This window comes from Nocardioides sp. (assembly GCF_030019515.1).
Lineage (GTDB): Bacteria > Actinomycetota > Actinomycetes > Propionibacteriales > Nocardioidaceae > Nocardioides.
In genome coordinates this window covers 227,573-338,996 of record NZ_JASEEQ010000002.1, presented here as the reverse complement: position 1 = coordinate 338,996, position 111,424 = coordinate 227,573, and the positions used below count along the sequence as shown (strand labels likewise).

Below are 111,424 nucleotides of genomic sequence, written 5' to 3'. Positions count from 1 at the left end.
ACCTTGGCCCAGCAGCGGCTGCAGGCGAAGGTCGAGTCCTTCCGCACCCGCAAGGAGACGATCAAGGCGACCTATACCGCCGCGGAGGCCCAGACCCGGATCAACGAGGCGATGTCCGGCATCGGCGACGAGATGGGCGACGTGGGCGCCGCGATCCAGCGCGCCGAGGACAAGACGGCGCAGATGCAGGCGCGGGCCGGCGCGATCGACGAGCTGATCGCCTCCGGCGCCCTCGACGACGTGAGCGCCGTGAGCTCGGGCGACGACATCGCCCGCGAGCTCGACGCGATGAGCTCGCAGGCCGACGTCGAGGCCGAGCTCGCCGCGCTCAAGGCCGGCACGGCCCCGGAGGCGATCGAGCCCGCCGACGCCGGCGGCGCCATCCTCCAGGCGGAGGGCGAGAAGGAGACCACCGAGGGGAACCAGGCCTGATCCCTCTCCGTTGTCCTTGGTGACACCGAGGAGAATGGACCCATGGCACGCACCCGTTTCGTCGGCGACGCCGGGCTGACCGCCCGGATGACGCTGGTGATGTTCCTGCTCGGCGCCCTGTTCGTCGGGCTGATCGCCATCTTGGTGTCGATCTTCTGGACGTCGAGCCCCGGGCTCGCCGTGTTGATCGGCGTCGTCGGCCTCGGGATCGTCTGGTTCCAGTGGTACAAGTCCGACACCGTCGCGATGAAGGCGATGCGGGCCCGTGAGGTCAGCCGCGAGCAGGCCCCCGAGCTGCACGACATGATCGAGCGGCTCTGCGCGCTGGCCGACATGCCCAAGCCCCGCGTCGGCGTCGCCGACACCGACCTGCCCAACGCGTTCGCCACCGGCCGCTCCCCGCAGCGCTCGGTCGTGGTCGTCACCACCGGCATCCTGCGCCGGCTCAGCGCCGAGGAGCTCGAGGGGGTGCTCGCCCACGAGCTCTCCCACGTCGCCCACCGGGACGTCCTCGTGATGACCGCCGCGTCCAGCGCCGGCATCGTCGCGGGCATGCTCACCCGCGGCTCGCAGTACGGCGCCTTCTTCGGCGGCGGCCGCCGGGACAACAACAGCGGCGGCCTGCCGGTCTGGCTGGTCGTGCTCGTGGTCAGCCTGGTGACGTACGCCGTCAGCTTCCTGCTGCTCAAGCTGCTCTCGCGCTACCGCGAGCTATCGGCGGACCGGGCCGGCGCCTACCTCACGATGAAGCCGCAGGCCCTGGCCTCCGCGCTGCAGAAGATCACCGGCGAGATCAACCAGATCCCGCAGCGCGACCTGCGCCAGGCGAGCGCGATGAACGCGTTCTTCTTCGCGCCCGCCATCCAGGGCGTCTCGCTGCGCACCCTCACCTCGACCCACCCGACCCTCGAGCAGCGGCTCGAGCAGCTCGCCAAGATCCAGGCCGAGCTCGGCCGGCCCACCGCGTAGGCCGGCATGGGCTTCTGGAACGTCATCGCCGGCCGCAGCCGGCCCAAGGCCGCCAACCTCGACTCGCTCTTCCTCGTGCCCAGCGCGGCCATCACGCTGCAGACGGCGATCGGACTGACGCCCACCGGCGAGGGCTCGGTCTGCTACCGCGCCGCCGCCGGCGCCGCGTTCCAGCAGACCCAGGACGACGTCGTCGCCCTCCTCGACGCCGACCCGGACGCGCCCGACGTGGCTGTCTCACGCGACGAGTACGGCTTCACCTGGCTGGTCGCCCATCGCGACCCCTCCGACACGGCCGGGCTGTGCACCGACCTGCACGCGGTCAACACGGCGCTCGAGGCGCAGGACTTCGGCAGCGGCCTGTTGTGCTCCCTGGTGCCGTTCGCCGACGTCAGCGGCCGGCGGGTCGGGCTGGTCTACCTCTACAAGCAGGGCACCTTCTACGCGTTCGCGCCGCTGCCCGGGTCCCGCCAGCGCGACAACCTCCTGGAGATCCAGGTGCGCGACACCCTCGCCGCGGAGCTGCCGATGGAGCGCGACCTGGGCCGCTGGCTCGCGGTCTGGGGCGCCCCCGGGCTGTAGCCGCCGCCGGTCGAGCACGGTCGAGGCACGGGCCTGGGTCGCGGCCCGAACGCGGGGCAGTTCGGCCGGGATTGTGACCAGGTACGCCGGCGGCAGGATCGCGGCGCCGCGAGCTGCCCCGGGATCGGTCCGGCGGTTAGGTGACCCGCGGGGGTCAGTCCTTGTGGGACTTGCCCGGCAGGGCGAGCATCCGCTCGAGGGCGAGCTGCGCCCAGGTCGCGGTGTCGGGGTCGACCTCGATCCGGTTGACGACGGTGCCGGCGACCAGGGACTCCAGCGCCCAGACGAGGTGCGGCAGGTCGATCCGGTTCATCGTCGAGCAGTAGCAGACGGTCTTGTCGAGGAACGAGATGTTCTTGTCCGGGTGGGCGGCGGCGAGCCGCTGGACCAGGTTCAGCTCGGTACCGATCGACCAGCTCGAGCCGGACGGGGCGGCCTCGATCGTCTTGATGATGAACTCGGTCGAGCCGACCAGGTCGGCCTTGAGGACCACCTCGTGGGTGCACTCGGGGTGCACCAGGATCTGCACGCCGGGGATCGTGGCCCGCAGCTCGTCGACGACGTCGGGGGAGAACTTGCCGTGGACCGAGCAGTGGCCGCGCCACAGGATGACCTTCGCCGCGCGCAGCTGCTCGGGCGTCAGGCCGCCGCCCGGGCGGAACGGGTCCCACACCACGCAGTCGTCGACGGTCAGGCCCATCTTCAGCACGGCCGTGTTGCGGCCGAGGTGCTGGTCGGGGAGGAAGAAGATCTTCGCGTCGCCCTCGAGACCGCCCTTCTGCTCGAAGGCCCACTCGAGCGCCACCTCGGCGTTGCTCGAGGTGCAGACCAGGCCGCCGTTGCGGCCGCAGAAGGCCTTGATGTCGGCCGAGGAGTTCATGTAGGTGACCGGCACGACCGAGTCGGCAACGCCGGCGGCGCCCAGGGCGTCCCACGCCATCTCGACCTGGGTCAGCCGCGCCATGTCGGCCATCGAGCAGCCGGCGGCGAGGTCGGGCAGGATCACCTGCTGGCTCTCGCCGGTGAGGATGTCCGCCGACTCGGCCATGAAGTGCACGCCGCAGAAGACGATGAACTCGGCGTCGGGGCGGGCCGCGGCCTCGCGGGCCAGCTTGAAGGAGTCGCCGGTGACGTCCGCGAACTGGATGACCTCGTCGCGCTGGTAGTGGTGGCCGAGCACGAACACCCGGTCGCCGAGCGCCGCCTTCGCGGCCCGGGCGCGTTCGACCAGCGCCGGGTCGGACGCCGGGGGCAGGTCGCCGGGACACTCCACGCCACGTTCGCTAGTGAGGTCGGTGCCTCGGCCGAGCGGGAGGAGGGGGAGGTCGGTGGTCGTCATGCTGGGCATCCTATTCTCGCGGCGGCGCGCCTCGGCAGCGGACTCAGAGCAGCGCACCATGGTGAACGTACGGCGCGGGTGGCTTCATCCCGCGCAGCCCGAGGTAGCCCTCCTGGTCCAGGCGCAGCCGGGCGGCCAGGCCGACGTCGAGCACCCACTGGTTCGCACCGGTGACGTGCCCGATCGACGTCTCGGCGGGGCCGTCGGCGAGCACCGTCCACAGGAGCCGGGTCGCAGTCCGGCGGTTGGACGCCGCGAGCAGGGCCAGGCGCCCGCCCTCGTCCAGGTAGGCGTACCCAGAGCCGGTGGAGGTGTCGGAGACCAGCAGCCGCCAGGTCGAGAGCATCAGCTCGTGGTCCGGACCGTGGCCGGCGCCGCGCAGACCCCGGTCGAGGGAGTCCATCAGGTCGATGTCGGAGGCCGAGCCCTCCCGCACCTTGGCGACCGCCGGGATCGTGGTGCGGTCGACGGCGCCGGTGAGGAACAGCTGCGGGTGCAGCTCGAAGCCCGCCTGGTGGTAGATCCGCACGGCGCGGGGGTCCGCGGACGCCGACAGCATGCCGCGCACGCAGCCGCTGCCGTGCGCGAGGGCCGCGGCGAGCAGCGGCTTGCCGATGCCCTGTCCCTGCCGGCCCGGCAGTACGGCGTACGTCGCCAGGCCCCACAGCGACTCGCGCCGGAAGGAGGTCGCGATCCCGACCACGCCGGTCCCGTCCTCGGCCACCCAGCAGCCGCGCGGGTCGGTGCCGACGAGGTGCCGCGTGCGCGCCATCCAGGCCTCGCGGTGCGGGTCGGTCCGTCGTTGCGGCTCCGGCCAGCTCCCGCGGCGGGTGCGCATGTCGAGCTCGTAGAACCCCTCGTCGCTGACCCGCTCGGCGTCCGCGACGTCGGCGGGGGTCATCGGCCGGATCCTGAGGTCGCCCACGGGCGCACCCTAGTGCGGGGGAGCGAGGGAGCGGTCAGACAGGATGGCGGCATGCGCATCCTGGTCGCCCCCGACAAGTTCGCCGGAACGCTGACCGCCGTCGAGGCGGCCGACGCGATCGCGGCCGGCTGGCGCCGGCGGGCGCCGGCCGACGAGCTGGACCTGGCGCCGATGGCCGACGGCGGACCGGGCTTCGTCGACGTGCTGCACGCGGCGCTCGGCGGGGAGCTGCTGGCGGTGACGGTCCGCGGGCCGCACGGCGAGCCCACACCCGCCACGGTGCTGCTCGCCGGGAGCACGGCGTACGTCGAGGCGGCGCAGGCGTGCGGCGTGCACCTGACCGGCCGGGAGGGTGCGGAGTCGGCGACGACGTACGGCGTCGGGGAGCTGCTCCTCGCGGCCGCCGGCGCGGGTGCGGAGCGGGTGGTCGTCGGGCTCGGGGGGAGCGGCACCAACGACGGCGGCGCGGGGCTGCTGGCCGCGCTCGGCGCGACGGCGGACCGACCGCTCGACGCCGGGGTCGCGGGCCTGGCCGGCGTCGCCCGGGTGACGCTGCCGGAGTTCGCGCTGCCGCTGGTCGCTGCCACCGACGTGGACAACCCGCTCACCGGCCTGTTCGGCGCCACCAAGGTCTACGGCCCGCAGAAGGGCGTGGCGGAGGAGCGGCTGCCGCTCGTCGACGGTTGGCTCGAGGAGTTCGCGGCGGCCACCCACCGGCGCACCTCCCTGGACAAGGGCGCGGGGGCGGCCGGAGGTCTCGGCTTCGCGCTGCTGCTCCTCGGCGGCACCCGGGAGCCCGGCATCGGACTGGTCGCGGACGCCGTCCGGCTGGCCGAGCGGGCGCGTGCCGCCGACCTGGTGGTGACCGGCGAGGGGGCCTTCGACTTCTCCAGTCGGTCCGGGAAGGTGCCCTACGGCGTGGCGGAGATCGCGATGGAGGCGCTGCGACCGTGCGTGGCACTGGCCGGGAAGGTCCTCGTCGGCTCGCGGGAGATGCGGGCGCTGGGCATCGAGTCGGCGTACTCCCTCGTGGAGCTGGTGGGGGAGGAGCGGGCCTTCGCGGATCCGGCGGGCGCGCTGGCCGACCTCGCGGAGCGGGTCGCGCGGACCTGGTCGCGCCAGTGACCGGACCAGTGACAGCACAGCGACCTGCTCCACGACCGGAATAGTCACGTCGATGACCGGAATAACCGGCCGTGTGCGACCATTGAGCCGGTAACAACCCTTCCACCGACCTTGGGAGAATCGCCGATGACCGAGCAGGTCGAGACCACCACCGAGCACCGCACGGATCAGATCAACCTGAGCCCCGTGGCGGCCGCCAAGGTGAAGAGCCTCCTCGAGCAGGAGGGCCGCGACGACCTCGCGCTGCGCATCTCCGTGCAGCCTGGCGGCTGTTCGGGCCTGCGCTACCAGCTGTTCTTCGACGAGCGCAGCCTGGACGGCGACGTCGTCACCGACTTCGACGGCGTCTCCGTCGTCGTCGACCGGATGAGCGTCCCGTACCTCAACGGCGCGATGATCGACTTCGTCGACTCCATCGAGAAGCAGGGCTTCACGATCGACAACCCGAACGCCAGCGGCTCCTGCGCCTGCGGCGACAGCTTCCACTGACGAGGACGCGTCAGCGGACTCGATGATGGTGGTCGCGCAAGCGCTCTGACTGAGCCTGCGACGTCAGATGGCGCGTGCCGAGACCCGGCGAGCCGAGAAGCAGCCTGAACGAACAGATCAGCCCCGGACCCATGGGTCCGGGGCTGATCTGTTGCTCGAGGTCGGCGGGCACCTCACGGGGTCTCGACCCGCGCGTCGCGACTTCGCGAGCTCAGTCGCGGCGGTTGCTCGACCACCATCATCGGGCCCGCTGGCGCGGTCCCGATCAGTCGCCGTCGAGCTGCAGGTTCAGCGCGCCGGCCAGGCGGGCGGCGGCCGCGGAGATCTCGATGTCGCGCTTGGGCAGCTCGCGGGGGTAGTCCTCGAAGTAGAGCGACGGGGCGGGGCGGGCGACCGCGCGGGCGGCTCGCTCCAGGCGGAGGTTCTCGCCGGCGGCCCGGCAGTCGGCACGCATCTCCTCGGGGGTCGCGGGGTCGTCGTACGCGAGTCGGGGGGCGCGCGGCTGGTCGGTCATGGGATCGACGCTACGCGCTCCTGGTGCGCAACGGCAGCGGTACCGATCGGTAGTGTTCGCGCCATGTCGCTGCTGATCGCGGGCTCCATCGCAACCGACCACCTGATGAGCTTCCAGGGCCGGTTCGCCGACTCCCTGGTGGTCGACCAGCTGGACAAGCTCTCGGTGTCCTTCCTGGTGGAGGACCTCGAGATCCGGCGCGGGGGCGTGGCCGCCAACATGTGCTTCGGGCTCGGTCAGCTCGGGGTCCGGCCGGTGCTCGTCGGTGCGGCCGGCGAGGACTTCGCCGACTACCGCTCCTGGCTGGAACGGCACGGCGTGGACTGCGGCCACGTGCGGATCTCCGACACCCGGCACACGGCGCGGTTCGTCTGCACGACAGACCCGACCGGCGCGCAGATCGCGTCGTTCTACCCCGGCGCGATGAGCGAGGCGCGGCTGATCGAGCTGGGTCCGATCGTGGCCCGGGTGGGGGAGCCCGACTACGTCCTCGTCGGCGCCGACGACCCCGACGGGATGCTGCGCCACACCGACGAGTGCCGGCAGCGGGGCTACCCGTTCATCGCCGACCCGAGCCAGCAGCTGGCGTTCAGCGACGGCGGGCTGATCCGCAAGCTGATCGACGGCGCGGCGATCCTGTTCTCGAACGAGTACGAGTCGGCGATGATCGAGCAGAAGACCGGCTGGTCGGCCGACGAGATCCTCTCCCACGTGGGCACCCAGGTCACGACGCTCGGCAAGGACGGCGTGCGGATCAGCCGGGCGGGCGAGGAGACCATCGAGCTGCCGGCCGCGCGCGACGTGGTCGCCGTCGAGCCGACCGGTGTCGGCGACGCGTTCCGTGCCGGCTTCCTCGCGGCGCTCGCCTGGGGCGTGGGCCTGGAGCGGTCCGCCCAGGTCGGGTGCGTGCTCGCGGCGTACGTGGTCGAGACGGTCGGCACCCAGGAGTACTCGTTCACGCCCAGCCAGTTCCTGGCCCGCGTCGAGCACTCCTACGGCGCGGCGGCCGCCGACGAGGTGGCCGCGCACCTCAAGGCCGTGGGCTGACCCTCCGCACCACGTAGCGGGGCGTGCCGTCCGCGGCCGCCTCCTCGCCGACGTACTCCTGGCCGCGCATCCGGCACCACGCCGGGACGTCCGTGCGGGCGGCGACGTCGTCGGCGACGACCGCGACGAGGCCGCCGGCGGGGACCTCGCCGATCCGCTTGCCGAGCTCGATCACCGGCAGCGGGCAGAGCATCCCGCGGCAGTCCAGCTCGAGGTCCACGGGCGTGCTCACAGGCCCGCCACGGCGCGGATGTCGCGGACCACGTGGGGCAGCACGTCGAGGAAGCCGTCGACGTCCTCATCGGTGGTGTCGCGGGTCAGCGAGACCCGCAGGTTGCCGTGGGTGAGCACCCCCATCGCCTCCAGCACCCGGCTCGGGGTCAGGGTCGAGGACGTGCACGCCGAGCCGCTGGCCGCGCCGTACCCGCGCCGGTCCAGCTCGGTGACCAGCGCCTCGCCGTCGACGTACAGGCAGGAGAAGGTCACCAGGTGGGGGAGCCGCCCGACCGGGTCGCCGACGACCTCGACGTCGGGGATCGCCGCCGCGGCGGCGCGGATCCGGTCGACCAGGGCGCGCTGCCGGGCGTTGACGGCGTCGCGCTCGGCGAGCACCGCCTGGAGCGCTGCGGCGGCCGCGAGCGCGGCCGGGACGTTCTCGAAGCCGTCGGCCCGCTCGTCGATCCGGTCGTCGCCGGGGAACGGGTTGAGCCAGCGGGTGCCCTTGCGCACCAGCAGCACCCCGACCCCGGCCGGGCCGCCCCACTTGTGCGCGGACCCGGCCAGTACGTCCCAGCCGTCCGGGAGCGGGAGCCGGCCCATCGACGCGCAGGCGTCGACGAAGACCGGTACGTCGTCCGGGAGGCGGAGGTCGGCGACCGGCTGGACCGTGCCGACCTCGTGGTTGGCGCTCTGCAGGGCGACGACCCCGACCCCGTCGCCGGCCGCCTCGAGCAGGGCGCCGACGTCGACCCGCCCGTCCGGCCGCGCGCCGACCTCGTGCGCTGTGCCACCCCACGACACCGCCCGCAGCACCGCGGAGTGCTCGACGGTGGAGTAGGCGACCCCGTCGCCGCGACGCGAGGCACGCACCAGGCCCAGGAGGCCGCGGTGGACGGCGTCGGTGCCCGAGGAGGTGAAGGTGACCTCGTCGGGACGCACCCCCAGGCACTCCGCGACGACGGCGCGGGCGTTGTCGAGCAGGAGGCGGGCGTCGCGGGCCGGTCCGTGCAGCCGCCGCGGGTCGGCGTACCCCCGCTCCAGCGCGGCGAGCAGGGTGTCCCGAGCCGCCGGGTGCAGCGGCTCGGCGGATGCCGAGTCGAGGTAGACCGGGCGCCGCGGAGCGCCCGAGGGGTCTGCGCTGGTCACGTGTCCGAACCTATCCGGCCCGGCCGCGGCTCGCAGGCCGGGTCCGGCACCGGCTCCGACCGGGTACAAAGTCCTGGGACTCAGCCCTGGACAGAGGCCCCCCACCGGGTCTTAGGTCCCGGGATTCCGCTAGTGTTCGGCTTATCCGTGTTCGTTGAGAGAGAGGCTCAGGCGTTGAGTCTGCAACTCCCCAAGCGCGCCGCCGGTGGCCGCGGGACCGCCCGTCGGGTGACCCCCCTGGCGGCGCTCGGCGTGGGCGTGCTGGTGCTGGGTGGCTGCTCGTCCGAGACACAGGGCGAGTGGAAGCGATTGGCGATGCCCGACCCCGCGTCGGAGCAGGGCGAGCACGTGCTCAACCTGTGGCAGGGCGCCTGGATCGCGGCCCTCGTGACAGGTGTCGTCGTGTGGGGCCTCATCTTCTACTCGATCTGGCGGTTCCGCCGGCGCAGCGAGGCCGAGATCCCGGTCCAGACCCGCTACAACCTGCCGCTCGAGATCCTCTACACGATCGTGCCGATCATCATGGTGATCGTCTTCTTCGCGCACACGGTCAACGTCCAGAACACCATCCTCGACGACGACCTCCCGGTCGACAACACGATCGAGGTCGTCGGCCAGCAGTGGTCGTGGACCTTCAACTACGGCATCGGTGAGCAGGACGCCTCGGCCAACGACGACGCCACCGACGCCGAGTTCCCGTACGCCTCCTACGTCCACGAGGCCGGCACCGGCTCCTACATCCCGACCCTCGTGCTGCCGGTCGGCGAGACGACCCGGTTCAACCTGCACTCGCCCGACGTCATCCACGACCTGAGCGTCCCGGCGTTCCTGCTGAAGATGGACGTCGTGCCGGGCCGCGTGAACCACTACGAGATCACCCCGACCCGGACCGGCGAGTTCGCCGGCAAGTGCTTCGAGCTCTGCGGCGTCTATCACTCGCGGATGCTCTTCAACGTCAAGGTCGTCAGCGTCGACGACTACCAGGCCTACCTCAAGCAGCTCGAGGACGCCGGTGCGACCTCGCAGGCGCCGCTGCTGGGCGGCGAGTACGCCAGCACGCAGGCCGGACTCGACTCCGGCGACCAGTCCGAGGAGGACGCCCAGTGACCGCCACCGCTGCGCCGTCGACCACGATCGCGGCACGTCCGCCGCTGGGTCAGCAGCTCGCGCACCTGATGACGACGACCGATCACAAGGTGATCGGCAAGCTCTACCTGGGCACGTCGTTCGCCTGGTTCCTGATCGGCGGCGTGATGGCCATGCTGATCCGCTCGGAGCTGGCCTTCCCGGGCATGCAGGTCGTGAACGACGAGGTCTACAACCAGCTGTTCACGATGCACGGCACGATCATGCTGCTGCTGTTCGCGACGCCGCTGTTCTTCGGCTTCGCCAACGTGATCATGCCGATCCAGATCGGGTCTCCCGACGTCGCGTTCCCGCGCCTGAACATGCTCAGCTACTGGCTGTTCCTGTTCGGTGGGCTGATCGCCGCGTCCGGCTTCCTCACCCCGTCCGGCGCCGCCGACTTCGGCTGGTTCGCCTACACGCCGCTCTCCGACGCGGTCCGCTCGCCGGGCGTCGGCGGCGACCTGTGGATCATGGGCCTGTGGATGGCCGGTCTCGGCACCATCCTGGGCGCGGTCAACTTCATCACGACGATCATCTGCATGCGTGCACCCGGCATGACGATGTTCCGGATGCCGATTTTCGTGTGGAACACGCTGGTCACCAGCCTGCTCGCGCTCGTCGTCTTCCCCGTCCTCGGCGGCGCGCTGCTCTCGCTCGAGGCCGATCGCCAGCTCGGTGCCCACGTCTTCGACACCTCGCACGGCGGCGCGATCCTCTGGCAGCACCTGTTCTGGTTCTTCGGGCACCCCGAGGTCTACATCATCGCGCTGCCGTTCTTCGGCATCGTGACCGAGGTCCTGCCGGTCTTCAGCCGCAAGCCGGTCTTCGGCTACATCGGGCTGGTCGGCGCCACCCTCGGGATCGGGTTCCTGTCCATCTCGGTGTGGGCGCACCACATGTTCGCCTCAGGTGCGGTCAACCTGCCGTTCTTCTCGGGGATGAGCCTCCTGATCGCGGTGCCGACCGGAGTCAAGTTCTTCAACTGGATCGGCACCATGTGGGGCGGATCGGTCTCGTTCGACACCCCCATGCTGTGGTCGCTCGGCTTCTTGACGACGTTCCTCTTCGGTGGCCTGACCGGCGTGATCCTGGCCAGCCCGCCGCTGGACTTCCACGTCACGGACTCCTACTTCGTGGTCGCGCACTTCCACTACGTGGTCTTCGGCACCGTGGTGTTCGCGATGTTCGCGGGCTTCTACTACTGGTGGCCGAAGTTCACCGGGCGGATGCTCGACGAGCGGCTCGGCAAGCTGCACTTCTGGCTGCTGTTCGTGGGCTTCCACACGACGTTCCTGGTCCAGCACTGGCTCGGCGTCGAGGGCATGCCCCGCCGGTACGCCGACTACCTGCCCGGTGACGGCTTCACCACGCTGAACCAGGTCTCGACGATCGGCGCGTTCCTGCTCGGGGCCTCCACGCTGCCGTTCCTCTACAACGTCTACATCTCGCGCCGCTCACCGCTGGTCAACACCGACGACCCGTGGGGCTGGGGCCGCTCGCTCGAGTGGGCGACGAGCTGCCCGCCGCCGCGGCACAACTTCGTGACGATCCCGCGGATCCGGTCGGAGTCGCCGGCCTTCGACCTGCACCACCCCGAGGTGGCGGCGATCGAGCTCGAGGACAACGAGGCCGCGCGCGTCGGCGCGCGGGCCGACGCACCCGACATGGAGGGTCGCGAGGAGATGCTGCGCGACCGCCTGGACAACGACCCGGAGGACACCGTCTGATGAAGGCCGAGGCCTGGATCTTCGCGATCGTCGGGATCTTCTTCGCGTTGATCACCCCCGTGTACTGGTTCATGTCCGAGGACTGGACCGGCACCTCCGCACTGGCGATGACCATGCTGCTGGCGGGCATGATCACCGTCTACCTGGGGTTCCACGCCGCCAAGATGGACCCGCGGCCCGAGGACCGCAAGGACGGCGAGATCGCCGACGGCGCGGGCGAGCTGGGGTTCTTCCCGCCGTACTCCTGGTGGCCACTGTGGTGCGCGCTGACCCTGAGCACGATCGTCTACGCCGTCGCCCTGGCCGCCTGGTGGCTGCTGATCATCGGCGTCGTCCTCGGCGCCGTGGCTCTCAGCGGCTGGATCTTCGAGTACTACCGCGGCGCCCACGCCCACTGACGCCCACCCACGCACCCCGGCGCCGCGTCGAATCGGGCGCCGTGGGTGGTGCCGGTTAGGCTGGTTACCGGATCACACGCACGCTCGTCACGGGGAGTCCAGCATGTCCCAGAGTCGTCCGCGCTCGGGCGCGGCCGCAGCCCTCGCGCTGACCGCCGCGCTGACGCTCTCGGCCTGCCAGTCCAACGACCTCCCCGGCGCCTCCGCGCTGGCGGGCGACGATCCGACCGCGACGGCCTCCGAGAAGGCGCCCGCGCTGCGACTGGTGTCGAGCGTCGAGAAGGGCGCCACGGACGTCCCGGTCGACCGGGAGCTCTCGGTCGAGGCCAAGGGCGGCTCGATCGACTCCGTGGCGGTGTCCTCGCCGGCGGGCAAGATCCCCGGCCAGGTGCAGGCCGACGGCGCGCGCTGGGTCGCGACCGGCCGGCTCGAGCCCGGTACGGCGTACACGATGAAGACCGTCGCGCGGAAGGCCGACGGCACCCAGGTCAGCCGCACCGCCAGGTTCCGCACCCAGGACCTGACCCTCGACGAGCAGACCTACCCGTCGGTCGCGCCCCTGGCCGGTGAGACGGTCGGCGTCGGCATGCCGGTGATCGTCACCTTCGACCTCCCGGTCACCGACAAGGCGGCGTTCGAGAAGCACATGGACGTCACGTCCTCACCCAGCCAGCCGGGCGCCTGGCACTGGATCAGCGACACCGAGGCGCACTGGCGCCCCAAGTCGTACTGGAAGGCCGGTGCGGACGTCCACGTCGACATCGACGTCAACAGCGTGCCCGCCGGCCACGGGATCTACGGCCAGGAGAGCCGCGAGCTCGATTTCCACGTCGGCGACGCCCACGTCTACCGCGTGAACGCCCAGACGCACCAGCTGCAGGTCTTCAGCAACGGCAAGCTGCTCCGCACGCTGCCGACCACCACCGGCAAGCCGGGCTTCACCACGCGCTCCGGGGTCAAGGTCATCATCGAGAAGTTCCCCGTCAAGCGGATGAACTCCGAGACGGTCGGGATCCCGGCCGACAGCTCGGAGGCCTACGACATCGACGACGTGCAGTGGGCGATGCGGGTGACCTACTCCGGTGAGTTCATCCACGCCGCGCCGTGGTCGGTCGCCTCCCAGGGACACGCCAACGTCTCCCACGGCTGCACCGGCCTGAGCACCGCCGACGCCGGCTGGCTCTACGCGATGTCGCGGCGCGGTGACGTCGTCGAGTACACCGGCACCGACAAGCCGATGACCCTGACCAACGGCTACGGCGACTGGAACGAGTCCTTCCAGCAGTACCGCCAGGGCTCCGCCCTCAGCTGACCCAGCCCGACTCGGCGCGTCTTGCCCGCGGTGGGGGCTCGAGTCGGCGCGTCTTGCCCGCGGTGGGGGCTCGAGTCGGCGCGTCTTGCCCGCGGTGGGGGCTCGAGTCGGCGCGTCTTGCTCACGGATTCCCAGCGGTGTGCCGCTTGTCAGGCGGCGGTGATCAAGATACGCCGACTCGGCGGTGCTGGGCGGGCATGATGCGCCGACTCGGCGGGGCTGGGCGGGCAAGATGCGCCGACTCGGCGGAGGTGATGCGGCGAGGCCGCCCGACTCCGTTGGGAGCCGGGCGGCCTCGGCGTGGTCGGGGCTACCCCGGACCGGGGGGCTCAGTGGTGGCGCAGGCCCTCGTCCTCGACCAGGTGGTGGCCATCGAACTGGTGGCCGTCGGCAGCCTGACCCTCCACCGACGCCTGGAGCTCATGCTCGTGCTCGGCGTGGTGGTGGCCCTCCTCGAGCTCCGCCGGGCTCGGCTTCTGCACGTTGTCGGCGTACCACAGCGTGCGCACCCGGTGCCGCAGCGCCTGGAGGCGACCGCCGCTCGGTGCCGGGACGCCGTTGGCGTCCTGGGTGTGCTGGTGGTCCTCCAGCACCGGGTCGCGGTCGCGGGAGGCGATCGCGTAGGCCCGGGTGGCCGGCAGCGGCAGGTGCTTCTCGGAGTAGCCACCCTCCGGGGAGCGCATGATGACGCCGGTCTCGTAGCCGTGCAGCAGCATCTCGTTGTCCTTGCGCTGCAGCGAGATGCACCAGCGCCGGGTCACCACGAACGCGATCACCGGGCCCACGAACACCGCGACCCGCAGGAAGTAGGTGATCTGGTTGATGCTCGCGTGCAGTTGGATCGCGATGATGTCGTTGCCGCCGGCGATCCAGAACAGGCCATACATGGTCATCAGGGCGACCATCAGGGCGGTCCTGGTCGGAGCGTTGCGCGGCCGCTCCAGCAGGTGGTGGTCGCGCTTGTCACCGGTGATCCAGGCGTCCAGGAACGGCAGCAGCAGCAGGATCGTGAACATGACCACCGGCAGCACCAGGATCGGCAGCATCACGTTCCAGCTGATCGTGATGCCCCAGAAGTGCGACTCGAGGCCGGGCATGATGCGCAGCGCGCCGTCCGGCCAGCCCATGTACCAGTCGGGCTGGGAGCCCGCGGTGACCTTGGACGGGTCGTAGGGGCCGTACTTCCACACCGGGTTGATGGTCAGCAGCGCACCGAGCAGGGCGGTGACGCCGAAGACGATGAAGAAGAACCCGCCGGCCTTGGCGGCGTACACCGGGAGCATCGGGTAGCCCACGACGTTCCTCTCGGTGCGGCCGGGGCCGGGCCACTGGGTGTGCTTGTGGTACACGAGCAACAGCATGTGGGCCGCGATCAGCGCCAGCAGCAGGCCGGGGATCAGCAGCACGTGGACGGTGTAGAGACGCGGGATGATCGACTCACCGGGGAACTCGCCGCCGAACATGAAGAACGACATGTAGCTGCCGACCACGGGGGTCGCCTTGACGAAGCCGTCCGCCGCGCGGATGCCGGTGCCCGAGAGCAGGTCGTCGGGCAGCGAGTAGCCGGTGAAGCCCTCGAGGGTGCCGAGGATCAGCAGCAGGCAGCCGATCACCCAGTTCAGCTCGCGCGGCTTGCGGAACGCGCCGGTGAAGAACACGCGCAGCAGGTGCACCATCATCGAGGCCACGAACAGCATCGCGGCCCAGTGGTGCATCTGGCGCATCAGCAGGCCGCCGCGGACGTCGAAGGAGATCCGCAGGCTCGACGCGTAGGCCTCGGACATGTGGATGCCGCGGAGCTGGTCGTAGGACCCGTTGTACTGGACCTCGCCCATGCTCGGGGTGAACCACAGGGTCAGGAAGACACCGGTGAGGAGCAGCACGACGAAGCTCCACAGCGCGATCTCGCCGAGCATGAACGACCAGTGGTCGGGGAAGACCTTGCGCAGGTTCTTCTTCATCGCGGTGGCGAGGCCGAGGCGCTCGTCGGCCCAGGTCGCGGCCGCGCCGGCCCGGTTGGGCCCCTTCGTCGTCGCCGCCGTGGTGGCGTTGCTCTTGGCGACCTTGCTGGTGTCCATGATCAGCCACGCTCCCAGAAGCTCGGTCCCACAGGTTCGGTGAAGCCGCTCTGCGCCACGAGGTAGCCCTCGTCGTCGACCATCAGCGGCAGCTGGGGCAGCGGCCGTGCGGCCGGGCCGAACACGACCCTGGCCGAGTCGGCCAGGTCGAACGTCGACTGATGGCACGGGCAGAGCAGGTGGTGGGTGGTGCGCTCGTACAGCGAGATCGGGCAGCCGACGTGGGTGCAGATCTTCGAGTAGCAGACGATGCCGTCCACCGACCAGTTCTCCCGGCCGTCGCCGGGAGTGATCTCGTCGGGCTCCATGCGGACCACGACGACCGCGCCCTTGGACTTGTTGACCTGCAGTGCGAGGCCCTCGAGCGGCTTGCCGTCCTCGGGGCTCTTGAAGATGCCCTCGGGCTCGGCGTTGACCAGGTCGCCGAGCTGGAGGTCGGCGGGGCGGATCGGCGTGCCGACCACGTCGCGCACGACGCGCATGCCCTTCTCCCAGATGGTGTTCTCCAAGCCGGCGCCGGGGTAGGGCTGGGCGTTCTTGACCTGGTTGGGGGTCGGGCCGAGGTCGCGCAGCAACACGATCGCGGGCAGGCCGAGGAGGCCCACGGCGCCGAGCAGCGAGTTGCGGACCAGCGGACGCCGGCCGATGCCGGACTCCTCCAGGCCGGTGCTCAGTGCGGCGAGCGTGGCCTCGCGGTCCTCCGCGGAGGAGGCCGACGGGTGCCGGTCCTCGACGATCTCGTGGTCGGCCATCAGCTTGCGGGCCCACTGGATGACGCCGATGCCGATGAACAGCAGCGCGCCGGCCAGCGAGAGGCCGAGGAAGAGGTTCGAGGCGCCCAGGCCGCCGACCACGTCGGGGTCGTCACCGATGTCGAAGACGAAGTAGGAGACCAGGAGCAGGATCGTGCAGATCGCGGAGAGCCCGAACAGGGTCGCGACCTGGCGCTCGGCGCGCTTCTCGGCCCGCGGGTCGACGTCGGTCGGCCGCCACTGGTGCTCGGCGAGGCCCGGGTCGGGGTAGAGGTCGTTGACGACCGCCTCGTCCGGGACGTTCACGAGCTCGTGGCCGGGCCCGCTGTCGAATCCCTTGTCGTGGCTCTCGCTCACGCCTCCACCTTCTTCTTCGTCGAGCGGGTCGTGTGGGCCGCGATCCAGACCGCGACGCCGATCAGGGAGCCGATGCCGAGCACCCACGCGGCGAGGCCCTCGGCGACGGGGCCGAGGCCGCCGAGCCCGAAGCCGCCGTAGTTGGGCATGTCCTCCAGCGAGGCGAGGTATGCGATCACGTCGCGCTTCTCGTCGGGGGAGAGGTTGCCGTTGGAGAAGTTCGGCATGTTCTGCGGGCCGGTGAGCAGCGCCTCGTAGATGTAGCGAGGCTCGACGCCGCGGATCTGGGGCGCGAAGCCACCGCGCGGCATGGCGCCACCGGAGCCCTCGAAGTTGTGGCAGGCGGTGCAGTTGGTCAGGAAGATCTGGCCGCCGTTGGTGATCGCCTGCTGGCGCTCCTCGTCAGAGAGGCCATCGACGCTGTAGTCACTCTCGTCGGGGATCGCCGGGCCGGGGCCGAGCGAGGCGACGTACGCCGCGAGCGCCGCGATCTCGTCGTCGTTGAAGGTCTGCGGCTTGCGCGGCACCTGGGCGCCGGGACGGGCCATCGGCATCCGGCCGGTGCCGACCTGGAAGTCGACGGCCGCAGCGCCGACGCCGACCAACGACGGGCCGAGCTGGTTGCCGTTCTGGGTGCGGATGCCCTCACCGTTCTGACCGTGGCAGAACGCGCAGCTGACCAGGAACAGCTCGCGGCCCTGGGCGATCTGCTCCTCGCTGGCGGCCGCCGAGCCCGCCTGAGCGGGGGAGAAGACCGTGTAGAGCCCGCCGGTCATGAGCAGGCCGAGCAGCACGACGGCGAGGCCGGCGAGCGGTCCGCGGCGGTGCCGCGACAGGCGGCCGGCGGAGCGATTCAGGAGACGCACAATTCAGTCCTTGCGATTGGTCGGTCTGCGGGTCGGCTACTGGACGAGATAGATGGTCGCGAACAGTCCGATCCACACCACGTCGACGAAGTGCCAGTAGTAGGAGACGACGATCGCGCTCACGGCCTGCTCGTGGGTGAACTTGCGGGCCACGAAGGTCCGGCCGAGGACGAAGAGGAAGGCGATGAGGCCACCGGTCACGTGGAGACCGTGGAAACCGGTGGTCAGGTAGAACATGGAGCCGTAGGCCGAGTCCTGGATCGTGATGTTCTCGCGGATCAGCTCGGCGTACTCGGTGGCCTGCCCGCCGATGAAGACCGCGCCCATGATGTAGGTGAGCACGAACCACTCGCGCAGACCCCACCCGGCGATCTTGAAGAGCGAGCCGGTGCGGCCGACCTGGCCGCGCTCGGCGGCGAAGACGCCGAGCTGGCACGTGAGCGAGGACAGCACCAGGATCGTGGTGTTCACCGAGGCGAACGGCACGTTGAGGTGCTGGGTGTTCTCGGCCCACAGATCCGGGCTCACCGCGCGGATCGTGAAGTACGACGCGAACAGTGCCGCGAAGAACATCAGCTCGCTGGAGAGCCAGATGATCGTGCCCACGCTGACCATGCTCGGTCGGTCGTGGTGCCCGTGCAGACGGGATGCCGGAATCGCGGTTGCAGTCGCCACGGGCGTCATTATGTCGTGACTCGGGCGCGAGGGCACCCCGGGGGGGCGTGTTGCATGGTCCTAGAGTTCAGACCGTGCTCCAAGCCGCGGTCGGGACCCTCCTCGAGGCATCCGGCGACCTTCCCCGGTTCACCGCCGCCAGCCTCCTGACCGGGTGGTCGCTCGAACCAGTGTCCTTCGTCCTGACGGCCTGGGTCGCGGGACTCTATCTGTACGGGACTCTGGTCCTGCGCCGCCGCGGCGACCACTGGCCGATCGGCCGGACGTTGGCCTTCGTGGTGCTCGGGATGGGCTCGTTCGCGTTCGCCACCGGCTCCGGCCTGGGCACCTACGACCTGACCCTGCTGAGCGTGCACATGGTCCAGCACATGGTGCTCTCGATGCTGGTGCCGATGGCGCTCGCACTGGGCGCGCCCGTGACACTGGCGCTGCGCACGCTGCCGGCCCGCCCGCGGCGCTGGCTGCTCATGGTGCTGCACTCGCGGGTCGCGAAGGTGCTGTCCTTCCCGCCGCTGACCTTCGTGCTGTACATCGTCTCGCCGTGGGCGCTCTACTTCACCGGCTGGTACTCCGCGAGCCTGCACTCGGCGTACGTCCACGAGATGATGCACGTCCACCTGGTGCTCGTCGGCGCGCTGTTCTTCTGGCCGATCCTCGGCGTCGACCCGGTGCCCGGGCGCGTCGCCTACCCGTTCCGGATGCTGCTGGTGGTGCTGACGCTGCCCTTCCATGCCTTCCTGGGCGTCACGATCATGGGCCAGGAGGACCTGCTCGGCGGCTCCTGGTACCCCGACCTGCACAACGGCCCGATGGGCGCCTGGCTGCCCGATCCCGCTGCCGACCAGCACCTGGCGGGCGGGATCCTCTGGGGCTCGGGTGACCTGGTCGCGCTCGCGCTGTTCGCCGCGCTGTTCACCCAGTGGGTGCGCTTCTCGCTGAAGGAGGCCAAGCGCGAGGACCGCCGTCTGGACCTGCTCGAGGCCCGGGAGCGGTCCGCATCCGGGGAGGCCACCACCCCGGCCGACCCCGGCTAGTAGCATCACGGACGTGACCGACTCGACCTCTCCCCGGACCGCCCTGCGGGTGCTGGTCTACAGCGACGACGTGAACACCCGCCAGCAGGTCATCCTGGCGCTGGGCCGCCGTCCGCACCTCGACCTGCCCGAGGTCGAGTACGTCGAGGTGGCGACCGAGCCGGTCGTGATCCAGAACCTCGACGCCGGCGGCATCGACCTGGCGATCCTCGACGGTGAGGCGGTCCCCGCCGGCGGCATGGGCATCGCCAAGCAGCTCAAGGACGAGATCTACCAGTGCCCGCCGATCGTGGTCCTCACCGGTCGGCCCCAGGACGCCTGGCTCGCGACGTGGTCGCGCGCCGAGGCCGCCGTACCCCACCCGCTGGACCCGATCCAGCTGGCCGAGACGGTGGTGTCGCTGCTTCGATCGCACGTGCCCGCGAACACGTGAGCAGCTGGCCGGAGGTCCTCGGCGCGCTCGTCGCCGGCTCGGACCTCAGCGCCGATCAGACCGCGTGGGCGATGGGCGAGATCCTCTCCGGAGATGCCACCGTCGCCCAGATCGCCGGCTTCGCCATCGCGCTGCGAGCCAAGGGCGAGACCGTCGAGGAGGTGAGTGGCCTCGTCGACACGATGTACGCCCTGGCCACCCCGATCTCGGTGCCCGGCCGGCTGCTGGACGTCGTCGGCACCGGGGGCGACCGGTCCATGTCGGTGAACATCTCCACGATGTCGGCGATCGTCGCCGCCGGCGCCGGAGCCCGGGTCGTCAAGCACGGCAACCGCTCGGCCTCCTCCCAGTCGGGATCGGCCGACGTCCTGGAGAGCCTCGGCATCCGCCTCGACCTGCCGGCCGCCCGGGTCGCCGAGATCGCCGAGGAGGCCGGGATCACGTTCTGCTTCGCGGCGGCCTTCCACCCGGCGATGCGGTACGCCGCGGTGCCGCGGCGCGAGCTGGGCGTCGGCACCACGTTCAACTTCCTGGGCCCGCTCACCAACCCCGCGCACGCGCACGCGCAGGCGATCGGCTGCGCCGACCTGCGGATGGCGCCGGTGATGGCGGGCGTCTTCGCCCGGCGGGGTGTCGACGCGTGGGTCTTCCGCGGTGAGGACGGTCTCGACGAGCTGACGACGACGACCACGTCCCGCCTCTGGTGGGTGCACGGCGGCGAGGTCCGCGAGACCACGGTCGACCCGGCGGGGCTCGGCATCGCGCGGGCCGAGGCCGGCGCGCTGCGCGGCGGCGACGCCGTCCACAACGCCGAGGTGGTACGGCGCCTGGTCGCGGGCGAGACCGGCGCGGTGCGCGACGCCGTCGTGCTCAACGCCGGCGCCGCGCTCGCGGTGTACGACGAGCCCGGCACGGCGCCCGACCAGGCGCTGGCCGCGGGGGTCGAGCGGGCCCGTGAGGCGCTCGACAGCGGGGCGGCCGCGGCCGTGCTCGACCGCTGGATCGCGGCCACCGCGGGCTGACCGTCCCGAAGGAGCCCCGGCGCCGACCCAGCCGTCGAGGGTCAGACGTCGAGGACGTACTCCTGGCCCTCGCGGCGGAACCCGACGTGGTCGTAGTACGCGCCGATCATGTTCTGCGGGGTGGTCACCCGGTGGACGCCGAGAGCGGTGAGCATCCCGCTGCGGCGCCACACGAACTCACCGGGGGTGAAGTCGCGGTAGCGCGGCGTGACGTAGTCGAGCAGCAGCCGCGCCGTCTCGCCGTCGCGGCGCAGCACGACGACGCCGACGGTCTCGTCACCCTTCATCACGATGAACGCGTGCTCGTGGCCGTCGCCGGGCTCCCAGGAGAAGTCCGGCTGGTAGCGCCGGATGTCCTCGTCGTGCAGGCGCAGGACGTGGCGGAGGTACTGGTCGTCGGGCCGGACCTCGAGCACGTCGAAGACCGCCTCGTCGTGCCGCTCGCCGAGCAGCCGCGCGATGAACCAGACGTTGATCACCGCGAGCACGAGGTTCATCCCCACCATCGGCCACACGCTGAGCATCGCGTTGAAGAAGATCAGCACGACGCAGCCGATGGTGTTGATGGTGCGGAAGCGCAGCACCCGCGCCTGCAGGAGCGAGTAGACGAGCAGCGCGCTGCCGCCCCAGCCGACGGCGTCGAGCCAGTAGTCGCTGACCCAGTCCACGGCGGGCGTCAGTCCAGGCCGAGGGAGAACGCCGACTCGAGGTCGTGGCGGGAGTAGGTCCGGAACGCGATGTGGGTCTCGGTCGCGTTCACGCCCGGCACCTTGTTGAGCCGGTCGGCGACGACCGCGGCGACATCCTCGTGGTTGCGGACCCGGATCAGCGCGATCAGGTCGATCTGGCCGGTGACGGAGTAGACCTCGCTGACGCCGTCGAGGGCGGCGATCTCCTCGGCCACCTCGGGGATCCGGGCGACGTCGGCCTTCACGAAGACGATGGCGGTGATCACAGCTGGACCCTACCCGCGGGCTGGTGCACGGTGGCGAGAGCCCGGCGCTCGTTGAAGGGGACCAGGGACAGCCGGGACTGGTTGACCGCGTCGTGGATCGCGAGGTGACGGGTCGCGCCGGCCACCGGGCAGGTCCACTCGCCGTCGACGTCGATCAGGCGGACGCCGGGGGACTCCAGCCAGCGCAGGACCTTCTCGGTCTCCTCGGCGCTCGCCGCGGGCACCGGGCCGGGGGCGCTGGCGACCGTCTCGGCGGACAGCCGCAGGGTGGCGACGTAGGCGTGCGCGTCGGCGCCCGCCGGGATCACGCCGGCCGCGGCCAGCCGGCCGTGGCGTACGACGTGGACCTCCCAGCGGCCGCGCCTTCCGGTCGTCGGGTCAGTCTCGCGGCGCGCGGCGACCACCTCGGGGCACCGGGTCAGCGCCGAGAGCCGCTGGGTGCGCGCCGCGGCGCGGACGAAGGCGGCCAGCCGGTCGCGGTGGACGCCCGCCTCCTCGAACCGCTCGTCGGCGGCCAGCGCCCCCATCCTGGCGTTGATGGTCTCGACGACCTCGTCGGGACGGCGCAGCAGCGTGTCGCGCAGCTGGCGGACGACGGCGGCGTACGTCGTGTCGTCGACGCTGCCGTCGCACGGGGCCAGGCAGCGGCCCATCTCGGCGAGCACGCAGGCGGCGCGCCCGGGCGACGCGGCGGGGTCGCGGGGCAGCCGGTCGGAGCACTGCCGGACGGGGAACGTCTCGTGCAGCGCGGCCAGGCACTTCTCGGCCGTCTTCCTCGACGCGAACGGACCGAGGTAGTCGGCGTCGTCGTCGAGCACCCGGCGCACCAGCGAGAGCCGCGGCCAGGGCTCCCGGGTGAGCTTGATGAAGTGCACCTTCTCGGGGAACCGCGAGCGGCGGTTGTACCTCGGCTTGTGCTCGGCGATCAGCCGGAGCTCGCGGACCTCGGCCTCCAGGGCGGTGGCGCACTCGATCCCGTCGACCGAGGTGGCGATCCCGACCATCTCGCCCATCCGGGAGCGGGTCTCGGAGGCGGTGAAGTAGGAGCGGACGCGGGTGCGCAGGTCGCGGGAGGTGCCGACGTAGAGCACCCGGGCCCGCTCGTCGCGGAACAGGTAGACGCCGGGAGCATGGGGGAGCCCCTCGGCCAGGTGGCGCTTGCGGCGCTGCGCCGAGCTGACGCGGGAGGAGAAGGTCTGGAGCTCCTCGAGCGTGTGCACGCCGACCCCGCCGAGCCGCTCCATCAGCCCGTGCAGCACGTCGACGGTCGCCCGGGCGTCGGAGAGCGCGCGGTGGTTGGGCGTGGTCGTCGAGCCGAACGCCTTCGCGAGGGAGGAGAGCTTGCAGTTGGGCGCGTCGTCGCGGGTGACGACCCGCCGGGCGAGACGGGCGGTGTCGACCACCTCGAAGGCCGGCCAGGGACGCCCCTGCTGGTCGGCGAAGTAGCGCAGGAAGCCGACGTCGAACGGCGCGTTGTGGGCGACCAGGACGCTGCCGGCGGCGAACTCCAGGAACGCCGGGAGCGCGGCCTCCACCGGCGGCGCGTCGGCGACCATGGAGTTGCTGATGCCGGTGAGGACCGCGATGAAGGCCGGGATCTCGGTGCGCGGGTTGACCAGGGTCTGGAACTCGCCGAGCACCTCGCCGCCGCGCACCTTGACGGCGCCGATCTCGGTGATCATCGAGCCGCCCTCGGCCGAGCCGCCGGTGGTCTCCAGGTCGACCACGCAGAAGGTGAGGTCGCGCAAGGGGCGGCCGAGCTCGTCGAAGCTGCGCTGCGACTCCCAGCGGGAGCCGGCATCTCGGACGCGGCTGCTCATGATCGCGACGCTAGATCGGGGCACCGACAATCCCGGGGAGACGCGCGGGGCGCGGGGCATAGGCTGTGGCCCGAGAGGTACGAGAACCGCTGAACCGGAACCACTGAGCCAAGAGAGGAGCGCGATGGCCCTCGAGATCCCCGACGCCGGCCACCGCTGGCGCTGCTCGGGCTGTGGCAACCTCACCCGGTTCGACGTCACCCGCACCCGGCGGACCACGGAGTTCTGGCACTTCGACCTCGCCGGCGACCACGGCGTCGAGCAGACCGAGGTCCGTGACGAGGCGATCGAGGCCGTGACCTGCCGCTGGTGCGGCCGCTCGGACGCGATCGAGGTGGTGCCGCGCCACCCCGTCCAGGAGCCGGCGGGCGCGGACTCCGGGCCGAGCTGACGGACCGCACGTGACCGAGCCCCCGCTGCGCTCGCTCGCCGAGCTGCCCGAGCCCGTCCGCACCCGTGTGGTCGCGATGACCGCGGAGGCGCTGCCCGACGTGCCGCGGCTGCCCGCCGCCGTACGCCGGGTCGCCGACTTCGCACCGGCCCGTCGCGCGCGCCTGGGTGGGACCGCGATCGCGGAGGCGCTCGCGGACGACGACTTCCGGGCCCGGGTCGGGACCCAGGTCGCGGCCCGGCCCGCGCCCGCCGAGGACGACCCGACGGCGGTGGCGGCGCACCGGTGGCTGACCCGGCCGGAGTCCTGGGAGGCCGAGCTGGACGACGCCGTACGACGGGTCGCGGAGCGCGCCGGGCCGGGGCGGTCGGACCTCGGCGACCGCGAGCTCGAGCGGCTCCGCGGGCGGCTCGCCGACGCCGAGCAGACGGTGCGCGACCTGCGGGCCGCGCACCGCTCGCAGGTCGACGAGTACAAGACCGAGAACGCCGCGCTGCGGCGCAAGCTCGGTGACGCCCGGGCGGCCGAGCGCGAGGCGCGGGCGACGGCCGACGAGGCGGTGCGGGCGCAGCAGGCGGCCGAGGCGGAGACGTCCGAGCGCTGCGCGGCTCTGGAGAAGGACAACCGCCGGCTGCGCGGGCAGGTGGAGCGGCTCGAGGCCGAGGCGGCCCGGGACCGGCGCGACGCGCGCTCGGATCGCGACGACGCGACGTTGCGGGCGCGGCTGCTCCTCGACACCGTGGTCGACGCGGCCGCGGGGCTGCGTCGTGAGCTGGCCCTGCCACCCGTCGCGGGAGCGCCCGGCGACCGGGTGGAGGCCGACGTGGCGGCCGCCGGGACGCGCGAGCCCAGCGCCGCGGGTGCGCTGGGCACCTCCAGCGCGGCGCTGCTCGAGCAGTACCTCGCGATGCCGCGGGCCCGGCTGCTCATCGACGGCTACAACGTGACCAAGACGGCCTGGCCCACGACGCCGCTGGAGGCCCAGCGCAACCGCCTGGTCACCGCCCTCGCGCCGCTGGTCGCCCGGACCCGCGCGGAGACGACCGTGGTGTTCGACGCGGCGGACACCGACCACCGCCCGCTCGTGCACGCGCCGCGCGGCGTCAAGGTGCTCTTCAGCCCCCGCGGGGTGATCGCCGACGACGTGCTCCGCGACCTGGTGGCCGCCGAGCCCGCGGGCCGGGTGGTGGTCGTGGTGACCGGCGACCGCGCGGTGGCCGTGGACGTCGCCCGTGGAGGCGCCCGGGTGATCGCGTCCGAGGCGCTGGTCGAGCTCCTCGGCCGGTAGCAGCCGCCCCGCGACACGCCGGGAGGCGGCGCTCCGCGGCGCCGCTGTCGGCGGTCCCTGCGAGCGTTCCCGTCATGACGACGCGAATCGACTGCGAGACCTGCACGGTGCGAGGTCTGCACTGCCACGACTGCGTGGTGACCGTGCTGCTCGGGCCGCCTCCCGAGCTCACCTTCGACGACGACGGCCGACGTGCCCTCGACGTCCTGGCCCGTGGCGGCCTGGTGCCCCCACTGCGGCTCGTCCAGCCCGTCGACGGCCCACCGGTGGTGGAGTCGGCGTGAGGACGCGCCGGTCGCCTGTGGCTCGTGTGACGCATGGGGCTGGTGTGACGCGATCCGGGCAAAGACTTCGATGACGTGACAAGAAACTCACAGAGACATCCCCGGAAACTTGGCCGCCGCCGGATGCCGCCGTTAACGTGTGACGCTCAGGTGGCCGTGGAAGTGGATCACTCGGATCCGCGCGGTCACCGCGCTGAGTCCCGGACCGGTCAGCCGGCCCGGGAGCCGGGGAACCATCGGTGGTCGCAGGGCCACCTGGGGTGAATCGCCTCTCGAGGCGTAGGGCAAATGTCGTGCCCGAACCCGTCAGCTCACCCGGTAGGCGTACGACGTACAAGGAGAGCGCCCGCTCGTGCAGAACGGCCGGAACCGACTCATCACCCTCCTGACCGGCTTCGCCCTCATCGCCGCCGTGGGCTTCATGCCCTCCTCGCCGGCGTCGGCGGAGCCCGATATCGACGACGTCCAAGTGCGCGTCGATCGGCTCTACCACGAGGCCGAGCAGGCTTCCGAGCGGTACAACGACGCGAAGCTGGAGCTCAAGGAGCTGCAGCACGACCTGGGCTCGCTGCGCTCGGACCAGCAGCGCCAGGACGACCGCCTCGACGTGGTCCGCGAGCAGGTCCAGGACTCCGTCGTCCGGCAGTACGAGGGGCAGAGCCTCAGTGCCGTCGGCCACGTCGTCGTCTCCGAGGACCCCGAGTCGTTCCTCTCCCAGCTCTCGACGATGTCGGCGTTCAACGACCTGCAGTCGCAGCTCTTCGACGACTACGCCACCGAGCTCAAGGCCCTCGGCATCCGCAGCGACGCCACCGAGAAGCGCGCGAGCGACGTCGCCGAGCTGGAGAAGAAGCTGGCCGCCGAGAAGGCGACCATCGACAAGAAGCTCGAGGCGGCCGAGTCGCTGCTCTCCGACCTCAAGGCCGAGGAGCGCGAGGCCATCCTCTCGCGCGGCAGCCTGCGCGCCCCCTCCGACGTCCCCGCCTCCGGACGCGCTGCCGCCGCAGTGCAGTACGCGCTCGCGCAGGTCGGCGACGCGTACGTGTACGGCGCCGCCGGCCCGGACGCCTTCGACTGCTCCGGTCTCACGATGATGGCCTGGGCGCAGGCCGGCGTCGCGCTCCCGCACTCGTCGAGCGCCCAGTACGGCTCCGGCCCCCACATCGCGTCCAGCGACCTGCAGCCGGGCGACCTGGTCTTCTACTACAGCCCGATCAGCCACGTCGGCATCTACATCGGCAACGGCATGATCGTCCACGCGGCCAACCCCAGCACCGGGGTCGCCGTCGCCAACGTCTTCTCGATGCCCTACACCGGTGCGGTCCGCCCCGGCTGATAGGTGAGCCAGGCCCCCGAGAGCGGCAGATCGGCCGGTCGCCCACGCTGGTGGGTGGCCGGCCTTTCGCTGTGCCTGATCCTCGCGACCGGCCTGGTCGCCTGGTGGGTCACCGACGACGACACGTATGTCGCCCCTACGCCCGCACCGACCACGCAGAGCGTCTCGCCGGGGCTGGCCGGCCAGACCCTCGCGGACTTCGTGCGCGCGGTCCACGAGGGGGACGGCGGGGCCGCGCGTGCGCTCGCGCCCGACGACGACCCGGCCGCCGCGAACCTGCTCGCGGCCGTGGTCCGCAACGCGGACCGGACCGGCGTCGCCGACTTCACGTTGCGCTACGTCGACGCCGAGGGCGCGCTGGAACCGGACGGCGACTGGACGGCCGCCGTGGATGCCACCTGGCGGTTCAGCGGCTTCGACCGGGCGCCGGCGCGGGCGGAGGTGCTGGTGCACCTGCGCGAGGACGGCGACCGGGTCGCGCTGACCGGGTTCGGCGGGGGTGACCGGGTGTCCCCGCTGTGGCTCGCCGGCCCGCTGCAGGTGCGCCGCACGGCGCGGACGCTGGTGCTGGTGGACGGGTCGTCCGCCGAGGCCGGCACCTATGCCCGGCGGGCGAGCGCCGCGGTGCCCGTCGTACGCCGCGTCCTCCCCGACTGGAACCGCGGCCTGGTCGTGGAGGTCCCCGCGTCGGTCGATGCCCTCGACCGGGTCCTGGACGCCGAACCGGGCACCTACGACCAGATCGCGGCGGTGACCACGTCGGCCGACGGCTCGCTGGCGCCCGACGCCCCGGTCCACGTCTTCGTCAACCCCGACGTCTTCGGTGGGCTGCGACCCACGGGCGCGCAGGTCGTGATGAGCCACGAGGCGACCCATGTCGCCGCCGGCGCCTGGACCAGCCAGATGCCGTTGTGGCTGCTCGAGGGCTTCGCCGACTACGTCGCCCTGCGCGACGTCGACCTGCCGGTCTCCCGGTCGGCCGCCCAGGTGATCGCGGAGGTACGGCGCAGCGGGCCGCCGCGCGCGCTGCCGGGAGCGGCCGAGTTCGGCACCCGCGCGACGCACCTGGGCGCGACGTACGAGAGCGCCTGGCTCGCCTGCCGGCTGCTCGCCCGCGACGGCGGCCAGCAGGCGCTGGTGGGCTTCTACCGCGCCGTCGACGACGGAGCGCCGGTCGGCGCCGCGCTCGGGTCGGCGTTCGGGATGACCCTGCGCGGGTTCACCCGACAGTGGCGCGGCGAGCTCTCCGACCTGGCCCTGTCAGAATCTGCGGGGTGAGCATCCCGCCCGAGCGCCGCGTGGCGCTGGCCGTCACCGCGCTCGGAGCGCTCGCGTTCGTCGTGCTGGCTCTCGTGCTGGTGCCGTGGCACCCGGTGCCCGGCGGCACGCCGGGGCCGGCCGACGCCGGGTCGGTCTTCACGGCCGCCGAGATCCAGCGCGGCGAGGACTTCTCCCGGTGGGCGCGGATCTGGAGCCGGAGCTCGCTGGTGGTCTCCGTGCTCGTCGCGTGCGGGCTCGGCTTCGGGCCCTGGGGCCGGCGTCTCGCCGCCCGGCTGCGCGGCTGGTGGTGGGTCCGGGTGGTGCTGGCGGTCGCGGTGCTGGCGGTGGTCGGACGGGTGCTGACCCTGCCGTTCGCCGTGCTGCTGCGTCGCCACGTGCTCGACCACGGGCTGAGCCACCAGGCCTGGTCGGCGTTCGCGCTCGACCTGGTCAAGAACGAGCTGGTCGGGATCGTCGCGACCTCGATCGTGCTGGTGATCCTGGTCGGGTGTGCTCGCCGGTGGCACCGCGCCTGGCCGGCGGTCGCCGGCGGCCTGCTCGGTGTGCTGGTCCTGGCCGGGTCGTTCGTCTACCCGGTGGTCGTGGAGCCGTTGTTCAACTCGTTCAGCTCGCTGGAGGCCGGACCGCTGCGCACCGAGGTGCTCGAGCTCGCGACCCGCGAGAACGTCCCGGTCGACGACGTGCTGGTCGCGGACGCCTCCCGGCGTACGACGACCCTCAACGCCTACGTGTCCGGCTTCGGCGGGACCCGCCGGGTGGTCCTCTACGACAACCTGGTCCAGGACGTGCCCCGCGACCAGGCGCTGTCCGTGGTGGCCCACGAGCTCGCGCACGCCCGGCACGACGACGTGCTGACCGGGTCGCTGCTGGGGGTGGCCGGTGCGGTGTTCGGCGTCGGCCTGCTCGGCCTGCTCGTCGGCGCGGTCGGCGGCCGCCGCAGCCTCACCATGGGGGACCCGGTCGTGGTGCCGCTGGTGCTGGCGCTGGTCGCGCTCGGCACGGTGCTGGCCACGCCGGTGGAGAACGGGATCAGTCGTCGGATCGAGACCCGGGCCGACGTCGACGCCCTCGAGGTGACCCACGACCCGGGCGCGTTCGTCGGGGTGCAGCGCCAGCTCGCGCTGCACTCCCTGGCCGACCCGACCCCGCCGGCCTGGTCGCAGTGGTGGTTCGGCTCGCACCCCACGACGCTGACCCGGATCGCGATCGCCCGGCAGCTCGCGGGGGAGTAGCTCCACGGCGCGTCACCGTCCCGGACGCGACGGTGGCCGCGGACCTTGCGGTCCGCGGCCACCAAGTCTGTCTCAGATCACGGAGTGCACGTGGACGTGGCTGTGTCCGTCGTGCTTCCGGCCGTGATGTCGCCGCACGTGTCCTGGAACAGGTTCTGGACGTTGTCACCGAGCGCGAACACGATGACCACGATGAGCGCCGCGACGCCTCCGATGAGTAGCCCGTACTCGACCGCGGACGCGCCGCGCTCGTCCATCCTCGCGCGGTGCCCGGCCATCAGGATCTGCAGGTACTGAAGCATGGTCGTTCTCCCTCTCCCATTCGGTCCCGAGACAGGACCGAGGAGTCCCTCACCCCTCGACCGCCATCGTGCGCTCCCGGTCGGGCCATCCGGATCGGACGACCGCGTCAGGGTCTCTAGTCACAAAGGGCTAGAGACCGGCGACGATCGGGCATCGTTGCCGGGGTGCGGGCGGGTCAGGGAGGTCGGGACCAAGGTCCCAGGACCTAGGTCCCGGGCTGCACGCTGGAGAGCAGGCCGATCCGCATCGCGGTGACCAGCGCCTGGGCCCGGTTGGCGGCGCCCAGCTTCTGGTAGATGTGCCCGATGTGCGACTTGGCCGTGGACTCGCTCATGAACAGCCGCTCGGCGATCGCGGCGGCGCCGAGGCCGTCGGCGAGCAGCAGCAGCACGTCGTGCTCGCGGTCGGAGAGCCGGGCGGCGCCCGCGCCGACCCGGCGAACCATGGCCTCGGTCAGCCCGCTGCAGACGAACGAGCGTGGGGAGACGGCCGCGTGCCGGATGGTCCGGACCACCTCCTGCGCGGGGGCGTCCTTGCCGACGAACCCGGAGGCCCCGGCCTCCATCGCGGCGAAGATCTGGTCGTCCCCGGAGTGCATGGTGAGCACCACGAGCCCGGTGGCGTCGCTCTCGCGGCGCACCGCCCGGGCGATGTCGAGGCCGGTGCCGTCGGGCAGCTGCAGGTCGGCGACGACGACGTCGGGGGCCAGCCGTTCGATGGCGGCGAGACCGGCGGCCACCGTTGCCGCCGTCCCGACGACGGTGAGGTCGTCCTCGAGGTCGATGACGGCCGCGAGCCCGCTGCGGATCAGCTCGTGGTCGTCGACGAGGAGCACGGTGGTCATGCGGTCACGGACTCCTCACGGGTCGTGGTCGGCAGCACGGTCGCGAGAGCCGGCACCCGGACGGTGATGCTGGTGCCGCGCGGGTGGCGCTGGTCGACGTCGAGCTGACCGCCGATCAGTACGGCGCGCTCACGCATGATGTCCAGGCCCTGCGAGTCCGGGCGCGCCGGGCCCAGCCCGCGACCGTCGTCGCGCACGGTGAGCACCGCCTGTGGCGGCCGGACCCGGCAGTGCACGTCGATGGCGGTGGCGGCGGCGTGCTGGACGGCGTTGGTCATCGCCTGCTGGGCGATCCGGAACAGCTCGGCCTCGACCTCGGGCCGGAGCCGGGCCTCACGCTCGTCCAGCGTGACGTGCACGGGCACGCCGGAGGACTCGGTCAGCCGGCGCGCGAGGCCGCCGAGCGCCGCGCCCAGGCTGGCGCTCTCGCCGACGCCGGTGCGCAGGGTGACGACGGACTGGCGCACCTCGGTCACCACGGCCGAGATCCGCTCGCGGAGCGCCGTGATCCGCGCGGCCTGGGCCGGCGAGCCGGGCTCGGCGGCGAGCGTGTCGACCAGGTAGCCCAGCGAGGCGATGTCCTGGGCGAGGCCGTCGTGGATCTCCCGGGCCAGCCGCCGGCGCTCGCGCGCCGTGGCCCGGTCGCGCAGGGCCTCGAAGAGCAGCGCGGTGTCGAGGCGGACGACGGCGGGCGCGAGCTGCACGCCGAGCTCACGGATCCGGTCCTCGAGCCCGATCCGGTCGGCCTCCAGCCGGTCGGACAGCCGGCCGGCCGCCACGCCGACGGTGGAGCCGCCGGAGCTCAGCGGGAACGCGAAGACCTGACCGTCGACCGTCGGTCGCGCCGAGACCCAGGAGAGCGTCGCCAGGTCCGTGACCTCCTCGAGCTCGTCGGCGGGCTCCGCCCCGGTGCGGACCGTCCACGTGACGAGCGGCGCGAGGTCGCGGCCGTTCGCGACGTACACGGCGAGCGCCGCCGCGGGGAGCTCGTCGCGGACCGCGTCGAGCAGCCCGGTGCCGAGCGTGGCGGGGTCGAGCCCGGTGCCGAAGCCGTCGGAGAGGTCGATCAGCTGCCGGATCAGGTCCTGGGCGTCGTGGTAGGGGCTGAGCGGGTCGGGGTCGCGCCGGAGCACGGCGTGCAGGTAGGTCGCGATCATCCCGAGGCCGAGCGCGACCACGCTCCAGGTCAGCATCGCGAGCCCCTCGGCGTCATCGACGGGGCGGCCCGACCCGACCGCGACCGCCAGGAGGGCGCCGAGCTCGGAGACGATCGCGAGGGACGCCCCGGCGGCGCCGGCGCGCAGCGCCGCGGTCACCGGGCCGATCGCGAGCGCGCCGAGGACGGTGGTCGAGTGGTGCAGCGCCAGGCCGCACGCGACCCCGACCGTGAGCGGCTCGAGCACGGTGGTCAGCCACGTCGGCAGGGCGGCGTTGAGCTCGGCGAGCTCGCCGAGCAGCCAGGCCGCACCGACTGCGATCAGGGCCAGCACCGCTGTCGTGTCGCGCGTCCAGAGGGCCGGCACCAGCAGCGCGAAGAAGCCGCACAGCCGGGTCGCGCCGGCGAGCCGGATCGCCGGCCACCCGCGCCGAGAACGCGCCGCCTCGCGGCCCATCAGAACGTGTCCATGATGTTGAGGACCGCCGGGCCGAGCACGACGACGAACAGGCACGGCAGGATGCAGAAGATCAGCGGAATGGTGATCTTCACCGGCACCTGCTGGGCGCGCTCCTCGGCACGCTGTCTCCGCTTCACCCGGATCTCCCGGGACTGCACGCGGAGCACCTGCGCGATCGGGATGCCGAGGGCGTCGGCCTGCACCATCGCCCCGACGAAGCCGCGCAGCTCGGGCACCGCGGTCCGCGCGGACAGCGAGCGCAGCGCGGCGGACCGGCTCTGCCCGAGCTGCATCTCGCGCAGCACCCGAGACAGCTCGTCGGCGAGCGGCCCGTCGGTGTGCTGCGCCACCTGCTGGACGGCGGCGTCGAACCCGAGCCCGGCCTCCACGCTGATCGTGAGCAGGTCGATCGCGTCCGGTAGCGCCCGGCGGATCCGCTCGGACCGGTCGTAGGACAACTGGTAGAGGTACAGGCGGGGGGCGAAGTAGCCGACGACCAGGCCCGCGGCGACCAGCAGCACGAGGATCGGCGTGGCCGGCTCGAGCAGCAGGCCGAGCAGGCCGGCTCCGACCAGTCCGACGGCCGCGCCCAGGACCGTCGCCGTCAGGTAGCGGTCGATCGTCCAGCCGGCCGGGTTCCCGGCCAGGTCGAGCCGGTGCCGGACCCGGTCCGCCGCGCCCTGGCCGGCGAGTCGCCGGCCGAGGCCGAGTGCGCGCCCGCGGAGCGGGGCCAGTACCCGATCGGCGAACGGCGCCTGCGCCTCGGCGACGAGGAGCTCGGGAGTGGCCGTCGAGCCTCGCGCCAGCTCGAGCGAGCGGGCCACGCCCCGGGCGTCCCTGCTCTCCCCGAGTGCGAGGGTGAGCAGCAGCACCGAGACCGCGAGCAGGAGCGCGCCGAGGAGCAGCGGCATCTCAGACCTCCACCCGGACCAGGCGGCTCATCCAGAACGCGCCGACCGCCAGCCAGAGCGCCGCGCCGGCGAGCAGCACGATGCCGCGCGGGTCCTCGAACAGCGGCATCACGTACTCACGGTTGACCAGCAGGAGGTAGGCCAGGAACGCCACCGGCAGCGACCCGAGCACCCACGCCGAGAGCCGGCCCTCGGCGGACAGGGCCGCGACCTGCCGCCGCACGTACTCCCGCTCCCGCATCGTTTCCGCGACGGTGTCGAGCAGCTCGGCGAGGTTGCCTCCGACCTGGCGCTGGATCCGGATCGCCATCACCGCCCAGGCCAGGTCCGCGCTGTCGAACCGGTCGGCGACACCCTCGAGCGCATCCTCCAACGGCACCCCGAGGCGGGTCTCGACGAGTGCGCGGCGGAACTCGGCGGCGACCGGATCGGCGCCCTCGCGGGTGACCGTCTCGGCGGACTGCGCGAGCGAGAGCCCGGCCGAGAGCGATCCCGACATCAGCTGCAGGGTCTCGGGGACGGCGGCGCTGAACGCCTTGCGGCGACGTCCGCGACGCACCCCGAGGTACAGCCAGGGCCCGACGCCGCCGAGGGCGAGAAACATCACGAACAGCACGACGTTGCCGGTGCCGAGCAGCAGCCCCACCAGCCCGGTGAGCACGAAGAGCGCGGTGTGCACGAGCAGCCACTCGGCGGGCTCGAGGCGGCTGCCGGCCCCCTCGAGCCGGTGCCGGATCCGGTCCTCGAGCCCGCGGTTGCTCCGCAGCACCTGGGCGGCCGCGCCGGTCGCCTGGGCGAGCGCGTCCGGGCGGTGGCCGGGGGGACCGATCGCGGCGCCGCCGTCGCCGGCCACGCCGACGTACGCCGTCACCCGCTCCGCCGGCGTCAGCTCCGCCGAGCGCGCGGGCGGCGAGAGCAGCACCAGCGCCGCGAGCAGCCCCAGGCCGACCGCGACCGCGCCGGTGACCAGGAGCCAGCTCATTCGGGGCCCCCGCGATCTCGTGGGGTGTTCATCGCAGTCCCGCCACGAACAGGCTCGGGTCGACCGCGACGTTCGCGTGCGCCAGCTTCTCGAGGAGCTTGGGACGCAGCCCGCTCGCCACCAGCCGGCCCAAGGACCGGCCCTCGGCGTCGAAGCCGGGGGACTGGTCGAAGACGAACACGTCCTGGAGGGTGACGACGTCGCCCTCCATCCGCTCGACCTCGGTGATGTGGGTGACCCGCCGGGACCCGTCCTTGAAGCGGGTCTGGTGCACGATCAGGTCCAGCGCCGAGGCCATCTGCTCGCGGATGGCCCGCATCGGCAGGTCCATGCCGGCCATCAGCACCATGGTCTCGATGCGGGCCAGGGTGTCGCGCGGACCGTTCGAGTGCACCGTGCAGATCGAGCCGTCGTGTCCGGTGTTCATCGCCTGCAGCATGTCCAGTGCCGACGCGTCGCGGACCTCGCCGACCACGATCCGGTCCGGGCGCATCCGCAGGGCGTTGCGGACGAGGTCGCGGGTGTCCACGCCGCCCCGGCCCTCGATGTTCGGCGGCCGCGACTCCAGGCGGACCACGTGCTCCTGCTCGAGCTGGAGCTCCGCCGCGTCCTCGATCGTCACGATCCGCTCGTCGGAGGGGATGAACGACGAGAGCACGTTGAGCGTCGTCGTCTTGCCGGCGCCGGTGCTGCCGGACACGATCATGTTCAGCCGAGCGCGGACGCAGGCCGCGAGGAAGTCCCGTGCCGGCTCGCTCAGGGTGCCGAACGTGACCAGGTCGTCGGCGGTCAGCGGTGTGCTGGCGAACTTGCGGATGGTGAGCGCCGAGCCGTCGATCGCCAGCGGGGGGATCACCGCGTTCACGCGGCTCCCGTCGGGCAGCCGGGCGTCGACCATCGGACTCGACTCGTCGACCCGGCGCCCGATGCGCGACACGATCTTGTCGATCACCCGGCGCAGGTGCGGCTCGTCGACGAAGTGGGCCGCCGTGGGCTCGATCCGGCCCGCGCGCTCGATCCAGATGCTGTGGGCGCCGTTGACCATCACCTCCGAGACGGTCGGCTCCCGCAGGAACGGCTCGATCGGCCCGTAGCCGAGGATGTCGTCGCTGATCTCCTGGGTGACCCGGGCCCGGTCGCTGTGGCTCAGCGGTCGGTCCTCCGCGCCGAGCACCTCGGCGAGCACGGCCCGCACCCGCTGGTCGAGCTCGTCCTGGTCCATCTCCGCGTCGTACAGCTGCGGGCCGAGCTGCTGGAGGAGCTCGGCGTGCACGCTGCCCTTGATCTCCTCGATCCGGTCCCGCCGACCGGCCAGCGCCTGACGCCGGCCCAGGGCCGCCTCGGGGACCGGCTCGGTGGCCTCCGGCGCGACCGACGCAGCAGGTGCGGTCGCGGGCTCCGCGGACGGCGCGGTGGCGGCGTCCGCGGCGGCGCCAGCGGCGTCGGCGGCTTCGGCGCGGGCCGCGGCGAGTCGGTCGGCGAGGCTCATCGGGTCACCTCCGGATCCGGAACCGGCGGGTCGGGGTCGGCGGCGCCGGGTGCGGTGCCGACTCGGCGCCGCCGGCGGGGGCGCCCGCGAGCAGCCCGGCGAGCGCCCGGATGGCGGTGCTGGAGGGATGGTCGGGCTTGCCGGCGACGATCGGCGTGCCCGCGTTGGTCGAGGCCGCGATGTCGATCGACGTCGCCACCTGGGCGGCCACCGCGAGCCCGAGGATCCCCTCGACCTTGTCCGGGCCGAGCCCGACGGCGTCGTCGGCCCGGTTGAGCAGCAGGTGCCGGCGGCCGCGGGCGATGCCGAGCATCTCCAGGGTCTCGAGCGCGACGCGCACGTTCTTCAAGGTCGGTACGTCGAGGGTGGCGACCACCACGCACTCGTCGGTCTCGTCCAGGGCGGCGAGGGTGGTCTCGTCGAACGCCGGGGCGGTGTCGACGACGACGAAGTCGAAGGTCTCGCGCAGCGTAGTCAGCACCCGGGTGACCAGCGCGGGTGTGATCCGCTCCCGCACGTCGGGCTGGCTGGGGGCGGCGAGCACCATCACCGCACCCTGGTGGCGCGTCAGCAGCGACGCGAGCATCGCGGCGTCCAGCGTGTCCTCGGACCCGATCGCGTGCTCGACGGTGTGCGAGGGGAACAGCTGCAGGGTGATCGCGACGTCGCCGAACGCGAGGTCGAGGTCCACGAGGCAGACCTGGCGGGCGCCGCCGTCGGCCAGCGCGAGAGCGAGGTTGACCGCCATCGTGGTCTTGCCGACCCCGCCCTTGGGGGAGAAGACGGTGACGACCCGGCCCTGCTGGGTGACGCCGGCGGGGCCACGGAGCGCGACGTAGAGCTGGTGGGCGCGACCGACCGCGGCGGCCACCGCCTCGAGGTCGTCGTGGGGTACGACGTCGCGGGCGCCCGCCTTGATCGCCCGGGTGAGCAGCACGGTGTCGATCGGGGTGTCCGACTGGTCCCGCACGACGACGACGCTGACCGTCGGGCGGCCGACCCGGAGCGCCTCGCAGGCCGCGAGGGCGTCCTCGAGACCCAGGTGCGGCCCGAGCACCACGACGTACTCGTCGGTGTGCTCGCCGACCCAGGCCCGCAGCCGGTCGGTGGAGTCCACCCCGTGCGCCCCGGGCGGCAGCGCCGACAGCAACCGCGCCGCGGTGGCGGGATCGGGCTCGACGACGACGGGCATCTCAGGTCACCGGAAGAGGTTCTGCGCGGTCACGCCCTTGCCGGACCTGACCTCGCTGTCGCCGTTGAGCAGGGCGAAGGCGAGCTCGCCGTTCGACGACGCGAACAGCACCTTCTGTGCCTGCTTCTGATCCACCGCGATCGTCAGCAGCGTGCGCGGCAGCTGCTCGACAGTCTGGGCGCCGGTGTCGTCCGTCGTCGTGGTGGCCACCGGTGCGGCCGACCCGACGCCGAGGACCGTCACCCGCGACAGGAGCAGCCGGGTGAACGCCTGCCCGTTCTGCTGGTCGATGCCGTTGAGGAAGACGGCCACCTCCGCGCCCGGGCTGAGGAAGCCGGACACCCGGGCCGCATCGGTCAGGTTCACCGAGACCGCCATCGCGCCCGGTGGGATGGGCAGCGGGGCCGCTGCGTCGGAGCTCGACCCGAGCTTCGCCGTGAGCAGCTGCTCCCCGGGCTGGATCGCGACCAGCGCCACCTGGCCGGCGTGGCCGTCGAGGGAGGTGAGGGCGCCGTCGAGCCGGTCGCGCAGCGCGACCGAGCCGGTGCCGATCTTGCCCGCCGCCTGGGCCGTCTCGACGGTCTCGCCGGCCGCGATCGGCTGGGTGGCCACGAGCACCTCGACCGACTCGAACCGGTCCTCCGCCCGTTGGTCGGCGCCGCGGGCGTAGACGACGACCAGCACCGTGCCGAGGGCGGCCACGAGCGCGGCGGCGGCGATCAGGAGCCGACGTCGGTCCATCGTGGTGCCCTCCCACTCCTAGGGCCTCAGCCTCGTCGACGACGCCTTACCCCCCGGTAATGCGCCGCTGTCTGGGCACTCTAGGGGGCTTCGCGGCCCCACGACGTGAAAACGGTCACGTTTCGCGGCGTCAGCCCAGGTACAGCGCGGCGACGTCCTCCCGGAACTCCCGCATCACGACGTTGCGGCGGATCTTGAGGCTGGGCGTGAGCTGTCCGCGCTCCTCGGTCCACTCGCCGGGGAGGATCGTGAACTTGCGGATCGACTCGGCCTTCGAGACCGCCTTGTTGGCTTCCTCGACCGCTGCCGCGATCTCCGCGCGCAGGTCCGGGTCGTCGACCAGCGAGGAGATGCTGCCGGTCTTGCCGTGGCCCTCGGCCCAGGCCGGGAACGACTCGCGGTCGATCGTGATCAGCGCCGCGATGAAGGGCTGGCCGTCGCCGACGACCATGCACTGGTCGATGAGGGCGTGCGCCCGGAGGCGGTCCTCGAGCACCGCGGGCGCAACGTTCTTGCCGCCGGCGGTCACCAGGATCTCCTTCTTCCGGCCGGTGATCCGCACGAAGCCCTCGTCGTCGACCTCGCCGACGTCGCCGGTGTGGAACCAGGCGTCCGACTCGAGCGCCTCGCTGGTCGCGGTCTCGTTGTGCCAGTAGCCCGCGAACACCTGGCCGCCGCGGAACAGCAGCTCGCCGTCGTCGGCGACGCGTACGGCGGTGCCCGGCAACGGTCGGCCCACGGTGCCGACCTTGATCGCGTCGGGGAGGTTCACGGTCAGGGCGGCCGTCGTCTCGGTCAGGCCGTAGCCCTCCAGCACGGTCAGCCCGATCCCGCGGTAGAAGTGGCCGAGCCGGTCGCCGAGCGGTGCGCCCCCCGAGACGGCGTACCGGCAGCTGCCGCCGAGTGCGGCGAGCAGCTTGCCGTAGACCAGCCGGCTGAACACCGCGTGCTTGGCCCGGACCGCGAGCGAGGGCCGACCCCGGTCGAGCCCGCGGGAGTAGGCGATCGCGGTCTCCGCGGCCTTGTCGAAGATCCGGCCGCGTCCGTCGGCCGTGGCCTTCTGGGAGGCCGTGTTGAAGACCTTCTCGAAGACCCGCGGCACCGCCAGGATGAACGTCGGCTGGAACTCCTGCAGGTCCGCGAGCAGGTTCTTGATGTCCGAGCTGTGACCGAGGCGGGTGCGGGTCTTGACGCACCCGACCTGGATGATCCGGGCGAAGACGTGCGCCAGCGGCAGGAACAGCAGCGTCGAGGAGTCGTCGCCCTCGAACAGCTCGGGCAGCTCGGCGACCGCGACGGTCAGCTCGAACATGAAGTTGCCGTGGGTGAGCATGCAGCCCTTCGGCCGGCCGGTGGTCCCCGAGGTGTAGATCAGGGTGGCCAGGTCGAGCGGGGTCGCCGTCGTACGCCGCTTCTCCAGCTCCTCGTCGGAGATGTCGGCGCCGAGCCGCGCCAGGTTGTCGACGGCGTTGTCCGCGATCGACCACACGTGGTTGAGCTGGTCCAGTCCGGCGCGCACCTCCCGGATCCGGGCCAGGTGGTCCGCGCCCTCGGCGACGACCGCGCGCGCACCGGAGTCGGCGAGGATCCAGGCGATCTGCTCGGCCGAGGAGGTCTCGTAGATCGGCACGGTGACCGCACCGGCGAACCAGGCCGCGTAGTCGAGGAGGGTCCACTCGTAGCGGGTCTTGGAGATCACGGCGACCCGGTCGCCGACCTCGATGCCCGCGGCGATCAGCCCCTTGGCGACCCCGCTCACCTCGGCGAGGAACTGGGCGGCGCTGACGTCCTCCCAGCCGGTGGCGTCCGGGTGCGCCGAGGGCCGGCTGAACACGATGCTGTCGCCGGCCTCGCGCGCGTTGGCCACCACGTCGTCGGTGAGGTTGCCGGTGGCGGGGACCTCGATCGTCAGCGGGTTGGAGAACTCACGCACGGGGGCCTCCCGGGGTCCGGCACCGCGCGTCCGCACGGAGGTGGCTGGGGCTCACCGAGCGAGGTTACCGCCGGTCGGAGGGCCGGCGGGATCCGGTACGCTCGCTGACCGAGGCAGCCGCGAATCGAGTGCGACCAAGGGGATCCCTGATGGCCGAGCAGACCACGTCGTCGATCGTGATCGACGCCTCCTCAGCCGACATCATGGGTGTGATCGCCGACTTCCCCGCCTACCCGCACTGGGCCAAGGGCGTGCGGACCGCCGACGTGGTCGCCGAGTTCCCGAACGGCCGCGCCGAGCAGGTGTTCTTCGAGCTCGACGTCCCGCCGATCAAGGACGAGTACACCCTCGAGTACGTCTGGAACGGCGACCACATGGTCACCTGGACGCTGGTGCACGGGAAGATGCTCCGTGCCCTGGACGGCGCCTACCTGCTGCGCGAGCTCGGCAACGGCTCCACGGAGGTCACCTACCGCCTCGCCCTCGACGTCTCGATCCCGCTGATCGGCATGCTCAAGCGCAAGGGCGAGAAGATCCTCATCGACACGGCGCTGAAGGGGCTCAAGAAGCGCGTCGAGTCGCTCGGCTGAGGGAGCGCTGGACCAGCTGACCGTGCGTATCCTCCTGTTCACCGGAAAGGGCGGGGTCGGCAAGTCCACCGTCGCCGCCGGGACCGCCGCGCTCGCCGCGGCCGACGGGCACCGCACCCTGGTGCTCTCGACCGACGCGGCCCACTCCCTGGCCGACGCCTACGGCTGCGAGTACGGCGCGATCGGGTCCGAGCCGACCGAGGTCGCGCCCGGCCTGTTCGTGGTCCAGGTCGACGCCCAGCTGCGGTTCGAGCAGTCCTGGGCCGACATCCAGCGCTACCTCCTCTCGGTGCTCGACGTCGCCGGGGTCGACCCGGTCGCCGCGGAGGAGCTGACCGTGATCCCGGGGGCCGAGGAGGTGCTGGCGCTGCTCGAGCTGCGCCTGCACGCCCTCTCCGGGGAGTGGGACGTGATCGTCGTCGACTGCGCCCCGACGGCGGAGACGCTGCGGCTGCTCGCCCTGCCCGAGGCGCTCGGCTGGTACATGAACCGGGTCCTCCCCGTCGAGCGGCGCGTCGTCAAGGCGCTGCGGCCGGTGCTGAGCCGGGCCGCGGGCGTGCCGATGCCGGGCGACTCGGTCTTCGACGCGATCGAGCGGCTGCATGCGGAGCTCGACGAGGTGCGCACCCTGCTCAGCGGCCCCGACTCCAGCGTCCGGCTCGTGCTGACCCCCGAGAACGTGGTCCTCGCCGAGGCCAGGCGCTCCTACACGACGCTGTCGCTGTTCGGCTACCGCGTCGACGGCGTGATCGCCAACCGGGTGTTCCCGGCCGAGGACGCCGACGACTGGCGGGCCGGCTGGGTGCTCGCGCAGGACGAGGTGCTTCGCCGGGTCGAGCAGTCGTTCGCCGGCCTGCCGATCTGGCGCTCGGAGTACCGTCCCCGCGAACCGGTCGGGGTCGTGCCGCTCGCCGGCCTGGCTCGTGACCTGTACGCCGACGACGACCCGCTGACGAGCTCGCCCGGCAAGGCACCGTTCCGCATCCGGCGCAGCGAGGGCGGGGCCGTCGTCCGACTCTCCTTGCCGCTGGTCTCGCGCACCGACGTCGACCTGGCCCGCAATGGCGACGATCTCGTCGTGACCGTGGGATCGTATCGTCGGTTGATCACGCTCCCATCCGGCCTGGCGCGGTACCGCATCGCCGGTGCCCGGGTGGAGCACGGCGAGCTGCAGGTGCGGTTCGTCGACGATGCCGACGCCGCCGGTGTGGCGGCGAACGCGGTCGCGGACGCGGCCGCGGACGAGGCTGGGAGATGACGTGAGCCAGGACGGAGAGGGCCCCTCGCACGAGGGACCCGACGCCGGGGTCGGCCCGGGGGCGGACCCCGAGGTCGGCAGCGTCGCGGAGGAGGCGGCCAAGCTGCTCGGCGCGCTCTCGGACTGGGCGCGCGACCAGGGCACCGGGATCGGCGAGGGTGTCGCCGGGCTCGCCGGCCATGCGGCCCGAGCGGCCCACGAGGTCGACGACCACCTCGCCACCGGTGGCCCCGAGTGCACCTACTGCCCGATCTGCCGCACGGTGCACGTGCTGCGCCAGACGACGCCGGAGGTGCGGGCCCAGCTGACCACCGCCGCGACCGCGCTGCTGCAGGCCGCCGCGGGCATGCTCGCTACGGCGGTGCCCGACGACCGGTCCGCCCGCGGGGGCGTCGAGCGGATCGACCTCGATGACGACCCCGGCGCCTGGCCGGAGGACCCGGACGAGCCGGACCAGCCGGAGCACCCGGTCGGACCTGAGGATGGAGACAGATGAGCCTGGCGTGTGGCATCGACGTCGGAGGGACGAAGATCGCCGGAGGTGTGGTCGACGAGTCGGGCACGATCCTCGAGGAGCTGCGCGTGGAGTCGCCCGCGTCGGACGCGGAGGCCATCGAGGAGGCGATCGCCGGCCTGGTCGTCGAGCTGCGCTCCCGGCACCCGATCGCGACGGTCGGCGTGGGCGCGGCGGGGTACGTCGACAAGGCCCGCGCGGTGGTCCTGTTCGCACCCAACGTCGCCTGGCGCAACGAGGACCTCAAGGGCGAGCTCGAGAAGCGGATCGACCTGCCCGTCGTCATCGAGAACGACGCGAACGCCGCCGCCTGGGGCGAGTTCACCTACGGGGCGGGCCACGACGCCGACGACCTGCTGCTGGTGACCGTCGGCACCGGGGTCGGTGGCGGGCTGGTGCTCGACGGCGAGGTCTACCGGGGCGCCAACGGCGTCGGTGCGGAGATCGGCCACATGCGGGTGGTGCCCAACGGCATCCGGTGCGGCTGCGGCAAGCACGGCTGCTTCGAGCAGTACGCGAGCGGCTCGGCGCTGGTCCGCGAGGCGCGGGCCCAGGCGATGTCGGGCGCGATGATCGCCCACGGCATGTTCGAGCGTGCCGGCGGCGACATCTCCAAGATCACCGGCCCGCTGATCACCGAGGCGGCGCGCGACGGCGACGAGGGCGCCCGCCAGCAGCTCGCCGAGCTCGGTCGGTGGCTGGGGGAGGGCATCGCGTCGCTGACCGAGATCCTCGACCCGGGCGTGGTCGTGGTCGGCGGCGGTGTCAGCGAGGCCGACGAGCTGCTGCTGGAGCCGACCCGGCTCGCCTTCTCCGGGCAGCTCGTCGGCCGCGGCTTCCGGCCGATCCCCGAGATCCGCAGGGCCCGGCTCGGCAACCGCGCCGGGCTGATCGGCGCGGCCGACCTGTCCCGCCGCTAGAGGGGCGGGCGCGGTGCCACTCTTCATCGGGGTCGACATCGGCGGGACGAAGGTGCTGGCCACCGCCGTCTCCCGCTCGGGCCGCGTGCTGCGCACCGCGCGGCGTACGACGCCGGGCCGGCGGGTCGAGGCGCGCCTGGTCGAGGACGCGCTGACCGAGGCGGTCCAGGAGATCGCGGGCCTGCGCCGGATCGGTGCGATCGGGATCGCGGCGGCCGGGTTCGTCGACGCCCAGGGGGAGCGGGTCCGGTTCGCGCCGCACCTGCCCTGGCGCGACGAGGGCGTCCGGGCGCGCCTCGCGGAGCGCTGGAGCGCGCCGGTGGTGCTCGACAACGACGCCAACTGCGCGGCCCGCGCCGAGCTGACCTACGGCGCCGTCGGGAACGCCGCCGACGCGATCGTGGTGACCATGGGCACCGGCATCGGTGGCGCGGTCGTGCTGGACGGGGCGGTCCACCGTGGCCACAACGGCATGGCGGGCGAGTTCGGCCACATGCAGGTGGTGCCCGGGGGCCACGCCTGCGAGTGCGGCGGCACCGGCTGCTGGGAGCAGTACTCCAGCGGCAACGCCCTGCTGCGGCACGCGCGGGCCCTGGTCGGCACCCGGCCCACCTCGCTCGAGGCGGCCTGCGGGGGCGATCCCGACCGGCTCACCGGGCCGATGGTGACCGAGGCGGCCGAGGCCGGGGACGCCGTCGCCCTCGAGGCGTTCGACGACGTCGGCGCGTGGCTGGGGATCGGGGTCGCGAACCTGGTCGCGGCGTTCGACCCCGAGATCGTGGTCGTGGGTGGCGGCCTGTCCGCGGCCGGCGACCTGCTGCTCGAGCCCGCCCGGGTCGCGATGCGCGAGTCGCTGGTCGGCGCGGCGCACCGCACCGTTCCGCCCGTGGTCCGCGCCGCGCTCGGCCCGGAGGCGGGCGCGATCGGTGCCGCCGAGCTGGCCCGGCAGACGTTCAGGAGCGCCGGTACTCGGGCACGAGCTCGACGGCAAGCTGCTCGAGGAACAGCCCGACGTCGGTGACGATGCCGCGCGCCTGCGAGGAGCCGCGGTCGGCCAGCTTGGTCACGGTCGCCGGGTTGATGTCGACGCAGACCAGCGGCACCGAGGCCGGGAGGATGTTGCCGGTGGCGACCGAGTGCAGCATGGTCGCGACCATCAGGCAGAACCCGACGTCCTTGAGGTTGGCCCGCATCGCCCGCTGGCCGTCGAGCACGTCGGTGTAGACGTCGGGCAGCGGCCCGTCGTCGCGCACCGAGCCGACCAGCACGAACGTCTTCTCGTGGGTGACCATCGCGTGCATGATGCCGCCGGTCAGCACGCCACTCTCCACCGCGGCCTTGATCGAGCCCTCCTTGCGGATCGTGTTCAGCGCGCGGATGTGGTGCTCGTGCCCGTGCTCGACCCCGCGGCCCATGGCCAGGTCGACGCCGAGGCTGGTGCCGTAGAGCGCGGCCTCGATGTCGTGGGTGGCCAGCGCGTTGCCGGCGAACAGCACGTCGACGTACCCGGCGTGCACGAGCGCGACCATCGCCGGTGCCGCGCCCGTGTGCACGACGCCGGGGCCGCCGACCCACAGCACTCGCCGGCCGGCGGCCTTGGCCTCCCGCATGCCGTCGGCGACCTGCCGGACCAGCACCGCTTGCGGCTTCTCCGAGGACACCTCGGACTCCATGAACCCGAACGCCGCGCCGGTGCGGTCGGGTGTGGGTACGGCGACCCGTACCCCGGACGCGCCGGTGACGACGAGCATCCCGCGACGCACGTCGGACATCGGCAGCGTGTAGACGCCGGCCGGCCGGCCGTCGGCGCCGCGCTCGATGATCAGGCCGCAGTCCATCTCCGGGTTCTCGACCCGCAGCCACGCGCCCTCGAGGCGAACCTGGGTCTCCAGGTTCGTCGTCGAGTAGAAGTGGTCGGGGAACACGCCGTCCCGGTCGGCCTCCGTGACGCTCGCCTCGCCCGGGTCGACCTGGTTCACCCCGCGGGTCTGCAGCCGCATCAGCAGCCGCTCCAGCGTCTCGCCGTCCTCGGTGGTGACGGTGATGACCGCGTGCGACGGGTCGTCGGTCTCCCGACCGACGTCGAACCGCTCGATCGCGTAGTCGCCGCCGTACTCGCGGATGTCGTCGAGCACGCGGGACAGGATCCCGTGATCCATCAGGTGGCCGGTGATCTCGACGGACTCGTGGGCGCTCACGGGCTGCACCCTAACGAAGGCCGGGCCGATTGCTGCGGAGGTCAGGACACCGTTGCGTCAGCGGGTAGCACCCACGCGGCTACTTGATGAAGGTCAACAGGCGCTGATCAGCGTCCAGGGGCTTGGGCTCACCCACGAAGCGGTGCACACCGACCGAGTAGGCCGCGTGGTCGGGCGCGTCGAAGTGCTCTTCCTCGAGGCCGTGCCCACGGAACCATTCGCGGATATGCGGGGTCAGGTCAGGGTCCCGACGATGCCGCGTCCAGATCACCACTGCGTTCTCGTTGCACAGTTGGGGAGTTGCGGCAATGGTGCGCTGCACGTCGTCGTCGGCGATGTTGCCGAAGATCCCACAGAGCAGCACCAGATCCGCGGGGACGGCTCGGTGGTAGGCGTTGCTGGTCCCCGCATCGGTGCACCGGACCTCGATGCTCGAGAGGTTCAGGCGAACGACGTGCTCTGTCGCTCGCGCGGCGTTCCGGACGTCGGCTTCGATGAGCGTGGCCGTGACCCGACCGGCATCGGTCCTGTCTTCCAGCACTTCGAGCAGGTCGCGACCATCCCCGGCGCACAAGCTCAAGACGGTGACTGGTCTCGGTGCACTCACGTCCAACCAGTCCGCGATGTATCGCTGAACCAGTCGCAGACGCTCGGAGAGCAGCGACGAGGGATCGTCGTAGTCCGTATGCCACGACTCCCAGTCAGTCGTCGAGTGCATGACAACCATCTCACCATGCAAGGCCGACAGTGCGTCCCGACGAATGGAACGCAGTACGCCGTTGACAGGAGTCGGGCGTTGGCAGGGGCCGACACGCGGTATGACGCTGCGTGGCGCACGGAATGCGGCGCGTCAGCGGAAGTCGCCGGCGCTGGTCAGTACCAGCGGTGCGCGACATCCACGACGACCCTGTGGCCACCGCCGGGGTTGTCCAGGACGAACGCGTGCATCGGTAGCCTTGCCCTCACGCCGAGCCCGATCGTGGTCTGCCCCTCGAAGGTCCCTGCCCAGGCGACCTGGCGGAAAGTTCGGTAGCCGGCGACATCGACGAGTTCGGACCAGGTTGCGGGCTTGTACGTGAGCCTGCCGTTGGCATCGTAGGCCGGTGCCTTGACGATGATGCGCAGCTTGGCGCCACCTCGCAGCGGCACTCTGGCGCCGGACCCGTCCTTCGTGACCCTCTTGACGTACTTGACCTGGTAGCCAGGCCTGCCCTTGCCCTTTGCGTTGATGTCGACCACCAGCCTGTCGAAGCAGTGATGCCGACCGGACCGGATGTTGGTGATCTGCTTGCCGGTATGGGGGGCCCGCTGCTTCAGGAGCGACCCCCATTGCGCCTGACAGACAGATGCTGCCGTCGTTGGCGCTGCCGTGACTGCTGCAACCGGCGCTGCCATGACTGCCGCAGCTGGCGCGAGACTCACCGCAAGAGCGAAAGCGAGCGGGCGGATCATGCGGTTGCCTCGCTGGCGAGTCTGCATGGTGTCCCTCCTTTGCCGTACACCTGTTACACGCCGACCACGCACACCTGGTTGGCACACCGCCCAAATCAGGTGGCCGAGACCCTCACGAGTCGCGACAGATCCCGTCGCCGAGGACCGACGTGACCTGGCTGGGCCCGATGGCCTGCCTGGCCTGTCTGAGTCCCTACGTGCGCAGTGCGAAGTCGAGTCCGCAACCGAAGATGACGCGCTGTCACACGTCCATGAACGCCGGCGCCCGACTGCGGCGGATTGACGCAGCGCCGCTGCGCTGCCGAACATGACGCCGTGGCACAAGAAGACGAGGCCGAGCCCGTACTCGCAGCGATCGTCCACGAAGCAATGCGGTTCCTTGTGGAGACCAATCGGGTTCCGATCGCCGACTTAGCCGAGCAGTTGAAGCCGGTGCCTGGCCTCTACGCCGTCTTCGGAACTGACGACGCATGGAAAGACCTCGGGCTCTCATCTGACGACATGCGTTCTCGTCCGCTGTACGTCGGCAAGGCAGAAGACAGCTTCGTCTCGCGAGACCTGAGAACGCACTTCGCCTCGGGCAGGACTGGTCAGTCCACTGTTCGCCGATCGTTTGCGGCCCTCCTCCGCGATTCGCTCGAACTTCGGGGGGCTCCGCGAAACCTCGAGTTGCCCGGACACTTCGCGAACTACGGTCTGATGGCGGATGGCGATGCGCGATTGACCAAGTGGATGTGGGAGCGGCTTTCGTTGGCGGTGTGGCCATGGGAGCGGACGACGGAGCTCAAGCGAATCGAGCGGGCCGTCGTACTGCTCCTAGATCCTCCACTCAACATCGAGTACCTGCCCCGAGCGTCGCGCCGAGACCTCAGCTCGGCACGGAAGGCCATGGCCGATGACGCAAGGCGGTGGGCGCTGGACAACCCCGTCGATTGACGGCGTTGTTCGGCGCAGGGCCTTCGTCAGGAGTAAGCCTTGGCCCGACTCGCGGCGGCAAGACGAATCCGGGTTCGGCCGAGTTACACGGCGAGTCGGTAGATCGTTTCGGCAACAGACAATGCGACGACGGGAAGGCCCACACCAATCAGCCAGCCCCAGGCGGCCGGACGTGCGACTGAGCGGCGGATGAGCAGCACAGCTGGCGCGGCAGAGGCGGCACCGACTGAAAGTGCCAGCCACCAGAGATCGGTGCGCCGGACCAACTCACCAATGAACAGCAAGCCGATGACCCCGAATAAGAACGCGAGACCGATCCGTGCTGCGATCAACTCGAGCGAGGCTGGCACTGGATGGGCGAGTTCGTCGAGGGGATCGCGCCGTGCTACCTGAGCGTCGAGCGCTCTCCACACCTCACTGATCTGTTCCTCGTTGAGCGCGGGGACACGTCGGACAGCGGCCCAGGTCGGAAGCGCATGCCCCGTGAGAACGGTTACGCCGTCCAGTTGGCTGATGCGCTCACCGTCGGACCAGTCCCTGACACCACCGCCCCAAAGAACCACCATCGGCTCAACATGTACGTGCCGGGACTTCACGGGGTGCCAAAGTCGCAGAATCCTGGCGTTGGCCTTCGCCTGAGCGACCGCTTCACGGAGTCGTGCCTGCCCGAAGTCGGAGCGCCACGATGTGGCACTCCACTTCGTCTCGATCGCGTAGGCTCCGCCCGGACCCACCAGGACATGGTCGATGTCCTCCCTGCCGAGCAGGAAGTGGTTCACTATCCGCCATCCTCGGCTGCGCAGCTTGCGGAGTTCGCCGGCAGTCCACTGCTCGGCCATGTCGCCCATCATCACGGGGGCGGTCCCCGTGACTTGCAATGTCCAGGACCACAAGGTCGCAGGGCCTGCGACCAGGAGTGCCCCCACTGCCAGTCCTCGAAGGAACGCGGTCGGCATGAGCGCGGCTACGACCAGCGTCACGATGAGTAATCCGATCAGGAGCCCCACGTGCAGGCGCCAATGGTCGCGTAAGTACTGGCGCTGTGTGACGCGGGCCTTTCCGCGAGCCCATGAACCCGCGCGAGCATCACTCGCCAGCGCTCGCGCCCGCCGCTGATCCAACAACTCCCGCAGTAGGTCCACCGGACGAGTGTCCAATGTTCCTATTGGGCGCGGACCCTAACGACGAAAGCGGCGGGACGACGCGCAGTGGTCGCGCGGATCGCGGCTGTCCGGATGGCCGCAGCGCCGCCATCGGCGGCATGAGGCGGCCTCGGTTGAACGCGCGAGTGGTGTCCCAAGGGGGTCGGCGAACGATCGGGAGTCAGAGGCTAATTGTGCGATAGGCCGGCGAGGGTGAGTCGTAGGAGTGGCGATTCTTCGGGTTGGTGCTGTGGGTCGCCGGCGGCAAGGGACTGGAGGCAGAATCTCGCTAGGTCCTGCGGTGGGGTGTCGTCGCGGACGATCCCGGCGTCCACTGCTTCGGTGAGCAGACCCGTGAAGAGCGCGAGGAGTTGCTCGTCGGCGCGGCTCACGACGTCCGGGCGGTGCAGCAGCGACACGACATCGGCATCCCCGTGTCGGAGGCGTTCGGTGCAGATGCGCAGGTAGAGCGCGAGGACCGATTCGAGCCGTTCTCTGGCGGTGGCGTCGGAGACCGCGAGGGAGCGCAGGGTGGCTACGTGCTCACTGATGTGCTGCTCGTGCGCGGCGTCGAGGATCGACTGGACGTCCGGGAAGTACTTGTACAGCGTTGCACGGCCGATGCCGGCCTGTTGAGCGATCCCCGCCATGGTGATCCGCGCCAGCCCGTGCGCGTGAAGCTGGGTTTGGACTGCGTGCAGGATCGCTTCGCGTACTGCCTGGCGGTGGGTGTCGACGGTGTCCTTCCACAACTTGGGCACCCGGCCATCCTAGACATGATTCAACATGCTGTATACGGTCGAGACACACTGTCTATCAAACTCTGAGGGGTTCCATGTCTGTCGAAGCGCCGCCCGGATTGCCGGGTTGGTTGAAGGTTTCGCTGGTGGTTGCTGGCGTAATCGTCGTGGGGTTCTTGGTGTTGGCGGCCTTCGGCGTCGGCGGACCTCATGGTCCGGGGATGCACAGTCCGTGAGCCCGCGCTTGCGCAAAGCGTTGCTCGCCGTCCACCTGGTCGCCTCGATCGGCTGGGTGGGAGGGGTACTGGGGTACATCGCATTGAGCGTTGCCGCGCAAACCTCTGCTGACCCCGCGAGGATCCGTGGCGTGTGGTTGTCGTTGGAGATCCTCGGCTGGTGGATCCTTGTGCCGCAGGCTCTCATGACGTTGCTGACGGGAGTCGCTTTGGCGTTCGCAACGCGGTGGGGTCTCCTGCAGCACTACTGGGTTGTCACCGCATTGGTCCTGACGTCGCTGTGCAGTGTTGTTCTCGTGCTCCACATGCGAGACGTCTCCGCGATGGCCGAAATGGCTCGCACAGCAAGCCCGACGGAATTGCAGCTCATGGGTGGTGACCTGCCCCATCCGACGCTCGGCCTTGTCCTGCTGTTGTTCATCCTCGTCCTGAATATCTACAGGCCGCGCGGGCTGACGCGCCGTGGCTGGCGGCTTCAGCAGCAACGCCGCGCCGAAGGCATCAGTCGCTGCGTGCCCTGAACCGCTATCCAGACATGCCACCTTCCTCTGATCGGCAGATCCGGTCGTCACGTAAGTCGACAGGTGCCGGGTCATTCTGGGCTACTAGAGACTCCCGGCAGGACCGGCGTCTGGCCAGACTCGGTCTCAGGTGCTCGGCGGGTTCGCTCTCTTTTGGGCTGCCCACTGGCCGACCGTCGGTGTGGCCCTCTTCCGGTTTGCGGCCCGCTGAGCACTGCTGACGAGGCGTGGCTCAAGAGGGGACTGCCCAGCTCGTAGTAGCAATGCCCACCTCGCCGTCCATCTGGAAGCGAACAGGCGGGAGAACGACATGAGCAAGGCAATCGGACGGGTCGTGATCGGCGTCGATCCCCACAAGCTGTCAGCCACGATCGAGGTCCTCGATCAACGGGAGAAGAAGCTCGGCACCGGTCGGTTCACCACCGATCAGGCCGGCTACAAGGCCATGCGCGCCTACGCGAGCGCCTGGCCGGACCGGGTCTGGGCCGTCGAAGGAGCCAACGGTGCTGGACGTCCGCTGGCCCAACGACTCCTCGAGGCCGGCGAGAGCGTCGTGGACGTCCCAGCCAAGCTCGCCGCTCGCGTTCGCCTCTTCGACACCGGTCACAACCGCAAAACCGACGCCCTCGACGCGCACTCCGTCGGCGTCGTCGGCGTCCGAACCCGGACCCTCCGTGTGCTGCACGTAGACGGTGAACTCGAGGCCATGCGGATGCTCACCGACCGTCGCGAAGCTCTGACTCGGCGACGGGTCCAGATCGTGTGCCGCCTGCAAGCACTGTTGGCGGAACTCCTGCCGGGGCATGCGAAGAAGGACCTCACCTCGGGCCAGGCGAAGGTCATGCTCGCCGGCGTCCGACCCCGCGACATCGCCGGCAAGACCCGGCGCCGCATCGCGGCCGAGGAGCTTGTCGATCTCATCGCGATCGAGGTCAAGATGAAGAAGGCCTCCGCCGAGCTCAAGGCGATGGTCCACGCCCGCGAGTCGCGTCTGATGGACATCCACGGCATCGGACCCGTGGTCGCGGCGCGGATCCTGGCCGACGTTGGGGACGTCGCCAGGTTCGCTGACCGCAACCGGTTCGCGTCCTGGGCCGGCACTGCGCCGCTGGATGCCTCCTCCGGTGAGCAGAACCGGCATCGGCTTTCGCGGGCCGGCAACCGCCGGGTCAACCACATGATCCATATCGCCGCGGTCACTCAGCTGCGGCTCGACACCGAAGGCCGTGCGTACTACCGCCGCAAGCGAGCGGCGGGCAAGAAGCCCCAGGAGGCGCTGCGCTGTCTCAAGCGACGGATCTCCGACGTGATCTACAAGCAGCTCGTTGCCGATGCCATCGCGACCGGAACGGGCCCGGGAGGGCACTGCGGGGCGTCTCAAGAATCCAGCGCGGTCGACCTCCCCCCGCACATCGACACTTCGGATCAGCCACTCCCGGACCCGCACCCACGACGCTACGCCGCCCAGCCATCGATGCGACAGAGCGCCGACAACTCAGACCTCAAGAACGCGGGTTGACGACAGAGGGGAGCCGGAATGATCCATTGACCGACGCCGGTCATCCTGACGTCGGTCAATGCAGTAGGCCCGCCTGCCCGACGTGTGGCCGTAGGTAGGGACCGACCATTGGGCGGCAAGGCCAAGCTCGGATAGTGGCTATGCCTGCTCGTGCTGCGGCGGGCGCTTCGACGTCGGGCAAGGCCCTTCGTCAGACCGATCGCGGGATCGGAGCCTCTGGCCACGCCGCGGCATGAAGAGGGCCCCGCCGGCGTGTGGTCGGCGGGGTGGGGTCAGTGGATATGTCGGCTGGACGTGACGAGGTAGGTCCGGTGGTGGGGGCTGGTCCACTCGAACGACGTCGGGGACTGGCGCTGGTAGGTCCAGCCGCCGGTGGTCTTGAGCCGGTGGTGGAATCGACACAGCGGGGCGAGGTTCCAGGTCGCCGTCGGGCCTAGGGGCCAGGGGATGATGTGGTCGAGGTCGCAGCCGCGGGATGGCCGGCTGCAGGCGGGGAACACGCAGGTGGGGTGAGTCAGGATGGCTTGCTCGTGCTGGGCCGGGGTGGGCTCGTAGTGGTCGGTGAACAGCTCGTCGGCCAGGTCGAGGACCGGTTTGATGGTGACCTTGGTGCCGGCGGTGGTGCACCACTCGGAGAGCTGGTCGAGGGTGACCCAGGCGCGGGTGTTGTCCACGCCGATGATCCCGGGACCCTCGGCGGGGCGGTGGTGGGTGTAGATCACCACCTCCCGGCTGCTCCCGCCCGGGTGTTCGCCGCGGGCCAGGATCCCGAGCGCGAGGGCGCGGCGGGTGTCGAGCGAGGCGTCGGGATGGCTGGCGAGGAGCCGGTGGGCGATGTCGGCGACCGCGGTCTCGAGGTCGAGGGCGTCGGCGGTGGTCAGGATCGCGTCCACGCAGGCGGTGCCCGGGGTTTCCCCCAGGGCGGGTTTGGCGTGGGTGATCCGGACCTCGAGGTGGTCCTCGACGGTGCGAGCGAGCTCGGCCTCGGGGTCGAAGCTGGTCCGGGCGGCCTCCACGGTGCGCTCGATCTGGGCGTAGGAGCACTTGTCGATCACGGCCGCCAGGTGCCGGTCGACGTACGCCGCGGCCTCGACCGAGAGCGAGGCGGTGAGCTGGGCCACCCGGCGGGCCCGCCAGACCGGCACCTCGAGGGCCATCACCCTGGCCCAGAGTCGGGGGAGCCGGTGCTGGGTCTCGACGGCGTCGCCGACCAGGTTGCGGCCGGCGTCGGTGGACATACCCAAGGTGGCGGCGAGCTCGGCGATGCAGAACTCCGCGACCGTGGGGGCGCCCTCGCCGGCGATCTCGAGCTCGCGCTCCTCCCACGGCACCGACTGGTCGACCTCCTCACCGGGGTGGAGCTCCGCCCACTGGGCGGCGATCTCGAACCGTCGCGCCTCCAGCGCGGTCAGGTCGGCGCGCACGGCGCGCGCGGCACCGAGGACCTGGTCGGTGCGACCGTCCCGGGCGGTGTCCGCGGCTGGCTTCATGTGGTCCAGCCAAGCAGGGCCCACCGACATCGATGAGGCCCAGAACCCTTGTTCCACAGGGATCCGGCAAATCCGAAAGTAAAACTGGACCCGGGCTCCCTAGACCTGGGCTCCGTCGTCCCACGGGTCGCGCGGACCGCGCGGCATCCGGAAGACCAGGTAGATGAACCCGCCGACGAACGCGGCGACCAGGAGGTAGCCGAGGAGGCGCGGCATCGACAGCGAGAAGATCAGCACGAACAGCAGCACCGCGGGGGAGCCGAAGATGCCGATCCAGGCCGCCAGCCGGTCCGGTGCCACCCGGGGCAGGGGCGGCGGATCCGGGGGCTCGAAGCCCTCCTCGTCAGCTACGAACGGCTCGTCCTCGTCCTCGTGCCCGACGGCGCGCAGGTCACCGAACCGCCCGCCGAACGGGGCGGGGGAGTACGGCGGCGGCTCGGGTGCCGGCGGCTCGTCGAGCTCGGCCCGCTCCCCGTAGTTCTCGACGATGGCTCGCCAGACGCGCTCCTCGTCGTCGCCGTCGGGGCGGTCCGGCTGGTCGGGTCGGTCCGGCTGCACACCCACGAGCGTAAGCCCGTGCTACGAACCGGAGGTGACGCGGGCGACGAACGCCGCGGTGTCCGCGTAGATCTGCTCGGCGTCGTTGTCCAGGGTCGCGACGTGGTAGCTGTCCGGCAGCCGGGTGACGGTGACGTCGCGAGAGGAGATGCCGGAGAGGATCAGTGGCTCGGTCGCCTCGTCGACGACGTGGTCCTCGGTGGAGCGGAAGTAGAGCACCGGCGCGGTGATGCGGGGCAGGTCGCGGACCAGGCCGGGCCAGGCCCGCATCATCGAGTGGATCGCCTTCAGCGGGGTGCGGTCGTAGCCGTGCTCCTGCACGCCGGTCCTCTTGATGTCGTTGGCGATGCCGGGGAACGAGGGCACCAGGTGCTTGAGCACGGGCAGCAGCTTCACGTCCAGCCGCTTGGTGGCGAGCGCCGGGTTGACCACGACGACGCCCGCGACCCGGTCGGGCCGGTCCGCGGCGAGCCGCAGCACCAGGGCGCCGCCCATCGACAGCCCACCCACCACGACCGCGTCGTTCTCCGCAAGGAGCTTCTCGAACACGCGGGTGATCTCGGCATACCAGTCCGCCCAGGTCAGGGTGTTCAGCTCCTGCCAGGTGGTGCCGTGCCCGGGCAGGCGCGGCACCTCGACGGCGTACCCCCGCTCCGCGAGCGCCTCGCCCCACGGGGTGATCGACGCGGGCTGGCCGGTGAACCCGTGGCTGAGCAGCACGCCGACCCGGCGGCCGCCGGTGAGCTCCTGCCGGGCCGGGCGGGAGAGCGGGGTCGCGAGGGGGTGGATGGTCATGGTGGCGATTCTGCCGCATCCGAGGCTCCGCCCGACCTGGCTATGGGGGAAGTCGCGTGCGACGGTCTAGGCTTCGGCCGTCGGGTGTCTCGGGCTGGTTGGGAGGTCGTCGGTGTTCTACTGGTTCCTGAAGTGGATCGCGCTCGGCCCGTGGCTGCGCGTGCTGTTCCGGCCCCGCGTCTTCGGCGCCGAGAACGTCCCGCTCGAGGGCCCCGCGATCCTGGCCAGCAACCACCTCTCGTACGCCGACTGGCTGTTCATGCCGCTCACGCTCTCGCGCCGGGTGACGTTCGTGGCCAAGGCGGAGTACTTCACCGGCAAGGGCCTCAAGGGCTGGCTGCAGAAGACGTTCTTCGCCGGCTCCGGCCAGGTGCCGATCGACCGCTCGGGCGGCGGTGCCGCCGAGGGCGCCATCATCTCCGCGAAGCGGGTCCTCGCCGACGGCGAGCTGTTCGGCATCTACCCCGAGGGCACCCGCTCGCACGACGGCAAGCTCTACCGCGGCAAGGTCGGTGTCGCGCGGCTGGCGCTGGAGTCGAAGGTGCCGGTGATCCCGGTCGCGGTCCTCGGCACCGACGTCGTGGCACCGCCGGGGAAGAAGTTCGGCCGGTTCACCCGCCCGGTCGTGCGCTTCGGCGCGCCGCTGGACTTCTCCCGCTACGACGGCATGGAGAACGACCGCTACATCCTGCGCTCGGTCACCGACGAGATCATGTACGAGATCATGCGGCTCTCCGGCCAGGAGTACGTCGACCTGTACGCCTCCCGCGCCAAGGAGGAGTCGAAGAAGGCCGAGAAGGACTCCGACCCCGACGCCGACCACGGGCCCGGCCAGCCGGACGAGCCCAAGCTCGCGTCTTGACGATCCATACCGGCCACCCGTTCCTCGACCCGGAGCCAGACCCGGTCCGTCGGTTCCGCGGCCGGCTCGGTGGCACGGTCACCCTGGTGACGGCCGGTGACGACGCCTCCCGGGCGGGCCTGACGGTGAGCTCGCTGATGGTCGCGAACGGCGAGCCGGCCCGGGTGCTCGCTCTCGTGGATCCCGACAGCGACCTCGCCGACGTCGTCGGCCGCACCGGCCGCGCCGTCGTCCAGCTGCTCTCGTGGGCGCACCGCGACCTCGCCGAGGCGTTCGCCGGGACCGCGCCCGCCCCCGGCGGTCCGTTCCGGACGGCACCCTTCGAGGAGACCCCGTGGGGGCCGCGGCTCGCCGACGCCGCGACCTGGGCGGGGGTGCGGTCGGAGTCGGCCGTCGAGGTCGGCTGGTCGCTACTGCTCACGCTCGCGGTCGAGCAGGTCACGATCGGCACCGACGACCAGCCGCTGGTGCACCGCCGCGGCCGCTACGTCCGGCCCTGAGGCGCGCGCCCGTAAGGTCCTCCCATGGCCCAGCTGCTCGAGATCGCCGACGAGCTCTACGGCCTGCCGTTGCGTGACTTCACCCCGGCGCGCGACGTCCGGGCCAAGGAGCTCAAGGGCACCGACCTGGCCAAGCAGGTCAAGGCGCTGCGCAAGCCGTCGGTGGCCGCGTGGGTCGTCAACCTGCTGGTCCGTCGCGAGAGCGAGCAGGTCGAGCAGGTGCTCTCCGTCGGCGCGGCGTTGCGCGAGGCCCAGGCGTCGATGTCCGGCGACGCGCTGCGCGAGCTGACCAGGCAGCGCCGGCAGCTGACCGCAGCGGTCACCACCCAGGCGCGGCGCACCGCCCGCGAGGAGGGCACCAAGGTCACCGACGCAGTCGCCGACCAGGTCGAGGCCACGCTGACCGCCGCGATGGTGGACGCCGACTGCGCGAAGGCGGTGCGCAGCGGGATGCTCGTGGCCGCGCTCGCCACCACGGGTCTCGAACCCGCCGACCCCGATGACCTCGCGGGCGCGATCGCGGTGCCGGAGGCCCTCGGCTTCGAGGCGCCCGCCCGCGCGGCCGAGCCACCACCGCGCCCCGACCTGCACGTGGTGCCCGATCCCGAGGCGGACCGCAAGGCCGTCGCGGCCGCGGAGCAGGTCCTGGCTGCCGCCCGGGCCGGGCTCGACGAGGCGGTGGCGGCCCACGACGAGGCGGCGGCGGCGTACGACGAGCTCGCGGCCCGCAGCCTGCAGGTCCAGGCGGAGATCGACGAGCTGCGCGGCCGGATCGCCGAGCTGGAGGCGTCGGCCGAGGAGGTCGACGACGACCTGTCCGACGCCGAGGAGACGCGCGACGAGGCGGCGGCCGCCCTGCGCAATGCCACCGAGGCGTGCGACGCCGCGGCGGCTGCCCTGGCGAGGCTCGACCGGTAGCCCCTCAGTCCGCCCAGCCGCGGGAGCGCTCGACCGCCCGGGTCCACTGGGCGTGGGCGGCGTCGGCGGTGGGCCGGTCGAGGGCGGGCTCGAAGCGGCGGTCCAGCCGCCAGGTCTCGCGCAGGTCGTCGGTCGATCCCCACACCCCCGCTCCGAGACCGGCCAGGAACGCGGCACCCAGGGCGGTGGTCTCGACGGTCGCCGGCCGCTCGACCGGCAGGCCGATCTGGTCGGCCTGGATCTGGCAGAGCAGGTTGTTCGCGGACGCCCCGCCGTCGACCCGTAGCGAGGACAGGCCGGCGCCGGCGCCGGACAGGGTGTCGAGCACGTCCCGGACCTCGAACGCGATCGCCTCGAGCGCGGCGCGGACCAGGTGCGCGCGGGTGGTGCCGCGGGTGACGCCGATGATCAGGCCCCGGGCGTGCGGGTCCCAATGCGGCGCACCGAGCCCGGTGAGGGCCGGCACGAACACCACCCCGCCGGTGTCGGGGACGGTGCGCGCGATCGGCTCGGTCTCGGCGGCCGAGCCGACGATCTGGAGCCCGTCGCGCAGCCACTGCACGGCCGCGCCGGTCACGAAGATCGCGCCCTCGGTCGCGTAGGTGAGCTCGCCGGCGGGCGAGCGCCAGGCGGCCGTCGCCAGGAGGCCGGCGCCGGAGCGCTGGATCGTGGAGCCGGTGTTGGTGAGGATGAACGACCCGGTGCCGTAGGTGCACTTCGAGTCGCCCTCGTCGAAGCAGGTCTGGCCGAACAGTGCGGACTGCTGGTCGCCGGCGAGGCCGGAGATCGGCAGTGTGAGGTCGAGGAACGTCTTGGGGTCGGTCGTGGCGATCTCGCCCCAGTTCGGCACCAGCTCGGGCAGCGCGTCGCGCGGTACGCCGAACAGCGAGCACAGCTCGTCGGACCAGTCGCCGGTCTCGAGGTCGAGCAGGAGCGTCCGGCTGGCGTTCGAGACGTCGGTGACGTGCCACGTCCCGCGGGTCATCCGCGCGATCAGGTAGGAGTCGACGGTCCCGATCGCGTAGCGGCCGGACTCCACCAGCGCCCAGGTGTGTGGCTCGTTCTCGGCCAGCCACATCAGCTTGGTGCCCGAGAAGTACGGGTCCAGGCGCAGGCCGGTGAGCTCGCTGACCCGCTCCTCGTGGCCGGCGTCGCGCAGTCGCGTGCACAGGTCGGCGGTACGGCGGTCCTGCCAGACGATCGCCCGGCGGGGCGACCCGAGGGTCTCGCGGTCCCAGAGCAGCACGGTCTCGCGCTGGTTGGTGATGCCGACCGCCTCGAGCCGCGACGCGTCGTACCGCTGGAGCACGTCGCGGACCGCCTGCAGGGTCGCCTGCCAGATCTCCTCGGGGGAGTGCTCCACCCACCCGGGCCGGGGGAAGTGCTGGGCGAACTCCTCGTAGCCCTTGGCCGCGATCGAGCCGTCGTGCTCCACCACGACCGCGGTGACCCCGGTGGTGCCGGCGTCGATCGCGAGGACGCTCATGCCGAGGCACCTCCGGACCCGCCCCGGGTCGCACGCAGGATCTCGAGCACCCTGACGTCGATCCAGGACCCGTCCGGGGCGACCCGCATCTCGTAGTTCTCGGTGCCGACCCAGGCCTCGAGGTCGCGGGCCCCGGCCGCCCGGGCCAGCTCCTCGAGCTCCGCCTCGAGCTCGGGGGTCACCGGGACCCTCTCCTCCTCGGTGGACGCCGTGAGGTAGAGGTCGTTGAGCTCGAGCAGCCGGGTCAGCTCGGCGATCGGCGTTGCGTGATCGTCCACCCGGAGGTCCACGGCGATGTCGTCCAGGCCGCCGTACCCGGCGCCGTCCCGCACCACCAGGAGCGCTGCCGACTGGCGGCCCCGCGAGTCGCCGCCGGCCTCGTCGCCCGCGGCCAGTGCCGCGAGCAGCCGGTGCGCCAGCGCGGCGTCCTGCGGGGAGGCCAGCCAGGCCGCCTCGACCGCCTCGACGACCTCGGAGCCGGTGAGGATGTTGCCCTGGATGGCGTAGCCGGCCCCGGTCAGGCTGCCCGCCCAGTCGAGGCACGCGGTCCCGGTGTGGCTGGCCGCGTTGCCGTCCACGTCGACGATGCCGACCTGGCGGTGCTCGCGGCCCTCGTCCTCCTCCAGCAGCCGCTGGAGGGCGACCGACGCGGTGGCGCCGTCGTCGAGGTGGGCCAGCGCCAGGCCCTTGTACGCGACGTTGGCGTCGGCCTGGGTGGCGATCGCGCCGACCCCGGCGACGGCGGCCGGGACGGCGGCCCCGACGGCGAGGAACTTGGAGGCCACGGCCACGCCCCAGGACTCGCCGTCGGCGGACCGGGCCACGATCGAGAACGTCATGGCCCGACCCTAGATCACCCCTAGCTCACGAGGAGCCGGCGATAACCGGTTGCCGACCACGCGGCCCGACGCAGGAGGATGTGGGGGTGCTCGACCGCATCGGCGCCGCGCTGGGATTCCCGTCCGTGGGCCACCACCGCAGGTTCGTCACCGCGATCGCCATCGACGCGGTCGGCAGCGGGGTGTTCATGCCGGTCTCGATGCTCTACTTCCTCGTCACGACCGACCTGTCGCTCGTGCAAGTGGGAGCGGCGATCTCCCTCGCCTCGGCGGTCGCGCTGCCCGCCGGGCCGCTGCTCGGCGGCCTGGTCGACCGCTACGGCGCCAAGCAGGTGCTGCTCGCGGGCAACCTGCTCCAGACGGCGGGCTTCCTGGCCTACCTCGCGACCGACTCGTTCGCGGGCCTGACCCTGTGGACCGTCGTCGTGACCGTGGGCCGGACCGCCTTCTGGGGCTCCTACGGCAACATCGTCGCCGCGATCTCGGCGCCGGGGGAGCGCGAGAGGTGGTTCGGCTTCCTCGGGGCGCTGCGCAACGTCGGCTTCGCCGTCGGCGGGCTCGCCTCCGGCCTCGCGATCACGATCGGCACGACCACGGCGTACTCCGCGGTGGTGCTGGCCAACGCGGTGTCGTACGTCGTCGCGTTCCTCCTGCTGCTCGCCGTGCCGCCGACGGTGCCTGCCGCGCATCGCGCGGTCGAGGGTGCGTGGGGCACGGTGCTGCGCGACCGGCCGTACCGGCTGCTGTGGGTCACCCAGCTGGCCTACTCGACCGCGATGATGGTGCTGAACTTCGCCGTGCCCGTCTACGCGACCACGGTGCTCGGACTCTCCGGCTGGGTCACCGGCGCGGTGTTCACGCTGAACACGGTGATGGTGGGCTTCGGCCAGGGTCTGGTGGTCCGGGCGATGACCGGCGCGCTGCGCTGGCGGGTGCTGCTGCTGAGCAACCTGGTGTTCGCGTCGTCGTTCCTGGTGCTGCTCGGCGCGAGCCGGCTCTCGGTGGGGCTGGCCGCGACCGTGGTGGTCCTCGGCTCGGGGATCTACACGATGGGGGAGCTGCTCGGCGGGCCGGTGCTCGGTGCGTTGTCCGCGGAGGCCGCGCCGGAGCACCTTCGCGGGCGCTACCTGTCGCTGATCCAGCTGGCCTGGAACCTGTCGAGCACCGTGGCGCCGGTGACCTTCGCCTGGCTGTTGGACCGCGGTCCGTCCCCGATCTGGGTGGCGCTGGTCGCGATGTCCCTGATCGGCGCCGGGCTCACCCCGCTGCTGGGCCGGGTGCTCCCGGAGGCGGCCCAGGCGGTCACGAACCGGGCCGAGGATCCGTTGCCGGCCTGACCACCCGCCAGGAGACCGGGTCGAGGTCGATCTCCAGCAGCCCGTCGGGCGCGGACCCGGCCAGCGCGTCGCCGAAGGCGCGCACGTCCACGCGCACCCGGGCCGGCCGGTCCACCGACCGGTTCACGAGCATCAGCGCGAGCTCGCCGCTCTCCTCGTCGTACGTCGCCGTCGCGTCCACGAGCGGCACGTCGCCGACCTCGCTCTCGTAGGTCGCGACCCGCGGCTCGGCCCGCAGCACCGAGCCCCGCGCGGCCGCCGCGATCTGCGCGAACGGGGCGAAGGTCGTCTGCCGCCAGGCCCGGCCGCCGGGCTCGGTGCGGATCGGCGCGATCACGTTCACCAGCTGGGCCAGGCAGGCGACGCCGACCCGGTCCGCGTGCCGCAGCAGGGTGACCAGCAGGCTGGCGACCATGGTCGCGTCGACGTCGTCGTAGGTGTCCTCCAGCAGCGGCCCGGCCTCGCGCCACTCGGCCACCGCGGCGGGGTCCCAGCGCGAGACGTACCAGACGTTCCACTCGTCGACCGAGACCTGCAGCCGCTTGCGCGACCGGAGCCGCGCGCCGACGTGGTCGGCCGTCGCCACCACCGCGTCGATGGAGCGGTCCAGGTCCAGGGCGCCGGCGAGGAACTCCGGCACCGACTTCCCGGTCGGATCGTAGTAGCTGTGCAGGGAGACCAGGTCGACCGTGTCGTAGCACTGCTCGAGGACCGTCGCCTCCCAGCTGCCGAACGTCGGCATGCCGCTGTGCGAGCTGCCGCAGGCGACCAGCTCGACCCGCGGGTCGACGAGCCGCATCGCCCGCGCGGTCCGGGCGGCCAGGGCGCCGTACTCGGCGGCGCTGCGGTGGCCGACCTGCCAGGGCCCGTCCATCTCGTTGCCCAGGCACCACAGGCGGACGTCGTACGGCTCGGCCGCGCCGTGCTCGCGGCGCAGGTCCGAGAGCCGGGTGCCGCCCGGGTGGTTGCAGTACTCCAGGAGGTCGACCGCCTCCTGCATCCCGCGGGTCCCCAGGTTGAGCGCGAGCATCGGCTCGGCGCCGGCCTCGCGGCACCAGTCGACGAACTCGCCCGTGCCGAACGCGTTGGACTCGATCGCGTGCCACGCGAGGTCCAGCCGGCGGGGCCGGTCGGCGGCCCGCCCGGTGCCGTCCTCCCAGCGGTAGCCCGAGACGAAGTTGCCGCCGGGGTAGCGCACCACGGTGGCGCCGAGCTCGCGGACCAGGTCGAGCACGTCGGACCGGAAGCCACGCTCGTCGGCGCTGGGATGGCCCGGCTCGAAGATGCCGGTGTAGACGCACCGGCCCAGATGCTCGACGAAGGAGCCGAAGAGCCGGCTGTCGACGGGCCCGACGGTGAAGGCCGGGTCGAGGGTGAGGGTGGCGGCTACCGGGTCCGCGTCGGCCCGGGGCATGGAATTCGATGGCACGGGGACTTTTCTACCGTGCCGTTCGGCCTGCAGGCTGGTGGCTTTCTACCCGGCCGGAGAGGTGGCCGTCCGGGGTTAGGTCCGACTAGAGTCAAAGTGCCTGTTGTGAACGATCCAAAGGTGCCCGTGCCGGGCCCCGAGCAGAGAGACAGAACACCCATGACCGTCCGCCGCGTTGCGCTGCTCACCGCCGGGGGCCTGGCCCCGTGCCTGTCCTCGGCCGTCGGAGCGCTGATCGAGCGCTACACCGAGCTCGAGCCGGAGATCGAGATCATCGCCTACCTCAACGGGTACGCCGGCCTCCTCGAAGGTCGCTACCTCACGGTGACCCCGCAGGTCCGCGAGCAGGCGCACCTGCTGCACCGCTTCGGCGGGAGCCCGATCGGCAACAGCCGGGTCAAGCTCACCAACGTCAAGGACTGCGTCAAGCGCGGCCTCGTGACCGAGGGCCAGGACCCGCTCCACGTGGCTGCCGAGCAGCTCACGACGGACGGCGTCGACGTGCTGCACACCATCGGCGGCGACGACACCAACACGACCGCGGCCGACCTGGCGGCGTACCTGCACGAGAACGACTACGAGCTGACTGTCGTCGGCCTGCCCAAGACGATCGACAACGACGTGGTCCCGATCCGCCAGTCGCTGGGCGCCTGGACCGCGGCCGAGCAGGGGGCGCTGTTCGCCCGCAACATCATCGCGGAGCACTCCTCCAACCCCCGGATGCTGATCATCCACGAGGTGATGGGGCGCAACTGCGGCTGGCTGACCGCGGCGACCGCGGCGAAGTACCGCGAGTGGGTCGGGGACCAGGAGTTCTCGGGCTTCGGCGGCAACACCCAGGAGCACTGGGACGTGCACGCGGTCTACGTCCCCGAGCTGTCCTTCGACCTGGTCGCGGAGTCCGAGCGGCTCAAGGCCGTGATGGACGAGATCGGCTGCGTGAACATCTTCCTCTCCGAGGGCGCCGGGGTCTCGACGATCGTGGAGGAGATGCTCGCCCGGGGCGAAGAGCCCAAGCGCGACGCGTTCGGCCACGTCAAGCTCGACACGATCAACCCCGGCGCCTGGTTCGCCAAGCAGTTCGGGAAGCTGGTCGGCGCCGAGAAGACCATGGTGCAGAAGAGCGGCTACTTCTCCCGCTCGGCCGCCCCCAACGACGACGACCTGGCGCTGATCCGCGCCTGCTCCGACCTCGCCGTCGACGCCGCCCTGCGCGGCGAGAGCGGCGTCGTGGGCCAGGACGAGGAGGCCGGCGACGAGCTGCGCGTCTGCGAGTTCCCGCGGATCCGGGGCGGCAAGGTGTTCGACACCTCCGCGCCCTGGTTCGGCGAGCTGCTCGCGGGCATCGGCCAGCCGGTCGGCGACCCGGTGGCGGCCGAGCACTGATCCACGCGGGACCGCGTCCCGGGCGGGCGGTGGCCTGGCAACCGACGGTGTGCGGGGGACGGTTGCTGGCGCGCCGCCGGCGCCACGCCGACCCCACCGCGGTGGCATCCCGGTCGGTGCGCAGCGCTTCGGGAGCCACCCGAGAACACGGGGGTTGAAGCCGGGCGCGGCGGGGGAACGATCCAGGCGATCCGACCCCGACCGAGGAGAGCCCGATGAGCACCCGTGCCGAGGAGAGCGTCGACGTCAACGGAGCGACCCCGGACCTGAAGCGGGTGATGGGTCCGCGGTTGCTCCTGCTGTTCATCGTCGGTGACATCCTCGGCGCCGGCATCTACGCCGTGACCGGGGAGATGGCGCTGGAGGTGGGCGGCGTCGTCTGGGTGCCGTTCCTGGTCGCGTTCGCCGTGGCCACGCTCACCGCGTTCTCCTACCTCGAGCTGGTCACGAAGTACCCCCAGGCCGCCGGGGCCGCGCTCTACGCGCACAAGGCCTTCGGCGTCCACTTCGTGACGTTCCTCGTCGCGTTCGCCGTGATCTGCTCGGGCGTCACCAGCGCCTCGACGTCGTCGAACCTGCTCGCGACCAACCTGCTGGCCGGCCTCGACGGGCTCGGGTGGCAGGTGCCGCAGGGCGAGGTGGCGATCACCGTCGTGGCGCTGGGCTTCATGCTGCTGCTCGCGGGCATCAACCTGCGCGGCGTGGGCGAGAGCGTGAAGTTCAACGTGTTCCTCACCCTCGTGGAGATGGCCGCGCTCGTGATCGTGATCGCGATCGGCTTCTGGGTGATGGCGCAGGGCGACGCCGACCTGGGCCGGGTCGTCGTCTTCAACTCGGGCTCCGACCGTGGCCTGTTCCTCGCGGTCACCGTCGCCACCGCGATCGCGTTCTTCGCGATGGTGGGCTTCGAGGACTCGGTGAACATGGTCGAGGAGACCAAGGACCCGATGCGGATCTTCCCGCGGGTGATGCTCACCGGGCTCGGCATCGCGGTGGTGTTCTACATCCTGGTCGCGATCTCGGTCGTCGCGGTGATCCCCGAGGGCGAGATCGAGTCCGTGGTCGCCGACGAGGGCAAGGTGCTTCTCAACGTGGTCGCGATCGGGGCGCCGGGCCTGCCGATCGACAAGGTCTTCCCGTTCCTGACCGTGGTCGCGGTCGCGAACACCGCGCTGATCAACATGCTGATGGCCAGCCGGCTGCTCTACGGTCTCGCGAACCAGGACGTGCTGCCGCGCACGCTCGGGCGGGTGTTGCCGGGCCGCCGGACGCCGTACGCCGGCATCGCCTTCTCGACCGTCCTCGCCCTCGTCCTGATCGTGGCCGTGACGTTCCTCGCCGACACCGCCGTGATCTCGGCCCTGGCCGGCACCACCGCGCTGCTGCTGCTGTGCGTGTTCGCGGTCGTCAACGTGGCCTGCCTGGTGCTGCGGCGCGAGCCCGGCCCCGAGGGCGGGTTCGAGGTGCCGGGCTGGATGCCGGTGCTGGGCGCGATCACCTGCCTGTACCTCGCCGGGCCGTGGGCGCGCGACCGCGAGGACTGGGTCCAGTACGAGGTGGCCGGCGGGATGCTCGCGGTCGGCATGGTGCTGTGGCTGTTCACCTGGCTGACGAACCGCGGAGTCCGGGCCAAGCGGACCGGGTTCCGCGACATCGAGCACCTCCAGGACTGAGGCGTCTCGCTGACGGTCACCGAATCGAGCCGCGCCGGGGCCCCGCCGTACCCTTGACCGGTGAGCACGATCCCCGACCTCGCGACCCTGCACGCCCTGGGCGCCGCCCAGCAGCCGTCGTACCCCGACCGCACCGCCGTCGACGCGGCGGTCCAGCGGCTGCGGACGGCACCCCCGCTGGTGTTCGCGGGGGAGTGCGACGACCTGAAGGGCAAGATCGCCCAGGTCGCGCGCGGTGAGGCGTTCCTGCTCCAGGGCGGCGACTGCGCCGAGACGTTCGCCGGCGTCACCGCCGACAACGTGCGCAACAAGCTGCGGGTGCTGCTGCAGATGGCGGTCGTGCTGACCTACGCCGCGTCCGTGCCCGTCGTCAAGGTGGGCCGGATCGCCGGGCAGTACGCCAAGCCGCGGTCCTCCGACCTCGAGACCCGCGACGGCGTGACGCTGCCGGCGTACCGGGGCGACGCCGTCAACGGCTACGACTTCACCCCCGAGTCGCGGGTGCCGGACCCGCAGCGGCTGGTCGACGTCTACAACTCCTCGGCCGCGACGCTGAACCTCGTGCGCGCGTTCGTGACCGGTGGCTACGCCGACCTGCGCCAGGTGCACACCTGGAACACCGACTTCGTGCGCTCCTCGCCCATCGGCCAGCAGTACGAGGCGGTGGCAGGAGAGATCGAGCGCGCGCTGACGTTCATGAAGGCGATCGGCGCGGACCCCGACGAGTTCCACCGGGTCGACTTCCACTCCAGCCACGAGGCGCTGGTCCTGGAGTACGAGCACGCGATGACGCGTATCGACTCCCGCACGAGCACGCCGTACGACGTCTCCGGGCACTTCGTCTGGATCGGCGAGCGGACCCGTCAGCTGGACGGCGCGCACGTGGAGCTGATGAGTCACATCCGCAACCCGATCGGCGTGAAGCTCGGCCCCTCGACCTCACCCGACGACGCGCTCGCGCTCGCCGCGCGGCTCAACCCCGAGAACGAGCCCGGTCGGCTGACGTTCATCACCCGCTTCGGTGCCGGCAAGATCCGCGACGGGCTGCCGACGCTGGTCGAGAAGGTCACCGCCGCCGGGCTCGAGGTCGCGTGGGTGTGCGACCCGATGCACGGGAACACCTTCGAGGCGAGCTCGGGCTACAAGACCCGCCGCTTCGGCGACGTGATCGACGAGGTGCAGGGCTTCTTCGACGTGCACCGCTCGCTCGGCACCTGGCCCGGCGGCCTGCACGTCGAGCTCACCGGCGACGACGTGACCGAGTGCGTGGGTGGCGGCGAGGACCTGCTGGAGGTCGACCTCGGCAACCGCTACGAGTCCGTCTGCGACCCCCGGCTCAACCGGGTCCAGTCGTTGGAGCTGGCCTTCCTCGTCGCGGAGATGCTGCGCCAGGCCTGACCGGGCACCACACAGGGGTCCGCCCCGTCAGGCCGGTCGCCCGTCGTGGTAGTCAAGACCTCGTGATCGACCTGCGCAGCGACACCTTGACCAGGCCGACCGACGCGATGCGCCACGCGATGGTGCACGCCGAGGTCGGCGACGACGTGTACGGCGAGGACCCCACGGTCGCGCGCCTCGAGGAGCGGGTCGCGGGCCTGCTCGGCCACGAGGCCGCGCTGTTCACGCCCACCGGCTCGATGGCCAACGTGCTCGCCGTGCGCTCGCTGGTCGGGCCCGGCCAGGAGGTGCTGTGCGAGGCCAGCGCCCACATCGCCCGCGCCGAGCTCGGCGCCCACGGCGCCTACACGGGCCTGACGATGCGGACCTGGATCGACCCGCGCGGCCAGGTCGACCTCGACGCGATCCGCACCATCTTCGCCCCCGACATGGGCCCGTTCTTCGTGCCGACGGCGGCGATCTCGGTCGAGAACACCCACAACTTCGCCGGGGGAGCGGTGCTGCCGCTCCAGGACCTGCGCGACCTGCGCGAGTACGCCACCGCGGCCGGGGTCGGCGTGCACGTCGACGGCGCCCGGATCTGGAACGCGCACGTCGCCACCGGCACGCCGCTGGCGGAGTACGGCGCGATCGCCGACGTGATGTCCGTGTGCCTCTCCAAGGGCCTGGGGGCGCCGGTCGGCTCCCTGGTGGTGGGCAGCAGCGACGCGATCGCCGAGGCGCGGGTGTGGCGCAAGCGGATGGGCGGCGGGATGCGCCAGGTGGGCATCCTGGCCGCTGCCGGCCTGCACGCCCTCGACCACCACGTCGAGCGCCTGGCCGACGACCACGAGCACGCCCGGCTGCTGGCCGAGGCGTGCGGCGTCGACCCGGCCGGCGTCGACACCAACATCGTGGTCGTCCGCCGTGCCGACGCGCCCGACTTCGTCGCCGCCGCCCGGAGCGAGGGCGTGCTCGTCTCGGCGGTCGGCCCCACCGCCGTACGCCTGGTCACCCACCTCGACGTGAGCCGCGAGGACGCCGAACGGGCAGCGGCGGTGCTGGCTCGCCTGGCGTGAGCAGCTCGTGGCCTACCCGGCGCCGACCAGTGACACGTCGCTGATCGCGGTGTAGTCGCGGGCCGCGCGCCCGCTGCCGGGCGCCGACACGGCGACCAGCCGGAGCGTGACGGTCGTGGTGGTGACATCGACGTCGACGGACTGGACCGCGGTCGTGTCGTCGAGGTCCTGGGTGATCGTGGTGCCGTCGTCGAAGACCCACTCCACGCTCGTGACCCGGCGGTTGCCGTGGTACCAGTCGAGCTCGCGTCCCTCGGCGTCCCGGGCCGTCTTCGCGTACCCGTTGACCAGCCCCACGCTGCGCAGCCGGGTCTCGGCGGCCAGGGTGATGACCAGCTCCTCACCGGTGCCGTCACCGGGCATCCGCCAGGTGGTCTCCGGGATGCCGTCGAGGAGGTTCTCGCCCGCGTAGTCGACCCGGTTGCCGGACACGTCCTGGCCGGGCGGGGCGGTGCGCGGCACCTCGACGCTCGCCTCGGCGGTGACCCGGGCCGGGTCGTGACCGGGCCCGTCCTGCGACGGGGAGGACGCCGGGTCCGAGGATGCCGGTGGCTGCGAGCTCGTCGGGCGTCGGGCGTCGGGGCCGGAGTCGTCGCCGGTGAGCAGCCAGACGCCGAGTCCGGCGGCGACGACCAGGGCGAGGGCCGCGGCGGCCCACAGCCCCCAGGGCCGGCTGGGCCGGCTGGGCCGGCGGTGTGCGGCGGCCGACGGCTCCTCGACCTCGTCGGCGAACAGCGGGTACCGCGGCGCAGGTGGCGGAGCCGGCGGCACCGGGACCGCGGGTCGCTCGGCGGTGTCGGTGCGCCAGCCCTGGTCGATCGGCTGGCCGATGGGGTGGCCGCAGTTCGTGCAGAAGCGGCCGACCCCCAGCTCGTGGCCGCAGCTGACGCAGAACCTCATGTGACTCCTCGCGGGCCGGCGTGAGTCTGAGCGCGCGCGGTCCGGCGACAGACTAGTGCCGGCCCGCCGCCCGCGCCGCGTCAGCCCGCTGGATCGGCGGCGGACCGGCGCCCGACCATCCCGGGGAGCCGCCGTACAGCCTGGGCGAGGTCGCGCAGCTCGGTGCCGAGCAGGGCCTGGGGCCCGTCGCACAGGGCGGTCTCGGGGTCCGGGTGGACGTCGACGATCACGCCGTCGGCGCCGACCGCGATCGCGGCCCGCGACAGCGGCACGACCAGGTCCTTGCGGCCGGCGGCGTGCGAGGGGTCGACGACGACGGGGAGGTGGCTGGTGGCCTGCACGACGGGCACCGCGGAGATGTCCAGGGTGTTGCGGGTCGACGGCTCGAAGGTCCGGATGCCGCGCTCGCACAGCACCACGTCCAGGTTGCCGCGCTGGGCGATGTACTCCGCGGCCATCAGCCACTCCTCGATGGTGGCCGTCATCCCGCGCTTGAGCAGCACCGGCTTGTCGCACTCGCCGACGGCCTGGAGCAGCCCGAAGTTCGCCATGTTCCGCGTCCCGACCTGGAGCATGTCGGCGTGCTCGGCGACCACCGCGACGTCGCGGGCGTCGACGACCTCGGTGACGACCGGCAGCCCGGTCGCGGCGCCGACGTCGGCGAGGATCGTGAGCCCGGCGACGCCGAGGCCCTGGAAGGCGTATGGCGAGGTCCGCGGCTTGAACGCGCCGCCGCGCAGGATGGTCGCGCCGGCGGACCGGGCCATGTGCGCCGCCTCGAGGGTCTGCTCGGCGGTCTCGACGGCGCACGGTCCCGCGATCAGCGTGAACGTCTCCGGACCGATCGGCACCTGGCGGCCCGGGGCGCCGACCCAGACCGTGGACCGGTCCGGGTGGTGCTGGCGGCTGACGAGCTTGTAGGGGTCGGAGATCCGGTGCACGTCGGCCACTCCGCGCAGCGTGCGGAGGTTGAGGTGGTGGAAGGAGTCGATGTCGCCGACCAGGCCGATGATCGTGCGGACCACGCCGGTGGAGACGAACGCCTCGCCGCCGACGCTCTCGACCCGCGCGACGACGTGGGCGACGTCCTCCGCGGTGGCATCGGGGGACATCACGACGACCATGCGGGACTCCTTCTCGGGGGCGGGAGAACCGTAGGGGATCGGCGTCCGGCCGGCGGCGCCGACTCAGCATCCGGACGGCCGCCCGAAGGCGGCACGGAGCATGGGAGGCCCGAGGGTGCCCGTGCCATCGCCCGCCGCTGCGCTGCGGGGGAGGGCTACCGACACCCTCGGACCGACAAAAGGCTAGAACCGCCGCACCGCTCCGCGTCGCGGAACGAGTGGTACTAGGACCATTGGGCAGAGCAGGGCACTGCGGCCCCCGAGCAGGCCCGTTCACACGGCGATGTGGGGCACCTCACCCTCGACCTTCCGGCGCGGGATCAGCTCGACGGTGAGCATCGCGGTGAGCACCATCAGGCCGCCGACGACCATCCGCGACGTCACCGACTCGCCGCCCAGGAGGACGGCGAAGAACGCCGCGAACACCGGCTCCATGCTCATCACGATCGCGGTCCGCGTCGCCGACAGGTGGGCCTGCGCCCAGGTCTGCCCGAGCAGGGCCAGGGCGGCGGGGAAGATCGCCATGTAGACCACCGAGAGCCAGTCGGCGCCGTTGTCGGGCAGCACGATGCCGTGCGGCGCGCTGGCCACCAGGCAGATCACCGCGACCATCACGACCTGCAGGATCGACATGCCCAGCGCGTCCCGGGCGCTCGACCAGGCGCCGAGTCCCACGATGTGCAGGGCGTACAGCATCGCGGCGACCAGGGTGATCGCCTCGCCGTACCCGACGGAGAAGCCCTGCAGGGTCAGCACCGCCAGGCCGGCGGCCGCGAGCAGCACGGCCAGCCAGGTGGCGCCGGTGATCCGGTTGCGCAGCAGCACGGCCGCGAACAGCGGCGTGGCGACGACGTACATCCCGGTGATGAACCCGGAGACGCTGGCCGGGGTGTGGGCGAGCCCGGCGGTTTGCAGGATCTGCGCGACGCCGTACAGCCCACCGAGCACCGCGGCCTGCCGTCGGGCGGCGGGGGAGAGCCGCAGCACCGCGCGCGGCGCGACCGCGAGGAGCAGCACGCCGGCGATCGAGAAGCGGACGGCGAGGAAGTCGAGGGTCGGGATCCGGTCCAGCAGGTCGTGGATCAGAAAGAACGTCGACCCCCAGCACGCGGTGATGCCGAGCAGCGTCGCGGTGGCGAGCAGCGTCGTGCGCCTCATCCGCGCAGCTTCTTCAGCAGCGGGATGTCGCGGTTGTCGACGTCGCGCGAGTCGGGCGTCTCGAGGATGAACGGCACGCCCTCGGTGGCCGGGTGCGCGAACAGCTCGGTGAACGCGCCCTCGCCGATGTGGCCCTCGCCGATGCGCTGGTGCCGGTCCTTGAAGGCGCCGCGCACGTCCATGGAGTCGTTCGCGTGCACCAGGCGCAGCCGGCCCGAGCCGCCGATCTCGACCACCCGGTCCACGGTCGTGGTGGTGCCGCCCGGCTCGTCCAGCGGCGCGCCCGCGGCGAACACGTGGCAGGTGTCGAGGCAGATGCCGGCCTTCGGGTGGTGGTCGAGGGCGTCGAGGTACGGCGCGAGGTCCTCGACGCCCGCGCACAGCGAGCGGCCCTGGCCGGCGGTCGGCTCGAGCAGCAGCCACGGCGCGTCGTCGCCGACGACCACCTCGAGCAGCGGCAGCAGCGCCTCGCGCACCTGGCGCATCGCGCGCGCATGCCGCGCGAGGCTGTCGCCCTCGCCGGGATCGACGTACGACCCGGTGTGCACGACGACGCCCTCGGCGCCGATCTCCGTCGCCCGCTTGAGGTTGTGGGCCACCGAGGCCACCGAGCGCTCGTAGGTCGCCGCGGTCGGCGAGCCGAGGTTCACCAGGTACGGCGCGTGGATGAACACCCGGGTGCCGCGCCCGGCCATCAGGTCGCGGAAGCGGGCGTCCTCGGCCGGCTTGCCCTCGCTCAGCGCCCAGCCGCGCGGGTTCCCGGTGAAGACCTGGAAGGTCTCGGCGCCGACCAGGTCGGCGTTGGCGACGGCTCCGTCGACCAGCCCCTTGCCGACCAGTACGTGTGTCCCGATCGGGTTGCGGAGGGCGGGCTCGAGCACGCGCACAACCTACTGGGCGCCGACGATCACCCAGCCGTCGACTGCACGTTGCCGGCACGTCGATGCCCTCTGGCGGATCCGCTGACTGATGTGTCCCTGTCCGATCGAAGCCGCACGGTCATGGCGCTGCCGCTGCGTTGAAGCGCAGGGCATCCCGCCGCCTGAGAGCCGCCGACCTGATGGGTCACCCGCAGCAGGGATCTCGTCAGTGGTGTCCTAGGACGACGTGCCTGCCGAGTCCGAGTCGACCTGACCCACGGCGGCGACCGGGTCCGCCCTGGTGTGCACAGCGTCCTACTGGTCTAGGCCACTCGTTGCTCTGGCGGGAACTGCCGGTCAACACTCGGTCCACCGTCGAACAAGGTGGGGATCCCATGAGTGAACAGCACCCCGTCGTCAACGGCAGGACCTTCGAACCGCCCGGCAAGGGACCGTGGGAGCTGGAGACGACCCACGCCCTGCGGCCGATGACGCCGCTCGCGCAGAACGCCTTCATGACCGGATTCCCGAAGGGGTTCGCCGAGGGGACGGCCCGGTACGGCGTGCTCCTGTCGCACCTCGCGCCGGGCTTCAGCCAGGGGTTCTTGTACAACCAGCCGGTCGCGGTGGGCGCACCCGAGGGCGCGATGGGCCCGCCGCCCAAGCCCGTCCTGCAGCTGGTCAGCCGGATCCACCCGGCGATGCGTCGGCGCCACAAGGCAGCCGAGCGGGCCCTCCGCGAGAAGATCTGGCGCCAGGACCTCGCGAACTGGGACGAGGTGGACAAGCCGGCCGCGATCGAGGCGCACCGGGCGATCCAGGCGGTGGACGTCGCCGCGCTCTCCGACGCCGAGCTGGCCGACCACGTCGACGGGTGTGCCCAGCACGCGAACTACTGCGCGTACCTCCACCACAAGTACACGATCCCGGCCTGCCTGCCGGTCGGTGACTTCCTGGCCGGCGCCATGGGATGGACCGGCGCCTCGGTCGGCGAGCTGATGGGCCTGCTGCGCGGGCGCTCGGTCGTGTCCCGCGGCTTCGCCGCCGACGAGCTCGACGCGGCAGCCAAGGCGCTGACGACGTCGGACTCGGCTCGGACGATTCTCGCGGCGGCAGCGGACTCGCAGGCCATCCTCACCGAGCTCACGACTCATCCGGAGGTCGGGCCCGAGGTGTCGGCGTACGTGGAGGCGGTGCGCTGGCGCTGCGTGGGTTACGACCTCGGCGAGAAGGCCGCGGGCGAGCTGCCGGACACCCTCGTGGAGGCTCTGCGCGCCACCCTGGCCGGCGCTTGGACGGCAGCCCCGGACGACGACTCGGCGTTGCTGGCACTCCGTGAGCGGGTCCCGGCCGAGCACCGTGAGGACTTCGACGACCGGCTCGCGGAGGTGCGGCTGATGTACCGACTACGCGACGAGCGGGGCGTGTACAGCGACGGGTGGGCGGTCGGCCTGGGCCGTCGTGCGCTGCTCGAGGTGGGCCGGCGGCTCACGGCCAAGGACCTGCTGGGCGACCCGGAGCACGCCGTCGACCTCAGTGCTGCCGAGGTGCGCGCGCTCCTGCTCGGCGCGAGCGCCGTCCCGAGTGCGACCGAGGTGGCGGAGCGGTTCGAGTGGCGGACGACGATGACGACCTCGGACGCGCCGCAGTTCCTCACCGCGATGCCACCGCACCCGCCGCCGCCCGAGTGGTTCCCGGCCCGGGCTCGACGTACGGCGGCCGCGATGAACATCTTCATGTTCTCGTTGTTCGGCGTCCCGGAGACTCCGAACTCCGAGTCGGTGCTCACCGGCCTCGCGGTCAACACCGGCGTCTACGAGGGTCCGGCGCGACTCGTCGAGAGCTCGGAGGACTTCGGGCGCATCCGCCAGGGTGACGTCCTCGTCACGAGGATGACCTCGCCGTACTTCAACGTGGTGCTGCCGATGCTCGGCGCGATCGTCACCGACCGTGGCGGCCAGCTCTGCCACGCGGCGATCGTCGCCCGGGAGTACGGCATCCCGGGGATCGTCGGCACGCGGGAGGCGACCAAGCTGATCCGCGATGGGGACCGGGTGCGGATCAACGGCACCACCGGCGAGGTGCACCTGCTCGCGTGACCGCCACCACGCTCACCCCGCTCACGGCCGCCACCGACGCGAGGGCCTTCGGGGGCAAGGCCGCCCAGCTGGCGGCCGCGCTCGGTGCCGGGCTTCCCGTCCCGAACGGCGTCGCGCTCGACTGGACCGCGGTGCGCGCCATGGTTGCCGGTGACCGTCGCGCGCTCGCCTGGCTGGACACGCTCGAGGAGTCGGGCCCGTGGGCCGTCCGGTCGAGCGCGATCGGCGAGGACTCCGCCGAGGCATCGTTCGCCGGCACCCACCTGACCCTCCTGGGCGTCGTCGGTGTCGAGTCGCTGCTGCATGCCATCCACCAGGTGCACGACTCAGGCCTCGACGAGGCCGCCGCTGCCTACCGTCGCCAGCACGGGCTCGACCCGGCGCCGCGGATGGCAGTCGTCCTGCAGCCGATGATCGCCTCCGAGGTAGCCGGTGTGCTGTTCACGAAGAACCCCGTCACCGGGGCGAGCGAGCGGGTGATCGAGGCGAGCTGGGGTCTGGGCGAGACCGTGGTCAGTGGCCTGGTGAGCCCGGACCAGTACCGGCTCGCACCGGAGGACGGTCGCCTTCTCGGCCGCTGGGCCGGCGAGAAGGACGTGGCACTGCGGTTGCAGGCCGACGGGTCGGTCGCCGAGATGCAGGTCACGACGGACCTGGTCGAGGCCTGGTGCCTCGCGGAGGAGCAGCTCCTGCACCTGCACCAGCTGGCGGCCCACTGCGACCGGGTCTTCGGCAGCACCGAGCACGACATCGAGTTCGCCTTCGCCGACGATCGACTGCACCTGCTCCAGCGCCGGCCGATCACCTATGGCTGAGCCGGTGTCCGACCGGGCCCCGGCGGCGCAGAATGTGGGTCGTGGTCTGGTCGGGGCCCTGCTGACCGCGAGCCTGATGCCGCTGAACTCGACGATGGTCGCCGTCGCGGTGCCCTCGATCGCCCGAACCGTCGGCCACGGCCCGGCGGCGGTGACCCAGGCGCTCGTAGCGACCTACTTGATCGCGGCGATCGCCCTGCAGAGCCCCGGCGGCAAGCTCGGCGACCGCCTCGGGCACTGGCGGATGCTCATGTCCGGACAGGCCGCGGTGGGAGCCGGCGCGATCCTGGGGTTCTTCGCCACCAACCTGGCGACGCTGGCCGGAGCCCGCATCCTGATGGCCATGGGTGGCGCGCTCGCCGTGCCCGCGACGCTGGCCCTCCTTCGCGTCTCCCTGCCCGCCGAGCGCCGGGGACGGGCGTACGGCACCTTCGGCGCGGTCATGGCGATGGCCGCTGCCCTCGGCCCGATCGTCGGCGGCATCCTGGTGGACGCCTTCGGGTGGGAGGCCGTGTTCGTGGCGAACGTCCCGGTGCTCGCGCTCGCCGCGCTCCTGATCGCCTCGACCGAGCGGGTCCGTGACGCCCGGCCAACCGGCCGGTTCGACAGCCTCGGATCGGCCCTCCTCACCTCGGGACTGGTGCTGCTCGTGCTCGCCGCCCAGCGCACCGGCGCCCTAGCGCTGCCGTTCCTCGCGGGCGCCGTAGTCACGCTGGCCGCCTTCGTGCGGCACGAGCGCAGGGTCGAGGACCCTGTGGTCGCGTTCGACCTCTTCGCCTCATCGGCGTTCACCGCCGGCACGCTGCTGATCTGCCTGCAGAACCTGGTGATGTACGCACTGCTCTTCGAGCTTCCGCTCGTGCTCGAGGCGCGCTTCGACCTCGGCGCGCGGCAGACCGGGCAGCTGCTGATCTGGCTGATGGTCGCGATGGTGGTCACGTCCCTGGCGGCCGGCCGCTTCACCGAGCGCCTCGGTGCGCGCAGCCTCGCGGTGACCGGCTCGCTGGTCTGCCTCGCGGGACTCGTGGTACTGCGGGCGGTGGAGCTCAGCGCGCCCGGTCAGGTCCGGCTGCCCCTCGCGCTGCTCGGCATCGGCCTCGGCATGTGCGGACCCGCGGCACAGACCGCCTCACTGTCCGCGATCGCCCCGGCGCGTAGCGGCATGGCCGCCGGCGTCAGCTCGACCATGCGCTACCTGGGTGGCGTCGCGGGCATCGCCTTCCTCGGCCGAGCCCTCGACCTCCACGGCACCCGGGCAGCCGTGCTCGTGGAACACCATCACGTGATCGACGTGTTCCTCGGCGTCCTCGTCCTCGGGCTCGTCTGCGCGTTCGGGCTGTCCCGTCGCGCAACTCCTGCTGAGCTGCCTCCAGCGCCCTCAGGGCATCGATGATCGGGCGAACCGGCTGGTCCCGCAGGTCGTCGCCGGTGGGCTCGGTGGCGAGTGTGCGGGTTCGGCGGTGACCACTGCAGGTCGACCACCACCGACCGCGAGCCGGGCACCGACCCGTAGGCACGGCTCCCTGGACCAACGCCGACGGCGACCACGTCATCTCGTTCCCGCCACCGCGACCCGACGCCGACCCGCAGGACGCAGGCGGTCTCGCGCGGGGCACGGGGTCTCGAGGCTCGCTGTGCTCGCCGCCGCGCCGGCCGCTGCTGGACAGAGGTCAGATGAGCGTCAGGGTGATGGTGGACCCGACCGGCACCATGTCGCCGCCGCCGGGGCTCTGCGAGAAGACGTAGCCCAGGCCCAGGTAGCCCGACGCCCTCTCGGTGACGACGTGGAAGCCGAGGGCCTCGAGCGTCTCGGTCGCCGCGTCCACGCCCTGGGCGCGCACGGAGGGGACCTCGACCAGGTGCGGGCCCTTCGAGACCACGAACGAGACGGAGTCGCCGCGGTGCAGCGTGGTCCCGGCCGGCGGGTCCATCGAGATGACGTCACCCTCGTCGACCGTGTCCGAGTACTCCTCACTCGCGATCGAGCCGTCGAGTCCCTTGTCCTCGGCCCACGCCATCGCCTCGTCGGCGTCCTTGCCGACCCAGTCCTTGAGCGTGACCGGCTTGGGGCCCTTGCTGACCACCAGGTCGACGGCCGCGTCCGGTCGCAGCGTGGTGCCGGCCTTCGGCGCGCTCGCGATGACGACGCCCTTGTCCACGGTGTCGGACCACTTCTCGGTGGTCGTACCGAACGCGAGGTGGGTCTCGGTGAGGGCGTCCTGGGCCTGGTCGACGGTGAGCCCCTCGAGCTTCGGCACGTCGTAGCGCTCCTTGCCCAGGGAGAGCACGACGGTGACCGCGCCGCCGTCGAGGACCTTCGAGCCGGGCTCGGGGTCGGTGGCGACGACGCGACCGGCCGGGACCGTCTCGGAGTAGGCCTTGTCGCCCCAGGTGACATCCAGGCCGGCCTCGTCGAGCCGCTGCTCGGCGGCCGACCGGGTCATCCCGAGGACCCCGGGCGTCGAGGTGTAGCGGCCGTCGAGGAACCACCAGGCGCCGACGCCCGCGCCGGCCACCAGGAGCAGGGCGACCATCAGCAGGACCAGGCCCCGGCGGGAGCGCCGTTGCCGCTTCGGAGGCGGGGTACGTCGCTCCGGCGGCCCCGGTGGCGGTGTGGCCAGGCGCCGGTCGAGCACCCGGATCGGGGTCGTCCGGTCCGTGACGGCGTACTCGGCGGCGTCCTCGGGCGCGTCCGCGGGAGCGGGCGCCTCGACGAGCTGGGTCGACAGGAGGAGCGGGGTGAGGTCGGCGGTCAGCTCCGGGTCGTCGTGGACGCCCTCGGCCAGCGCATGGCCGACCCGGTGCAGCTGGTGGAGGAGCACGCCGGCGTCGGCCGGGCGCAGGCCGCGGTCGCGAGCGGTGGCCCGGGCGACGAGCGCGTCGACGTACGCCGGGATCCCCGGCTCGAGTGCCGACGGTGCCGGGACGTCCTCGTGGACGTGCTTGTAGGCGACCTGGATCGGCGTCTCACCCTCGTGCGGCTTGCTGCCGGTGAGCAGCTCGAAGAGCACCACGCCGGCGGCATACACGTCGGCGCGCGCGTCGGCACGGCCGTCGACGACGAGCTCGGGGGCCAGGTAGGAGACGGTGCCGATCAGCACGCCCCCGGTCGCCGTGTGCTGGGTGTCGGCACTGACCGCGCGGGCCAGGCCGAAGTCGGCGACCTTGACCCGGCCGTCGGCGGCGATCAGCACGTTCTCGGGCTTCACGTCGCGGTGGATGATGCCCGCCCGGTGCGCGGCGGCCAGCGCGGAGAGCACCGGCTCGAGCAGGGCGAGCGCCCGCGACGGCGGCATCGGGGCCTCCTTGCGGATCACGTCGCGCAGCGTGATGCCGTCGACCAGCTCCATCGCGAGGAACACCGTGCCGTGGTCGTCGCCCTGGTCGTAGACCGCCACGACGTTGGGGTGGGAGAGCCGGGCGGCCGAGCGCGCCTCGCGCACGAAGCGCGCCGCGAACTCGTCGTCGTCACCCAGGCCGGGGTGCATGATCTTGACCGCCACGGTGCGGTCGAGCCGGAGGTCGGTGGCCTCGTAGACACTGGCCATGCCGCCGCGCGCGATGCGGGGTCCGATCCGGTAGCGGCCCTCCAGCAGCCGGCCGGTCATGGGGTCGCCAGCCGCGTCGGCGCCCGTGCGGGCGTGCCGATCTGACTGCCGGTCTGGCGGCACAGCGACCCTCCTGCGCACCTGTTGGGGAAGGACCAGGTTGCTCAATCGTACGGACGCCGGGGCCCGGGATCGTGCTGAGCCGCCTCCGGCGTGGCGTGGACCACGGTGGGAGACTGGTCGCCATGAACCAGCCACGACTCGCCGACGCCGACCTCGCCGCCCTCGTCCCCGAGTGGCTGGACTGGGCCGAGACCGCCCGACGCCTCGGCGTCACGGTGGCGAAGGTGCGCACGATGATCCGTGAGCACGAGCTCGCCGCAGCCGTCCCCAGTCCGGGCGCCGGGCAGCAGGTGCCCGCCGACTTCCTCCAGGACGGGCTCGTCGTGAAGGGCCTGCCCGGGCTGCTCACGATCCTGCACGACGGCCGCTACGACGACCGCGAGTGCATCGCCTGGCTGTTCACCGACGACGACCTGCCGGGCCGTCCGATCGACGCGCTGCGCGAGAACCGGGGCTCGGAGGCCAAGCGCCGCGCCCAGGCGATGGCGCTGTAGCCCCCTCGACGCCGTCCTACCTGGCGCCGGGCGTGGCCGGCCCGGGCGTGCGCCGGCGGGCGGTGTGCAGGCAACCGGATGTGGGTGCCGAAGGGTTGCCGGGTCACCGCCGGCCCGGCCCGGCCGGCGCAGCCGCCTCCGGCCGGCCGAGCTCAGACCACGCGCTGGGTGGCGGCCGAGGCCAGCTGGCGCAGCACCCGGCGGGCGTCCTCGTGGAGGTCGGCCTTGTCGAGGGCCGTGACCGCGTGCGTGGCGAGCTCGGTGATCACCGACTCGACCTGGGCGTGCGCGCCCGAGGCGGCGATGATGCCGCGCAGCTCGGAGACCTGCTCGACGCTGAGCGCGGTGCCCAGCGAGCGGTCGAGGAGCGCGGCGTCGGCCGGGGGTGCGGCGTCGAGCGCGAGCGCGACCAGCACCGTGCGCTTGCCCTCGATGAGGTCGTCGCCGGCCGGCTTGCCGGTGGCGTCCGGGTCGCCGAACACGCCGAGCAGGTCGTCGCGGAGCTGGAAGGCCTCGCCCAGCGGCAGCCCGAACGCCGACAGCTCGGCCATCGTGTCGGGACTCGCGCCGGCGAGCGCGGCGCCGATGTGCAGCGGGCGCTCGATGGAGTACTTCGCGGACTTGTAGCGCAGCACCGTCATCGCGGTCTCCACGTCGGCGCGACCGCGGGCCTGCACCGACACGTCGAGGAACTGCCCGGCGATCACCTCGGTACGGCAGCGGTCGAAGACCTCCAGGGCGGGAGCGACCTGCGTGATCGGCAGGCCGCAGCGGCGCAGCAGCTCGTCGGCCCAGCTCAGCAGCAGGTCGCCGAGCAGGATCGCCGCGGCCGCGCCGTACTGCTCCGGGTCGCCGCGCCAGCCGGCCGTGCGGTGCTCGCTCTCGAAGAGCCGATGCGTGGCCGGGTGGCCCCGGCGGGTGTCCGAGGCGTCCATCAGGTCGTCGTGGACCAGCGCGCTCGCGTGCAGCAGCTCCAGGGCGGCGCAGGCGCGCACCAGCGCGTTCTCGTCGGGCACGTCGGCGGCGACCGCCCGGTGGCCCCAGTAGCAGAACGCCGCCCGGAAGCGCTTCCCGCCCGAGACCGACGTATGCGCCTCGCGCACCAGCCGCGCGGCGTCGCTGCCCAGTGGGCCGAGCGTGGCGGCCTGCTCGTCGACGAAGGCGTCGACCGCGGTCTGGATGCGGTCCCGGAAGGACGCGCTGTCCCAGTCGCTCTCGCTCGCCCTCACGGCCCCGAGACTAGCCAGTGGACGCCACCGGGCAGCGGCCGGTCCCGAACCTAGGATGTCGCCCATGGCGAACCAGCGGACCCGGCGGATCGGCGACCTCGTCCGCGAGGGCGAGCGGTCCTTCTCGTTCGAGTTCTTCCCGCCACACGACGCGGCGGGGGAGGACCAGCTCTGGCAGTCGATCCGCGAGCTCGAGCCGTTCCGGCCCACGTTCGTCTCGGTGACGTACGGCGCGGGCGGGTCCACCCGCGACTCCACGGTGCGCATCACCGGGCGGATCGCCGCGGAGACCTCACTGACCCCGATGGCCCACCTGACCTGCGTGGGGCACACCCGCGGTGAGCTCGAGGCGATCCTGGACGCCTACGCCGGGGCCGGCATCGGCAACGTGATGGCGCTGCGCGGCGACCCGGCCGAGGGGCCGCGGGCCGAGTGGACCCCCACCGACGGGGGCCTGACGTACGCCGAGGAGCTGGTGCGGCTGGTCCGCAGCCGCGGCGAGTTCAGCGTCGGCGTGGCGGCGTTCCCCGAGGGCCACCCCTCGGCGGCGTCGCTCGACCACGACGCCGACGTGCTCGTCGCGAAGGCCCGGGCCGGTGCGGAGTTCGCGGTCACCCAGATGTTCTTCCGCGCCGCGGACTACTTCGCGCTCGTCGAGCGGGTCCGCGACCGTGGCGTCGACCTGCCGATCCTGCCCGGCATCATGCCGATCCTGAACCTCGCCAGCATCCGGCGCCAGGGCGAGCTGATCGGCACCGACGTGCCGGCCGAGGTGGTGCGCCGGATCGGCGCCCACGACGGTGACGCGGCGGCGATGCGCGCCGAGGGCATCGCGATCGCCGCCGAGCTCTGCGACGAGCTGCTCGCCGGCGGCGCACCCGGTCTGCACTTCTACACGCTCAACCGCTCCAAGGCGACGCGCGAGATCTTCGCCGCCCTCAACCTGCCGGTGTGATCCAGGGTCGGGCCCCCGGCCGCCCCGGAGCCGGGTCAGGCCGGCCCGACCTCGGCCGCCACCAGCGCCGCGGAGAGCCCCACGAAGGGCATCCCGGCACCCGGGGTGGCGTGCGCCCCCGCGGCGTACACCCCCGGCACCGGCGTGCCCGGGCCGAGCCGCTGCCGGACCGTCGCCCGGCCCTGCCACAGCACCCCCATCGGCGACCCGCCCCACCGCTCGACCTGGTCGCGCGGGCTGCGGTCGACCCGGGCGACCACGTGCGGGCGCAGGTCGATCCGGTGCCGGGCCAGCGCGCGGAGCACGTCCTCCGAGAGCCGGCCGCGGCCGTGCACGGTGAGCGCGGCACCGCCGTCGGGCGCGCTGCCGCCGGTGCGCACCACGAGCGTCGGGTCGCCGTGCAGCACCAGCTCGTGGGGCAGGTCGGCCGGCGTCGCGTCGAGCCCGACGTGCACCGCGACCGGCGGGATCGCGGGCATGGTGCGGACGACGTACGGCGCGAGCGCGGGCAGCCGGCGCGGGTCGACGGCGCACACCACGACGTCGGCGTCCAGGTCCCCGGCGGCGGTGCTGACGGCGACCGCCCGCCCGCCGCGGACCACGACGTCCACGGCCTCCGTCGCGGTCAGCGTGGTGACCCCCCGAGTGGCCAGCCGGTCGGCGAGCGCCGCGCCGAGCCGGGCCATGCCGCCCTCGACGGTCCACGCGCCGAAGCGCTGCTCGACGTAGGCGCTCACGCCCAGCCAGGCGGGCACGTTGCGCAGGTCGTGGCCCTCGGCCACGAGCGGGTGCCCGGCGACCATCCGCAGCCGCTCGTCCTTGAAGGTGCGCTTGAGCCGCCGGGCCAGCGTCTCGCGGCTGTCCAGCAGGGCCGCGAGCTCGCGCGGCAGGTCGTCGGGTCGCCACGGGCTCTCGAGGTAGCCGCGGCGCAGCACGTCCCAGGCGTCGGCGTACGACGCCACGTGGTCGACCCAGCGCTGGCCGAGCCCGGCCCCCAGATCGTCGAACGCGCGCAGCTGGGCCGCCCGGCCGGACGGGACCCGCACCGACGTGCCGTCCTCGAACCGGTGCTCGCGCACCAGGTCGAGCGGCACCAGCTCCAGCTCGCGCTCGACCGGCCGGCCGGACTTGCGGAACAGGTCGCGGACCACCGCGGGCAGCAGTGTGTACGTCGGGCCCGCGTCCCAGGTGAACCCGTCGGCGCTGACCTCCGACAACGCACCGCCCAGCTGCGCCGACCGTTCGACCAGGGTCACCTCGTGACCGAGCTTGGCCAGCCGCACGGCCGCGGCGAGACCGCCGAAGCCGCCGCCCACCACCACGACCCGCGCCATGAGGGGAACCCTAGGGCCCCGAGGCTCAGGCCTCGGCGTCGAGCACCACCCGCAGGGCGTCCTCGTCACGGCCGACGACGGTGGTGCCGTCGGCGGCGGTGATGATCGGCCGCTGGATCACCCGGGGGTGGGCGGCCAGCGCCGCGAGCCAGTCGTCGCGGAGGGCAGCGTCCCGGGGCAGGTCGATGCCCTCCTCGCGGGCCTCCTTCGCCCGGGCGATGTCCCAGGGCTCCAGTCCCAGCCGGGCGACGACCTCGCCGAGCTCGGCCGCGGTCGGCGGCTCGTCGAGGTAGCGCCGGACGGTGTACTCCACCCCGGCGGCGTCCAGCTCGGCGACGGCCGTGCGGCACTTCGAGCAGTCCGGGTTGAGCCAGATCTCCATCACTCCACCTCCATCGTGGGCGCGCCGGTCATGGCGGCGAGCTCGTCGTACGTCGTCGAGAAGACCGCGGCGGGGTGACCGGCGGCCGCCCACACGACCTCGTAGCGGCGCAGCCACGAGTCCAGGTACGTCGGCACCTCCGCGGGGTGCCCGATCGGGGAGACCCCGCCGATGGCCTGGCCGGTGTGCTCGCGCACGAACTCCGGCGTCGCGCGCCTGAGGGCGGTCACCCCCAGTGCGGCGGCCACCTTGGTGGTGTCGACGCGGTGGGCGCCCGAGGTCAGGATGAGCACCGGCGAGCCGTCGGCGTCGAAGAGCAGGCTGTTGGCGATCGCACCGACCTCGCAGCCGAGCGCCGCGGCGGCCAGTGCGGCCGTGTGCACGGAGTCGGGCAGGATGACGACCTGGCCGGTACCACCTCGGCGCCGGTGGTCGTCACGGAACCGCGTGATCGTCGGGTGCTCGGTGGTCATACTGCGAGACCCTAGAGTCTCCGGGGCGGACGTTTCGAGCAGGGACCCGAGCAGGGGAGAGGAGCGCGGATGAGTCAGCAGCGGCCGGTAGCGGTGAGCGGCGCCATCTGGGTGCTGGTGGCCGTGGTCGTGACGAGTGGCGTGACCGCGTTGCTGACGCTGGTGTTCGGCGACGAGCTCGACGACGCCTGGGCCGCCGGCCGGACCGACCTGGGCTCGGTGGAGCCGCCGGCGTTCGCGCCGGTGGCCATCACGATGTTCGTGGTGGTCGGGGTGCTGGTGATCGTGCTGCTCCAGTTCCTCCAACAGGGCCACAACTGGGCCCGGGTGCTGCTCAGCGCGCTGGTCGTGCTGATGGCCATCGCCACGCTCGCGAGCCTGCGCGCCGACCCCCCGATGCTGTTCCTGGCGCTCTCGGTGGTCGGCCTGTCGCTGGACCTGACCGCGGCCGTCCTGCTGTGGCACCCGGACACCCGGGCCTTCACCCGCTCCGCACCGGAGGGCGCCGGGCGCTCCTGAGCCGCGCGGTCGCCGACCTTGACGCCCTGGGGGCGGCGAGGTGTACCGTGGCGGTGTTCGAACAGATGTTCGAGCACCGCCCGGCGGGGACGACCTCGACCCCCGTCCCCGTCGGGCCCCGGTCCGCCGGAGCTGTCAGGGGTCGCCGGTCAGGGGTCGACGGAGAGGACCTCGATGAACCCCTATGCCCTTCCCGCCACCACGCACTCCTACCTCGCGCGCGCCGCGGAGTCGCTGAGCGAGGCGATCGCCGCGACCGAGGTCCCGGCCCGCTACGCGCACGCCCACGTCGCGGCGTTGCGTGCCGCCGCCGCGCTGCTCGCCGCTCGCGCGCACCCCGAGCCGGCCCGCCGCCGTCCGCAGCGCAACGCCTGGGTGCTGCTGGCGGAGGTGGCGCCCGAGATGGCCGAGTGGGCCCGGTTCTTCGCCGCCGGCGCGGCCAAGCGCGCGGCCGCCGAGGCGGGCTCGACCCGCGCGGTCTCGGAACGGGAGGCCGACGACCTGGTCCGCGACGCGGACCGGTTCCTCGCCGTCGTGGAGCGCTCCCTGGGCCTGGTCCCGCACGCGGCGGCGCCGCCGTGGGCGGCGGCCATGCGCGCGGGCTGACGGCAGTGGTCCTAGGGTTGGGCCATGCCTCCTGAGCGGCCCGGCGAACGGCCCGGCGAACGGCGCAACGCGGCGCGTACGTCGGTGGTCTGGGACGCGCTGCGCCCGACCCTGGACGGCGCCGCTCTCGACGTCCTCGACATCGGCGGCGGTACCGGCGGGTTCGCCGTCCGGGTCGCCGAGCTCGGCCACCGGGTGACGGTCGTCGACCCCAGCCCGGACGCGCTCGCGTCGTTGGACCGCCGCGCCCGTGAGGCCGGGGTCGCGGTGGCCGGCCAGCAGGGCGAGCTGTCGACCCTGCTCGACGTCACCGGACCGGCGTCCGCCGACGTCGTGCTCTGCCACGGGGTGCTCGAGGTCGTCGAGGACCCCGGCGCCGCGCTCGCGACGCTGCGCGAGGTGCTGCGACCCGGCGGCACGCTCAGTCTCCTGGTCGGGCAGCGCCACGCCGCGGTCGTCGCCCGCGCGATGGCCGGTCACTTCGCCCAGGCGTTGTCGATGCTGGACCAGGCCCCCGGTGGGCCGACCCGCGACCAGGGCGGCCGCTCCGGGCGGCGGTTCACCGAGGACGAGGTGGCCGCGCTGCTCGCCGGCGCCGGGTTCGAGGTGGCCGCCGTGCACGGCATCCGGGTCTTCGCCGACCTGGTGCCGGGCTCGCTGCTGGACCTGGAGCCCGGGGCGACCGGGGCCCTCGTCGACCTGGAGCGGGCCGTCTCCGGGCGTCCCGAGTTCCGCCCATTGGCGACCCAGCTCCACCTCCTCGCCCGCTGACCGGGCCCCCGCCGTTTCGCCGGCGGGGGGACCGGGAACGGTTCGATCACGAATTTCCGGAACCCGCCTACCGCGATGACCAGCCGCTGCCTAGACTTGAGGCGCTGGCCGACGAATGCGACAGCACCTTGGCGATGACCCTGAGGGGAGGAACGGTGCCACTCTCGGAAGAGGAGCTCCGACTGCTCGAGCAGATGGAGCGTGCTCTGGTCGAGGAGGACCCCAAGCTCGCCTCGACCCTGCGCGGCACCGCCTTCCGGCGCGCGGCCCGGCGCCGGGCGATGATCGCGGGGGCGTGCTTCGTCCTCGGCGTCGTCGTCCTGATGACCGGCGCCGTCGCCCAGATCACCCCCGTGGGCATCGCCGGCTTCGTGATCATGCTCGGCTCCGCGACCGTCGCCCTCACCGCGATGCGCGGCCAGTCCGCCGCGCCGGCGCCCGACCCGCGCACCCTGCAGCACCCCAGCCGCGGCGGCTTCACCGTCGTCGACGGCGGCCGTTCGGGCCACAAGCCGCGCCGGACGCGCCGCCACGGCCACGGCGGCTCCGGTCACTCCTTCATGGAGCGCATGGACGAGCGCTGGCGCCGCCGCCGCGAGGACGGCGGGTTCTAGCGGGGACGCGTCAGCGGACCCGCTGATGGTGGTCGAGCAAGGCGCGCGACCGAGCCTGTCCGAGTCGGCCCGGTGAGCGGTGGCGGGTATCCATGCGCGTGCGACCACCGACACCCGGTCCGCTGACGCATCCGCTCAGTTCGCGTGGTCGACGACGCCGCCGTACCTCGCCTCGACGGTGGGCGTGACCGGCTGCGGCGCACGCACGGCGAAGGCCAGCACCGAGCGCGGCCACCAGGTCGCGCGGCGCCGGGCGGTGCGGGGAGCGCCGCCGGTCAGGGAGGCGAGGCAGGTCTGGGCGTCGGTGCGCAGCCGGCTCCGGTCGGGCTCGGCGGGGGAGCGGGCGTAGCGCAGCCGTTCGACCGCGAGCACGATCCGGTTCAGCGCCGCCCCGCCCTCGGGCGCGATGTCGGCACCGTGCGCCGGCCGGTCCGGGCTGGTCGGGTCGAGCGGCCGGCCGAGATGCTCCAGGAGCACCTGGCGGGTGGCCCGCGGGGACCGGCCGGCCGGCCACGGCACCCCCAGGTCCAGTGCGGTGTCGCGCAGCTCGGCCCAGATCTCCTCGGGCCCCGCCACCGCGAGCCGCCGCGCGCGCCGGCGGCGGCGGACCAGCCGCGGGAGCAGCAGGACGACGCCCGCGACCAGGACGCCGGCGCCGCCACCGAGGACCGGACCCCAGGCGATGCCGCCGCCGGCCTCGCCGTCCTGTCCGGTGTCGGCGGTCGGGTCCGCGGTCTGGGTGGCGCGGTTGGAGGGGCCCGGGATGCTGGTGCTCGACTCCGTCGCGGCAGGGGAGGGGCCCAGGTCGCCCGGCAGGCCGGAGACCGTGTACGACGGCACCCCGGTCGCCCGGTCGGCCGGGGTGGGCTCGAAGCGCACCCAGCCGGAGCCCTGGAAGAAGAGCTCGGGCCAGGTGTGCATGTCGTGGGAGCTGTAGACCCAGGTGTTGGGGCCGTCCGGCTCCGGGGTGAGGAAGCCGACCGCCACCCGCGCCGGGATGCCCAGCACCCGGGCCATCACCGCCATCGCCGAGGCGAACTGCTCGCAGTAGCCGACCCGGCCGTCCGGGCCGTCGCCGAGGAACGTGGTGAGGGCGTCGTACCCGTTGCCGGAGGCGGAGGTCTCGAGCGAGTAGGTGAACTCGCTGCGGAACCAGTTCTGCAGCGCGACCGCCTTGTCGAACCGCGTGGTCTGGTCCCGGGTGACCTGGACGGCGAGCTGGCGCACGACCTGCGGGAGGTCGGGGGGCAGGTCGGTGAAGATCTCGCTGACCCTGCCGACCGACGTCCCGGCCTCGCGCAGGCGCTTCGCGCTGAGGACCAGGTCGAGCCCGCTCATCGTGTACTCCAGGCCCGCGGTGTCGAGGTCGCCGGGCACGGCCAGGAAGTCCATCGTGGTCGCGTCGTAGCGCCAGTCGCCCTCGGCCTGGACGTTGCTCGCCGGGAACTGGGTCGGGAGCCACCGCGACTCGAAGTCCGGCAGGATCGTGACGTTGTAGGGCACCTCGTCGCGGGTCACCTCGGCGTCGACGCCCTGGGGCGGCGGCAGCGCACCGTCGGCGCCGTGGTCCGTGGGGACGTCGCGGTCGCCCGGCGTCCACTCGACGTCGGTGAACCGGTTCAGGGACAGGATCCGCAGGTACGCCGGGTGGGTCTCGGTCGTGGTGATCCGGACCAGGTCGGTGTCCTCGCCGCGCTTGAGGTCGCGCACCAGGTCGGCGACCGGGTTCTCGATGCGGACGCTGTCCCCGTCGCCCTTGCCGGGCCCGAAGTCGAAGATGTGCAGGCCCACGCTCGGGACGAGCAGCGGCAGCACCATCGCGAGGGCGGTGGCGGCCCCGCCGATGCCGGTGGCGGTACGCCGGACCGCGTGCGCGCCCGCGCCGAGCGAGATCGGGTCGCCGGTCTCGCGGTCCGCGGCGATCGGCCGTCCCCAGCGGCTGACGTGCTCGGCCTCCTGGAGGAAGAGCATCCCGAGGAACCCGGCCGCGGTGCCGACGAAGACCCACCACGCGATCGAGGTCTCGACCAGGCTCACCGGGATCGTGTAGATCGTCAGCAGCGGGAGGCCGGCGAGCGGCGCCCGTCGCAGCGTGCAGGCGAGGAGGTCGACCAGCAGCAGGCAGACCAACCCGCACAGGATGAGCAGCGGGTCGATCGGCGGCGCGGTGGCGGGCACCGGCGCCGCGAACTCCCGGGAGCTGTCCAGCGCCGCGGCGACCGCGGACCGGACCTCGGCCAGGGTGCCGGTGCCGGGGAGCAGCGATCCGGTGATGAGCATGCTGGCGACCAGGCCCGAGACCACGACCTGGGCCGCGACCACGGCCGGTGCCGGCCACCGCCACCAGCGGGTCGCCGTACCGGCCGCCGCGACCACGATGCCGAGCAGCATCAGCGGGTTCAGGAAGCCGCCGGGTGCCTGGGCGAAGCCGCGCCAGGCGTATATCGCGACCAGCGTGGTGGCCGCGGCCACCGATGCGAGCGTGATGCTCGCCGAGAGGCTGCCGCGGGACCTGGTCAGCGAGCCCATCACGCGGTCGCCTCCGAGGCGGGCCGGGTCGGTCCCCGGCCCACGCCGCGGGAGCGGTGCGCACTCGTGTGCCCGAGCTCCTGCCAGACCGCGTCGAGCCGGTCGCGCGGGCCCAGCGGCGCCGCGCGCCAGCCCTGCTGGCCCAGGGCCTGGGTCGCGCCCACGCCGGCCGGGGCGCCGGTCCAGGCGTCGACGTCGAGAGCGATCGCGAGCGCCGAGCCGGCCTGGTGCTGCATCCGGCGCAGCACCGGGAGGTCGGCCGGCAGGATGCCGCCGAAGACGGCGACCGTCAGCCCGCCGTGGGCGCCCTCCGCGAGCCAGGCGGTGTCGAGCCGCGACTGCTGGGTCGGCTGGACCACCGCGAGGGCCTCCATGAGCGGGCCGGTGTTGAGGTCGGCGTCGCGCAGGTGCCAGGCGCGGCTCGGGTCCTCGCCGAGCGCGGTGACGAGGCGTACGGCGAAGCCGCGGTGGCTCAGGTGCACCGCGATGGACGCGGCGGCGGAGACCGCCGCCTCGAGCGAGGACGCGATGCCCTGGCCGCGGTGGGCGAGCACCCGGTTGTCGAGGACCAGCGTGGCCCGGGACTGCCACGGCTGCTCCTCGCGGCGCACCATCAGCTCCCCGAGCCGGGCCGAGCTGCGCCAGTGCACCCGGCGCAGGTCGTCACCCTGCCGGTACTCGCGCACGGTGACGTCCTCGGCGCTGCCGGTCGCGAAGGACCGCGGCCGGTTGTCCCCGGATCCGGTCCAGGCACCGCCCAGCGGGATCTGGGGGAGCAGCACGGTGCGGGGTGTCACGGTCAGCGGCACGGTGGTGCGGAAGGTGCGGCCCAGCTCGACCAACCCGAAGGGATCGGTGACCCGCACGGACATCGGGCCGATCTCGAAGCGGCCGCGCACGTCCGAGCGCACCTGGTAGCTCACGGTCTGCCGCCAGCCGGTGCCGATGCCCTCGACGACGAACCGGGGCCGGGTGCCGAGCACGTACGGGACGTGGTCCTCCAGCAGGAGCACGCCGTTCGGCGTCCGGCCCTCGTTGCTGAGCGCGAGCGACACCCGAGCCGGCTGGCCCGCGGCGACCAGCTGGGGGGTGACCGTGCGGACCAGGGCGAGCCGGTAGCGGTTGCGCCCGACCACCCAGGCCGTGAGCAGCGGCAGCACCAGCACCAGGATCCCGATCCGGGTCAGCGCGGTCTGGTCGAGGACCATCGAGCACACCACCGCGGTCACGCCGGCCGCCAGGAACGCGCGACCGCGCACGGTCAGCCCGGCCAGCGCCTCTCTCATCGCAGGTCCATCATCGTCGGCTCCTCATGCCAGGTCGCCCGTCGCCGTCAGCGGTCAGCGCGGAGCGCCGTCGGGCACCGCGACGGCACCGAGGACGGCGTCGAGGATCGCGGTCGTGGACCGTCCGCTCATGGCGGCCTCGACGCTCGGCAGCAGCCGGTGCGCCAGCACCGGTCGCGCCAGCCGGGTCACGTCGTCGGGCAGCACGTAGTCCCGGTCGGACATGGCGGCCGCGGCCTTCGCCGCGCGCACCAGGTGGAGCGTGGCCCGGGGCGAGGCGCCCAGGGTCAGCTCGTCGGAGCGGCGGGTCGCCGAGGTGATGGCGACCGCGTAGCGCTGCACCGCGTCGGAGACGTGGACCTGGCCGACGATCCCGATCAGCTTGCGCACCTCGGCGGCGTCGGTGACGGGCTCGAGGTCGTCGAGGGGGTTGGCCCGGGTGTGCGAGTTGAGCATGGCGATCTCCGCGGCCTCGACCGGGTAGCCGACCGAGACCCGCGCCATGAACCGGTCGCGCTGCGCCTCGGGCAGGGCGTAGGTGCCCTCCATCTCGATCGGGTTCTGGGTGGCGATCACCATGAACGGCTGCTCGAGCTGGTAGGTGGTGTTGTCGACGGTGACCTGACGCTCCTCCATGCACTCCAGGAGCGCCGACTGCGTCTTGGGCGAGGCCCGGTTGATCTCGTCGCCGACGACGATGTTGGCGAACACCCCGCCCGGACGGAACTCGAACTCGCGGGTGTTCTGGTTGAACACCGACACGCCGGTGACGTCGGAGGGCAGCAGGTCGGGGGTGAACTGGATGCGTCGCACCGAGGAGTCGATGCTGCGGGCCAGCGCCTTGCTGAGCTGGGTCTTGCCCACGCCTGGGACGTCCTCGATGAGCAGGTGTCCCTCGGCGAGCAGCACCACCAGGGAGGCGTGCACGACGTCGGGCTTTCCCTCGATCACCCGCTCGACGTTGGCGCGCACCCGGCCCACCACGCGCGCCAGGGTCTCGAGGTCCGCGGCCCCCGTTTCAGTTCCCACCGTGTGCGTCCTTCCCTCCCGCGTGACCCGCGTCACCGGATGGTCCCCAACCGTAGTCGTGCCGGAAACCTATGACGTCGCATCCCTGGTGCATCCGACTCCTGGGATCACGGTTTGGTTGCGTTCCCGGTTCGATGCGGGCGAGACGCACGTCCCGACCGGCCGCCCCACCCCGCCCTCCACTGCGCCCCACCCCCGCCGCCCGGCTCCCCACCGGGGCCGACCGCCGAGCGGGCCGCCGACGCGCGCACCCACGCTGACCTGCGCAGACAGGCAGTACGCCGGGCCCCGGCCGGTGCGCCACCGGGGCCTACGCCGCCGCCCGTCGAGCGCCGGCCGCGCCCCCGAGACGCCGGAAATCCGCTGGGCAACACGCGCATTGTGGTTGACGGTGGTGCAAAGTGGCGTAAAGTGGAGCGCAGTGGAGGAGGGTCACGTCGAGGACCGGAGTGGAGGCGCCCGCATGTTCTTCATGGGCACCTACACCCCGAAGCTCGACGAGAAGGGCCGACTGTTCCTCCCGGCGAAGTTCAGGGACCGACTCGCGGAGGGGCTCGTGGTGACCCAAGGTCAGGAGAACTGCCTGGTCGTGTGGCCCACGGACGTCTTCATGGAGGAGGCCCGGCGGGCTCAGGCGACGCCGATGACCGTGCGCGGGGCGCGTGACTACGCCCGCGTGCTCTTCGCCGGCGCCGACGAGGGCGCGCTCGACAAGCAGGGCCGGATCAACATCGCGGCTCCGCTGCGCGAGTACGCCGCCCTGGACCGCGAGGTCGTCGTCATCGGCGTCATGGACCGGATCGAGATCTGGGACCCCGCCCGGTGGCGGGAGTACTCGGCCGGCGCCCAGGCGAAGTTCGCCGAGCTCGACGAGCAGCCGGCGCACCCGCAGGGCTAGCAGCACCCAGCACGACGAACAGCGCCACAGGACAGCACCAGGACAGCACCACACAACAGCACAGCGATCCGCAGGACGAGGTCTCGAGCCCGCTCCCGCCGCCATCTGGGGCACCTTCCCCGGTTCCAGATGGACCTTCCCACGTCGTCAGACCGGGAGCGGGCAGGGACCTGGTCCGGCGGATCGCCTCTTCATCGCTCACATCTCCGGGACACGAGGGTCGAACTCATGAGCATCGCGCCAGCACCGCCGACGATCGGGGCACCGGTCGACGCACCGGTGCGCCGCGTCCGGCACCAGGCTCGCGACGCCGCGACCGTGATGGCGTTCTCGGCCGCGACCTCGCTCAGCGTCGCCCTCGCGTTCCTCGTCCTCGCGCTCCTGGCACGTCGGGCCTGACATGGGCGCCCCCTCCCACGTCCCGGTCCTGCTCGACCGGGTCGTCGCCCTGCTGGCACCGCCGCTCGAGCGGGACCGATCGGTCCTCGTCGATGCGACCCTGGGCCTCGGCGGCCACACCGAGGCGGTGCTGACCCGCTTCGAGCTGGCCCGGGTGGTCGGCATCGACCGCGACCCCGAGGCGCTCGAGCTGGCCGGCCGTCGGCTCGCGCCGTTCGGCGACCGCTTCACCGGGGTGCACGCCGTCTACGACGAGCTCCCGGCGGTCCTGGCCGGCCTCGGCCTGGACACCGTGGACGCGGTGCTCTTCGACCTCGGGGTCTCCTCGATGCAGCTCGACGTGCGCGAGCGCGGCTTCGCCTACGCCGAGGACGCCCCGCTCGACATGCGGATGGACGGCAGCACCGGCCCGACGGCTGCGGACGTGCTCAACACCTACACCGCCGCCGACCTCGCCCGGATCCTGCGGGAGTACGGCGAGGAGCGGTTCGCCCGCAAGATCGCGGCCGCCGTCGTGCGGGAGCGCGCGAAGGAGCCGTTCACCCGCTCCGGCCGGCTGGTCGAGCTCCTCTACGCGGAGATCCCCGCGCCGGCCCGGCGCACCGGGGGCCACCCCGCCAAGCGCACCTTCCAGGCGTTGCGCATGGAGGTCAACGACGAGCTGGCCGTGCTGCGGCGCGCGATCCCTGCCGCCATCGACGCCATCGGCGTGGGCGGCCGGGTGGTCGTCGAGTCCTACCACTCGCTGGAGGACCGGTTGGTCAAGCAGGCGTTCGTGGCCGCCACCCGGCTCGACGTCCCCGAGGACCTGCCGTTCGTGCCCGCCGGCCACGAGCCGGCGCTGCGCCTGGTCACCCGGGGATCCGAGAAGGCCGGCCCCGACGAGATCGCCCAGAATCCGCGCGCAGCCTCGGTGCGGTTGCGCGCGGTCGAGCGCCTCACGAAGGGAGCAGCAGCATGAGCAGTCCCGTGCCCCAGGTCCGCTCGCGGATGCCGCGGGTCGCCGAGCGCGCCGTCGAGCGGGCCCGGCTCACCGTCGTCCCGCGCACCCGCGGGCAGGCCGCGCGGATGCCGTTCGTCGCGCTGGTCACCCTGGTGCTCCTGGGCGGCGTGGTGGGCCTGCTCCTGTTCAACACCTCGATGCAGCAGTCGTCGTTCGCGGCGACCGCGCTCGAGGGCCAGGCCACCACCCTCGCCGCACGCCAGCAGAGCCTCGAGATGGACCTCGACCGGCTGCGCGACCCGCAGCGGATCGCCGCCGCCGCCCAGCAGCTCGGCATGGTCCAGGCCTGCGGCCCGGCCTTCGTCCGGCTGGGCTCCGGCGCCGTCAGCGGCCGGCCCTGCGCGGCCGACGGCAGCGTGCCGTTCCGCATCACCCCGCCGCCGCCGGCCAAGCCGGCGGCCCTCGACCCGGCGCCGACCGTCGTGCACGTGACCGCGCCCCCGCCGGTGAGCGCCGGAGATTCCGGCGACACGAACGGCGAAGCGGCCGGCACCGGCGAGGGACAGGGTAGGAACGACCACAAGAACCAGCAGCACCTCCAGCAACAGCAGCAACAGCAGCAACAGACCCGTCGCTGACCCTCGCCCGACCTCGACCACCGGAGATCCCGTTGCGCCAGCCCCGTGCCCCCCGCGGCTCCCGCCGCGGCTCCCCCCAGCTGCGGCTGCGGGTGGGCTTCGTGGTGATCGCGATGACCCTCTCGGTCTTCGGGGCCCGGCTGGTCCAGCTGCAGGGACTCGACCCGAACTCCTACGCCGCCATGGCCGCCGCCGAGGGGCTGGTGAAGGTCGACCTGCCCGCCGAGCGCGGGGACATCCTCGACCGCAACGGCAAGCCGCTGGCCGGCTCGATCGACGGGCTGATGGTGGTCGCCGACCCGGCGATGACGGCGGAGCGGGCGCCCGAGCTCGCGCGCTTCCTCTACCAGCGGCTCGACGTCGACTACGTCACGACGCTGAACAGGCTGCGCGAGCAGGGCAGCCGGTTCGAGTACATCGCGCGCCGGGTGCCCGCGACGAAGGCGACCGAGGTGGTCGACGCCGCCGAGCGTCGGGGCTTCGAGGGGCTCGACACCCGGCGGGACCCGCTGCGCGACTATCCCGCCGGCGACGTCGCGGCGAACCTGGTCGGGTTCATGGGGACCGACGAGCCCCTGGCCGGGCTGGAGCGCACCTTCGACGGCCTGCTGGCCGGCACCGACGGGTCGGCGCGCTACGAGGTCGGCGGCGGCAACCGGATCCCGCTCGGCGAGAGCACCGTGACCGACCCGGTCGACGGCCAGGACCTGCGCACCACGCTCGACCTCGACCTGCAGTGGTACACCCAGCGGGTCCTGGGGCAGACCGTCGAGGGCGCTCGCGGCGACAGCGGCTTCGCCGTGGTGATGGACAGCCGCACCGGCGAGCTGCTCGCGGTCGCGGACTACCCGACCTTCGACGCCAACGACCCGACGTCCTCGCCGAAGGCGGATCTCGGGTCCCGGGCGATGCAGGACGTCTACGAGCCGGGCTCGGTCGAGAAGGTGCTCACGGTCAGCTCGCTGATCGACCTCGGCCTGGTGACGCCGCGCACCAGGATCGTCGTACCCCCGCAGCTGCAGCGCGAGGACCGGCCGATCAACGACTGGTTCCCGCACGGCACCATCCACCTCACCCTCGCGGGCGTGATCGCGAAGTCCTCCAACATCGGCACCGTCCTCGCCGCCGACAAGTTCGAGCAGGGCCAGCTCTACGACTACCTGCGCGACTTCGGCCTGGGCCGGCGCACCGACATCGGCGTGCGCGGCGAGACCCAGGGGCTGCTCCCCGACGGCAGCGCGTGGACCCACCAGATGCAGGACCGGATCGCGTTCGGCCAGTCGCTCTCGGTCAACGGCGTGCAGATGGCCGCCGCGGTCAACACCATCGCGAACGACGGGGTGCGCGTCTCGCCGAGCCTGGTCCAGGGTGAGGCGACCACCGGCGACGGCGACGTCGTGGGCACCGACACCACCACCAAGCGGCGGGTGATCAGCACCGGCGCCGCGCACGACACCGCCCGGATGATGGAGCGGGTCGTCGACCCGGACGTGGGCGTCGCCCCCGGCGCCGCGGTCCCGGGCTACCGGGTGGCGGGCAAGACCGGCACCGCGCAGCGGGTGGGCGAGGAGTGCGGCTGCTACGACGGCACGTTCACGGTCTCCTTCGCGGGCTTCGCCCCCGCCGACGACCCCCGGTTCACGATCTACGTCGTCGTCCAGAACCCCCGCAACGGTGGCGGCGGTGGCTCGGTCGGCGGCCCGGCGTTCGCGAAGATCATGAGCTACGCCCTCCAGCGGTACGGCGTCCCCCCGACCGACACCAAGCCGTCCCGGCTCCCGGTCGAGTGGTAGCCGGGCACAGCGATAGCCTCGCGTGGTGAGCGACTCGACCCGGCCCGCGCAGCCGCCCCGGACCCCGCTCGCGACCGTGGCGGGCTGGGCCGGCGCGCAGCTGCGCGGCGAGGGCTCGCGCATCCAGGTCACCGGGATCTCGCTGTCCTCGCAGCGGATCCGTCCCGGCGACCTCTACGCGGCGCTGCCCGGCACGCGGGCCCACGGGATCGAGTTCGCGGAAGCGGCGCTCGCGTCCGGGGCGGTCGCGATCCTCACCGACCCGGACGGCTCCGACCGGGGACCCGCCGACGTCCCGCACCTGGTCGTCGACCGTCCCCGTGCCGGGCTCGGCCGACTCTCGGCACGGATCTACGGCGAGCCCGCGACGTCGATGCGGATGATCGGGGTGACCGGCACCCAGGGCAAGACCACCACGACGCGCCTGCTGGAGGGCGGCCTGCAGCAGGCGGGCGTCGCCGCCGCCGTGGTCGGCACGGTCGGCACCCGGGTCGCGGGCGAGGAGGTGCGATCGTCGCTGACCACCCCCGAGGCTCCGGACCTGCACGCGCTGTTCGCGGTGATGCGCGAGCGTGAGGTGCGCGCCTGCGCGATGGAGGTCTCCAGCCACGCGCTGGTGATGGGCCGCGTGGACGGGGTCGTCTTCGACGTGGCGGTGTTCTTGAACCTGGGCCGCGACCATCTCGACTTCCACCACGACGTGGAGGACTACTACGCCGCCAAGGCCTCGCTGTTCACGCCCGAGCGCGCCCGGCTCGCCCTCGTGAACCTCGACGACGCCCACGGCCGCCGGCTGGCCGGAGAGACGACGGTGCCGGTGCGGACGTTCTCGACCGGCCTGGGGTCGACCGGCGCGAGCGCCGACTGGCGTGCGGTCGACGTGCGGCTGCGTGCGGAGGGCTCCGAGTTCGTGGTCGTCGCTCCCGACGGCCGGCGGATTCCGGCGGGGTGCTCGCTGCCCGGCGACTTCAACGTCGCCAACACGCTCGCGGCCGTCGCGGCGGCGGGGGAGGCGGGCCTGGACCCCGCCGTGGTCGCGGCCGGGATCGCGGCCGCCGGCGGCGTGCCCGGGCGCCTCGAGCGGGTCGACGCCGGCCAGGACTTCCTGGTGGTCGTCGACTACGCCCACAAGCCGGACGCGGTCGAGGCGGCCATCCGGACCCTCCGTCCGCTGACCGAGGGCCGGGTGATCGTCGTGCTCGGTGCCGGCGGCGATCGCGACCCGGGGAAACGGCCCATCATGGCTGAGATCGCCGCCCGGCTGGCCGATCTACTGGTTGTGACCGATGACAATCCGCGCTCCGAGGACCCGGCGGCGATCCGGGCCGCGATGCTCGCCGGCGTCGACACCGGCGAGGCGATCGAGGTCGGCGACCGGCGGGCCGCGATCCGCGAGGCGTTGCGCCGCGCCGAGCCGGGAGACATCGTGCTGATCGCCGGCAAGGGACACGAGACGGGCCAGGACGTCGCCGGGGTGGTCCACCCCTTCGACGACCGCGAGGTCGTGCGGGAGGAGGTCGTCGCGTGCTCGAGATGACGCTGGGGAAGATCGCCAAGGTGGTCGGCGGCACGGTCGTCGGCGACCCCGACATCGTCGTCGACGCCCCCGCCTACGTCGACTCCCGCCAGGCCGTGCCGGGTGGGCTCTTCGTCGCGGTCGTGGGCGAGCACGTCGACGGCCACGACTACGCCGCCGGCGCCCACGCGGTGCTCGGCAGCCGGGCGACCGAGGCGCCCACGGTCGTCGTCCGCGACCCGATCCCGGCACTGGGCAAGCTGGCGGCGTACGTCGTGCGCCGGCTGGACGCCCAGGTGCTCGCCGTGACCGGGTCCCAGGGCAAGACCGGCACCAAGGACTACCTCGCCCGGGTCCTCTCCGCTGCGGGCTCCACGGTGGCCACCACGGGCAGCTTCAACAACGAGCTCGGGCTGCCGCTGACCGTGCTGCGCGCCCACGCGGAGACCCGGTTCCTGGTGCTGGAGATGGGCGCGCGCCGGATCGGCCACATCAAGCACCTCTGCGAGATCGCGCCGCCGGACGTCGCCGCGGTCCTCAACGTCGGCACCGCGCACATCGGCGAGTTCGGCAGCCGCGACTCGATCGCGTTCGCCAAGGGTGAGATCGTCGCGGCGCTCGCGCCCGAGGGCACCGCGGTGCTCAACGCCCGGGACGCCCTGGTCGCCGAGATGACCTCGCGGACCCGGGCCCGAGTGCTCACGTTCGGATCCGACGGCGCCGACGTGACCGAGCGGGGCAGCGAGGTCGACGACCTCGGGCGGGTCTCGTTCGAGATCGGGTACGCCGACGAGTGGCACCCGGTCCGGCTCCAGCAGACCGGGCTGCACCAGGCCCAGAACGCGCTCGCCGCCGCGACCATGGCGCTGGCCGTCGAGATCCCGCTCGAGGACGTCGCGGCCGGCCTCTCGGCGGCCACCGCGTCGTCGCCGATGCGGATGGAGATGCACGAGCGTGCGGACGGGCTGATCGTCGTCAACGACGCCTACAACGCCAACCCCGCCTCGGTCACGGCCGCGCTCGAGTCGCTGGCCATCATCGGCCGCCGCCGGCACCGCCGTACGGTCGTGGTGCTCGGCGAGATGCTCGACCTGGGCCGGGAGTCCTTCGACGGGCACGTCCGGGTCGGCCGGGCGGCCGCCCGGCTCGGGACCGACATCGTCGTGGTCGTCGGCGCCGCCGCCGGCGGGATCGTCGAGGGGCTCGAGGCCGTCGACGCCTGGCGGGGCGAAGTCGTCGTCGTCGAGGAGGTCGACGAGGCGATCACGTGGGTAAATGAGAATGTCGTGTCCGGTGACGTCGTCCTGGTCAAGGCGTCGCACGGCGTCGCCTTGTGGGTGGTCGCCGACGCGCTGCTCGACACCTATCCGGAGGGAGACCGAACCGAGCGATGAGAGCCATCCTGTTCGGAGGCGGTCTGGCACTGCTCGTCTCGCTGCTCGGCACCCGGGTCGCGATCAACCAGTTCACGAGGCTGGGGTACGGCCAGGAGATCCGTGACGACGGACCGACCAGCCACCACACCAAGCGCGGCACGCCCACGATGGGCGGCGTCGTCATCATCTTCGCGACCGTGGCCGGCTACTTCGGCGCGAAGCTCATCATCGGCGACCTGCCCACGGCCTCGGCACTGCTCCTGCTGTTCCTGTTCGTCGGCACCGGCCTGGTCGGCTTCCTCGACGACGTCATCAAGATCTCCAAGCAGCGCAGCCTCGGGCTGCGCAGCAAGGCGAAGATGATCGGGCTCACGGTGGTCGCGCTGATCTTCGGGATCCTCTCGCTGTCACCCTGGCTCGAGGACGACCGCGGCCAGACGCCGGCGTCCCGGCACATCTCGTTCATCCGCGACATCGGCTGGATCACGCTGCCGACCGTCGTCGTGCTGCTGCTGATCTGGCTGATCGTCGCGGCCACCTCGAACGGCGTGAACCTGACCGACGGCCTCGACGGGCTCGCCACCGGCGCCGGCGTGATGGTCTTCGGTGCCTACATGTTCGTGAACATCTGGCAGAACAACCAGTGGTGCGGGCAGACCGGCCTCGACCAGCCGAACCTGTGCTACGAGGTGCGTGACCCGCTCGACCTGGCGGTGGTCGCCGCCGCCATCACCGGCGCGTGCTTCGGGTTCCTGTGGTGGAACGCGTCCCCGGCCGCCATCTTCATGGGCGACACCGGCTCGCTGGCGCTCGGCGGCGCGCTCGCCGGCCTCGCGATCCTCACCCGCACCGAGCTGCTCCTGATCATCCTCGGCGGGCTGTTCGTCCTGGAGACGGTGTCGGTCGTGCTCCAGGTCGCCACCTTCAAGGTCACCAAGAGGGTGACCGGCACCGGTCGCCGCCTGTTCCGGATCGCGCCCATCCACCACCACTTCGAGATGCTCGGCTGGGAGCAGGTGACCGTGGTGATCCGGTTCTGGATCATCACCGGCATCTGCGTCGCCGCGGGCCTGGGCGTCTTCTACGCGGAATGGGTCGCGGGCATCTGATGGGCCCCGATCACCTCGGGCGCCACGACTCCTGGGAGGGGGTCCGCGCCGTCGTCGCCGGCTTCGGGGTCTCCGGCTTCGCCGCCGCCGACAACCTCAACCACCTCGGCGCGAGCGTGGTCGCCCTCGACGAGTCCGAGGCCGGCGACCGGCCGGCCAAGGCGGAGCTGCTCGAGGTGCTCGGCGCCGACGTACGCCTCGGGGCGGGCGCCACCGCGACGCTGCCCGACGAGGTCGACCTGTTGGTCACCTCGCCCGGCTGGAAGCCGACCGCGCCGCTGCTCGCCCAGGCCCGCGCGCGGGGGATCCCGATCTGGGGTGAGGTCGAGCTGGCCTGGCGCCTGCGCGACCCCGACCACGACACCCCCTGGCTGTGCGTCACCGGGACCAACGGCAAGACCACCACCGTGCAGATGCTCGACTCGATCCTGCGCGCCGCCGGGCTGCGCAGCATCGCGGTCGGCAACGTGGGCCTCCCGATCGTCGAGGCCGTGATGGACCCGGAGCCGTACGACGTCCTCGCGGTCGAGCTGTCCAGCTTCCAGCTGCACTACACCGACTCGATGAGCGCGGAGGCCGCCGCCGTCCTCAACCTCGCGGAGGACCACCTCGACTGGTACTCCTCGTTCGGCGCGTACGCCGCCGACAAGGGCCGGATCTACGAGCGAGCCCAGCGGGCCTGCGTCTACAACGTCGCCGACCCGGAGACCGAGCGGCTGGTCCGCGAGGCCGACGTCGTCGAGGGCGCCCGCGCCGTCGGGTTCACCCTCGGCATGCCCGGCGTCGGCATGGTCGGCCTGGTCGAGGACATGCTGGCCGACCGGGCCTTCATCGAGCAGCGCGACACCAGCGCCGCCGAGCTGTGCACGATCTCCGACCTGACCCTGCACTCCCCGAGCGGCGCGGCGCCCCACAACGTCGCCAACGCACTCGCCGCCGCCGCCCTGGCCCGGGCCCACGGCGTCTCCCAGGTGGCGGTCCGCGACGGGCTGCGAGCCTTCCACCCCGACGGGCACCGGATCGCCGTGGTGGGATCGGCCGGCGGCGTCACCTGGGTCGACGACTCCAAGGCGACCAACCCGCATGCCGCGCAGTCCTCGCTGCAGGCCTACGACCCCGTGGTGTGGATCGCCGGCGGCCTGGCGAAGGGGGCGCACTTCGACGACCTCGTGGTCGCCGTGCGGGACCGGCTGCGCGGCGTGGTCCTGCTCGGCCGCGACCGCGACGTCATCGCCGGGGCGCTTTCGCGACACGCGCCGGATGTGCCCGTCATCGTCGTCGAGGACGGCGAGACTGAGGGCGATCACGGTGGACGTGCCATGGAGCGCGTGGTCGGAGCGGCTGCCGAGTTGGCCCGACCCGGCGACACGGTCCTGCTGGCGCCCGGCTGCGCCTCCATGGACATGTTCACCAACTATGCCGAGCGCGGTGACGCGTTCGCCGACGCCGTACGACGCAGGCTCTAGGCCGACCGCAGCAGACCGGACCCGACGGGAGGGGGTGGGCATGACGACCGCGAACCCCCTGGACCCGGTCGAGCGGGCCCGGCCGGTCCGTCGGCAGTCGGTCGGTGGCTGGTTCGCCGCCGTCCGGCACGCGCTGGACCGCCCGCTGACCGCCTACTACCTGCTGCTCGGCGCCTCCGCGCTGCTGCTGACCATCGGGCTGATCATGGTGCTCAGCGCCTCGAGCGTGTACTCCTACGAGAAGAACGGCAGCTCCTACGCCGTGGTCGAGCGCCAGCTGCTCTGGGTGCTGATCGGCATCCCCTGCGCGTGGATCGCGTCCCGGCTGCCGCACTCGGCACTGCGCCGGTTCGCCTGGCTGGCGCTGATCGTCTCGATCGTGCTGCTCGCGCTGACCCAGCTGGGCCTGGGCCGCACCGTCAACGGCAACACGAACTGGCTCGGGGTCGGGCCGTTCGTGGTGCAGCCCGCGGAGATCGCGAAGCTCTCGATCGTGCTGTGGGCCGCCCACGTCTATGCGCTCAAGGAGAAGCGGCTCCGGAGCCTGCACGAGGTCTTCGTCCCGGTCGTGCCCGGCATGCTCCTGGTGGTCGGGCTGGTGGTCCTCGGCCACGACCTCGGCACGGCGCTGGTGCTGATGGCGATCCTGCTCGCGATGCTCTGGGTGGTGGGCGCGCCCGGCCGCCTGTTCTCGGTCGCGCTGACCGTCGTCGGCGTGGTCGCGATCTGGCTGGCCTCGACGAGCCCCGAGCGGCGGGAGCGGCTGACGAACTTCGCCGACCCGTTCAAGGACTTCCACAACGCCGGCTGGCAGCCCGCGCACGGCCTCTACGCGCTCTCGCACGGCGGCGTCTTCGGGCAGGGGATCGGCGCCAGCCAGCAGAAGTGGGGCAACCTGCCCGAGGCGCACACCGACTTCATCTTCGCCGTGCTCGGCGAGGAGCTCGGCCTGGTCGGGACCCTGCTGGTGATCGCGCTGTTCCTCACCATCGCCTACGCCGCGGTCCGGGTCGCCGCGCACACCCAGGACGCGTTCGTGCGCTACACGACGTTCGGCATCGTGGTGTGGCTGCTCGGGCAGATGATCATCAACGTCGGCATGGTGCTCGCGCTGCTGCCGGTGATCGGCATCCCGCTCCCGCTGGTCTCCTACGGCGGCTCGGCGCTGGTGCCGTCCCTGGTCGCGCTCGGGCTGCTCATCGGGTTCGCGCGGCGCGAGCCGGAGGCCGCCCGCGCCCTGGCCCAGCGCAAGAAGGCCCGCTCCGCCGGGCTCTCGGCGGGCCGGCTCTCCTAAGGTTGCTGCGATGCGCGTTCTCCTCGCCGGCGGCGGCACCGCCGGCCACACCTCGCCCCTGCTCGCCACCGCCGACGCCCTCCGCCGGCTCGAGCCCGACGTCGAGATCACCTGTCTCGGCACCCCGCGCGGGCTGGAGAACAAGGTGGTGCCCGAGGCCGGCTACCCGCTCGAGCTGATCCCACCGGTGCCGCTGCCGCGCAAGCCGAGCGCCGACCTCTTCAAGGTCCCGGTCCGGCTCCGTGCCGCGGTCCGAGAGACCCGGGCGGTGCTCGACCGGGTGCGTCCCGACGTCGTGGTGGGCTACGGCGGCTACGTCTCGATGCCGCTCTACCTCGCGGTCCGCAAGGGACAGGTCCCGCTGGTGATCCACGAGCAGAACACCGTGCCGGGCCTGGCCAACAAGGCCGGTGCTCGCTTCGCGCAGCGGGTGCTGGTGAGCTTTCCCGACACCCCGCTGCGCCGGGCCGAATACGTCGGGTTGCCGATCCGGCCGATGATCTCCGGGCTCGACCGCGCGGCGCGTCGTGCCGAGGCGCGCGAGTTCTTCGGCCTCGACCCCGACCGCCCCACGCTCCTGGTCACGGGCGGCTCCCAGGGTGCGCGCCGGCTCAACCAGGCCGTGTCCGGTGCCGCCGCTGCCTTGGCCGCAGCGGGCGTGCAGGTGCTGCACGCCGAGGGCAAGCACGGCGGCGCCGCTCCTGCGGTGCCGGACTCTGGGGAGACCGACGTCCCCTACGTCGTGGTGGAGTACATCGACCGGATGGACCTGGCGTTCGCCGCGGCCGACCTCGCGATCTGCCGGGCCGGCGCCAACAGCGTGACCGAGGCCGCGGCCGTCGGGCTGCCGGCGGTCTACGTCCCGTTGCCGATCGGCAACGGCGAGCAGCGCAGGAACGCCGAGGCCGTCGTCGCGGCCGGCGGCGGGATCCTCGTCGATGACGCGGACCTCACGACCGACTGGGTCGTCGGCACCGTCCCGCACCTGGCCGCCGACGCCGACCGGCTGGCGGCGATGGGAGCGGCCGCGGCCGCGGTGATCCCGCGCGACGCCGACGAGAAGGTCGCGCGGATCGTCCTCGAGACCGGCCGAGAAGGGTCGGCGCCACGATGAGGGTGCCCGTCCCCGACGAGGTGCTGCCCGCGGACCGGCTCGGACGGGTCCACTTCGTCGGCATCGGCGGCGCCGGGCTCTCCGGGATCGCCCGCATCATGCTGGCCCGCGGCATCCCGGTCAGCGGCAGCGACGGCACCGACTCCCCGACCCTGGAGGCGCTGCGGGAGCTGGGCGCGCGGGTGCACCTCGGGCACGAGGCGGCCCACGTCCACGACGTCGACACGCTCGTGGTCTCGACCGCCGTGCGCGAGGACAACCCCGAGTACGCCGAGGCCGTGCGGCAGGGCCTGCGGGTGCTGCCGCGCTCGGCGGCGCTGGCCTCGGTGATGGCCGGGCGCCGCGTGGTCGCGGTCGCCGGCACGCACGGCAAGACCACCACGACCTCGCTGCTCACCGTCGCGCTGCAGGCTGCCGGAGCGGACCCGACGTACGCCATCGGCGGCGACCTGGCCGCGACGGGGGTCAACGCGGCCGAGGGCGCCGGCGAGCTGTTCGTCGCCGAGGCCGACGAGAGCGACGGCGCGTTCCTGCACTACTCGCCCTACGCGGCGGTGGTCACGAACATCGAGGCCGACCACCTCGACCAGTGGGGGACCGCCGAGGCCTACGCCGCGGCGTTCGACGAGTTCGCCGACACCGTCGACCCGGACGGCTTCCTGGTCTGCGTGGCCGACGACCCCGGTGCGGCCGCACTGGCCGAGCGGCACCGCGCGTCCGGCCGCCGGGTGGTGACCGTGTCGGCACGGGACGCCGGCGCGCTCGACGGCGTCACCCTCTGGTCGCCGGGGGACCACTACCTCGCCGACGCGCTGGCCGCGCTGGCCGCCGGCGTCGAGCTGGGGTACGACGCCGACGACCTGACCCGCGGCCTCGCGTCGTACACCGGCACCAAGAGGCGCATGGAGCGCAAGGGCGAGGCCGGGGGAGTGCGGGTCTACGACAGCTACGCCCACCACCCGACCGAGATCGCGGGCGACCTGCAGTCCGCGCGGGCGATCGCCGGGTCGGGTCGGGTCGTCGTCGCCTTCCAACCCCACCTGGTCTCGCGCACGCGGATCTTCGGCACGGCGATGGGGGAGGCGCTCGGCGCCGCGGACGAGGTCGTCGTGCTCGACGTCTACCTCGCGCGCGAGGACCCCGACCCCGAGGTGACCGGTGCGGTGGTCGCGGCCGCGGTGCCCCTGCCCGCCGAGCACGTCGCCTACGTCCCCACCTTCGACGCGGTGGCGGCCGAGCTCGTCGCCCGGGCCCGGCCCGGCGACCTGGTGCTCACCCTGGGAGCCGGGACCATCACCGGGATCGGGCCCCGGGTCCTGGAGCTGCTGGATGGCTAGCCGGATGCCTGGGCGAGACCCCGCCGACCGCAGCCGGCGCCGGTTCGCGCGCCGACAGTGGGCCCGGCGCTGGCTGGCGTGGCGGTACCTCGTCGCCGTGGTCGCGCTGGTCGCGGTCGTGGGCGGCGGACTCTGGCTCGTGTACTTCTCCAGTTGGCTGTCGGTGGCGGGCGTCGAGGTCGAGGGGGTCGGCCTGCTCAGCGCCACCCAGGTCCGCCAGGCCGCGGCGGTGCCGCAGGGCGAGCCGCTCGCGCGCGTCGACCTGGACCGGGTCCGCGCGCGGGTCGAGGCGCTGGCCGCCGTACGCTCCGCCGACGTCTCGCGGAAGTGGCCCGACCAGGTGCTGGTCGAGGTGGAGGAGCGGGTCGCGGTCGCCGTCGTCGAGATCGGCGGCCGGCTGCAGGGGATGGACGCCGACGGCGTCGTCTTCCGCGACTACGCCCAGGCCCCGCCCGAGCTGCCCCGGGTCGAGACCGGCGCCACGACCGGGAGCGAGGCCCTGCGCGAGGCGGCGCTCGTCGTCTCCGCGCTGCCCGCCGACCTGCGCGCCCGGGTCGATCACGTCGAGGCGTCGACGATCGACGAGATCTCACTCCAGCTGCACGACGGGCGGACCGTGGAGTGGGGGAGCGCCGAGGACTCCGAGCTCAAGGCGCGGGTGGTCGCCGACCTGCTGGCCGCCCGGAAGGCGCAGCACTACGACGTGAGCGTGCCCGGGCAGCCGACCACCAGCGGCTGAGTCCGGTGGGCTGATCGCGGCGTCTCGGCTCGGCGGGGGCCTGCGGGTCGGCGGTGGTGGAGCGACCCGAACTTTCGCGCGGGTCGAGGTCGTGTGGGCGTGTCGCCACCGATCGGGCGGCTGCGCTGCCTAAGGTCGTGACCACGGCGAGGTTGACATAACTATAACCCTCAGCCTGAGGGTAAGAGTTCCGCCACACCGAGCCGCTTCCCCGACGCAGATCCGCAGACCCGCAGCACCACCCGCACAGACCATCCGCACAGACCATCCGCAGAGCACCCGTACCCGAGCAGCGAGAGGCGAATCCGCCGTGGCAGCAGCGCAGAACTACCTGGCCATCATCAAGGTCGTGGGCATCGGTGGTGGTGGTGTCAACGCCGTCAACCGGATGATCGAGGTCGGCCTCAAGGGCGTCGAGTTCATCGCGATCAACACCGACGCCCAGGCCCTCCTGATGAGCGACGCCGACGTCAAGCTCGACATCGGCCGCGAGCTGACCCGCGGCCTCGGCGCGGGCGCCAACCCCGAGGTCGGGGCCCGGGCCGCCGAGGACCACGCCGACGAGATCGAGGAGGTGATCAAGGGTGCCGACATGGTCTTCGTCACCGCCGGCGAGGGCGGCGGCACCGGCACCGGCGGCGCGCCCGTCGTGGCCCGGATCGCCCGCTCGCTCGGGGCGCTGACGATCGGCGTCGTGACGCGGCCGTTCGCGTTCGAGGGCCGGCGCCGTGCCAACTCCGCCGAGGAGGGCATCGCGGGCCTGCGCGAGGAGGTCGACACCCTGATCGTGATCCCGAACGACCGGCTGCTCTCGATCAGCGACCGCAACGTCTCCGTCCTCGACGCCTTCAAGCAGGCCGACCAGGTGCTGCTCCAGGGCGTCTCCGGCATCACGGACCTGATCACGACCCCCGGCCTGATCAACCTCGACTTCGCCGACGTGAAGTCGGTGATGTCCAACGCCGGGTCGGCGCTGATGGGCATCGGCTCGGCGCGCGGCGAGGACCGGTCCGTGGCCGCCGCCGAGATGGCCGTCTCCAGCCCGCTGCTCGAGGCCAGCATCGACGGGGCCCACGGCGTGCTGCTCTCGATCGCCGGTGGCTCCGACCTCGGGCTGTTCGAGATCAACGAGGCCGCGGCGCTGGTCGCCGAGGCCGTGCACGCCGAGGCCAACATCATCTTCGGCGCGACCATCGACGACGCCCTCGGCGACGAGGTCCGGGTGACGGTGATCGCGGCCGGGTTCGACGGCGGGATGCCCAAGCGCACCGGCGAGGGCACCGTGCTGCGCCGGGAGCCCAAGCAGGCCCCGGCCCCGCTGCAGAGCCAGCAGGAGACCCGGGCCGCCGCGCAGGCGATCGCCGCGGGCTCGGACGACGCCGAGAGGAAGGAGAAGGTGCCGGCCGGCACCCAGTCGCGCCCCCAGGGCGGCACCACCCCCGACGCAGCGACCCGGCCCGCGCCCCGGCAGGTCCAGTTCGACGATGACGACCTGGACATCCCCGACTTCCTGAAGTGACGTTCCTCTACCGCGACACCGTGTCCTGGGGACCGGTGGGCACGGTGTCGGTCGGGTTCACCGAGCGGCGCCTCGACCTCGGCGACCTCGCCGCACCCGCGGTGCGCGAGGCCGCGCTGGCCGAGGTGGCCGCCGCGACCGGGGCGACGCCGTACCTCATGCACCAGGTGCACGGTGCCGAGGTGCTGCTGGTCGAGGACTGGCGCGCACCGACGTGGGACCCGCACGTCGACGCGCTGCTCACCGCGGAGCCCGGCCGGGCGCTGCTGGCCCGGGCCGCCGACTGCGTCCCGGTGCTGCTGGCGGCCGACACCGGCCTGATCGGCGCCGTGCACGCCGGCCGGGAGGGTGTCCGTCGCGGCGTCGTCACGGCCGCGCTGGACCGGCTCCGCGCCCTGGGCGCCGGCCAGGTCCGGGCCTGGCTGGGACCGCACATCTGCGGCGCCTGCTACGAGGTCCCGGCGCAGCTGCGCGACGAGGTCGCGGCCGCGGTGCCGCCCACCTGGGCCACGACCAGCTGGGGCACGCCGGCCCTCGACCTCGGCGCGGGGGTCCGGAGCCAGCTGGAGGCCGCCGGCTGCTCGGTCGTCGAGGTCGGCGGCTGCACCCGCGAGCTGCCCGTCCTGCACTCCCACCGCCGCGACGGAGCCGCCGCAGGCCGGCTCGCCGGCGTGGTCTGGAGGGCGGCATGAGCGCCACCCGCCGCGACCAGCTCGCCGGCAACCTCGAGACGGTCCGCGGCCGGATCGCCGCCGCCTGCGCCGACGCGGGGCGCGACCCCGCCGAGGTCCGGCTCGTCGTCGTCACCAAGTTCTTCCCGGCCTCCGACGTGCGACTCCTCGCGGAGCTCGGTGTCACCGATGTCGGCGAGAACCGCCACCAGGAGGCCGAGGCCAAGGCGGCGGAATGTGCCGACCTCGACCTGCGCTGGCACTTCATCGGCGGCCTGCAGAGCAACAAGGCCGCCGCGGTCGCCGGGTACGCCGACGTCGTCGAGTCCCTCGACCGGCTCAAGCTCGTCGCGCCGCTGGACCGAGGCGCCGAGCGGCGCAGCGAGCCCGTCGACGTGCTCCTCCAGGTCAGCCTCGACCCGCCCGGCGCGGAGGGCCGCTCCGGCGCCGACCCGGGCGAGCTGCCCGTCCTCGCCGCCGCGGTCGAGGAGGCCGCGGGGCTGCGGCTGCGGGGCCTGATGGCGGTCGCTCCGCTCGGGGAGGACCCGGCCGCGGCGTTCGCGAGGCTGGCCGACCTCCGCCGCGACTTCCTGCTCGATCGGCCCGACGCGAGCTGGCTCTCGGCCGGCATGAGCGCCGACCTGGAGGACGCCGTCCGCACCGGCGCGACACACGTGCGGATCGGCTCCGCGGTCCTCGGATCGAGACCTCGGTTCAAGTAGTGTCCACACCACCAAGAATGCGTCCCGCCGGGGCGCGGAGTTCCGGAGGCGAACAGTCATGAGCGGCGCGATGCGCAGGATCGGCGAGTACCTCGGCCTGCTCGAGGACACCGGCCGGTACGACGACGAGTACGGCGAGTACGCCGGGGACTACGAGACCCAGGAGACCGCACCGGTCGCCACGCGCTCGTCGAAGCGGGAGAGCCGTCCGGCGCCCGTGTCCGACCTGTCCGAGCGCCGCCGTCCGGCGTCGGGCCCGACCGGAGTGGTGGCTGAGCTGTCCCGCATCACGACCCTGCACCCGAGCACCTACAACGAGGCGCGCACCGTCGGAGAGAACTTCCGCGAGGGCACCCCGGTCATCATGAACCTCTCCGAGATGGACGACGCCGACGCCAAGCGCCTCGTCGACTTCGCCGCCGGCCTGGTCTTTGCGACCCGTGGCACCATCGAGCGCATCACCAACAAGGTCTTCCTGCTCTCGCCGCCGAACGTCTCGGTGGCGGCCGAGGACAAGCAGCGCATCGCTGAGGGCGGATTCTTCAACCAGAGCTGAGGACAACACGTGCATGTGGTCGGGTCGATCATCGAGATCGTCCTCTGGGTCTTCATCGCCCTGCTCTGGATCCGGTTCGTCGTGGACTGGGTGCAGATCTTCGCCCGCTCCTGGGTGCCGCGGGGCCCGATGCTGCTGGTCCTGGAGGCCGTGTACTCCACGACCGACCCGCCGATCAAGGCGTTGCGCCGGGTGATCCCGCCGCTGCGGATCGGGAGCATCTCGCTGGACCTGAGCTTCCTGATCGTGCTGATCGCGGCCTACGTGCTCCTCCAGATCAACCGGGAGATCATGCTCTGATGTACCCGGTACGCCGCGCGGACGGTGCCCCGGGCAATGCGCCGGGGCCGGATGCAGGCGCTATTGTTCGACGGACAGTTACTTTGACGATCAATGAATGGGTGAGGTCATGCCGCTGACGCCTGAGGACGTGAGCAACAAGCGCTTTACTCCCGTCCGGCTCCGCGAGGGCTACGACATGGGTGAGGTCGACCAGTTCCTCGATGAGGTGGAGGCCGAGCTGGCGCGTCTCACGAAGGAGAACGACGACCTCCGGTCGAAGCTGGCCACCGCGCAGGGCTCCGGAGGCGTCACCGAGACGGCACCGCAGCCGCGCGTCGAGGAGCGGGCCCCCGAGCCCGAGCCGGTCGCCGCGCCCACCCCGGTGGTCGCCGCGAGCCCGGTCGAGACGATCCGGGTCGAGACCGTCCCCGAGGCGTCCAACGCCGCGGCTCGCCTCCTCGAGATCGCCACGCGCAACGCCGACGAGCTCGTCGAGGACGCGAAGAACCAGGCCGACAAGATCGTCGGCGAGGCCCGCACCAAGGCCGAGCGTCTGGAGTCCGAGGCGAAGACCAAGTCCGACCGGATGGAGTCCGACGCGCGGACCCGCGCCCAGATGCTCGACTCCGAGACCGCCGAGCGCCGCCGCCAGATGTTCGGCGACCTGGAGCGGGAGCGCGACAAGCTCAACGGCGAGGTCGAGAACCTCCGCTCGTTCGAGCGGGAGTACCGCTCTCGCCTCAAGAGCTACTTCAGCCAGCAGCTCGAGGCGCTCAGCGGCGGCACCGAGGCCCCGATGTCCTCGGGTGACGAGGCCCCCGCGCCCAAGCGTCTGCGCTCGATCCTCGGCGAGGACGAGACCTGAGTCGCCCAGCACACCGTCGTACCACTGCGGCCGGCCCCTCGGGGCCGGCCGCAGTGCTGTTCCCGGTTCTCCGGTGTGCCGGATTGGAGGCGTTGGGGGTCACCGGCTACCCTCCACGCACACCTGTGGGTTCGGCCCACAGCCGCCGAGGCCCAAGGAGGCCCGACCATGGCTCGCACCACGAGGAAGTCGCTCGCCGGACACGCCGCCTCTGCCGCCCGCAAGGTGATGCCACGCCGACCCGCCAAGACGGCCGCGACCGAGTCGACCCCGGCGGCCACGACGGCGAAGAAGAACGGCACGGCGGCCAAGGCCACGCCGGCCCGCTCGACCGTGACGGCCAAGGCGGTCCCGGCGAAGAAGGCGGCTCCGGTCAAGAAGGCGGCCCCGGTCAAGAAGGCGGCCCCGGTCAAGAAGGCGGCCCCGGTCAAGAAGGCGGCCCCGGTCAAGAAGGCGGCCCCGGCGAAGAAGGCGGCCCCGGCGAAGAAGGCGGCCCCGGTCAAGAAGGCGGCCCCGGCCAAGAAGGCGGCCCCGGCCAAGAAGGCGCCCGTGAAGAAGGCGCCCGTGAAGAAGGCGCCCGTGAAGAAGGCATCGCCGCGCGCACTCGTGGTCCAGGAGGGTGAGGCCGCCTGGACCAAGGCCGAGCTCAAGGAGGTGCTCGACGAGCTGCAGGAGCAGCGCGAGCACAGCGCGCGGATCGTCGCGGCCCAGGAGGACGAGCTCGACGGCCTGATGCGCGACTCCGGTGACGGGGCCGGCCAGGACCAGGCGGACCTCGGTGCGACCAGCTTCGAGCGCGACCACGAGCTGACCGTGCTCAACAGCGAGCGCGACAAGCTGGCCCAGATCGAGCGAGCCCTGGCGCGCATCGACGACGGCACCTACGGGGTGTGCGAGTCGTGTGGCAACCCCATCGGCAAGATGCGGCTCATGGCGTTCCCGCGTGCGACACTGTGCATGACATGCAAGCAGCGCGAGGAACGTCGCTGACCGGCGACCAGTCTGATCCGGCCCAGCCTCGACCGACCCGACCGCGGCGTCACCACCTGCTGGCCGTCCACGCCGCGGTCGCGCTCACGGCGTACGCCGTCGACGTCGGCTCGAAGGTCCTCGCCGTCGACCGGTTGAGCGGACGTCCCGATGTCCAGCTCGTCGGCGACCTGTTCCAGCTCCACCTGGTGCGCAACCCCGGGGCGGCCTTCAGCACCGGCACCGCCTACACCGAGGTCCTCAGCATCGTCGCGATCCTCGCTGTCCTGGTGCTGCTCTACCTCGCGCGCCGGATCGGGACGGTCGGCTGGGCGGTCTCGCTCGGCCTGCTGCTCGCCGGGGTCTCCGGCAACCTCACCGACCGCCTGGTGCGCTCGCCCGGCCCGCTGCGCGGACACGTCATCGACTTCTTCATGCTGCCGCACTGGCCGGTGTTCAACGTCGCGGACATCTGCATCGACGTGGCCGCCGTGCTGATCCTCGTGCAGGTCTACCGCGGCGTCCGGCTCGACGGGACCCGGACGCCCCGCGACGCCGCGCCGCAGGAGACGCCGGAGTGAGCCGCGGTTCCGACCACCGGGTGCTCTCGGTGCCCGAGGGCCTCGCGGGGGAGCGGGTCGACGCCGCTCTGGCGCGGATGTTCGGCCTCTCGCGCACCCGCGGCGCCGAGCTGATCGCCGCCGGGAACGTGCTCGTCGACGGGGCACCGGTCGGCAAGAGCGACCGGGTGCTCCCGGGCTCGACGGTGGCCGTGACCATCCCCGTCGAGGCGGACCCGCTCGCGGTCGTCCCCGAGGTCGTCGAGGGGATCAAGATCCTGCACGACGACGACGCCATCGTGGTGATCGACAAGCCCGTCGGCGTCGCGGTGCACCCCTCGCCGGGCTGGTCCGGCCCCACGGTCGTCGGCCACCTCGCCGGCGCGGGCTTCCGGATCTCCACCAGCGGGGCTCCGGAGCGACAGGGGATCGTGCAGCGCCTCGACGTCGGCACCTCGGGCGTGATGGTGATCTGCAAGTCCGAGCACGCCTACTCGGTGCTCAAGAACGCCTTCCGCCGCCGCACCGTCGACAAGGACTACCACGCCCTGGTGCAGGGACACCCGGACCCGCTCGAGGGCACCGTCGACGCGCCGATCGGCCGGCACCCCAAGGCCGACTACAAGTTCGCGGTGATGGCCGACGGCCGGCACAGCGTGACGCACTACGAGACCCTCGAGGCACACCGGTTCGCCAGCCTGCTCGAGATCCATCTCGAGACCGGACGCACCCACCAGATCCGGGTGCACATGGCCGCGCTCAAGCACCCCTGCGTCGGCGACCTCACGTACGGCGCGGACCCCAGCCTGGCCCGCCGGGTCGGGCTGGAACGGCAGTGGCTGCACGCCGTACGCCTGGGCTTCGAGCATCCCGAGACCGGCAAGCAGG

The 111,424-nt window shown here is 72.5% G+C and carries 110 protein-coding genes and 1 riboswitch (2 of these 111 cut by a window edge); of the genes, 66 read left to right on the top strand and 44 right to left on the bottom strand.

Annotation, left to right across the window (positions count from 1 at the left end; all coding sequences use genetic code 11):
* The 3 genes in view from QMC84_RS04030 to QMC84_RS04020 are tightly spaced (at most 42 nt apart) and all read left to right on the top strand, a layout consistent with a single transcriptional unit that may run on beyond the window.
* A protein-coding gene (locus QMC84_RS04030; RefSeq protein ID WP_300372018.1) for a PspA/IM30 family protein crosses the window boundary here: on the top strand, nt 1-432 show its 3' portion. 354 nt of this gene lie to the left of the window's left edge; the window shows 432 of its 786 coding nt (coding positions 355-786); its start codon lies off the left edge, out of view; the stop codon is at nt 430-432.
* 42 nt (nt 433-474) lie between these two features.
* Nucleotides 475-1,401, top strand: coding sequence for a zinc metalloprotease HtpX (gene htpX / locus QMC84_RS04025; protein WP_300372016.1), 927 nt, complete (start codon nt 475-477; stop codon nt 1,399-1,401).
* A gap of 6 nt (nt 1,402-1,407) precedes the next feature.
* Nucleotides 1,408-1,983, top strand: coding sequence for a hypothetical protein (locus QMC84_RS04020; protein WP_300372014.1), 576 nt, complete (start codon nt 1,408-1,410; stop codon nt 1,981-1,983).
* A 154-nt stretch (nt 1,984-2,137) separates the two neighbouring features.
* Here QMC84_RS04020 and nadA read toward each other — a convergent pair whose 3' ends face one another.
* Nucleotides 2,138-3,322 (bottom strand): quinolinate synthase NadA, encoded by a 1,185-nt coding sequence (gene nadA, locus QMC84_RS04015; protein ID WP_300372012.1) that lies wholly within the window; start codon nt 3,320-3,322, stop codon nt 2,138-2,140.
* Between the two features lie 43 nt (nt 3,323-3,365).
* Nucleotides 3,366-4,247, bottom strand: coding sequence for a GNAT family N-acetyltransferase (locus QMC84_RS04010; protein ID WP_300372010.1), 882 nt, complete (start codon nt 4,245-4,247; stop codon nt 3,366-3,368).
* Nucleotides 4,248-4,298: 51 nt separating this feature from the next.
* Here QMC84_RS04010 and QMC84_RS04005 point away from each other — a divergent pair, with 51 nt between their 5' ends.
* Together QMC84_RS04005 and erpA are read left to right on the top strand one after the other, a co-directional pair.
* A complete protein-coding gene (locus QMC84_RS04005) occupies nt 4,299-5,372 on the top strand; it encodes a glycerate kinase (protein ID WP_300372008.1) in 1,074 nt (357 codons plus the stop codon).
* 126 nt (nt 5,373-5,498) lie between these two features.
* Nucleotides 5,499-5,861 (top strand): iron-sulfur cluster insertion protein ErpA, encoded by a 363-nt coding sequence (gene erpA / locus QMC84_RS04000; RefSeq protein ID WP_300372006.1) that lies wholly within the window; start codon nt 5,499-5,501, stop codon nt 5,859-5,861.
* Between the two features lie 265 nt (nt 5,862-6,126).
* Here the strand turns inward: erpA and QMC84_RS03995 are convergent, their stop codons facing one another.
* Nucleotides 6,127-6,375: a hypothetical protein gene (locus QMC84_RS03995; protein WP_300372004.1), complete on the bottom strand. Its 249-nt coding sequence runs from the start codon at nt 6,373-6,375 to the stop codon at nt 6,127-6,129.
* A gap of 63 nt (nt 6,376-6,438) precedes the next feature.
* Here QMC84_RS03995 and QMC84_RS03990 point away from each other — a divergent pair, with 63 nt between their 5' ends.
* Nucleotides 6,439-7,422, top strand: a complete 984-nt coding sequence (locus QMC84_RS03990) for a carbohydrate kinase family protein (RefSeq protein ID WP_300372002.1) — start codon at nt 6,439-6,441, stop codon at nt 7,420-7,422.
* On the opposite strand, the gene QMC84_RS03985 is transcribed toward QMC84_RS03990, so the two are convergent.
* Together QMC84_RS03985 and QMC84_RS03980 are read right to left on the bottom strand one after the other, a co-directional pair.
* Entirely contained in the window at nt 7,406-7,654 is a 249-nt protein-coding gene (locus QMC84_RS03985; RefSeq protein WP_300372000.1) for a sulfurtransferase TusA family protein, read from the bottom strand. The genes QMC84_RS03990 and QMC84_RS03985 overlap by 17 nt on opposite strands.
* Nucleotides 7,651-8,787, bottom strand: a complete 1,137-nt coding sequence (locus QMC84_RS03980) for an aminotransferase class V-fold PLP-dependent enzyme (protein WP_300371998.1) — start codon at nt 8,785-8,787, stop codon at nt 7,651-7,653. Before QMC84_RS03980 ends, QMC84_RS03985 begins: the two co-directional genes overlap by 4 nt.
* A gap of 174 nt (nt 8,788-8,961) precedes the next feature.
* Between QMC84_RS03980 and coxB the strand changes: the two genes are divergently transcribed.
* The 4 genes from coxB to QMC84_RS03960 all read left to right on the top strand — a co-directional run bounded on the left by coxB (nt 8,962) and on the right by QMC84_RS03960 (nt 13,352).
* Entirely contained in the window at nt 8,962-9,894 is a 933-nt protein-coding gene (gene coxB, locus QMC84_RS03975) for a cytochrome c oxidase subunit II (RefSeq protein WP_300371996.1), read from the top strand.
* A 68-nt stretch (nt 9,895-9,962) separates the two neighbouring features.
* Nucleotides 9,963-11,642 carry a cytochrome c oxidase subunit I gene (ctaD, locus tag QMC84_RS03970; protein ID WP_300372334.1) on the top strand — a complete coding sequence of 560 codons (1,680 nt, stop codon included), beginning with the start codon at nt 9,963-9,965 and terminating at the stop codon, nt 11,640-11,642.
* The gene (locus QMC84_RS03965; RefSeq protein ID WP_300371994.1) at nt 11,642-12,040 is read left to right on the top strand and encodes a cytochrome c oxidase subunit 4; all 399 of its coding nucleotides are present in this window, start codon (nt 11,642-11,644) and stop codon (nt 12,038-12,040) included. Before ctaD ends, QMC84_RS03965 begins: the two co-directional genes overlap by 1 nt.
* Before the next feature lie 103 nt (nt 12,041-12,143).
* Nucleotides 12,144-13,352 (top strand): Ig-like domain-containing protein, encoded by a 1,209-nt coding sequence (locus QMC84_RS03960; RefSeq protein WP_300371992.1) that lies wholly within the window; start codon nt 12,144-12,146, stop codon nt 13,350-13,352.
* Between the two features lie 329 nt (nt 13,353-13,681).
* On the opposite strand, the gene QMC84_RS03955 is transcribed toward QMC84_RS03960, so the two are convergent.
* The 4 genes from QMC84_RS03955 to QMC84_RS03940 are packed head-to-tail and all read right to left on the bottom strand — an operon-like array spanning nt 13,682 to nt 18,089.
* A complete protein-coding gene (locus QMC84_RS03955; protein WP_300371990.1) occupies nt 13,682-15,430 on the bottom strand; it encodes a cytochrome bc complex cytochrome b subunit in 1,749 nt (582 codons plus the stop codon).
* 2 nt (nt 15,431-15,432) lie between these two features.
* The gene (locus QMC84_RS03950) at nt 15,433-16,539 is read right to left on the bottom strand and encodes a Rieske 2Fe-2S domain-containing protein (protein WP_300371989.1); all 1,107 of its coding nucleotides are present in this window, start codon (nt 16,537-16,539) and stop codon (nt 15,433-15,435) included.
* Nucleotides 16,536-17,405, bottom strand: coding sequence for a cytochrome c (locus QMC84_RS03945; RefSeq protein ID WP_300371987.1), 870 nt, complete (start codon nt 17,403-17,405; stop codon nt 16,536-16,538). Before QMC84_RS03945 ends, QMC84_RS03950 begins: the two co-directional genes overlap by 4 nt.
* Nucleotides 17,406-17,441: 36 nt before the next feature.
* Nucleotides 17,442-18,089: a heme-copper oxidase subunit III gene (locus QMC84_RS03940; RefSeq protein ID WP_300371985.1), complete on the bottom strand. Its 648-nt coding sequence runs from the start codon at nt 18,087-18,089 to the stop codon at nt 17,442-17,444.
* A 65-nt stretch (nt 18,090-18,154) separates the two neighbouring features.
* Here QMC84_RS03940 and QMC84_RS03935 point away from each other — a divergent pair, with 65 nt between their 5' ends.
* From QMC84_RS03935 to trpD, 3 genes are read left to right on the top strand one after another with little or no spacing between them, the layout of a single operon-like run.
* On the top strand, nt 18,155-19,114 hold the full coding sequence (locus tag QMC84_RS03935; RefSeq protein ID WP_300371983.1) for a cytochrome c oxidase assembly protein: 960 nt from the start codon (nt 18,155-18,157) through the stop codon (nt 19,112-19,114).
* 13 nt (nt 19,115-19,127) lie between these two features.
* Nucleotides 19,128-19,547 (top strand): hypothetical protein, encoded by a 420-nt coding sequence (locus QMC84_RS03930; RefSeq protein WP_300371981.1) that lies wholly within the window; start codon nt 19,128-19,130, stop codon nt 19,545-19,547.
* Entirely contained in the window at nt 19,544-20,569 is a 1,026-nt protein-coding gene (gene trpD, locus QMC84_RS03925; RefSeq protein ID WP_300371979.1) for an anthranilate phosphoribosyltransferase, read from the top strand. Before QMC84_RS03930 ends, trpD begins: the two co-directional genes overlap by 4 nt.
* A 41-nt stretch (nt 20,570-20,610) precedes the next feature.
* Here trpD and QMC84_RS03920 read toward each other — a convergent pair whose 3' ends face one another.
* From QMC84_RS03920 to QMC84_RS03910, 3 genes are read right to left on the bottom strand one after another with little or no spacing between them, the layout of a single operon-like run.
* Nucleotides 20,611-21,237 (bottom strand): hypothetical protein, encoded by a 627-nt coding sequence (locus QMC84_RS03920; protein WP_300371977.1) that lies wholly within the window; start codon nt 21,235-21,237, stop codon nt 20,611-20,613.
* 8 nt (nt 21,238-21,245) lie between these two features.
* A complete protein-coding gene (locus QMC84_RS03915) occupies nt 21,246-21,524 on the bottom strand; it encodes an Lrp/AsnC ligand binding domain-containing protein (RefSeq protein WP_300371975.1) in 279 nt (92 codons plus the stop codon).
* Nucleotides 21,521-23,344, bottom strand: coding sequence for a DEDD exonuclease domain-containing protein (locus tag QMC84_RS03910; RefSeq protein ID WP_300371973.1), 1,824 nt, complete (start codon nt 23,342-23,344; stop codon nt 21,521-21,523). Before QMC84_RS03910 ends, QMC84_RS03915 begins: the two co-directional genes overlap by 4 nt.
* A gap of 124 nt (nt 23,345-23,468) precedes the next feature.
* Here QMC84_RS03910 and QMC84_RS03905 point away from each other — a divergent pair, with 124 nt between their 5' ends.
* The 6 genes from QMC84_RS03905 (at nt 23,469) to QMC84_RS03880 (ending at nt 29,156) form a co-directional block, all read left to right on the top strand.
* On the top strand, nt 23,469-23,735 hold the full coding sequence (locus QMC84_RS03905) for a hypothetical protein (RefSeq protein ID WP_300371971.1): 267 nt from the start codon (nt 23,469-23,471) through the stop codon (nt 23,733-23,735).
* Between the two features lie 10 nt (nt 23,736-23,745).
* On the top strand, nt 23,746-25,023 hold the full coding sequence (locus QMC84_RS03900) for an NYN domain-containing protein (RefSeq protein ID WP_300371969.1): 1,278 nt from the start codon (nt 23,746-23,748) through the stop codon (nt 25,021-25,023).
* 74 nt (nt 25,024-25,097) lie between these two features.
* Nucleotides 25,098-25,307: a hypothetical protein gene (locus QMC84_RS03895; protein ID WP_041546637.1), complete on the top strand. Its 210-nt coding sequence runs from the start codon at nt 25,098-25,100 to the stop codon at nt 25,305-25,307.
* A gap of 181 nt (nt 25,308-25,488) precedes the next feature.
* A riboswitch (cyclic di-AMP (ydaO/yuaA leader) is annotated at nt 25,489-25,647 on the top strand.
* A gap of 12 nt (nt 25,648-25,659) precedes the next feature.
* Nucleotides 25,660-26,643, top strand: coding sequence for an NlpC/P60 family protein (locus QMC84_RS03890; protein WP_300371963.1), 984 nt, complete (start codon nt 25,660-25,662; stop codon nt 26,641-26,643).
* A gap of 54 nt (nt 26,644-26,697) precedes the next feature.
* Entirely contained in the window at nt 26,698-27,921 is a 1,224-nt protein-coding gene (locus QMC84_RS03885; RefSeq protein ID WP_300371961.1) for a hypothetical protein, read from the top strand.
* Nucleotides 27,918-29,156, top strand: a complete 1,239-nt coding sequence (locus QMC84_RS03880; RefSeq protein ID WP_300371959.1) for a M48 family metalloprotease — start codon at nt 27,918-27,920, stop codon at nt 29,154-29,156. The genes QMC84_RS03885 and QMC84_RS03880 overlap by 4 nt, the downstream gene beginning before the upstream one ends.
* Nucleotides 29,157-29,233: 77 nt before the next feature.
* Here the strand turns inward: QMC84_RS03880 and QMC84_RS03875 are convergent, their stop codons facing one another.
* The 9 genes from QMC84_RS03875 to QMC84_RS03835 all read right to left on the bottom strand — a co-directional run bounded on the left by QMC84_RS03875 (nt 29,234) and on the right by QMC84_RS03835 (nt 39,167).
* Entirely contained in the window at nt 29,234-29,458 is a 225-nt protein-coding gene (locus tag QMC84_RS03875) for a Flp family type IVb pilin (protein WP_300371957.1), read from the bottom strand.
* Nucleotides 29,459-29,664: 206 nt separating this feature from the next.
* A complete protein-coding gene (locus QMC84_RS03870; protein WP_300371956.1) occupies nt 29,665-30,303 on the bottom strand; it encodes a response regulator transcription factor in 639 nt (212 codons plus the stop codon).
* A complete protein-coding gene (locus QMC84_RS03865; protein WP_300371954.1) occupies nt 30,300-31,916 on the bottom strand; it encodes a histidine kinase in 1,617 nt (538 codons plus the stop codon). Before QMC84_RS03865 ends, QMC84_RS03870 begins: the two co-directional genes overlap by 4 nt.
* Nucleotides 31,916-32,830 (bottom strand): type II secretion system F family protein, encoded by a 915-nt coding sequence (locus tag QMC84_RS03860; RefSeq protein ID WP_300371952.1) that lies wholly within the window; start codon nt 32,828-32,830, stop codon nt 31,916-31,918. Before QMC84_RS03860 ends, QMC84_RS03865 begins: the two co-directional genes overlap by 1 nt.
* A gap of 1 nt (nt 32,831) precedes the next feature.
* Nucleotides 32,832-33,812 (bottom strand): type II secretion system F family protein, encoded by a 981-nt coding sequence (locus tag QMC84_RS03855; RefSeq protein WP_300371950.1) that lies wholly within the window; start codon nt 33,810-33,812, stop codon nt 32,832-32,834.
* A gap of 28 nt (nt 33,813-33,840) precedes the next feature.
* Nucleotides 33,841-35,301: a CpaF family protein gene (locus QMC84_RS03850; protein WP_300371948.1), complete on the bottom strand. Its 1,461-nt coding sequence runs from the start codon at nt 35,299-35,301 to the stop codon at nt 33,841-33,843.
* Between the two features lie 4 nt (nt 35,302-35,305).
* A complete protein-coding gene (locus tag QMC84_RS03845; RefSeq protein ID WP_300371946.1) occupies nt 35,306-36,493 on the bottom strand; it encodes an AAA family ATPase in 1,188 nt (395 codons plus the stop codon).
* 6 nt (nt 36,494-36,499) lie between these two features.
* Nucleotides 36,500-37,234, bottom strand: coding sequence for a Flp pilus assembly protein CpaB (gene cpaB / locus QMC84_RS03840; protein ID WP_300371944.1), 735 nt, complete (start codon nt 37,232-37,234; stop codon nt 36,500-36,502).
* Nucleotides 37,235-37,364: 130 nt separating this feature from the next.
* Nucleotides 37,365-39,167 (bottom strand): AMP-dependent synthetase/ligase, encoded by a 1,803-nt coding sequence (locus QMC84_RS03835; protein ID WP_300371942.1) that lies wholly within the window; start codon nt 39,165-39,167, stop codon nt 37,365-37,367.
* Nucleotides 39,168-39,316: 149 nt separating this feature from the next.
* Between QMC84_RS03835 and QMC84_RS03830 the strand changes: the two genes are divergently transcribed.
* From QMC84_RS03830 to QMC84_RS03810, 5 genes are read left to right on the top strand one after another with little or no spacing between them, the layout of a single operon-like run.
* Nucleotides 39,317-39,757: an SRPBCC family protein gene (locus QMC84_RS03830; protein WP_300371940.1), complete on the top strand. Its 441-nt coding sequence runs from the start codon at nt 39,317-39,319 to the stop codon at nt 39,755-39,757.
* 22 nt (nt 39,758-39,779) lie between these two features.
* Complete coding sequence (locus tag QMC84_RS03825; RefSeq protein WP_300371938.1) at nt 39,780-41,015, top strand: ArsA family ATPase; 1,236 nt, start codon at nt 39,780-39,782, stop codon at nt 41,013-41,015.
* Between the two features lies 1 nt (nt 41,016).
* Nucleotides 41,017-41,511 carry a hypothetical protein gene (locus tag QMC84_RS03820; RefSeq protein WP_300371936.1) on the top strand — a complete coding sequence of 165 codons (495 nt, stop codon included), beginning with the start codon at nt 41,017-41,019 and terminating at the stop codon, nt 41,509-41,511.
* Complete coding sequence (locus QMC84_RS03815; protein WP_300371934.1) at nt 41,508-42,449, top strand: ROK family glucokinase; 942 nt, start codon at nt 41,508-41,510, stop codon at nt 42,447-42,449. Before QMC84_RS03820 ends, QMC84_RS03815 begins: the two co-directional genes overlap by 4 nt.
* Before the next feature lie 13 nt (nt 42,450-42,462).
* Nucleotides 42,463-43,470: an ROK family protein gene (locus QMC84_RS03810; RefSeq protein WP_300371932.1), complete on the top strand. Its 1,008-nt coding sequence runs from the start codon at nt 42,463-42,465 to the stop codon at nt 43,468-43,470.
* On the opposite strand, the gene QMC84_RS03805 is transcribed toward QMC84_RS03810, so the two are convergent.
* The 3 genes from QMC84_RS03805 to QMC84_RS03795 all read right to left on the bottom strand — a co-directional run bounded on the left by QMC84_RS03805 (nt 43,403) and on the right by QMC84_RS03795 (nt 46,126).
* Entirely contained in the window at nt 43,403-44,647 is a 1,245-nt protein-coding gene (locus QMC84_RS03805; RefSeq protein WP_300371930.1) for a TIGR00300 family protein, read from the bottom strand. The genes QMC84_RS03810 and QMC84_RS03805 overlap by 68 nt on opposite strands.
* Nucleotides 44,648-44,726: 79 nt before the next feature.
* Nucleotides 44,727-45,374: an SAM-dependent methyltransferase gene (locus QMC84_RS03800; RefSeq protein WP_300371928.1), complete on the bottom strand. Its 648-nt coding sequence runs from the start codon at nt 45,372-45,374 to the stop codon at nt 44,727-44,729.
* 146 nt (nt 45,375-45,520) lie between these two features.
* Nucleotides 45,521-46,126 (bottom strand): hypothetical protein, encoded by a 606-nt coding sequence (locus QMC84_RS03795; protein WP_300371927.1) that lies wholly within the window; start codon nt 46,124-46,126, stop codon nt 45,521-45,523.
* 288 nt (nt 46,127-46,414) lie between these two features.
* Here QMC84_RS03795 and QMC84_RS03790 point away from each other — a divergent pair, with 288 nt between their 5' ends.
* On the top strand, nt 46,415-47,035 hold the full coding sequence (locus tag QMC84_RS03790) for a GIY-YIG nuclease family protein (protein WP_300371925.1): 621 nt from the start codon (nt 46,415-46,417) through the stop codon (nt 47,033-47,035).
* Nucleotides 47,036-47,118: 83 nt separating this feature from the next.
* Here QMC84_RS03790 and QMC84_RS03785 read toward each other — a convergent pair whose 3' ends face one another.
* Both QMC84_RS03785 and QMC84_RS03780 read right to left on the bottom strand, forming a co-directional pair.
* Nucleotides 47,119-47,874, bottom strand: a complete 756-nt coding sequence (locus QMC84_RS03785) for an NERD domain-containing protein (RefSeq protein WP_300371923.1) — start codon at nt 47,872-47,874, stop codon at nt 47,119-47,121.
* A gap of 491 nt (nt 47,875-48,365) precedes the next feature.
* Nucleotides 48,366-48,938, bottom strand: a complete 573-nt coding sequence (locus QMC84_RS03780; protein WP_300371921.1) for a TetR/AcrR family transcriptional regulator — start codon at nt 48,936-48,938, stop codon at nt 48,366-48,368.
* A gap of 211 nt (nt 48,939-49,149) precedes the next feature.
* Here QMC84_RS03780 and QMC84_RS03775 point away from each other — a divergent pair, with 211 nt between their 5' ends.
* Together QMC84_RS03775 and QMC84_RS03770 are read left to right on the top strand one after the other, a co-directional pair.
* Nucleotides 49,150-49,674 carry a DUF2269 family protein gene (locus QMC84_RS03775; protein WP_300371918.1) on the top strand — a complete coding sequence of 175 codons (525 nt, stop codon included), beginning with the start codon at nt 49,150-49,152 and terminating at the stop codon, nt 49,672-49,674.
* 334 nt (nt 49,675-50,008) lie between these two features.
* Nucleotides 50,009-51,193: an IS110 family transposase gene (locus tag QMC84_RS03770; RefSeq protein ID WP_300371916.1), complete on the top strand. Its 1,185-nt coding sequence runs from the start codon at nt 50,009-50,011 to the stop codon at nt 51,191-51,193.
* 272 nt (nt 51,194-51,465) lie between these two features.
* Here QMC84_RS03770 and QMC84_RS03765 read toward each other — a convergent pair whose 3' ends face one another.
* From QMC84_RS03765 to QMC84_RS03755, 3 genes are all read right to left on the bottom strand, one after another.
* Nucleotides 51,466-52,683: an HNH endonuclease signature motif containing protein gene (locus QMC84_RS03765; protein ID WP_300371914.1), complete on the bottom strand. Its 1,218-nt coding sequence runs from the start codon at nt 52,681-52,683 to the stop codon at nt 51,466-51,468.
* A 99-nt stretch (nt 52,684-52,782) separates the two neighbouring features.
* The gene (locus QMC84_RS03760; protein ID WP_300371913.1) at nt 52,783-53,241 is read right to left on the bottom strand and encodes a hypothetical protein; all 459 of its coding nucleotides are present in this window, start codon (nt 53,239-53,241) and stop codon (nt 52,783-52,785) included.
* A gap of 21 nt (nt 53,242-53,262) precedes the next feature.
* On the bottom strand, nt 53,263-54,036 hold the full coding sequence (locus tag QMC84_RS03755) for an alpha/beta fold hydrolase (protein WP_300371911.1): 774 nt from the start codon (nt 54,034-54,036) through the stop codon (nt 53,263-53,265).
* Nucleotides 54,037-54,148: 112 nt separating this feature from the next.
* Between QMC84_RS03755 and QMC84_RS03750 the strand changes: the two genes are divergently transcribed.
* The 3 genes from QMC84_RS03750 to QMC84_RS03740 are packed head-to-tail and all read left to right on the top strand — an operon-like array spanning nt 54,149 to nt 56,316.
* Nucleotides 54,149-54,898, top strand: coding sequence for a lysophospholipid acyltransferase family protein (locus tag QMC84_RS03750; protein WP_300371909.1), 750 nt, complete (start codon nt 54,149-54,151; stop codon nt 54,896-54,898).
* The gene (locus QMC84_RS03745) at nt 54,895-55,398 is read left to right on the top strand and encodes a flavin reductase family protein (protein WP_300371907.1); all 504 of its coding nucleotides are present in this window, start codon (nt 54,895-54,897) and stop codon (nt 55,396-55,398) included. The genes QMC84_RS03750 and QMC84_RS03745 overlap by 4 nt, the downstream gene beginning before the upstream one ends.
* A gap of 24 nt (nt 55,399-55,422) precedes the next feature.
* Complete coding sequence (locus QMC84_RS03740; RefSeq protein ID WP_300371905.1) at nt 55,423-56,316, top strand: hypothetical protein; 894 nt, start codon at nt 55,423-55,425, stop codon at nt 56,314-56,316.
* Nucleotides 56,317-56,320: 4 nt separating this feature from the next.
* Here QMC84_RS03740 and glpK read toward each other — a convergent pair whose 3' ends face one another.
* Nucleotides 56,321-57,802, bottom strand: a complete 1,482-nt coding sequence (glpK, locus tag QMC84_RS03735; RefSeq protein ID WP_300371903.1) for a glycerol kinase GlpK — start codon at nt 57,800-57,802, stop codon at nt 56,321-56,323.
* Nucleotides 57,799-58,641, bottom strand: coding sequence for a DUF1028 domain-containing protein (locus QMC84_RS03730; protein WP_300371901.1), 843 nt, complete (start codon nt 58,639-58,641; stop codon nt 57,799-57,801). Before QMC84_RS03730 ends, glpK begins: the two co-directional genes overlap by 4 nt.
* Nucleotides 58,642-58,727: 86 nt before the next feature.
* Between QMC84_RS03730 and QMC84_RS03725 the strand changes: the two genes are divergently transcribed.
* Nucleotides 58,728-59,978 carry an MFS transporter gene (locus QMC84_RS03725; RefSeq protein ID WP_300371899.1) on the top strand — a complete coding sequence of 417 codons (1,251 nt, stop codon included), beginning with the start codon at nt 58,728-58,730 and terminating at the stop codon, nt 59,976-59,978.
* Here the strand turns inward: QMC84_RS03725 and QMC84_RS03720 are convergent.
* Nucleotides 59,944-61,392, bottom strand: coding sequence for an alpha-N-arabinofuranosidase (locus QMC84_RS03720; protein WP_300372332.1), 1,449 nt, complete (start codon nt 61,390-61,392; stop codon nt 59,944-59,946). The two genes, QMC84_RS03725 and QMC84_RS03720, sit on opposite strands and share 35 nt — an antisense overlap.
* A gap of 174 nt (nt 61,393-61,566) precedes the next feature.
* On the opposite strand from QMC84_RS03720, the gene QMC84_RS03715 reads away from it, so the two are divergent.
* The 4 genes from QMC84_RS03715 (at nt 61,567) to QMC84_RS03700 (ending at nt 66,922) form a co-directional block, all read left to right on the top strand.
* A complete protein-coding gene (locus QMC84_RS03715) occupies nt 61,567-62,793 on the top strand; it encodes a pyrophosphate--fructose-6-phosphate 1-phosphotransferase (RefSeq protein WP_300371897.1) in 1,227 nt (408 codons plus the stop codon).
* Between the two features lie 215 nt (nt 62,794-63,008).
* The gene (locus QMC84_RS03710) at nt 63,009-64,466 is read left to right on the top strand and encodes an APC family permease (protein ID WP_300371895.1); all 1,458 of its coding nucleotides are present in this window, start codon (nt 63,009-63,011) and stop codon (nt 64,464-64,466) included.
* Between the two features lie 60 nt (nt 64,467-64,526).
* Nucleotides 64,527-65,864, top strand: a complete 1,338-nt coding sequence (locus QMC84_RS03705; protein WP_300371893.1) for a class II 3-deoxy-7-phosphoheptulonate synthase — start codon at nt 64,527-64,529, stop codon at nt 65,862-65,864.
* A 62-nt stretch (nt 65,865-65,926) separates the two neighbouring features.
* Nucleotides 65,927-66,922, top strand: a complete 996-nt coding sequence (locus QMC84_RS03700; protein WP_300371891.1) for a GntG family PLP-dependent aldolase — start codon at nt 65,927-65,929, stop codon at nt 66,920-66,922.
* A 12-nt stretch (nt 66,923-66,934) separates the two neighbouring features.
* Here QMC84_RS03700 and QMC84_RS03695 read toward each other — a convergent pair whose 3' ends face one another.
* The 4 genes from QMC84_RS03695 to QMC84_RS03680 all read right to left on the bottom strand — a co-directional run bounded on the left by QMC84_RS03695 (nt 66,935) and on the right by QMC84_RS03680 (nt 70,985).
* Nucleotides 66,935-67,822: a zinc ribbon domain-containing protein gene (locus QMC84_RS03695; RefSeq protein ID WP_300371889.1), complete on the bottom strand. Its 888-nt coding sequence runs from the start codon at nt 67,820-67,822 to the stop codon at nt 66,935-66,937.
* Nucleotides 67,823-67,902: 80 nt separating this feature from the next.
* Nucleotides 67,903-68,946 carry a 3-deoxy-7-phosphoheptulonate synthase gene (gene aroF, locus QMC84_RS03690; RefSeq protein WP_300371887.1) on the bottom strand — a complete coding sequence of 348 codons (1,044 nt, stop codon included), beginning with the start codon at nt 68,944-68,946 and terminating at the stop codon, nt 67,903-67,905.
* Between the two features lie 273 nt (nt 68,947-69,219).
* A complete protein-coding gene (locus tag QMC84_RS03685) occupies nt 69,220-70,104 on the bottom strand; it encodes a DMT family transporter (protein ID WP_300371885.1) in 885 nt (294 codons plus the stop codon).
* Entirely contained in the window at nt 70,101-70,985 is an 885-nt protein-coding gene (locus QMC84_RS03680; protein WP_300371883.1) for a deoxyribonuclease IV, read from the bottom strand. Before QMC84_RS03680 ends, QMC84_RS03685 begins: the two co-directional genes overlap by 4 nt.
* A 374-nt stretch (nt 70,986-71,359) precedes the next feature.
* Between QMC84_RS03680 and QMC84_RS03675 the strand changes: the two genes are divergently transcribed.
* Genes QMC84_RS03675 through QMC84_RS03665 form a run of 3 tightly spaced genes read left to right on the top strand, consistent with a single transcriptional unit; the run spans nt 71,360 to nt 75,271 of the window.
* Complete coding sequence (locus QMC84_RS03675; RefSeq protein ID WP_300371881.1) at nt 71,360-73,063, top strand: PEP-utilizing enzyme; 1,704 nt, start codon at nt 71,360-71,362, stop codon at nt 73,061-73,063.
* Complete coding sequence (locus QMC84_RS03670) at nt 73,060-73,878, top strand: PEP/pyruvate-binding domain-containing protein (protein WP_300371879.1); 819 nt, start codon at nt 73,060-73,062, stop codon at nt 73,876-73,878. The genes QMC84_RS03675 and QMC84_RS03670 overlap by 4 nt, the downstream gene beginning before the upstream one ends.
* Nucleotides 73,871-75,271 (top strand): MFS transporter, encoded by a 1,401-nt coding sequence (locus QMC84_RS03665; RefSeq protein WP_300371877.1) that lies wholly within the window; start codon nt 73,871-73,873, stop codon nt 75,269-75,271. Before QMC84_RS03670 ends, QMC84_RS03665 begins: the two co-directional genes overlap by 8 nt.
* 277 nt (nt 75,272-75,548) lie before the next feature.
* Here QMC84_RS03665 and pknB read toward each other — a convergent pair whose 3' ends face one another.
* On the bottom strand, nt 75,549-77,486 hold the full coding sequence (gene pknB / locus QMC84_RS03660) for a Stk1 family PASTA domain-containing Ser/Thr kinase (protein WP_300371875.1): 1,938 nt from the start codon (nt 77,484-77,486) through the stop codon (nt 75,549-75,551).
* 185 nt (nt 77,487-77,671) lie between these two features.
* Between pknB and QMC84_RS03655 the strand changes: the two genes are divergently transcribed.
* Entirely contained in the window at nt 77,672-78,043 is a 372-nt protein-coding gene (locus QMC84_RS03655; protein ID WP_300371873.1) for an Rv2175c family DNA-binding protein, read from the top strand.
* Between the two features lie 152 nt (nt 78,044-78,195).
* Here QMC84_RS03655 and QMC84_RS03650 read toward each other — a convergent pair whose 3' ends face one another.
* Nucleotides 78,196-79,272 (bottom strand): polyprenyl synthetase family protein, encoded by a 1,077-nt coding sequence (locus tag QMC84_RS03650; protein WP_300371871.1) that lies wholly within the window; start codon nt 79,270-79,272, stop codon nt 78,196-78,198.
* A gap of 64 nt (nt 79,273-79,336) precedes the next feature.
* On the opposite strand from QMC84_RS03650, the gene metF reads away from it, so the two are divergent.
* Complete coding sequence (gene metF, locus QMC84_RS03645; RefSeq protein ID WP_300371869.1) at nt 79,337-80,227, top strand: methylenetetrahydrofolate reductase [NAD(P)H]; 891 nt, start codon at nt 79,337-79,339, stop codon at nt 80,225-80,227.
* Nucleotides 80,228-80,262: 35 nt separating this feature from the next.
* Here the strand turns inward: metF and QMC84_RS03640 are convergent, their stop codons facing one another.
* From QMC84_RS03640 to QMC84_RS03630, 3 genes are read right to left on the bottom strand one after another with little or no spacing between them, the layout of a single operon-like run.
* Entirely contained in the window at nt 80,263-81,561 is a 1,299-nt protein-coding gene (locus QMC84_RS03640; RefSeq protein WP_300371867.1) for an NAD(P)/FAD-dependent oxidoreductase, read from the bottom strand.
* 25 nt (nt 81,562-81,586) lie between these two features.
* Nucleotides 81,587-81,943: an ArsC/Spx/MgsR family protein gene (locus QMC84_RS03635; RefSeq protein WP_300371865.1), complete on the bottom strand. Its 357-nt coding sequence runs from the start codon at nt 81,941-81,943 to the stop codon at nt 81,587-81,589.
* The gene (locus QMC84_RS03630) at nt 81,943-82,416 is read right to left on the bottom strand and encodes a YbaK/EbsC family protein (protein WP_300371863.1); all 474 of its coding nucleotides are present in this window, start codon (nt 82,414-82,416) and stop codon (nt 81,943-81,945) included. The genes QMC84_RS03635 and QMC84_RS03630 overlap by 1 nt, the downstream gene beginning before the upstream one ends.
* A 69-nt stretch (nt 82,417-82,485) precedes the next feature.
* Here QMC84_RS03630 and QMC84_RS03625 point away from each other — a divergent pair, with 69 nt between their 5' ends.
* From QMC84_RS03625 to QMC84_RS03610, 4 genes are all read left to right on the top strand, one after another.
* Complete coding sequence (locus QMC84_RS03625; protein WP_300371861.1) at nt 82,486-82,935, top strand: hypothetical protein; 450 nt, start codon at nt 82,486-82,488, stop codon at nt 82,933-82,935.
* A gap of 174 nt (nt 82,936-83,109) precedes the next feature.
* Nucleotides 83,110-83,541: an SAV_6107 family HEPN domain-containing protein gene (locus QMC84_RS03620; protein ID WP_300371859.1), complete on the top strand. Its 432-nt coding sequence runs from the start codon at nt 83,110-83,112 to the stop codon at nt 83,539-83,541.
* 24 nt (nt 83,542-83,565) lie between these two features.
* Nucleotides 83,566-84,312 carry a methyltransferase gene (locus tag QMC84_RS03615; RefSeq protein WP_300371857.1) on the top strand — a complete coding sequence of 249 codons (747 nt, stop codon included), beginning with the start codon at nt 83,566-83,568 and terminating at the stop codon, nt 84,310-84,312.
* A gap of 155 nt (nt 84,313-84,467) precedes the next feature.
* Nucleotides 84,468-84,926, top strand: a complete 459-nt coding sequence (locus QMC84_RS03610) for a DUF3040 domain-containing protein (RefSeq protein WP_300371856.1) — start codon at nt 84,468-84,470, stop codon at nt 84,924-84,926.
* Nucleotides 84,927-85,061: 135 nt separating this feature from the next.
* Here QMC84_RS03610 and QMC84_RS03605 read toward each other — a convergent pair whose 3' ends face one another.
* From QMC84_RS03605 to QMC84_RS03595, 3 genes are read right to left on the bottom strand one after another with little or no spacing between them, the layout of a single operon-like run.
* A complete protein-coding gene (locus tag QMC84_RS03605) occupies nt 85,062-87,455 on the bottom strand; it encodes a DUF3488 and transglutaminase-like domain-containing protein (RefSeq protein ID WP_300372330.1) in 2,394 nt (797 codons plus the stop codon).
* A complete protein-coding gene (locus tag QMC84_RS03600; protein ID WP_300371854.1) occupies nt 87,455-88,741 on the bottom strand; it encodes a DUF58 domain-containing protein in 1,287 nt (428 codons plus the stop codon). Before QMC84_RS03600 ends, QMC84_RS03605 begins: the two co-directional genes overlap by 1 nt.
* Nucleotides 88,742-88,795: 54 nt before the next feature.
* Entirely contained in the window at nt 88,796-89,770 is a 975-nt protein-coding gene (locus tag QMC84_RS03595) for a MoxR family ATPase (RefSeq protein ID WP_300371852.1), read from the bottom strand.
* 463 nt (nt 89,771-90,233) lie between these two features.
* On the opposite strand from QMC84_RS03595, the gene mraZ reads away from it, so the two are divergent.
* From mraZ to QMC84_RS03485, 22 genes are all read left to right on the top strand, one after another.
* Complete coding sequence (gene mraZ, locus QMC84_RS03590; RefSeq protein ID WP_300372328.1) at nt 90,234-90,668, top strand: division/cell wall cluster transcriptional repressor MraZ; 435 nt, start codon at nt 90,234-90,236, stop codon at nt 90,666-90,668.
* 228 nt (nt 90,669-90,896) lie between these two features.
* Nucleotides 90,897-91,067: a hypothetical protein gene (locus tag QMC84_RS03585; RefSeq protein WP_300371850.1), complete on the top strand. Its 171-nt coding sequence runs from the start codon at nt 90,897-90,899 to the stop codon at nt 91,065-91,067.
* Between the two features lies 1 nt (nt 91,068).
* Nucleotides 91,069-92,028 (top strand): 16S rRNA (cytosine(1402)-N(4))-methyltransferase RsmH, encoded by a 960-nt coding sequence (gene rsmH / locus QMC84_RS03580; protein WP_300371848.1) that lies wholly within the window; start codon nt 91,069-91,071, stop codon nt 92,026-92,028.
* Entirely contained in the window at nt 92,025-92,648 is a 624-nt protein-coding gene (locus tag QMC84_RS03575; protein WP_300371846.1) for a hypothetical protein, read from the top strand. Before rsmH ends, QMC84_RS03575 begins: the two co-directional genes overlap by 4 nt.
* 32 nt (nt 92,649-92,680) lie before the next feature.
* On the top strand, nt 92,681-94,441 hold the full coding sequence (locus QMC84_RS03570) for a penicillin-binding protein 2 (RefSeq protein ID WP_300371844.1): 1,761 nt from the start codon (nt 92,681-92,683) through the stop codon (nt 94,439-94,441).
* 76 nt (nt 94,442-94,517) lie between these two features.
* A complete protein-coding gene (locus QMC84_RS03565; RefSeq protein ID WP_300372308.1) occupies nt 94,518-95,978 on the top strand; it encodes a UDP-N-acetylmuramoyl-L-alanyl-D-glutamate--2,6-diaminopimelate ligase in 1,461 nt (486 codons plus the stop codon).
* Complete coding sequence (murF, locus tag QMC84_RS03560) at nt 95,975-97,351, top strand: UDP-N-acetylmuramoyl-tripeptide--D-alanyl-D-alanine ligase (RefSeq protein ID WP_366145734.1); 1,377 nt, start codon at nt 95,975-95,977, stop codon at nt 97,349-97,351. The genes QMC84_RS03565 and murF overlap by 4 nt, the downstream gene beginning before the upstream one ends.
* On the top strand, nt 97,348-98,442 hold the full coding sequence (mraY, locus tag QMC84_RS03555) for a phospho-N-acetylmuramoyl-pentapeptide-transferase (protein WP_300371840.1): 1,095 nt from the start codon (nt 97,348-97,350) through the stop codon (nt 98,440-98,442). The genes murF and mraY overlap by 4 nt, the downstream gene beginning before the upstream one ends.
* Nucleotides 98,442-99,908, top strand: coding sequence for a UDP-N-acetylmuramoyl-L-alanine--D-glutamate ligase (murD, locus tag QMC84_RS03550; protein ID WP_300371838.1), 1,467 nt, complete (start codon nt 98,442-98,444; stop codon nt 99,906-99,908). The genes mraY and murD overlap by 1 nt, the downstream gene beginning before the upstream one ends.
* Nucleotides 99,909-99,948: 40 nt before the next feature.
* Nucleotides 99,949-101,202, top strand: coding sequence for a putative lipid II flippase FtsW (gene ftsW, locus QMC84_RS03545; RefSeq protein WP_300371836.1), 1,254 nt, complete (start codon nt 99,949-99,951; stop codon nt 101,200-101,202).
* A 10-nt stretch (nt 101,203-101,212) separates the two neighbouring features.
* The gene (gene murG, locus QMC84_RS03540) at nt 101,213-102,316 is read left to right on the top strand and encodes an undecaprenyldiphospho-muramoylpentapeptide beta-N-acetylglucosaminyltransferase (protein ID WP_300371834.1); all 1,104 of its coding nucleotides are present in this window, start codon (nt 101,213-101,215) and stop codon (nt 102,314-102,316) included.
* Entirely contained in the window at nt 102,313-103,653 is a 1,341-nt protein-coding gene (gene murC, locus QMC84_RS03535) for a UDP-N-acetylmuramate--L-alanine ligase (RefSeq protein WP_300371832.1), read from the top strand. Before murG ends, murC begins: the two co-directional genes overlap by 4 nt.
* Before the next feature lie 4 nt (nt 103,654-103,657).
* A complete protein-coding gene (locus QMC84_RS03530; protein WP_300371830.1) occupies nt 103,658-104,392 on the top strand; it encodes an FtsQ-type POTRA domain-containing protein in 735 nt (244 codons plus the stop codon).
* 310 nt (nt 104,393-104,702) lie between these two features.
* Complete coding sequence (ftsZ, locus tag QMC84_RS03525; RefSeq protein ID WP_300371828.1) at nt 104,703-105,911, top strand: cell division protein FtsZ; 1,209 nt, start codon at nt 104,703-104,705, stop codon at nt 105,909-105,911.
* Entirely contained in the window at nt 105,908-106,603 is a 696-nt protein-coding gene (locus QMC84_RS03520; RefSeq protein ID WP_300371826.1) for a polyphenol oxidase family protein, read from the top strand. Before ftsZ ends, QMC84_RS03520 begins: the two co-directional genes overlap by 4 nt.
* Nucleotides 106,600-107,304 carry a YggS family pyridoxal phosphate-dependent enzyme gene (locus QMC84_RS03515; RefSeq protein WP_300371824.1) on the top strand — a complete coding sequence of 235 codons (705 nt, stop codon included), beginning with the start codon at nt 106,600-106,602 and terminating at the stop codon, nt 107,302-107,304. The genes QMC84_RS03520 and QMC84_RS03515 overlap by 4 nt, the downstream gene beginning before the upstream one ends.
* A 58-nt stretch (nt 107,305-107,362) precedes the next feature.
* Nucleotides 107,363-107,860, top strand: coding sequence for a cell division protein SepF (gene sepF / locus QMC84_RS03510; protein ID WP_300371822.1), 498 nt, complete (start codon nt 107,363-107,365; stop codon nt 107,858-107,860).
* 9 nt (nt 107,861-107,869) lie between these two features.
* On the top strand, nt 107,870-108,160 hold the full coding sequence (locus QMC84_RS03505; protein ID WP_300371820.1) for a YggT family protein: 291 nt from the start codon (nt 107,870-107,872) through the stop codon (nt 108,158-108,160).
* A 97-nt stretch (nt 108,161-108,257) separates the two neighbouring features.
* Entirely contained in the window at nt 108,258-109,007 is a 750-nt protein-coding gene (locus QMC84_RS03500) for a DivIVA domain-containing protein (protein WP_300371818.1), read from the top strand.
* Nucleotides 109,008-109,175: 168 nt separating this feature from the next.
* Nucleotides 109,176-109,997: a TraR/DksA C4-type zinc finger protein gene (locus tag QMC84_RS03495; protein WP_300371816.1), complete on the top strand. Its 822-nt coding sequence runs from the start codon at nt 109,176-109,178 to the stop codon at nt 109,995-109,997.
* Entirely contained in the window at nt 109,970-110,557 is a 588-nt protein-coding gene (gene lspA / locus QMC84_RS03490; protein WP_300371815.1) for a signal peptidase II, read from the top strand. Before QMC84_RS03495 ends, lspA begins: the two co-directional genes overlap by 28 nt.
* On the top strand, nt 110,554-111,424 hold the 5' portion of the coding sequence (locus QMC84_RS03485) for an RluA family pseudouridine synthase (RefSeq protein ID WP_300371813.1). Its footprint extends 68 nt past the window's final position; the window shows 871 of its 939 coding nt (coding positions 1-871); it begins with the start codon at nt 110,554-110,556; its stop codon lies off the right edge, out of view. The genes lspA and QMC84_RS03485 overlap by 4 nt, the downstream gene beginning before the upstream one ends.

What these genes read in the sequence shown, in the direction of transcription:
- htpX (WP_300372016.1), top strand. Translation starts at nt 475, where the DNA reads ATGGCACGCACCCGTTTCGTCGGCGACGCCGGGCTGACCGCCCGGATG.
- QMC84_RS04020 (WP_300372014.1), top strand. Translation starts at nt 1,408, where the DNA reads ATGGGCTTCTGGAACGTCATCGCCGGCCGCAGCCGGCCCAAGGCCGCC.
- nadA (WP_300372012.1), bottom strand. Translation starts at nt 3,322, where the DNA reads ATGACGACCACCGACCTCCCCCTCCTCCCGCTCGGCCGAGGCACCGAC.
- QMC84_RS04005 (WP_300372008.1), top strand. Translation starts at nt 4,299, where the DNA reads ATGCGCATCCTGGTCGCCCCCGACAAGTTCGCCGGAACGCTGACCGCC.
- erpA (WP_300372006.1), top strand. Translation starts at nt 5,499, where the DNA reads ATGACCGAGCAGGTCGAGACCACCACCGAGCACCGCACGGATCAGATC.
- QMC84_RS03995 (WP_300372004.1), bottom strand. Translation starts at nt 6,375, where the DNA reads ATGACCGACCAGCCGCGCGCCCCCCGACTCGCGTACGACGACCCCGCG.
- QMC84_RS03990 (WP_300372002.1), top strand. Translation starts at nt 6,439, where the DNA reads ATGTCGCTGCTGATCGCGGGCTCCATCGCAACCGACCACCTGATGAGC.
- ctaD (WP_300372334.1), top strand. Translation starts at nt 9,963, where the DNA reads ATGACGACGACCGATCACAAGGTGATCGGCAAGCTCTACCTGGGCACG.
- QMC84_RS03965 (WP_300371994.1), top strand. Translation starts at nt 11,642, where the DNA reads ATGAAGGCCGAGGCCTGGATCTTCGCGATCGTCGGGATCTTCTTCGCG.
- QMC84_RS03960 (WP_300371992.1), top strand. Translation starts at nt 12,144, where the DNA reads ATGTCCCAGAGTCGTCCGCGCTCGGGCGCGGCCGCAGCCCTCGCGCTG.
- QMC84_RS03955 (WP_300371990.1), bottom strand. Translation starts at nt 15,430, where the DNA reads ATGGACACCAGCAAGGTCGCCAAGAGCAACGCCACCACGGCGGCGACG.
- QMC84_RS03940 (WP_300371985.1), bottom strand. Translation starts at nt 18,089, where the DNA reads ATGACGCCCGTGGCGACTGCAACCGCGATTCCGGCATCCCGTCTGCAC.
- QMC84_RS03910 (WP_300371973.1), bottom strand. Translation starts at nt 23,344, where the DNA reads ATGAGCAGCCGCGTCCGAGATGCCGGCTCCCGCTGGGAGTCGCAGCGC.
- QMC84_RS03905 (WP_300371971.1), top strand. Translation starts at nt 23,469, where the DNA reads ATGGCCCTCGAGATCCCCGACGCCGGCCACCGCTGGCGCTGCTCGGGC.
- QMC84_RS03895 (WP_041546637.1), top strand. Translation starts at nt 25,098, where the DNA reads ATGACGACGCGAATCGACTGCGAGACCTGCACGGTGCGAGGTCTGCAC.
- QMC84_RS03875 (WP_300371957.1), bottom strand. Translation starts at nt 29,458, where the DNA reads ATGCTTCAGTACCTGCAGATCCTGATGGCCGGGCACCGCGCGAGGATG.
- QMC84_RS03870 (WP_300371956.1), bottom strand. Translation starts at nt 30,303, where the DNA reads ATGACCACCGTGCTCCTCGTCGACGACCACGAGCTGATCCGCAGCGGG.
- QMC84_RS03865 (WP_300371954.1), bottom strand. Translation starts at nt 31,916, where the DNA reads ATGGGCCGCGAGGCGGCGCGTTCTCGGCGCGGGTGGCCGGCGATCCGG.
- QMC84_RS03860 (WP_300371952.1), bottom strand. Translation starts at nt 32,830, where the DNA reads ATGCCGCTGCTCCTCGGCGCGCTCCTGCTCGCGGTCTCGGTGCTGCTG.
- QMC84_RS03855 (WP_300371950.1), bottom strand. Translation starts at nt 33,812, where the DNA reads ATGAGCTGGCTCCTGGTCACCGGCGCGGTCGCGGTCGGCCTGGGGCTG.
- QMC84_RS03850 (WP_300371948.1), bottom strand. Translation starts at nt 35,301, where the DNA reads ATGAGCCTCGCCGACCGACTCGCCGCGGCCCGCGCCGAAGCCGCCGAC.
- QMC84_RS03845 (WP_300371946.1), bottom strand. Translation starts at nt 36,493, where the DNA reads ATGCCCGTCGTCGTCGAGCCCGATCCCGCCACCGCGGCGCGGTTGCTG.
- cpaB (WP_300371944.1), bottom strand. Translation starts at nt 37,234, where the DNA reads ATGGACCGACGTCGGCTCCTGATCGCCGCCGCCGCGCTCGTGGCCGCC.
- QMC84_RS03830 (WP_300371940.1), top strand. Translation starts at nt 39,317, where the DNA reads ATGGCCGAGCAGACCACGTCGTCGATCGTGATCGACGCCTCCTCAGCC.
- QMC84_RS03815 (WP_300371934.1), top strand. Translation starts at nt 41,508, where the DNA reads ATGAGCCTGGCGTGTGGCATCGACGTCGGAGGGACGAAGATCGCCGGA.
- QMC84_RS03800 (WP_300371928.1), bottom strand. Translation starts at nt 45,374, where the DNA reads ATGGTTGTCATGCACTCGACGACTGACTGGGAGTCGTGGCATACGGAC.
- QMC84_RS03795 (WP_300371927.1), bottom strand. Translation starts at nt 46,126, where the DNA reads ATGCAGACTCGCCAGCGAGGCAACCGCATGATCCGCCCGCTCGCTTTC.
- QMC84_RS03785 (WP_300371923.1), bottom strand. Translation starts at nt 47,874, where the DNA reads ATGGCCGAGCAGTGGACTGCCGGCGAACTCCGCAAGCTGCGCAGCCGA.
- QMC84_RS03765 (WP_300371914.1), bottom strand. Translation starts at nt 52,683, where the DNA reads ATGAAGCCAGCCGCGGACACCGCCCGGGACGGTCGCACCGACCAGGTC.
- QMC84_RS03755 (WP_300371911.1), bottom strand. Translation starts at nt 54,036, where the DNA reads ATGACCATCCACCCCCTCGCGACCCCGCTCTCCCGCCCGGCCCGGCAG.
- QMC84_RS03740 (WP_300371905.1), top strand. Translation starts at nt 55,423, where the DNA reads ATGGCCCAGCTGCTCGAGATCGCCGACGAGCTCTACGGCCTGCCGTTG.
- glpK (WP_300371903.1), bottom strand. Translation starts at nt 57,802, where the DNA reads ATGAGCGTCCTCGCGATCGACGCCGGCACCACCGGGGTCACCGCGGTC.
- QMC84_RS03730 (WP_300371901.1), bottom strand. Translation starts at nt 58,641, where the DNA reads ATGACGTTCTCGATCGTGGCCCGGTCCGCCGACGGCGAGTCCTGGGGC.
- QMC84_RS03720 (WP_300372332.1), bottom strand. Translation starts at nt 61,392, where the DNA reads ATGCCCCGGGCCGACGCGGACCCGGTAGCCGCCACCCTCACCCTCGAC.
- QMC84_RS03715 (WP_300371897.1), top strand. Translation starts at nt 61,567, where the DNA reads ATGACCGTCCGCCGCGTTGCGCTGCTCACCGCCGGGGGCCTGGCCCCG.
- QMC84_RS03710 (WP_300371895.1), top strand. Translation starts at nt 63,009, where the DNA reads ATGAGCACCCGTGCCGAGGAGAGCGTCGACGTCAACGGAGCGACCCCG.
- QMC84_RS03695 (WP_300371889.1), bottom strand. Translation starts at nt 67,822, where the DNA reads ATGAGGTTCTGCGTCAGCTGCGGCCACGAGCTGGGGGTCGGCCGCTTC.
- aroF (WP_300371887.1), bottom strand. Translation starts at nt 68,946, where the DNA reads ATGGTCGTCGTGATGTCCCCCGATGCCACCGCGGAGGACGTCGCCCAC.
- QMC84_RS03685 (WP_300371885.1), bottom strand. Translation starts at nt 70,104, where the DNA reads ATGAGGCGCACGACGCTGCTCGCCACCGCGACGCTGCTCGGCATCACC.
- QMC84_RS03675 (WP_300371881.1), top strand. Translation starts at nt 71,360, where the DNA reads ATGAGTGAACAGCACCCCGTCGTCAACGGCAGGACCTTCGAACCGCCC.
- QMC84_RS03665 (WP_300371877.1), top strand. Translation starts at nt 73,871, where the DNA reads ATGGCTGAGCCGGTGTCCGACCGGGCCCCGGCGGCGCAGAATGTGGGT.
- pknB (WP_300371875.1), bottom strand. Translation starts at nt 77,486, where the DNA reads ATGACCGGCCGGCTGCTGGAGGGCCGCTACCGGATCGGACCCCGCATC.
- QMC84_RS03655 (WP_300371873.1), top strand. Translation starts at nt 77,672, where the DNA reads ATGAACCAGCCACGACTCGCCGACGCCGACCTCGCCGCCCTCGTCCCC.
- metF (WP_300371869.1), top strand. Translation starts at nt 79,337, where the DNA reads ATGGCGAACCAGCGGACCCGGCGGATCGGCGACCTCGTCCGCGAGGGC.
- QMC84_RS03640 (WP_300371867.1), bottom strand. Translation starts at nt 81,561, where the DNA reads ATGGCGCGGGTCGTGGTGGTGGGCGGCGGCTTCGGCGGTCTCGCCGCG.
- QMC84_RS03635 (WP_300371865.1), bottom strand. Translation starts at nt 81,943, where the DNA reads ATGGAGATCTGGCTCAACCCGGACTGCTCGAAGTGCCGCACGGCCGTC.
- QMC84_RS03630 (WP_300371863.1), bottom strand. Translation starts at nt 82,416, where the DNA reads ATGACCACCGAGCACCCGACGATCACGCGGTTCCGTGACGACCACCGG.
- QMC84_RS03625 (WP_300371861.1), top strand. Translation starts at nt 82,486, where the DNA reads ATGAGTCAGCAGCGGCCGGTAGCGGTGAGCGGCGCCATCTGGGTGCTG.
- QMC84_RS03620 (WP_300371859.1), top strand. Translation starts at nt 83,110, where the DNA reads ATGAACCCCTATGCCCTTCCCGCCACCACGCACTCCTACCTCGCGCGC.
- QMC84_RS03615 (WP_300371857.1), top strand. Translation starts at nt 83,566, where the DNA reads ATGCCTCCTGAGCGGCCCGGCGAACGGCCCGGCGAACGGCGCAACGCG.
- QMC84_RS03605 (WP_300372330.1), bottom strand. Translation starts at nt 87,455, where the DNA reads ATGGGCTCGCTGACCAGGTCCCGCGGCAGCCTCTCGGCGAGCATCACG.
- QMC84_RS03600 (WP_300371854.1), bottom strand. Translation starts at nt 88,741, where the DNA reads ATGAGAGAGGCGCTGGCCGGGCTGACCGTGCGCGGTCGCGCGTTCCTG.
- mraZ (WP_300372328.1), top strand. Translation starts at nt 90,234, where the DNA reads ATGTTCTTCATGGGCACCTACACCCCGAAGCTCGACGAGAAGGGCCGA.
- QMC84_RS03585 (WP_300371850.1), top strand. Translation starts at nt 90,897, where the DNA reads ATGAGCATCGCGCCAGCACCGCCGACGATCGGGGCACCGGTCGACGCA.
- rsmH (WP_300371848.1), top strand. Translation starts at nt 91,069, where the DNA reads ATGGGCGCCCCCTCCCACGTCCCGGTCCTGCTCGACCGGGTCGTCGCC.
- QMC84_RS03575 (WP_300371846.1), top strand. Translation starts at nt 92,025, where the DNA reads ATGAGCAGTCCCGTGCCCCAGGTCCGCTCGCGGATGCCGCGGGTCGCC.
- murF (WP_366145734.1), top strand. Translation starts at nt 95,975, where the DNA reads ATGACGCTGGGGAAGATCGCCAAGGTGGTCGGCGGCACGGTCGTCGGC.
- mraY (WP_300371840.1), top strand. Translation starts at nt 97,348, where the DNA reads ATGAGAGCCATCCTGTTCGGAGGCGGTCTGGCACTGCTCGTCTCGCTG.
- murD (WP_300371838.1), top strand. Translation starts at nt 98,442, where the DNA reads ATGGGCCCCGATCACCTCGGGCGCCACGACTCCTGGGAGGGGGTCCGC.
- ftsW (WP_300371836.1), top strand. Translation starts at nt 99,949, where the DNA reads ATGACGACCGCGAACCCCCTGGACCCGGTCGAGCGGGCCCGGCCGGTC.
- murG (WP_300371834.1), top strand. Translation starts at nt 101,213, where the DNA reads ATGCGCGTTCTCCTCGCCGGCGGCGGCACCGCCGGCCACACCTCGCCC.
- murC (WP_300371832.1), top strand. Translation starts at nt 102,313, where the DNA reads ATGAGGGTGCCCGTCCCCGACGAGGTGCTGCCCGCGGACCGGCTCGGA.
- QMC84_RS03530 (WP_300371830.1), top strand. Translation starts at nt 103,658, where the DNA reads ATGCCTGGGCGAGACCCCGCCGACCGCAGCCGGCGCCGGTTCGCGCGC.
- QMC84_RS03515 (WP_300371824.1), top strand. Translation starts at nt 106,600, where the DNA reads ATGAGCGCCACCCGCCGCGACCAGCTCGCCGGCAACCTCGAGACGGTC.
- sepF (WP_300371822.1), top strand. Translation starts at nt 107,363, where the DNA reads ATGAGCGGCGCGATGCGCAGGATCGGCGAGTACCTCGGCCTGCTCGAG.
- QMC84_RS03500 (WP_300371818.1), top strand. Translation starts at nt 108,258, where the DNA reads ATGGGTGAGGTCATGCCGCTGACGCCTGAGGACGTGAGCAACAAGCGC.
- QMC84_RS03495 (WP_300371816.1), top strand. Translation starts at nt 109,176, where the DNA reads ATGGCTCGCACCACGAGGAAGTCGCTCGCCGGACACGCCGCCTCTGCC.
- lspA (WP_300371815.1), top strand. Translation starts at nt 109,970, where the DNA reads ATGCAAGCAGCGCGAGGAACGTCGCTGACCGGCGACCAGTCTGATCCG.